Origin of the sequence: Maribacter antarcticus DSM 21422, from assembly GCF_000621125.1 — a bacterium.
Classification (GTDB): Bacteria; Bacteroidota; Bacteroidia; order Flavobacteriales; family Flavobacteriaceae; genus Maribacter; species Maribacter antarcticus.
Window position 1 is genome coordinate 2,501 of record NZ_JHZC01000017.1, and the last position, 103,122, is coordinate 105,622.

At 38.2% G+C, this 103,122-nt stretch carries 87 protein-coding genes, 1 rRNA gene, 1 other RNA gene and 2 pseudogenes; 37 read left to right on the forward strand and 54 right to left on the reverse strand.

The features are described 5' to 3' along the window. The first annotated feature begins 32 nt into the window (after positions 1-32). The 5 genes from rrf (at position 33) to Q360_RS0113465 (ending at position 7,185) form a co-directional block, all read left to right on the forward strand. Positions 33-144: ribosomal RNA gene (gene rrf, locus Q360_RS0113445) — 5S ribosomal RNA — on the forward strand. Between the two features lie 237 nt (positions 145-381). After that, positions 382-2,271, forward strand: a complete 1,890-nt coding sequence (locus tag Q360_RS0113450; RefSeq protein WP_027077557.1) for a family 16 glycoside hydrolase — start codon at positions 382-384, stop codon at positions 2,269-2,271. Positions 2,272-2,284: 13 nt separating this feature from the next. After that, positions 2,285-4,240, forward strand: a complete 1,956-nt coding sequence (locus Q360_RS0113455) for a plastocyanin/azurin family copper-binding protein (protein ID WP_027077558.1) — start codon at positions 2,285-2,287, stop codon at positions 4,238-4,240. 36 nt (positions 4,241-4,276) lie between these two features. Continuing rightward, positions 4,277-4,909: a PAQR family membrane homeostasis protein TrhA gene (gene trhA, locus Q360_RS0113460; protein ID WP_084273442.1), complete on the forward strand. Its 633-nt coding sequence runs from the start codon at positions 4,277-4,279 to the stop codon at positions 4,907-4,909. Between the two features lie 86 nt (positions 4,910-4,995). Then, entirely contained in the window at positions 4,996-7,185 is a 2,190-nt protein-coding gene (locus tag Q360_RS0113465; RefSeq protein ID WP_245603264.1) for a DUF7133 domain-containing protein, read from the forward strand. Positions 7,186-7,313: 128 nt separating this feature from the next. Here Q360_RS0113465 and Q360_RS0113470 read toward each other — a convergent pair whose 3' ends face one another. Further along, on the reverse strand, positions 7,314-8,234 hold the full coding sequence (locus Q360_RS0113470; protein WP_027077561.1) for a ThuA domain-containing protein: 921 nt from the start codon (positions 8,232-8,234) through the stop codon (positions 7,314-7,316). Positions 8,235-8,419: 185 nt separating this feature from the next. Here Q360_RS0113470 and Q360_RS23310 point away from each other — a divergent pair, with 185 nt between their 5' ends. The 5 genes from Q360_RS23310 to uxuA all read left to right on the forward strand — a co-directional run bounded on the left by Q360_RS23310 (position 8,420) and on the right by uxuA (position 14,451). Next, on the forward strand, positions 8,420-9,589 hold the full coding sequence (locus Q360_RS23310) for a DUF6807 domain-containing protein (protein WP_051554724.1): 1,170 nt from the start codon (positions 8,420-8,422) through the stop codon (positions 9,587-9,589). Positions 9,590-9,605: 16 nt separating this feature from the next. Further along, positions 9,606-10,982 carry a Gfo/Idh/MocA family protein gene (locus Q360_RS0113480; protein WP_027077562.1) on the forward strand — a complete coding sequence of 459 codons (1,377 nt, stop codon included), beginning with the start codon at positions 9,606-9,608 and terminating at the stop codon, positions 10,980-10,982. A gap of 70 nt (positions 10,983-11,052) precedes the next feature. Continuing rightward, positions 11,053-12,432 (forward strand): putative oxidoreductase C-terminal domain-containing protein, encoded by a 1,380-nt coding sequence (locus tag Q360_RS0113485; protein WP_027077563.1) that lies wholly within the window; start codon positions 11,053-11,055, stop codon positions 12,430-12,432. Further along, positions 12,433-13,251 carry an SDR family oxidoreductase gene (locus tag Q360_RS0113490; protein ID WP_027077564.1) on the forward strand — a complete coding sequence of 273 codons (819 nt, stop codon included), beginning with the start codon at positions 12,433-12,435 and terminating at the stop codon, positions 13,249-13,251. 3 nt (positions 13,252-13,254) lie between these two features. Next, the gene (gene uxuA, locus Q360_RS0113495; protein ID WP_027077565.1) at positions 13,255-14,451 is read left to right on the forward strand and encodes a mannonate dehydratase; all 1,197 of its coding nucleotides are present in this window, start codon (positions 13,255-13,257) and stop codon (positions 14,449-14,451) included. Between the two features lie 80 nt (positions 14,452-14,531). Here uxuA and Q360_RS0113500 read toward each other — a convergent pair whose 3' ends face one another. Both Q360_RS0113500 and Q360_RS0113505 read right to left on the reverse strand, forming a co-directional pair. Beyond that, positions 14,532-14,954, reverse strand: coding sequence for a DUF4268 domain-containing protein (locus Q360_RS0113500; protein ID WP_027077566.1), 423 nt, complete (start codon positions 14,952-14,954; stop codon positions 14,532-14,534). Next, the gene (locus Q360_RS0113505; RefSeq protein ID WP_027077567.1) at positions 14,955-15,626 is read right to left on the reverse strand and encodes a ZIP family metal transporter; all 672 of its coding nucleotides are present in this window, start codon (positions 15,624-15,626) and stop codon (positions 14,955-14,957) included. It abuts the gene before it with no gap. Between the two features lie 93 nt (positions 15,627-15,719). Between Q360_RS0113505 and Q360_RS0113510 the strand changes: the two genes are divergently transcribed. Together Q360_RS0113510 and Q360_RS0113515 are read left to right on the forward strand one after the other, a co-directional pair. Next, entirely contained in the window at positions 15,720-16,904 is a 1,185-nt protein-coding gene (locus Q360_RS0113510) for a THUMP domain-containing class I SAM-dependent RNA methyltransferase (protein WP_027077568.1), read from the forward strand. Between the two features lie 2 nt (positions 16,905-16,906). Further along, a complete protein-coding gene (locus Q360_RS0113515; RefSeq protein ID WP_027077569.1) occupies positions 16,907-17,137 on the forward strand; it encodes a hypothetical protein in 231 nt (76 codons plus the stop codon). 4 nt (positions 17,138-17,141) lie between these two features. On the opposite strand, the gene Q360_RS0113520 is transcribed toward Q360_RS0113515, so the two are convergent. Genes Q360_RS0113520 through rlmD form a run of 3 tightly spaced genes read right to left on the reverse strand, consistent with a single transcriptional unit; the run spans position 17,142 to position 19,869 of the window. Then, on the reverse strand, positions 17,142-17,897 hold the full coding sequence (locus Q360_RS0113520) for a DUF6048 family protein (RefSeq protein WP_027077570.1): 756 nt from the start codon (positions 17,895-17,897) through the stop codon (positions 17,142-17,144). Beyond that, positions 17,878-18,384, reverse strand: a complete 507-nt coding sequence (locus tag Q360_RS0113525) for a DUF6452 family protein (protein ID WP_027077571.1) — start codon at positions 18,382-18,384, stop codon at positions 17,878-17,880. The genes Q360_RS0113520 and Q360_RS0113525 overlap by 20 nt, the downstream gene beginning before the upstream one ends. Before the next feature lie 57 nt (positions 18,385-18,441). Continuing rightward, positions 18,442-19,869, reverse strand: a complete 1,428-nt coding sequence (gene rlmD / locus Q360_RS0113530) for a 23S rRNA (uracil(1939)-C(5))-methyltransferase RlmD (protein WP_027077572.1) — start codon at positions 19,867-19,869, stop codon at positions 18,442-18,444. 669 nt (positions 19,870-20,538) lie between these two features. Here rlmD and Q360_RS27205 point away from each other — a divergent pair. The 3 genes from Q360_RS27205 to rocD all read left to right on the forward strand — a co-directional run bounded on the left by Q360_RS27205 (position 20,539) and on the right by rocD (position 22,347). Further along, a complete protein-coding gene (locus Q360_RS27205; RefSeq protein WP_316931526.1) occupies positions 20,539-20,709 on the forward strand; it encodes a DUF6768 family protein in 171 nt (56 codons plus the stop codon). Between the two features lie 68 nt (positions 20,710-20,777). Next, positions 20,778-20,894, forward strand: a complete 117-nt coding sequence (locus Q360_RS27210; RefSeq protein ID WP_316931523.1) for a DUF6768 family protein — start codon at positions 20,778-20,780, stop codon at positions 20,892-20,894. 217 nt (positions 20,895-21,111) lie between these two features. Next, complete coding sequence (gene rocD, locus Q360_RS0113535) at positions 21,112-22,347, forward strand: ornithine--oxo-acid transaminase (protein WP_027077573.1); 1,236 nt, start codon at positions 21,112-21,114, stop codon at positions 22,345-22,347. 79 nt (positions 22,348-22,426) lie between these two features. Here the strand turns inward: rocD and Q360_RS0113540 are convergent, their stop codons facing one another. From Q360_RS0113540 to Q360_RS0113550, 3 genes are read right to left on the reverse strand one after another with little or no spacing between them, the layout of a single operon-like run. Then, positions 22,427-22,738, reverse strand: coding sequence for a CCC motif membrane protein (locus tag Q360_RS0113540; protein ID WP_027077574.1), 312 nt, complete (start codon positions 22,736-22,738; stop codon positions 22,427-22,429). A 6-nt stretch (positions 22,739-22,744) separates the two neighbouring features. Beyond that, a complete protein-coding gene (locus Q360_RS0113545) occupies positions 22,745-23,083 on the reverse strand; it encodes a CCC motif membrane protein (RefSeq protein ID WP_027077575.1) in 339 nt (112 codons plus the stop codon). A gap of 16 nt (positions 23,084-23,099) precedes the next feature. Beyond that, on the reverse strand, positions 23,100-23,405 hold the full coding sequence (locus Q360_RS0113550; protein WP_036195983.1) for a DUF2752 domain-containing protein: 306 nt from the start codon (positions 23,403-23,405) through the stop codon (positions 23,100-23,102). Between the two features lie 59 nt (positions 23,406-23,464). Here Q360_RS0113550 and Q360_RS0113555 point away from each other — a divergent pair, with 59 nt between their 5' ends. Continuing rightward, the gene (locus tag Q360_RS0113555; RefSeq protein ID WP_027077577.1) at positions 23,465-24,007 is read left to right on the forward strand and encodes a Smr/MutS family protein; all 543 of its coding nucleotides are present in this window, start codon (positions 23,465-23,467) and stop codon (positions 24,005-24,007) included. Between the two features lie 8 nt (positions 24,008-24,015). Here Q360_RS0113555 and Q360_RS0113560 read toward each other — a convergent pair whose 3' ends face one another. Next, entirely contained in the window at positions 24,016-24,519 is a 504-nt protein-coding gene (locus tag Q360_RS0113560) for a hypothetical protein (protein WP_027077578.1), read from the reverse strand. 310 nt (positions 24,520-24,829) lie between these two features. Here Q360_RS0113560 and Q360_RS0113570 point away from each other — a divergent pair, with 310 nt between their 5' ends. After that, positions 24,830-25,978 (forward strand): cysteine desulfurase family protein, encoded by a 1,149-nt coding sequence (locus Q360_RS0113570; RefSeq protein ID WP_027077580.1) that lies wholly within the window; start codon positions 24,830-24,832, stop codon positions 25,976-25,978. Between the two features lie 165 nt (positions 25,979-26,143). On the opposite strand, the gene Q360_RS0113575 is transcribed toward Q360_RS0113570, so the two are convergent. The 3 genes from Q360_RS0113575 to Q360_RS0113585 are packed head-to-tail and all read right to left on the reverse strand — an operon-like array spanning position 26,144 to position 30,969. After that, a complete protein-coding gene (locus Q360_RS0113575; protein WP_027077581.1) occupies positions 26,144-26,797 on the reverse strand; it encodes a hypothetical protein in 654 nt (217 codons plus the stop codon). A gap of 9 nt (positions 26,798-26,806) precedes the next feature. Continuing rightward, the gene (locus Q360_RS0113580; RefSeq protein WP_245603265.1) at positions 26,807-29,272 is read right to left on the reverse strand and encodes a TonB-dependent receptor; all 2,466 of its coding nucleotides are present in this window, start codon (positions 29,270-29,272) and stop codon (positions 26,807-26,809) included. A 5-nt stretch (positions 29,273-29,277) separates the two neighbouring features. After that, positions 29,278-30,969, reverse strand: coding sequence for a M23 family metallopeptidase (locus tag Q360_RS0113585; protein WP_027077583.1), 1,692 nt, complete (start codon positions 30,967-30,969; stop codon positions 29,278-29,280). Positions 30,970-31,160: 191 nt separating this feature from the next. Between Q360_RS0113585 and Q360_RS0113590 the strand changes: the two genes are divergently transcribed. The 4 genes from Q360_RS0113590 (at position 31,161) to rny (ending at position 33,543) form a co-directional block, all read left to right on the forward strand. Then, positions 31,161-31,451, forward strand: coding sequence for a hypothetical protein (locus Q360_RS0113590; RefSeq protein WP_027077584.1), 291 nt, complete (start codon positions 31,161-31,163; stop codon positions 31,449-31,451). Between the two features lie 12 nt (positions 31,452-31,463). Beyond that, positions 31,464-31,760, forward strand: coding sequence for a cell division protein ZapA (locus Q360_RS0113595; RefSeq protein WP_027077585.1), 297 nt, complete (start codon positions 31,464-31,466; stop codon positions 31,758-31,760). A 58-nt stretch (positions 31,761-31,818) separates the two neighbouring features. Next, positions 31,819-31,929: non-coding RNA, 6S RNA (gene ssrS, locus Q360_RS25295), on the forward strand. Between the two features lie 45 nt (positions 31,930-31,974). Continuing rightward, positions 31,975-33,543 (forward strand): ribonuclease Y, encoded by a 1,569-nt coding sequence (gene rny / locus Q360_RS0113600; RefSeq protein ID WP_027077586.1) that lies wholly within the window; start codon positions 31,975-31,977, stop codon positions 33,541-33,543. Between the two features lie 57 nt (positions 33,544-33,600). Here the strand turns inward: rny and Q360_RS0113605 are convergent, their stop codons facing one another. The 17 genes and pseudogenes from Q360_RS0113605 to Q360_RS0113680 form a co-directional block, all read right to left on the reverse strand. Next, the gene (locus tag Q360_RS0113605; RefSeq protein WP_027077587.1) at positions 33,601-33,927 is read right to left on the reverse strand and encodes a hypothetical protein; all 327 of its coding nucleotides are present in this window, start codon (positions 33,925-33,927) and stop codon (positions 33,601-33,603) included. 695 nt (positions 33,928-34,622) lie between these two features. After that, positions 34,623-34,772, reverse strand: a pseudogene (locus Q360_RS27460) (DUF3124 domain-containing protein); the annotation flags it as partial. Between the two features lie 528 nt (positions 34,773-35,300). Beyond that, positions 35,301-37,508, reverse strand: a complete 2,208-nt coding sequence (locus Q360_RS0113610) for a DUF349 domain-containing protein (protein ID WP_027077588.1) — start codon at positions 37,506-37,508, stop codon at positions 35,301-35,303. 145 nt (positions 37,509-37,653) lie between these two features. Beyond that, entirely contained in the window at positions 37,654-38,406 is a 753-nt protein-coding gene (locus tag Q360_RS0113615) for a shikimate dehydrogenase family protein (protein WP_027077589.1), read from the reverse strand. After that, on the reverse strand, positions 38,378-39,397 hold the full coding sequence (locus Q360_RS0113620; RefSeq protein ID WP_027077590.1) for a DUF368 domain-containing protein: 1,020 nt from the start codon (positions 39,395-39,397) through the stop codon (positions 38,378-38,380). The genes Q360_RS0113615 and Q360_RS0113620 overlap by 29 nt, the downstream gene beginning before the upstream one ends. A gap of 12 nt (positions 39,398-39,409) precedes the next feature. Beyond that, positions 39,410-40,324 (reverse strand): DUF368 domain-containing protein, encoded by a 915-nt coding sequence (locus Q360_RS0113625; RefSeq protein WP_027077591.1) that lies wholly within the window; start codon positions 40,322-40,324, stop codon positions 39,410-39,412. 19 nt (positions 40,325-40,343) lie between these two features. Beyond that, positions 40,344-41,744, reverse strand: a complete 1,401-nt coding sequence (locus Q360_RS0113630; protein WP_027077592.1) for a tetratricopeptide repeat protein — start codon at positions 41,742-41,744, stop codon at positions 40,344-40,346. A gap of 85 nt (positions 41,745-41,829) precedes the next feature. After that, positions 41,830-43,023: an aspartate aminotransferase family protein gene (locus Q360_RS0113635; protein ID WP_027077593.1), complete on the reverse strand. Its 1,194-nt coding sequence runs from the start codon at positions 43,021-43,023 to the stop codon at positions 41,830-41,832. Between the two features lie 8 nt (positions 43,024-43,031). Beyond that, positions 43,032-44,720, reverse strand: coding sequence for an OstA-like protein (locus tag Q360_RS0113640; RefSeq protein ID WP_394331952.1), 1,689 nt, complete (start codon positions 44,718-44,720; stop codon positions 43,032-43,034). A gap of 456 nt (positions 44,721-45,176) precedes the next feature. Further along, positions 45,177-48,335: a PVC-type heme-binding CxxCH protein gene (locus Q360_RS0113645; RefSeq protein ID WP_027077595.1), complete on the reverse strand. Its 3,159-nt coding sequence runs from the start codon at positions 48,333-48,335 to the stop codon at positions 45,177-45,179. A gap of 118 nt (positions 48,336-48,453) precedes the next feature. Further along, positions 48,454-49,911 carry a Gfo/Idh/MocA family protein gene (locus Q360_RS0113650; RefSeq protein ID WP_027077596.1) on the reverse strand — a complete coding sequence of 486 codons (1,458 nt, stop codon included), beginning with the start codon at positions 49,909-49,911 and terminating at the stop codon, positions 48,454-48,456. A 10-nt stretch (positions 49,912-49,921) separates the two neighbouring features. Continuing rightward, positions 49,922-50,710, reverse strand: a complete 789-nt coding sequence (locus Q360_RS0113655) for a 3-keto-disaccharide hydrolase (protein WP_027077597.1) — start codon at positions 50,708-50,710, stop codon at positions 49,922-49,924. 97 nt (positions 50,711-50,807) lie between these two features. Then, a complete protein-coding gene (locus Q360_RS0113660; RefSeq protein WP_027077598.1) occupies positions 50,808-52,079 on the reverse strand; it encodes an adenylosuccinate synthase in 1,272 nt (423 codons plus the stop codon). A gap of 15 nt (positions 52,080-52,094) precedes the next feature. Next, complete coding sequence (locus Q360_RS0113665; protein ID WP_027077599.1) at positions 52,095-52,571, reverse strand: Fur family transcriptional regulator; 477 nt, start codon at positions 52,569-52,571, stop codon at positions 52,095-52,097. Between the two features lie 48 nt (positions 52,572-52,619). Then, a complete protein-coding gene (locus Q360_RS0113670; protein ID WP_027077600.1) occupies positions 52,620-54,824 on the reverse strand; it encodes a RelA/SpoT family protein in 2,205 nt (734 codons plus the stop codon). A 44-nt stretch (positions 54,825-54,868) separates the two neighbouring features. Further along, on the reverse strand, positions 54,869-56,101 hold the full coding sequence (locus Q360_RS0113675) for a M48 family metallopeptidase (protein ID WP_027077601.1): 1,233 nt from the start codon (positions 56,099-56,101) through the stop codon (positions 54,869-54,871). Between the two features lie 49 nt (positions 56,102-56,150). Next, positions 56,151-56,909, reverse strand: coding sequence for a TrmH family RNA methyltransferase (locus tag Q360_RS0113680; RefSeq protein ID WP_245603266.1), 759 nt, complete (start codon positions 56,907-56,909; stop codon positions 56,151-56,153). A gap of 124 nt (positions 56,910-57,033) precedes the next feature. Between Q360_RS0113680 and Q360_RS0113685 the strand changes: the two genes are divergently transcribed. The 8 genes from Q360_RS0113685 (at position 57,034) to Q360_RS0113720 (ending at position 63,545) form a co-directional block, all read left to right on the forward strand. After that, a complete protein-coding gene (locus Q360_RS0113685) occupies positions 57,034-57,828 on the forward strand; it encodes a DUF6503 family protein (protein ID WP_027077603.1) in 795 nt (264 codons plus the stop codon). Positions 57,829-57,993: 165 nt separating this feature from the next. Further along, the gene (locus tag Q360_RS0113690; RefSeq protein ID WP_027077604.1) at positions 57,994-58,458 is read left to right on the forward strand and encodes a (2Fe-2S)-binding protein; all 465 of its coding nucleotides are present in this window, start codon (positions 57,994-57,996) and stop codon (positions 58,456-58,458) included. Between the two features lie 17 nt (positions 58,459-58,475). Then, complete coding sequence (locus Q360_RS0113695) at positions 58,476-60,770, forward strand: xanthine dehydrogenase family protein molybdopterin-binding subunit (RefSeq protein ID WP_027077605.1); 2,295 nt, start codon at positions 58,476-58,478, stop codon at positions 60,768-60,770. Between the two features lie 3 nt (positions 60,771-60,773). Next, the gene (locus tag Q360_RS0113700) at positions 60,774-61,016 is read left to right on the forward strand and encodes a MoaD/ThiS family protein (RefSeq protein WP_027077606.1); all 243 of its coding nucleotides are present in this window, start codon (positions 60,774-60,776) and stop codon (positions 61,014-61,016) included. Next, on the forward strand, positions 61,016-61,432 hold the full coding sequence (locus Q360_RS0113705) for a molybdenum cofactor biosynthesis protein MoaE (protein ID WP_027077607.1): 417 nt from the start codon (positions 61,016-61,018) through the stop codon (positions 61,430-61,432). The genes Q360_RS0113700 and Q360_RS0113705 overlap by 1 nt, the downstream gene beginning before the upstream one ends. Positions 61,433-61,508: 76 nt before the next feature. After that, entirely contained in the window at positions 61,509-62,492 is a 984-nt protein-coding gene (gene moaA, locus Q360_RS0113710) for a GTP 3',8-cyclase MoaA (protein WP_084273444.1), read from the forward strand. Then, the gene (gene moaC / locus Q360_RS0113715; RefSeq protein WP_027077609.1) at positions 62,492-62,965 is read left to right on the forward strand and encodes a cyclic pyranopterin monophosphate synthase MoaC; all 474 of its coding nucleotides are present in this window, start codon (positions 62,492-62,494) and stop codon (positions 62,963-62,965) included. The genes moaA and moaC overlap by 1 nt, the downstream gene beginning before the upstream one ends. Beyond that, complete coding sequence (locus tag Q360_RS0113720) at positions 62,949-63,545, forward strand: NTP transferase domain-containing protein (RefSeq protein WP_027077610.1); 597 nt, start codon at positions 62,949-62,951, stop codon at positions 63,543-63,545. Before moaC ends, Q360_RS0113720 begins: the two co-directional genes overlap by 17 nt. A gap of 28 nt (positions 63,546-63,573) precedes the next feature. On the opposite strand, the gene Q360_RS0113725 is transcribed toward Q360_RS0113720, so the two are convergent. Further along, on the reverse strand, positions 63,574-64,455 hold the full coding sequence (locus Q360_RS0113725) for a hypothetical protein (RefSeq protein ID WP_027077611.1): 882 nt from the start codon (positions 64,453-64,455) through the stop codon (positions 63,574-63,576). A 131-nt stretch (positions 64,456-64,586) separates the two neighbouring features. Between Q360_RS0113725 and moeB the strand changes: the two genes are divergently transcribed. From moeB to Q360_RS0113740, 3 genes are read left to right on the forward strand one after another with little or no spacing between them, the layout of a single operon-like run. Then, complete coding sequence (gene moeB, locus Q360_RS0113730) at positions 64,587-65,660, forward strand: HesA/MoeB/ThiF family protein (RefSeq protein ID WP_027077612.1); 1,074 nt, start codon at positions 64,587-64,589, stop codon at positions 65,658-65,660. Beyond that, positions 65,644-66,420, forward strand: a complete 777-nt coding sequence (locus Q360_RS0113735) for a sulfite exporter TauE/SafE family protein (RefSeq protein WP_027077613.1) — start codon at positions 65,644-65,646, stop codon at positions 66,418-66,420. The genes moeB and Q360_RS0113735 overlap by 17 nt, the downstream gene beginning before the upstream one ends. Continuing rightward, on the forward strand, positions 66,417-67,607 hold the full coding sequence (locus Q360_RS0113740; RefSeq protein WP_027077614.1) for a molybdopterin molybdotransferase MoeA: 1,191 nt from the start codon (positions 66,417-66,419) through the stop codon (positions 67,605-67,607). Before Q360_RS0113735 ends, Q360_RS0113740 begins: the two co-directional genes overlap by 4 nt. Here the strand turns inward: Q360_RS0113740 and Q360_RS0113745 are convergent. From Q360_RS0113745 to Q360_RS24740, 4 genes are all read right to left on the reverse strand, one after another. Further along, positions 67,581-69,131 (reverse strand): amidase, encoded by a 1,551-nt coding sequence (locus Q360_RS0113745; RefSeq protein WP_027077615.1) that lies wholly within the window; start codon positions 69,129-69,131, stop codon positions 67,581-67,583. The genes Q360_RS0113740 and Q360_RS0113745 overlap by 27 nt on opposite strands. Before the next feature lie 202 nt (positions 69,132-69,333). Continuing rightward, positions 69,334-71,001: a formate--tetrahydrofolate ligase gene (locus Q360_RS0113750; protein WP_027077616.1), complete on the reverse strand. Its 1,668-nt coding sequence runs from the start codon at positions 70,999-71,001 to the stop codon at positions 69,334-69,336. 183 nt (positions 71,002-71,184) lie between these two features. Beyond that, positions 71,185-72,498 (reverse strand): sulfatase-like hydrolase/transferase, encoded by a 1,314-nt coding sequence (locus Q360_RS0113755; protein ID WP_027077617.1) that lies wholly within the window; start codon positions 72,496-72,498, stop codon positions 71,185-71,187. 621 nt (positions 72,499-73,119) lie between these two features. Next, positions 73,120-76,758, reverse strand: coding sequence for a PAS domain-containing protein (locus tag Q360_RS24740; protein ID WP_051554725.1), 3,639 nt, complete (start codon positions 76,756-76,758; stop codon positions 73,120-73,122). A gap of 664 nt (positions 76,759-77,422) precedes the next feature. Between Q360_RS24740 and Q360_RS26995 the strand changes: the two genes are divergently transcribed. Beyond that, entirely contained in the window at positions 77,423-77,545 is a 123-nt protein-coding gene (locus Q360_RS26995) for a hypothetical protein (protein WP_262493226.1), read from the forward strand. An 83-nt stretch (positions 77,546-77,628) separates the two neighbouring features. Here the strand turns inward: Q360_RS26995 and Q360_RS0113765 are convergent, their stop codons facing one another. Continuing rightward, entirely contained in the window at positions 77,629-78,072 is a 444-nt protein-coding gene (locus tag Q360_RS0113765; RefSeq protein ID WP_245603267.1) for a DUF1572 family protein, read from the reverse strand. Positions 78,073-78,087: 15 nt separating this feature from the next. Continuing rightward, positions 78,088-78,480 carry a VOC family protein gene (locus Q360_RS0113770; protein WP_027077619.1) on the reverse strand — a complete coding sequence of 131 codons (393 nt, stop codon included), beginning with the start codon at positions 78,478-78,480 and terminating at the stop codon, positions 78,088-78,090. Between the two features lie 1,100 nt (positions 78,481-79,580). Here Q360_RS0113770 and Q360_RS25870 point away from each other — a divergent pair. Next, on the forward strand, positions 79,581-79,730 hold the full coding sequence (locus Q360_RS25870; protein ID WP_156950116.1) for a hypothetical protein: 150 nt from the start codon (positions 79,581-79,583) through the stop codon (positions 79,728-79,730). 161 nt (positions 79,731-79,891) lie between these two features. Here Q360_RS25870 and Q360_RS23320 read toward each other — a convergent pair whose 3' ends face one another. The 8 genes and pseudogenes from Q360_RS23320 to Q360_RS23335 all read right to left on the reverse strand — a co-directional run bounded on the left by Q360_RS23320 (position 79,892) and on the right by Q360_RS23335 (position 85,929). Further along, positions 79,892-81,010 carry an NmrA family NAD(P)-binding protein gene (locus Q360_RS23320; RefSeq protein ID WP_051554726.1) on the reverse strand — a complete coding sequence of 373 codons (1,119 nt, stop codon included), beginning with the start codon at positions 81,008-81,010 and terminating at the stop codon, positions 79,892-79,894. 101 nt (positions 81,011-81,111) lie between these two features. Further along, positions 81,112-81,963: a helix-turn-helix transcriptional regulator gene (locus tag Q360_RS0113795; protein ID WP_027077622.1), complete on the reverse strand. Its 852-nt coding sequence runs from the start codon at positions 81,961-81,963 to the stop codon at positions 81,112-81,114. Between the two features lie 145 nt (positions 81,964-82,108). Further along, positions 82,109-83,512, reverse strand: a complete 1,404-nt coding sequence (locus tag Q360_RS0113800; protein ID WP_027077623.1) for an alpha-L-fucosidase — start codon at positions 83,510-83,512, stop codon at positions 82,109-82,111. A gap of 101 nt (positions 83,513-83,613) precedes the next feature. After that, complete coding sequence (locus Q360_RS23325; protein WP_084273445.1) at positions 83,614-84,621, reverse strand: family 43 glycosylhydrolase; 1,008 nt, start codon at positions 84,619-84,621, stop codon at positions 83,614-83,616. Positions 84,622-84,809: 188 nt separating this feature from the next. After that, positions 84,810-84,944 (reverse strand): annotated as a pseudogene (locus Q360_RS27465) (IS3 family transposase); the annotation flags it as partial. 69 nt (positions 84,945-85,013) lie between these two features. Beyond that, complete coding sequence (locus Q360_RS24745; protein ID WP_051554728.1) at positions 85,014-85,253, reverse strand: DDE-type integrase/transposase/recombinase; 240 nt, start codon at positions 85,251-85,253, stop codon at positions 85,014-85,016. 120 nt (positions 85,254-85,373) lie between these two features. After that, the gene (locus Q360_RS27470; protein WP_084273446.1) at positions 85,374-85,625 is read right to left on the reverse strand and encodes an IS3 family transposase; all 252 of its coding nucleotides are present in this window, start codon (positions 85,623-85,625) and stop codon (positions 85,374-85,376) included. Between the two features lie 139 nt (positions 85,626-85,764). After that, positions 85,765-85,929 (reverse strand): hypothetical protein, encoded by a 165-nt coding sequence (locus Q360_RS23335; protein ID WP_156950117.1) that lies wholly within the window; start codon positions 85,927-85,929, stop codon positions 85,765-85,767. 254 nt (positions 85,930-86,183) lie between these two features. Here Q360_RS23335 and Q360_RS27475 point away from each other — a divergent pair, with 254 nt between their 5' ends. Then, a complete protein-coding gene (locus Q360_RS27475; RefSeq protein WP_394331953.1) occupies positions 86,184-86,546 on the forward strand; it encodes a transposase in 363 nt (120 codons plus the stop codon). Between the two features lie 175 nt (positions 86,547-86,721). Further along, positions 86,722-87,579 (forward strand): class I SAM-dependent methyltransferase, encoded by an 858-nt coding sequence (locus tag Q360_RS0113825; protein WP_245603268.1) that lies wholly within the window; start codon positions 86,722-86,724, stop codon positions 87,577-87,579. A 197-nt stretch (positions 87,580-87,776) separates the two neighbouring features. Here Q360_RS0113825 and Q360_RS23340 read toward each other — a convergent pair whose 3' ends face one another. From Q360_RS23340 to Q360_RS24750, 4 genes are all read right to left on the reverse strand, one after another. Next, positions 87,777-88,802 carry a metallophosphoesterase family protein gene (locus Q360_RS23340; protein ID WP_036195995.1) on the reverse strand — a complete coding sequence of 342 codons (1,026 nt, stop codon included), beginning with the start codon at positions 88,800-88,802 and terminating at the stop codon, positions 87,777-87,779. Between the two features lie 186 nt (positions 88,803-88,988). Next, a complete protein-coding gene (locus Q360_RS0113835) occupies positions 88,989-89,702 on the reverse strand; it encodes a DUF6090 family protein (protein ID WP_027077627.1) in 714 nt (237 codons plus the stop codon). Between the two features lie 107 nt (positions 89,703-89,809). Next, positions 89,810-89,974 carry an integrase core domain-containing protein gene (locus Q360_RS27480; RefSeq protein ID WP_156950121.1) on the reverse strand — a complete coding sequence of 55 codons (165 nt, stop codon included), beginning with the start codon at positions 89,972-89,974 and terminating at the stop codon, positions 89,810-89,812. 534 nt (positions 89,975-90,508) lie between these two features. Further along, the gene (locus tag Q360_RS24750) at positions 90,509-91,270 is read right to left on the reverse strand and encodes a DUF6090 family protein (RefSeq protein ID WP_051554730.1); all 762 of its coding nucleotides are present in this window, start codon (positions 91,268-91,270) and stop codon (positions 90,509-90,511) included. 988 nt (positions 91,271-92,258) lie between these two features. Here Q360_RS24750 and Q360_RS25880 point away from each other — a divergent pair. Beyond that, entirely contained in the window at positions 92,259-92,516 is a 258-nt protein-coding gene (locus Q360_RS25880; protein WP_156950118.1) for a hypothetical protein, read from the forward strand. 70 nt (positions 92,517-92,586) lie between these two features. Here the strand turns inward: Q360_RS25880 and Q360_RS0113845 are convergent, their stop codons facing one another. The 5 genes from Q360_RS0113845 to Q360_RS0113870 form a co-directional block, all read right to left on the reverse strand. After that, complete coding sequence (locus Q360_RS0113845; RefSeq protein WP_027077628.1) at positions 92,587-93,525, reverse strand: NAD-dependent epimerase/dehydratase family protein; 939 nt, start codon at positions 93,523-93,525, stop codon at positions 92,587-92,589. Between the two features lie 736 nt (positions 93,526-94,261). Next, on the reverse strand, positions 94,262-95,254 hold the full coding sequence (locus tag Q360_RS0113855) for an adenylate/guanylate cyclase domain-containing protein (protein WP_169734654.1): 993 nt from the start codon (positions 95,252-95,254) through the stop codon (positions 94,262-94,264). A 677-nt stretch (positions 95,255-95,931) separates the two neighbouring features. Further along, positions 95,932-98,334, reverse strand: coding sequence for a penicillin acylase family protein (locus tag Q360_RS0113860; protein ID WP_156950119.1), 2,403 nt, complete (start codon positions 98,332-98,334; stop codon positions 95,932-95,934). Between the two features lie 371 nt (positions 98,335-98,705). Further along, on the reverse strand, positions 98,706-100,001 hold the full coding sequence (locus tag Q360_RS0113865) for an amidohydrolase family protein (RefSeq protein ID WP_027077631.1): 1,296 nt from the start codon (positions 99,999-100,001) through the stop codon (positions 98,706-98,708). 26 nt (positions 100,002-100,027) lie between these two features. Further along, positions 100,028-102,979, reverse strand: a complete 2,952-nt coding sequence (locus Q360_RS0113870) for an amidohydrolase family protein (RefSeq protein WP_027077632.1) — start codon at positions 102,977-102,979, stop codon at positions 100,028-100,030. Positions 102,980-103,122: the final 143 nt, after the last annotated feature.

The window sequence follows — 103,122 nt, forward strand, 5'->3', positions numbered from 1 at the left end:
ATAGGTGTGCAATTATTAAAATATCTAAGATTTTAGGTGGCCATTGCGACGGGGCCCACCCCTTACCATTCCGAACAGGGAAGTTAAGACCGTTTGCGCCGATGGTACTGCTATACCAAGTGGGAGAGTAGGTAGCCGCCTTTTTCGAGAACCCCTTTACAGAAATGTAAAGGGGTTTTTTTGTGCCATTTTTTTAAAAAATAGCATAATGCATAATCAATTATAGACCTCCAAACCCAACCAAAAATCCTCCGGAGCGTAAATAATACAAGAATATATTAGAAGGTCGTGCTTCACTAGGATTGGGATGGAACATAGCGTTCAGGAAGCCGTTAGCTTGATTAATAGTCCTATATTTATATTTCATTTTAAAATTAAATAATGAAGTATCACATAATCTATTGTCTTGGACTCCTTATAGGTGTAGTAAGCTCTTGTTCTGAACCTACTCAGCAGGCAGAAAAGACTCCTGAACAAAAGCAACTAGTTGTTTTACCTTTTCAAACAGTGGCTTTAAATGATATGGCTGATTTTAAAGAAGGAGAAGGAAATTGGCAGATAGTAGGAGAGGCCTATGTAAATAGGGTACTGGAAAAAACAATTAGTTCAACCGAGGGTTCTGGAGTTTTGATAAACTTACCTGTACAGGGCAAGACAGGAAATCTAGTGACAACATTCTCACACGGCGATATAGAATTTGAATGTGATGTTATGATGCCTGTTAAGTCAAATTCGGGAATTTATTTTCAAAGTAGATATGAGGTCCAACTATTCGATAGTTGGGGTGTAGACTCTCCTCAATATGAGGATATGGGTGGAATTTATCAGCGGTGGGATGAAACTAGGGGAATAAGTAAAGAAGGGTTTGAGGGAGTAGCTCCAAACGTCAACAGTTCCAAATCACCTGGTTTGTGGCAGCATTTAAAGGTTATTTTTCACGCACCAAAATTTGATAGTGCAGGTACTAAGGTGAAGAACGCCTGGTTTGAAGAAGTCATATTAAACGGTGCTGTACTGCATCGAAATGTCGAAGTTTCTGGCCCAACTAGAGCTAGTTTGGAAACTGGAGAAGAATCTAAGGCACCTTTATTGTTTCAAGGAGACCATGGTCCGGTTGCGTTTAAGAACTTGAAGTACAAGCTATACGCAGACAGGAAAGTAGAACTAATAGATGTGAGACTCAAGGAGTATGAAAATACCCTAACCTTGTTTCCTAGTTTGGATAGCTTGGTGCCCATTCGTGCAATTGGCACGGATAGTATTTCCGCAACGATGGCTTCTGGTGAGCGAGCACAGAAGCTATTAAATTATGAGGGAAAACTCAAAATTCCAGAATCGGGAGATTATATTTTCGATTTTAAAATAAACACGGCAGGTGGTGCCTTCCTGATAAACAACGATACTGTGATTTCCATGAACGGAAATTATAGCTTAGATTCTTTACGGGTATCAAAGATTTCGTTGGTAAAAGGAGAAGTTCCGTTTCAATTAATTTATAACAAGCACATTCCATGGACGGTAGGTTTTGGTTTATTTGTGGAAGGTCCAGGCATTCAAAAACATCCCTTACATGCTGTGAGTTCGTTGAACCTTACCACTGAAGGAATAAATCCAGAATATGTAATTAGTATAGATGACGAGCCCATTACACAACGTGGATTTTGGATGCATGAAGGAGGTAAAAGAACTCATTGTATTGCGGTCGGGAGTGCGCGGGGCGTTCATTATTCTTATGATTTGGAAGTAGGTTCCCTACTTCAAGTTTGGAGTGGAGACTTCATGGATGCGACTCAGATGTGGCAGGGTAGAGGAGAAAAACAATTAGCTGTACCAGCAGGATTTATTGTTTCACTTCATGGAGACCCAGAGGTAGCAGATTTGAAGGAGGATACCGCTATCTGGCCTACTATGAATTTAAATAGGAATTATAAACAGTTAGGCTACGAGTTTGATAGTGTTGGATATCCATTTTTTTCTTATCAAATAGAAGGAAGTAAAGTTTCTAATCGGTTTGTTCCTTCAACAGAAAACCGTGGTTTAAAACGGGAAATTATGATAAATGGTGGAAATGAATTGTGGTTTAAAGTAGCTGATGGTTCGGTAATAAAAGAATTACCCGATGGTACTTTTGTGGTTAACAACGAAAGCTACTTTATTGATTTTGAGATTAATAACTTAAATCCTATAATTCGAAAATCTAACGGTCTTGATGAATTGGTGGTAAAAATACCTTCAGGTGAACAGCAACTTAATTACAGCATTATCTGGTAAAAATAAATAAGAAATGAAAAGCACTCATACTATAGTACTGGTAACAATATTTCTTTTTGCATCCCAATTTAGTATTGGTCAGTTGCAATCTGCAATGGCAAAAAAGGAAGCTGAGTTTTACAAGATAGTTAATGTACCCATTCCTGATGACGTATTATTAGAAGTTGGCGGTTTGGCCCTAACTGACAAAGATAAACTTGGGGTGTCTACCAGAAGAGGAGAGGTTTGGTTAATTGATAAACCCTATAGTCAAACTCCGACGTATAAAAAATATGCAAGCGGACTTCACGAGCCGCTAGGCCTTAATTTTAAAGATAATAGTTTTTACTTATCTCAAAGAGGAGAATTGACCCGACTTGAAGATAAAGATGGAGATGACAAGGCGGACGTTTATAAGACCATCTATTCTTGGCCCCTATCAGGAAATTATCATGACTATTCATATGGGCCTAAATTCAAAAAAAACGGGAATATGCTGGTGACTTTGAATCTGTCTTGGATTGGTCATGGTGCAAGTTTGTCTAAATGGAGAGGATGGCTTTTAGAAATTACTCCTGAAGGTGAGATGATGCCAATAGCTACAGGACTACGGTCCCCGTCCGGATTTGAATTAAATGCCGATGAGGAGGTATTCTATACTGAAAATCAAGGTGACTGGGTTGGTTCGGGTAGAATGACCCATTTAGAAAAGGGTGACTTTGCCGGTAACCCTGAAGGTTTAGTTTGGACTGGAGAACCAAACTCTCCTCTAAAATTGAAAATGCAGGATATTGAGGAACAATCTGGTATGAGCTTGTATGAGTATTCAAAGAAAGTGCCAGAACTAAAAGCACCTGCCATTTGGTTTCCACATACTATTCTAGGAATTTCGACTTCTGATATTTTATTTGATACTACTGGTGGAAAATTTGGTCCTTTTGAAGGTCAACTGTTTGTAGGCGATCAAGGCCACAGTAAGGTTATGCGCGTTTATATGGAAAAAATAAATGGGGTTTATCAAGGTGCTGCTTTTAATTTTGTAGAGGGGTTTTCATCTGGAATCCTTCGAATGATTTGGGGAAGCGATACCAGTATGTTTGTTGGTATGACAAGCCGGGGATGGGCTTCAACAGGAAAAGAAAATTATGGACTTCAACGGTTGGTATGGAGTGGGAAAATTCCTTTTGAAATTAAAACGATGAAGGCACAGGATGATGGATTTATATTGGAGTTTACGAAACCAGTAAATAAGGGCATGGCCGAAAACCCGTCTGCCTATCAAGTAACTAGCTTTAACTATAAATATCATAATACGTACGGTAGCCCTATTGTAGACCAACAAAAAGCAATTGTACATACTGTTGAATTAGCTCCTGATGGTCTTTCGGCAAAACTCAAAATTGATGGTATGCGTTTGGGTTTTATTCATCAAATAAAAGCAGCAACTTTGAAGGCGCAGACTGGTGAAAAACTTTTGCATGATACTGGATACTACACCTTAAATGAAGTCCCTGGAGGCGTGTTGAAATCCAAGCCAACCCAGAAAATGGAAGCAGCGAAAGGAGTAGCTCAATATAAACGAACCAACGAAATGCCTTTAACGTGGATCAACGGAGTTGATAGGAAAATAGGAATAGGTACAAAACCAGGATTGAAATATGATGTTACGGAGGTGATTGTGGAGCGCAATCAAAAAATTGAATTAACGTTCAATAATAATGATGATATGCTTCATAATTTGGTGATAACCCAAATTGGCATTGAGTCCGTTAATAAAGTTGGTGATTTGGCCCTAAAATTAGGTCTTGATGGAGCAGATTTGAATTATGTTCCAGATACGGACTTGGTCTTAAATCATACCGGAATTGTACAACCTGGCACGGAAGAAAAAATATATTTTCAAACACCGTCGAAGCCAGGTGAATATTGGATTGTTTGTACATTTCCAGGGCATGCCGCTTCTATGAGGGCGAAATTAATTGTGAAATAAAAAGCCAATGTATTTCGGCCAGTTATCTTTACAATAATGAAATACCTGCAAATTCAGTCGAAAGAAGAGTTGCTTAATACTATTAGCCATGCTATAGGAGTAGTGTTTGCTTTATGTGGTTTTGTATTATTGCTACAGTACGATAATAATAAATCAAATTATTCGGTACTTGGTATTTTACTTTATGGTTTGGGAATGGTTGGTTTGTTCACTGCATCAACTATATATCATGCTGTTCCTAGCGGTAGGTTAAAGGAAAAGTTGCGCATCCTAGACCATATTAGCATTTATTTTTTAATTGCAGGCACATATAGCCCAGTTGCATTGATTCTACTTGAAAAAACGAGCGGATGGATGCTTTTTATAATTGTTTGGACCATTGCGGCTATAGGAACTATTCTGAAATTATTTTTTACAGGAAAATTTGAATTTATATCACTTTTACTGTATGCTATAATGGGCTGGCTTATTATCTTCGATATGGACAACCTTAAAGTAGTCACCAGCGAAAAGGGAATGCAATTTTTGTTTTTAGGAGGGGTTTTTTACACTGTTGGAATTATTTTTTATGCTGTAAAAAAAATACCTTATAATCACTTTATTTGGCATTTGTTTGTTTTGGCGGGTGCTTTTTGCCACTGGTTGTTTATTTTTATAGATGTTGTGTAATACTATTGTTCCCTATGCTGAATTTTCCTAAAATTAAGATCCTACTATATAACAGCAGTTCTTTTATACTACTAAGTATAATGTTGATGTTAACTGCTTGCACCACGTCATATGAAGAAACTATTGTGGCATTGGATACCTATCAAATCGAAGAGGGTTTTAATATAGATTTAGTAGCGGCAGAACCCTTACTTGTAGCTCCTGTAGCGTTGTCATTTGATGATAAAGGAAGGATATGGGTTTCGGAAATGCCAGGTTACATGTCCAATATGGAAGGGAATGGCGAACAGGAGCTTACTGGAAGTATAAAGATATTGGAAGACCGCGATGGTGATGGTATGATGGATCGTACCACTATCTTTTTGGATAGTTTGGTGTTGCCAAGAGCTTTGGCTCATGTGTATGACGGATTATTATATGCAGAACCACCTTATCTCTATTTTACTGAAATAGAAAACGATATTCCCAAAAATCGAGTCGTAGTAGATTCTATGTATGCGGCTGAGGGAAATCCAGAGCATCAGCCAAATGGGTTGGTTATGAATATTGATAATTGGATATATAGCGCTAAATCCAGTTTTAGATACCGGCGAAGTAAAGGGACTTGGATTAAGGAGCCTACAACATTTAGGGGGCAATGGGGTATTTCAAAAGATAATTTTGGTAGACTTTACTATAATAATAATTCTACTCAGTTAGTAGGGGATTACGTATTACCTAATCGGTTAATAAGAAACGAATATTTGGCACCGAAATTTGGGGTTCGTAAAAATTTAACGGATAATCAGCGTGTGTATCCGTTGCAGCCTACGTTGGTAAATAGGGGGTATAGTACAGGTGTACTTGATGGTGACAGTTTATTGGTAAATGTAACCGCAGCTTGCAGTCCTTTGGTATATAGGGGAGGAGATTTACCCTTGGATTATAACCAAAATGTTTTTGTTTGTTTACCTGAAATAAATGCTATCAAACGAAATATTTTAACTTTTCATGGCGATAGTACTTCCGCTAAACAAGCATGGGAAGGGAAGGAATTTTTAGCTTCTATGGATAAGGGTTTCAGACCGGTCAGTTTGGCCAACGGTCCAGATGGTAGTATGTATGTAGTCGATATGCACAGGGGGATTATACAACATACCGCATATTCGAGTCCTTATTATAGGAAAAAGGCAAAAGCGTCACAAATTGATACCTTGGTAAACTACGGAAGAATTCTAAAGATTACAGCGGAATCGACTAAAACAAGCTCTTTTAACACTGATTTACTAAAAGAGAATCTACTAGCTTCATTAAGCCATAGGAACGGCTGGATTAGAGATAGGGCGCAACAAAAGCTTATACAAAACCATACACCCAGTCATATACCATTACTTGAAAATTTGGTCATGGTTGAAGAAAAATCCTTGGCGCAGTTGCATGCGCTCTATGTTTTGGAGGGAACACAGCAACTGAGCTTTGATTTTTTGGTAAAGTCTGCGCTCAGTAGTAACCCACAAGTAGTTACCCATTCCTTGGTTTTGTTGGAAGGGTTTGTTAGTCAGGACAATTCGAAAAATATGTTGCAGTTGTTTACCAAACTTCAAGGTAGAAATGATACCGCCATTAACCTATATTTAGCAAGTATCTTAGGCAGCTGGGCCAAAGTTTCTCAACAAGATTTTTTCCCTTTAATTGCTGGCCTATCTGAAAATAACGATAGTAATCAGATACTTATAGAAGCTTTATTAAGTGGTTTGTCGGGTCAAGAAGAAGCATTATTGGATTATTTGAAGACAACGGATAGTGGTGGAAGTGCTTTTTTGAATGTAAATTTATTGAAGGTAATGGATAACAAGAAGGCCGATAATAAGAATCGGATTTATAAAAGAGCTTTCTTGGCTGAGGATAATCGCACAAAAGGAGCAAAAATCTTCCGTCAAATCTGTGCTTCTTGTCACGGTATTAACGGAGAAGGAATAGAAGGTTTAGCACCACCGTTAATTAAGTCCGAGTACGTTTCAGAACCGGTGGAACGATTGGCGTTAATTCTATTGCATGGACTAAATGGGCCTGTTCATGTAAATGGACAACGATATGAATTCAATCAAGCCATGCCTGGCTTGATAGGTAACGCGGCCTTAACGAACAAGGACATAGCGGATATTATTTCTTATGTAACCAACGCATTTTCCGATAAACCAAAAGGAATAACAGCCAAAAATATACAGGAATTAAGAAGTATGAAGTCCAAAAGCGGCGGAGAATATACCGAAGCAGAACTTTTACAACTTTATTAATTTTCGCAGCCTAGACTTCGGTTTGCGTATAGATAGTTTAAGTTTTAGCTAAAGTCTAAAAAACGACCAAAGACTCCTGTTAAGCGTATTGCCTATTTGAGAATTATAAATAGATTTCTGCGGTAAATTTATTGAGGCTTCCCAATCGGGGAGTCGTCACATTCAAAGTCTCCAACAACATATTGCAAGCCATCTAAGAAAAACTGCAATACTCCGGGTTCTTCCATACTTTGGGCGTTATGTGAAGCGGAGCTGTAGAATACCCTACCCTTACCGTATCTTTTGATCCAAGAAACGTACACCACTTTCTCTTCGGTTTCTTTGTTTAACCCTTCTAATTTGTCTACTTCCATGTATAGTAAAGGCCTGAAATTATACTCGAAATATGCGTTTTTGAAAAAGTAGGGTTCGTCAAAATGACGCAATCCCTTTCCTTTAAAAGCATGGACTAGAGGGTGCTTCTTATCTACTTCTTTTAGGTGGATTTCTTGTTGTTTTGGATGATAATCGAAACTGCCACCAATCATTTGGCTAAAGGGTATTGAATTATTTTGAACGGTAATAGCACCATGTAATATCATAAGCCCACCGCCATTCTTTACATAATCCATCATATTCGCTTCATATTCAGGAGCCATTTTTATTATTTCGGTATCTGAAAGCGATGAGTTTTGTCGTAGTAAATCGGTAAAAAGGTCACGCTCTGGTCCGCTAGGATTGCAGTTATTGAAAACAACGGCGTCATATTTTTGTAAGTTATTTTTTTCAAACTGTTCTATATCATACTTTACATGTACTTCAAATGCGTTGGTTTTTTTACCTACTATTTTTAACATTTCGGAATTATGAGGAATAGCCCAATGGTCAAAACCGGTGGCCTTTGAAAATACAAGAATTTTCTTCTTACCCATATTTTTGATTGTAGTTATAGATGGGGCTAATCGTTCTATTTTGGAGAGCCATTCTTTATCTAATGTAAAAGAATCGTGGCTTTGTGCTGCAATCAATTGAAAGAACACCAAAAAGGTTGCTGTAAAAATAGTTTTCATCTACATGTAATTAAATGATTTTCGCGCTAGTACTAACATTTAAATCGGGTTAAAAAAGTATAATCTTAAAATGATTCGTAAATTAAGACATATTTTTATTTTTAAATTATATTTTGGTGTTGAAAAGGTCTCCCAGTATAAATTCGATTGCCATTTTACTTAGTTTAATAGCTAGTTCTTGTAAAATGGAAAGCACTGAAACAGCTAAACTTAGCGTTCTGTTGAAGGATAGCATACCAGTAGCTATACCCGTTGAATTTAAAGTTAATGAAGGTTTTTCAAACGGATTTACATTACTAAATAATGAGAAGGCTATTCCTTTTCAACTAGACAGTAGCTCAACAACTGCCCATTTTATGCATCATCCGGGCAATGCTGCAGGGTATACTCTAGTAGCTACTGATATAGTAATTAAGACGTCGCCCCATGTAGTTGCCGCCAAAAAAGACGGGACACTTCAATTGGTGTCTGATACTATTCCTTTGGTAAGCTATCGTTACGGTATGACTCACCCGCCAAAAGGTATTGATTCGTTATATAGGAAATCAGGATATATTCATCCTATACTAAGTCCTAAAGGAGATACGTTAACACGTATTCAACCACCAGATCATTATCATCATTATGGATTATGGGCCCCATGGACGCATACCCGAATAGATACAACACTGGTAGATTTTTGGAATTTGGGACAAGGTATGGGCACTGTACTTTTTAAGGAGTTTAAAACGATTAAATCAGGCAATGTGTTCTCCTCTTTTACTGCCGCACAAGAACATATCGACTTAAAAACTCCCGAAGCACCACGAGTTGCAATAAACGAAAATTTGAAGGTTACTTTGTGGAGTTTAGGCCGTGACGACCGCTACATGTTAGATTACGAAAGTGCCTTTAATTCGCCATTAAAAGATGGTATCCTCTTTGAAGCTTATCGCTACGGTGGTGGACTTGGGCTGCGTTTTACAGAACGATGGAAGGCTGATAATTCTTTTGTGCTAACCGCTGAAGGAAAGGACCGGCGGACTGCTGATGGAAGCAATGCACGATGGTGTATCGTTGGCGGAGCATCATCAGATGGTAAGGGTACCAATGGTATTTTGTTCTTGAGTCACCCTGAGAATAGAATGCACCCCGAGCCTATGCGAATCTGGCCAATAGACGCAAATAACGGACGCGGGGATATGTTTTTTGAATTTTGTCCTATCCGTCATAAAGAATGGAAAATTGCCCCGAACCAAGATTATTCGTTGAACTACCGCATGGTAGTCTTCGATGGTGAACTAACTGTCGAAGAAGCAGAAGCCTACTGGCAGGCCTATGCACATCCGCCAGAAGTTAAAATCATTTCAAACTAATAGTAATAAATTTAATATGCAAAGACGAAAATTTATAAACAGAACAGCTTTGGGTACGGCAGCCATGGTCGGTTTTCCAACTATTGTACCCGCGCATGTTTTGGGTAAAGATGCACCTAGTAATAAAATTAACATCGGTCAAATTGGCTGCGGGCGAATTGCCATGAGTCATGATATTGTGGACACTTTGAATTTTGAGCAGGCTAGAATCATGTCGGTATGCGATATTGATTCTATTCGCGCCAAAAAGGCTAAAGTTTTTGTAGATAAGGCGTATCAGGAGAAAACGGGAAAGGCCAAATACATGGATACCAAAATTTACGATGATTACCGCGAAATGCTTTTAAATACAGATATCGATGCTGTTATGATAAGTACTCCGGATCACTGGCATTCACAACCAGCTATGGAAGCCGCACTTGCAGGTAAGGATATTTACCTACAGAAACCGACGTCGCTTACCGTAAGGGAAGGGCAACAGTTACGAAAAGCTGTTCAAGATGCTAATGTGATCTTACAAGTAGGTACACAACAACGTGCAATGCCGCAGTTCCGAGTTGCGGCGGAACTCGTTAGAAATGGAAGAATAGGTAAAGTTCATACAGTAAAAATAGGACTCCCAGGAGATCCTGCCGGTTCCGAAGCGTCTGCAATGCCAATTCCAAGTAATTTAAATTTTGATATGTGGTTGGGTTCTACACCTGAAGTACCCTATACCGAAATTGGAGTGCATCCCCAATCAGATTATAGCAGGCCAGGGTGGTTAAGACAACGAAATTATGGGGCCGGAATGATTACAGGATGGGGCCAACACCATTATGATTCGGCCGCTTGGGGAATGAATACGGAACTCACAGGTCCTATCTCGGTAGAAGCGATTGCCGAGTTCCCAAAATCTGGCTTGTGGAATGTTCATGGAGATTTTATGGTAAAACACGAGTATGATAATGGTATGACCGTTTATACTAGTGGCGGATACACCAATGGTATTCAATACATTGGCGAGGATGGCTGGATCTTTGTCTCCCGTGGATCTTACCAAGCATCCGCATCTGATCCTGTAGATTTAGAAAATAGCGCGAAGTCCTTAAATGCATCTGACCCGAAATTATTGGAGTCTGTCATTGGTGCAGATGAAATTCATTTGGAGAGAATAGACGATCAGCATGGGAATTGGTTGGAGTGCATCAAAACCAGAAAACAACCTATTTCTCCTATAGAGAAGGGTCACAAGGCTTGTGTGACCTGTTTGATTAGCGATATTGCCATGCAGTTTGATAGGAAATTGGAATGGGACAATGATAAAGAATTGTTCGTAAGCGATAGTGAGGCTAATGCTATGTTGCACCGCGAGCAGCGAAAGCCTTATGGAACGGATTATGTAACACGCTAACCGGTGAAGGGGGAAGCTATAATAGAGCTAAAGGGAAAACAATGCGAAGTATCATATCATCATACCGTTAATGAAATATAACATAGCAATTCTATCATTTCTCTTATGCTCGTCTTGCGGGGAGCAAAAGTCCGAATCAAAATTCGAGAGGAAAGAAGCATATAAAAAAGTGAAATTAATGGTCTTGGACCCAGGCCATTTTCATGCGGCACTAGTTCAAAAAACGATGTACCCTCAGGTTGATTCGACCATTTATCTCTATGCGCCCGAAGGGCCAGAGGTTCAGGATTTTTTAAGTAAGATTGAATCTTACAATACACAGGAAGAAGCTCCTACGCAATGGAGGATTGAAAAAAACTTTACCGATGACTACCTAAACAAAATGATTGCCGACAAACCGGGTAATGTTATGGTAGTAGCCGGAAAGAACTCTAAGAAAATAGATTATGTTTTAGAAGCGGTCAAGGCCGGTCTAAACGTCTATGCTGATAAGCCATTAATCATAAATACCGAAGGATTTGAAAAGTTAAAAAAAGCCTTTGAAATTGCGAAGAAAAATGATGTTCTGATTTACGATATTATGACCGAGCGTTTTGAGTCAACGACCATGATGCAGAAATTATTTTCCACGTTACCATCGGTTTTTGGGGAACTTGTGGACGGTACTATTGAAGAACCCGCCATTAGCAAAGAAAGTGTACATCATTTTTTTAAACAGGTATCAGGGTCACCATTGGTGCGTCCTGCTTGGTTTTTTGATGTGAACGAAGAAGGGGACGGTATTGTTGATGTGACCACCCATTTGGTAGATTTGGTACAATGGGAAGCATTTCCTGATCAAATAATTGATTCTATCGATATAGAAATGCTCAAAGCAAAACGCTGGCCTACCGTGTTGCCCTTGGAAGCGTTTACGAAGGTGACCAAACAAGAGTCATTTCCCTATTATTTACAAAAGGATTTGATTGATGGAAAGCTGCACACCTATGCTAATGGAGAAATGAACTATACTATAAAGGGAAAACATGCGAAGGTCTCCGTACTATGGAATTATGAGGCACCGCAAGGTACAGGTGATACGCATTACAGTATTATGCGTGGTACAAAGAGTAATTTGATTATAAAGCAGGGCGCAACTGAGAATTTCAAATCCGTACTTTATATCGAATCAAAAGGGAGCTCCGATTTTGAGAGTATTTTAAATCGTGTTGTTACGAACGAAATCACAAAAGGATTTCCAGGTACTACCGTGGAAAAAATGGGGGATAATACATGGAAAATTAATATTCCAGAGAAATTCAAGATTGGACACGAAGCACATTTTGCCCAAGTCACAGAAAATTATTTAAACTTTTTGGAAGTAGGAAAACTACCTAATTGGGAAATTCCGAATATGATTACTAAATATTACACAACTATAGCCGCATATAAAATGGCAAAACAAGACTAAATGAGCGAATTACTTTCCCTTAAAAACAAACACTACGCCCTTTCGGGTGGCACCGGTACCCTAGGAGGTTCCATTGCCAAATATCTAGTTGAAAACGGAGCTAACGTACTTTTAATGGGCAGGTCGCTTGATAAATTGCAGGCGAAGCAAAAAGAACTGAATGCGTTCTCAGAGAATAGTGCCTTTATTTTTAAGGTCGATGTCTTAAATGAAGAAGCACTGCACCAGTTAAAAAACACTATAGAAAAGGAGTTTGAGTGCCTTGACGGGCTGGTAAACTTAGCTGGGGGCAACCTTCCTGGTGCTACCTTGACTCCCAATCAGACTATACATGACATTCCACTTGATGACACGAGAGAAGTGGTCGATATTAATTTGTTTGGTACGGTACTGCCGAGTATTGTTCTTAGTAAGCTTATGGTAAAACAAGGGCATGGGTCTATAATCAATATTTCTTCAATGGCATCGAAACAAAGTATATCCAGAGTTTTAGGCTATTCTATGGCAAAGGCAGGAATCGATATTTTTACCAAGTGGATGGCTCAGGAACTGGCTTCAAAACATGGCGATAAGATTAGGGTCAACGCCATTGCCCCAGGTTTTTTTATCGGAAACCAAAACCGGAAATTATTGACGAATGAAGATGGTTCTTTTACGGATAGGGCGAATAGTATCATCAAAAATACCCCAATGGGCCGTTTTGGAGATATTTCTGAGCTCAATGGTACGGTACATTATTTGCTAAGTGATGCTTCTAGTTTTGTTACCGGAAGTATTTTTGATGTTGATGGTGGATTTAGTTCCTTTTCAGGGGTGTAGCCTATGAAGTATCTAAAGAAAACATTTCGATGGTTTGGACCTTCTTTTGGGGTTAGTTTAGATGAGATTAAACAGATTGGGGCAGAAGGAATTGTTGCCGCATGTCAAGAAATTCCTGTTGGCGATGTTTGGCCCTTGGAAAACATAGTAGCTCTTAAAAAGGAAATCGAGTCACGAGGGTTGGAATGGTCGTTGGTGGAAAGTGTCAATATTCATACGTCTATTAAATACGGTCTACCCGAAAGGGATGCCCACATCGCGAATTATATTCAAACCTTAAAGAATCTTGCGGAAATCGGGATATTTACAGTCTGCTATAATTTTATGCAGTTGATTGATTGGACACGTACGGACTTGGATTATATCTTACCTACAGGAGCTTCTGCATTGCGATATAATCCCATTGCGGCGGCGGCATTTGACCTTTTTATATTAAAACGTGAAAATGCCAAAGTATCCTATACCAATGAGCACTATTGCGAAGCAAGCGATTATTTTAACGGACTCTCTACCATCCAAAGAAAAAAACTGGAGGAAGCGATTTTGGCAGGTATGCCGGGTTCCCGAGCGTTAATTGCTTTGGATGATTTCAAAATAAATCACGCTACCGTATTAAAAATTAGTAAAGAAAAACTACAAGAGAATCTGGCCTATTTTCTAAAAGCTATTATTCCCGAAGCAGAAAAAATAGGGATACGGATGGCCATCCACCCGGACGACCCTCCCTTTTCGGTTTTTGGGGTGCCACGAATTGTTTCCAATTATGAGGATATTAAATTTTTGTTGGAGTGCTGCCCATCTCCAAGTAACGGACTCACGTTTTGTTCAGGGTCTTTAGGGGCATCGGCAGACAATGATTTGGTTAAAATAATCGAAGACTTTGGAAATAGAATCCATTTTATTCATTTAAGGAATGTATCTCGACAAGGAGATGGTAGCTTTTATGAAGCGGACCATCTAAGTGGTTCCGTAGCTATGGAAAAACTAATGAAGGCTATTGTAAAGGAGCAGGTAAAGAGAAAGCAAAATGGCTTGGGAATTGTCGACATTCCCATGAGACCAGACCACGGTCATATCTTGTTAGATGACAAAAAACGGCACAATGATTTTTATTCGGGCTATTCCTTAATTGGAAGGGCTTTAGGTCTAGCGCAATTGACCGGATTGGAAAGAGGTATTAGGGAAGGGTTAGCATTGTAAATTGATTTTAGTAGCCGCCTAAGTTAAAATCAATTCTTTATCAGTCTTTTCTATCGATTACGAATTGCCAAAGGTTCTCTTTATTTTAAAATATCCTCATACTCTGTAAAAAAGGCTTCTAATTGAGACATTTTTTCATAGAAAAATACCATAGTCTGCTGCCATGTATTTTTATTATGAATGGATACCTCTTGTATTTCGACATATACCCTAGAAATTTCTTTCTGGTTTTCCAGGAAATATTCATCTTCAAAATGAGCATGGGGAAGGTAGTCGTTTATAAGTATCGATTTTAGGGAAACTACTTTCTCCCAACTATCGATGCGCTGTTGTAAGTCGCCATCAATATCCATAGCTACAATAGCTTTTTTTAAATCGAAATGAAATTTTAAATTAATTTCTTTAACACCTGTTTTGTACAAGAGCCACTTTCTAGGATATGACTTTCTAAAGGCAATCCAAAATTCCTCTTTTAATTTTCGTGATTCGGCTTTACTGAACATTTATAAAAAATAAGCGATTACAATTCCCAAAATAATAACTACTAATTTCCTAAGATTAAACTTGTGGCCTTCCGAACTTTCAAAGAGAATTACTGTAGAAATATGAAGAAATACACCAATTACCAAAGCATTCAACGGAATAATGTACTCTGAAATGGATTGTACGTTTGCTGCTATAAAAGTGCCTAAAGGCGTCATTGCTGAAAAGAATAGGATAAAGAGTATAGCGTATACTGGTTTTAATTTAGAACCTAATAAAAAAATACTGAGGATAATAGCAATAGGTATTTTATGGATAAGAATACCGTATACAATCGTATGGTTACTATGTATCGGAAGACCTTCTAATAAGGAGTGGAGCGAAAGACTTGCAAACAGGAGCCAAGGGAAGTCGGTAGTTGTATCGGATAGGTGTACATGACCATGTTCAGCACCCTTAGAAAAGAATTCTAAAAAGATTTGTAAAAGAATCCCACACATAATATAAACCCCAATAGTTTTAGTATCGGATGCTGAATACACTTGCGGTAAGAGTTCAAAAATAGTAAGTGCCAATAAAAAGGCACCGCTAAAGGCGAGTAGTAACTTAAAATGCTCTTTTTTCTTCGGTTTAGCAGTGTAAACAAAAGCAAAACTTAAAAGTACCCCAAGAATAGGGAGAATGTAGTTCATGTATGTGATGGTTAAGCTTTTTTAACCGAAGTGGTCAACTAGCTACTTCTGCATCAAAATTAGCGTATTTTTGCGGTATGTTAAAAAGAGGATATGGGGAATAATTTTAAAATGGTAGCCAAAACGCTTTTTGGCTTTGAGGAAATACTGGCAAAGGAACTAAGAAACCTAGGAGCAAGTAATGTTATAGAGGGTACAAGGAACGTTGCGTTTGAAGGCGATACTGGTTTTATGTATAAGGCTAATCTGTGTTTGAGAACTGCAATTAAGATTATTAAACCCATCAACTCTTTTCAGGTACGTGACGAAAAGGACTTATATCGAAAAATCTATCGGATGGACTGGACGGAATATCTGTCTATAGAAGATACATTTGCCATTGACTCTACCGTTAATTCTGAAGAATTCACCCATTCTTTGTATGTGTCTCAGAAGACAAAAGATGCCATTGTAGATAAGTTCAGGGAAACGGACGGTGACCGACCTAACGTTGACGTAAAGCATCCGGATTTAAGAATTAATATTCACATACATAATAATACCTGTAATGTTTCTTTGGACAGTTCTGGAAGTTCGCTGCACCACAGAGGGTATCGCATATCTACCAATATTGCCCCAATCAACGAGGTGTTGGCTGCGGGGCTTTTGCTATTAAGTGGTTGGGATGGACAATGTGATTTTCTTGACCCCATGTGTGGGAGTGGAACCATGCTTACAGAAGCAGCTATGATTGCTTGTAATATACCAGCAAATATAAATAGGAAGGGATTTGCTTTTGAAAAGTGGCCTGATTTTGATGAACAGCTATATGAGAAGATTGTAGATTCTAGTCTCAAGAAGACGAGAGAATTTCATCATCAGATAACTGGTTTCGATAAAGCTCCTTCCGCCATAAGAAAAGCACAGGAAAATATAGAAAATGCTAACTTAGACGAGTACATTACCCTCAAAAGAGAGAATTTTTTCAAGACTAAAAAACAAAATGAGAAGCTGTTGCATATGTGTTTTAATCCGCCATACGGGGAACGACTGGACAGGTCCGATTTAGATTCTGACTTTGATGTTGAAGAATTTTATTCGGATATTGGCGATACGCTGAAACAGTCCTATCCAGGAACCAATGCGTGGTTCATTACTTCCAATTTACAGGCTTTAAAGTTTGTTGGGCTCAGACCTTCAAGAAAAATAAAAGTATTTAATAGTCATCTAGAATCTAGACTTGTGCAGTATGTTATGTACGAGGGTAGCAAAAAAGCAAAATACAACAAGGAGGCGTAATTATGAAACTACAGCATAAGGCATTATTTTTTAATTTTTTAGGATTTGCAGTACTGTTCTTAATCTTTAGGTTTGGGGTTGGTTATTTTATAGAGGTGCCACGCTTATATTTAGCGATAGGTGCTGCCATATTTGCAACGGTATTAGCCCCTAAATTTGCTATAGTACGTGATTCAGGTAATGAAAAATTGATGATGAAATCGATTTTTATGAAATCTCCTAAAGAGGTATAGTTTACTATTTTATTTGGTCCTCCTCGGTTACTTTCTTAATCTTATTTTTCTTCTTGTAAAGGGGTAAGAAATAAGAAATAGAGTAGTTGTAACCTACTCCAAATTTACTATCCCATGTTACTTTATTGAAGCCTGGTACATACAAGAGAGGAAACCGACCTTCATTAGCATCGGTAAAGAGAAACCCTAGGCGTATGCTAGCTCCTAAATATATGTTTGGCAATAATTCTACTTTTGTTCCTAAAATAGCTTCGATCCAAGATGCATTACGCCCGCTAAATTCTTCCGGTGTTTCAGAGTCCGTAGCAAAGTCTTCGGGGTTCCAATACCGATTAGTGTCAAATATTTGGTAGTTGTTTATCGTGTTGCTAAACGTACTAAACCCTAATCGCGCTCCGTAGAAAATAAGGTTTCGCTCTCCATACCAATTGGCATAGGTATTTCTGTCTATCCCAACTTTAATATAACTTCCAGAAGTATTGAATTCGTAGAGGTCTTCCTGCTTAGTTTTATCCTCATTACCCAATTCAGCCGCTAAATAAAGGTCTTGAGTAAGCCGATAATCTGCAACAAGTTCCAGACCCGTATAGTTGTCGTCCAAGGAAGATATGATTATTCTACTAAGGTCGAATCCTACTCTAATTCCGTATGATTGTTGATAAATTATCGTATCCTTAGGCTGTGTATCTATAGGTTTACCTTGGGCAAACACCGTAACCATACTCAGCACCAAAGTAAGACTAATGAAATATTTTAACATGGGTAGAATCTGAGTTAATGATTTCTGTTCGCATTATTTCTATGTCCTGAATCCAATTGTCTGTATCTGTTTGGAATACCCCATTTAGCTCTTCATAATTTATGATAAATCCACAAGCACGCGATTTAAAGTCTTCCAATCTGGCATAATTGAAGCTTACTGTGTCAATATTTCCAATTTCCAAACCATCATCATTACTGGCTGAATTTGCTATCAGTAAGAAACCAGTAGTATCTGCTGCAGTTTTAAGGGGAATAATAATCTTGTTTAAATTAGTTCTATCCGTAACCGTATTTACCGTAACTGTTTGTCCCTCGCCTACCACTCTTAATGTTGTTACATTTTTTAGGTCATCCCTATTACTGATATCAAAAAATTCGATTACCATGAGCGGTGTGTTGCCTTCCACACAGATGTCGTCCTTTTCACATGAAGCTACTGTTAAGAGGTAAAGGAATATTAAAATACTAAATCCAAAATTTTTCATCTATATAAAATCTTACAAGGTGTTTGTGTTAGAAAAAAACTGGATATATACCATTTTTTAGTTATTGTCTAATATAGATTTCTTCTCTAAAAGTACAACATTTTCAACATGATGTGTTTGTGGGAACATATCTACCGGCTGCACTTTGGTTACATTATATAGTTCCTTCATTAGTTCTAAGTCCCTTGCTTGGGTAGCGCTATTGCAGCTTACGTAAACTACTTTTTGCGGCGCAATGTTAAGTATTTGCTGCACAACGTTTTTATGCATTCCATCTCTTGGAGGATCGGTAATAATGATATCAGGAATACCATGCTCAGAAATAAACTGCTCGTTAAATATATTTTTCATGTCTCCAACAAAGAAATCAACATTGGAAATCTCGTTGTTATCGGCATTTGATTTTGCATCTAGTATGGCTTCTGGAACCGATTCTATTCCAATTACTTTCTTAGCATTTTTAGCAACGAATTGTGCAATGGTACCCGTTCCGGTATATAAATCATATATCAGTTCGTTACCAGTTAATCCTGCAAAATCACGTGTAATTTTATAAAGTTCGTATGCCTGTTCTGAATTGGTTTGATAAAAAGATTTGGCATTGATTTTAAATTTCAGTCCTTCCATCTCTTCAAAAATATGGTCACGACCAGCAAAACATAGGACATCTTGATCGTAAATGGTATCGTTCTGTTTTGGATTGATAACATAGAGCAATGCCGTTATTTCTGGAAAAGTATTTTTCAGGTGTTCTAATAGTAAGACTCTTTTGGACGCATCATTTTCATAGAACTGGACTAGCACCATGATTTCCCCTATAGACGAGGTACGAATCATGAGCGTACGGAGCATTCCATACTGATTTCTAGGATTAAAGAAGGTGATATCGTTTTTGGTCGCGAAGTCTTTGGTCTCCAATCGTATAGCGTTGGAAGGGTCTGCCTGTAGATGACATTTATTTATATCTAAGATTTTGTCCCACATTCCGGGAATATGAAAACCTAGAGCATTCTTATCCGTTATTTGAGTATCGGATTGGATTTCCTCCAAGGTCAGCCACCGACTATTGGAAAATGAAAATTCCATCTTATTCCTATAAAAGTATTGTTTTTTAGAACCTTTTATTGGTGTGATTTCTGGTAGCTCTAAATGACCAATACGTCTAAGATTGTTGGCTACTTCTTTTTGTTTGTAGAACAGTTGGTGTTCATAGCCCATATCTTGCCATTTACATCCGCCACAGACACCAAAATGTTCACATTCGGGAGTTGTGCGTTTATCGGATAGCGAATGAAATTGGGTAGCGATACCCTCAAAGTATGCTTTTCGTTTTTTGGTGGTCTGTACGTCCACGATATCTCCCGGAACAGTATTGGTTAAGAAAATTACCCTACCGTCTGGTGCTTTCCCAATGGTTTTTCCTTTTGCCCCTGCATCTACTACCGCTACATTTTCAAAAACCTGTCGTTTGTTCTTTTTTCGCATAACACAAAAATAGGAATTGCTTTGTTTTAATTAGGATAACTTTAAAGGGAATAATAATTATTTAAGTAAAATGGACCTTTTAGAACTTATCTGGTCTATTACATAGAAGTAGGATCAATCGAGATAAGACATTACCTGTTTTTTTGGGTTTAGAATAGCGTTTTAATAATACCAAGGCATTAGGGCTAATGGTAAAAAAGTACCATTGAAAGCTATGTATACACGCGTATTGGTTTACGCATGATTTAGATAGTTCCAAGGGTATTGTTTAAGATAGTTAGAAACGTATCCTTTCCAATTTGTACAAACTTAAAGAACTGGAGTGGTTTGGAAGCGGGTCTTTTACAATTGTACCTATAAAAGCACTGGGCCATTTAAATAAACATAAAAAAGGTCAACATAAATTATAGGGGTATGGGACTTTGGTTGATACAGCTATAATCGATACTTCAATAGATGATAGAGTGCTCTTAGTACAAAGTGCTATACCAACATTACCAGCAAATCAACAAGTGGTTATTAGACTGTTTTACACGTAAGGATATTCCTTGAACGAATGAGTGATATACTAGAAATGGTCATAGGACGGTAATATCACGCTTGTTGTATGAAAGGAAAAAAAGTATAAATAATTTTAAAAGAAAATAGGAAGAAAAAATCGATGAGCCTATTAAGGAGCCTTTAAGTAGTAAGGAAACTAAATTTTACTTTACACTAGGAGAACAATCGTTATTAGAAAAAGTCAGTAAGGCCTGCAGTGTTAAAGTGGGCTGGCTGGCCTCTGTAATGACAGCGATAAACATATGTATTTTTTTATTTTATGTGTTACTTAATTTGTGAAAAGAACAGATATAAAAGGATAGATTATTTGGGTCAGTGGCGGTTTCCTATCTGTAATCGTTATGGTCATGTTAAAACCATATGTTTGGATTTACATGGATAAAAATGATGTTTTACGAGAATTTAAACGATTAGAACTACAGGTGTCTGTGGCATTGAATCGTCAGCAAAATAGAACGACGTAGCCAATATGTTTTAATTCGTTGAAATTTTTAGTAGTTTTGCAACTCTACAGGATGATTTCTCTCCTACGCTGAATTTTCGGATACTTCGAAAGCAAAAAGGTATAGAAGGAATAATTATTTTACTCGCTCAGCGAGATTTAATTATTAATGTTTGCATCTAAAAAGATGTCAAATGGTGCCTAATTAAAGCTAGGCATAAACCTTAAATTATTTTAAAATGGCTGTTTTAGACCAATTAACTTCGCAACAAGCGATCGACTTAGAAAACAAACACGGAGCACATAACTACCATCCACTACCAGTGGTTTTAAGTAGAGGTAAAGGTGTCTATGTATGGGATGTAGAAGGTAAAAAATATTATGATTTTTTATCTGCCTATTCCGCAGTAAACCAAGGGCATTGTCATCCTAAAATTATAGAAGCATTAAAAGAACAAGCAAGTATTTTAACTTTAACATCCCGTGCATTTCATAATAATGTACTAGGTGAGTATGAAGAATATGTAACTAATTTATTTGGTTATGATAAGATTTTACCAATGAATACTGGTGTAGAAGGTGGTGAGACTGCAATTAAACTATGTAGAAAATGGGCTTATAAAGTAAAGGGAATTCAAGAAAATAAAGCGAAAATTTTATTTGCAGAAAATAATTTTTGGGGGAGAACCTTAGCGGCAGTATCATCATCTACAGATCCTAGTGCATTTAAAGATTATGGACCTTATTTACCAGGTTTTGAAATTGTGAAATACAACGATTTAAAAGCATTAGAAAAGGCATTAGAGGATCCTAATGTTGCCGGATTTATGGTAGAGCCTATTCAAGGTGAAGCCGGGGTAATGGTTCCTGACGAAGGGTACTTAAAAAAGGCTTATGATTTATGCAAGTCTAAAAATGTTTTATTTATTGCTGACGAAGTTCAAACAGGGATTTCAAGAACAGGAAAATTATTTTGTTGTCAACATGAAGATGTTAAGCCAGATATTTTAATTCTTGGTAAAGCGTTGTCTGGAGGTGTTTTTCCAGTTTCAGCGGCACTAGCTGACAATGAAATAATGATGACTATTAAACCAGGAGAGCATGGCTCTACATTTGGAGGAAATCCATTAGGTTGTAAAGTTGCTATGGCAGCATTAAAAGTAGCTGTAGACGAAAATCTTGCTGAAAATGCAGAAAGATTAGGGACTATTTTCAGGGCAGAACTTTCTGCATTTGCTAAAGAAAATGACTTGGTAACTTCTGTAAGGGGTAAAGGGCTTTTAAACGCCATTTTGATTAACGATACAGAAGATAGCTCAACGGCATGGGATATTTGTATGGCCTTAAAGGAAAATGGACTTTTGGCTAAGCCTACCCATGGTAACATTATACGTTTTGCACCACCTTTGGTTATGACCGAAGAAGAGCTGTTGGATTGTGTGGGTATTATTAAAAAAACGTTATTAGAATTTTAAAAAGAGTAGTTGGTATAAAACATAAAAAGTCCCGTTTCAAATTTTTGAAACGGGACTTTTTTAATTTTACTGTAGCTACCTATTGAAAACCGCCTTCGGAAGCTACCGAATATAAAAGGGCACCAATAGCACCAAAATAAACGATGCTTAAGATCAGGAGTAGTCCGGCTATTCCCAATCCAATATAACAGAGTATTTTACCTGTTTTTACATTTTCATATCCGCTATAATTGGTACTATCCATTTGATATAGCCTTTCTGCTTTTCTAGCGCTGCTTAAACCTATAAAACTAAAAATAGCACCAAAAGGTCCACAACAAATTACGGTAAGCACTATGGATAAAATTCCAAAGGTGAGGGCATTGCTTGCTCCTGGTAAAGGTTGATTCATTTGTTTCTATTCTGCGGGTAGGCCTAGTTGTTCCAATAATTCTTGGTTCTGTTCCATGTATCCTTCCCATCCTCCCATAGAGACAATGGTGAAAATACTCCAGAGTAACGTAACAACTCCTAAAACTAAACCAACAATGGCAACAATTTTTGCGGTCTTTAGGGTACTGTAATTGGAATAGTCCTCAGAATTTTGACTAAATAATTTAGTGTCTTTATTTACCAAAAAAAGAGCGATACCAGAAAGTAATATCCCACCTATTCCCGCACTAAAACAGCAGCAAATAAAGGATAGGATACCAAGTACTATTGCAATGGTTACATTTGGTAATTTTTGTTGTTCCATAATTTTAAGTATTTGATTAAATAAATTTTAAAATATAATTGGTTAGTATGCATCCAACAGTACCGATTATAAGTACATTGGTTATTTTGTTTGCATATTTAATAGAGAATAATTTATCCATAATTAGGAATCCAAATAGAAGGAACATAGGATAAATGGCAGGATACATCTTAAAAGCAGCTCCAAACTGCCCTTGAATAAGAAAAATGATGGCTCGTTGTAGTCCACATCCTGGGCAATCAAAACCCCAAAGTTGTTTTGTAAAACATGGAAGCATGTAGTTCTCTATGCCCAAAAAGTAAGAGCTGTTAAGGATATGCATTTTGGTTTGTTGTTCAAAAACGAAAATTACCACTATTTTTGGGGAATCAAAATAAAATTATGGCTGTTTTTAAAGTAGGGGATAAAGTAGAGGCCATTGACGATGTTATCAAGGGTATCGTTTCACACGTTCAAGGTTCCTCTATAACCGTGCAAACCGAGGACGAATTCCAAATGGTATTTGACGCTAGAGAATTGGTTGTGATAACTGGAAGTATTACCGTAAGTAATTATGAAATAGCTCAGGTAAAAAAAGAAAAGGAGCTTCCTAAAAGGCGAAAACCGGCAGTAACAAGGCCTAAGGAGCGTAATCTTCCTAAAATGGAGGTGGACTTACACATAAATCAATTGGTGAAACACCCTAAAGGATTGGGCAATTATGAGATGCTGAACTTACAATTGGAAACTGCTAAACGGCAACTGGAGTTCGCCATGTCCAAACGTATTCAAAAAGTTGTTTTTATACATGGAGTGGGTGAGGGCATCTTAAAAGAAGAGTTAAGATACCTGTTTAATAATTATGATAATGTGAAACACTATGATGCCGACTATCAAAAATACGGCTTGGGTGCAACAGAAGTGTATATCTATCAGAATGTTTGAGACCTCATCTATAGAGTAGTAGTTACCGTACCGAAGTCTGAAATTCGCAAATCGGTTATTCTACTTTTATCCTTGGTAATAAAAGAAATTCCACTTAATTCAATTTTGTGCTCAAAAGTTTCTGCATCCACCGCTGTAGTAGTAACTAGGATATCACCTTCCTCAGCTATTATTTCTTCCGAAACTGTGGGCGAAGTTGGAGCTAATTCATCGCAAAAATAATCTCTGGGTACATCGTCCGTAAAAATCCTATAGGTTAATATAGTCGTGGTGGAAATGCCACTTGTAATTATTGTTGTATTTACTTCGTTTTTAAGAAGTCCTGCAGGCAGCTCTAAGATGAGCGCCTCGTCTCCATTTATTTTAAAGAGTAGGTTAGCTGTTGTCGCAGAAACAGTTTTACAAAAATCAGGAGTTTCTATACTATCAAAATCTACGGTTTCTATTTGTAAATCTCCATCATCACAGGAAATACATAATAGTAGGAGGAATAGGCCAATATTTTTTTTCATCTATATAAAGTTAGCCTACCAAACAATATAAACTTGTTTACATTGTTTGGCTCTGCCGTTAGTTGGTTAAATGCCCAGTATGAGCTCTTATAAATCAAATTTAATGTAAATATGGGGTATCCGTAGATAGGTTTAAAACCATTTACAGGTAATTTAACTTTATTTGAATTATTTTTGAAAACTATAAGGGAATTTTGGAAAAAAGAAGCCATTTTAATCTTTTTTCTTCTAAACAGGTCACTCTAATGTTGTTAACATCGATTAGGTAAAATAATTTAATCGAAAGTCATTTTAAAAACGCGGATCAAAAATGAAAAATGTATATCTGGATAATGCTGCCACGACTCAAGTTAGGAAAGAGGTTATTGATATAATGCAAGATGCTTTGGCTACTTCCTATGGTAATCCATCATCTACCCACAGCTTTGGAAGAACTGCAAAGACAGCTATAGAAAGTGCCAGAAAAACTATTGCCAAACAAATGAACGCTTTTCCGTCGGAGATTATTTTCACTTCAGGAGGTACAGAGGCAGATAATATGATTCTTAGATGTGCGGTTCGAGACTTAGGGGTGCAAACCATAATTACGACTAAAATAGAACACCATGCCGTGCTCCATACGGTGGAAGAACTCCATGAGAAAGGATTGGTAAATCTGTGCTTTGTGAATTTGAACGCAGACGGAAATCCTGATATGGCTCACTTGCAGACGCTATTATCCAAGGACGATTCTAAAAAGCTAGTAAGCATAATGCATATTAATAATGAGATAGGGAATAAAGTGGATATCCATGCTATCTCCGTGATGGCAAAAGAGCATGGGGCCCTTGTGCATTCGGACACGGTCCAGTCCATAGGACACTATGAATGGGATGTAAAAAGTACACCGGTAGATTTTTTAGCTGCTGCTGCTCATAAATTTCACGGACCAAAAGGAATAGGTTTCGCTTATATCAGAAAAAATTCTGGGCTGGGATGCATGATATCTGGAGGGTCTCAAGAACGCGGATTTAGGGCAGGAACCGAATCTTTTCATAATATCGTGGGTTTAGAGGAAGCGTTTGTTTTAGCGTATAAAAACCTAGAGGAGGAACAAAATTACGTTACAGATTTAAAGCAATATTTTATTCAGAAAATAGAAAACGAAATTCCAGGAGCAAGGTTCAATGGCTTGTCTGGAGATATGGACAATAGTACCTATACCTTGGTAAACGTATGCTTACCCGTGCAACCGGAAAAGGCATTGATGTTATTGTTTCATTTGGACATTAAGGGTATCGCTTGCTCTAAGGGTAGTGCATGCCAATCTGGTAGTGATAAAGGTTCTCACGTACTATCTGAAATTCTTTCCGAGGAAGACATGAAAAAACCTTCCCTTCGTTTTTCTTTCTCAAAGTATAACACCAAAGAGAATATTGACTATACTGTCGGAGTTTTGAAGGAATTTATGATACAATAATACAATGCTATTTTTTTAAAATGTTTTCGCGATAAACAGGTTTACTCTGTTCTATGTGTTCTAAAAAGAAAGATGAGCAGATAAAAGTTTAATGGAATACATAGATGTTAGTTAGACAATATGGAGTGTACCTGATTTCCGTTTTGAAGAATCAAAGACAGTAAGTTACTTTAACTTCCTGTCTTTATTTCGTTCACGCTCGTAGGGGAATTTTCGAATGGCGAGCTTCATCATTCTCTCAATAAGATCGGTTGTGTTTTTGCCAGTTTTTTTATTGATTTGTTTCTCATATTTCCATAAGAGTTTGCCCGTATTGCCATCACTTATTTTAACACCTATACGACCATAATTAGCGTTTCCAGAAAAGTAATCTGTAAAACTGAAGTCTGTTGGAACACCCTTCGATAATAGTACATTAAGATCTAGGGTGCCACTTATGATACCATCCACGCCTAACATTTCGCTAAGCTGTTTCATGGTATAGACATCTATATTTTTATAGGTAATCCCATTTTGGGATAAGATGGCCTTTGTGTTCTTGGTATTTTGAAATTCTACCGGTAACTTTTTCTTTTTTCCCCGTTTGGAAAAATAGGTCTCTAGAGCATTCTGTACTGCATATCCTTCTTTTTCTTCTAATGATATTAAATCCTTTTGACTCATTTGGTTTTTTAGGTCTAAATTGGTGAGAAAGGGTAAAATAGCAAGTGTACTATGACTAGTGCTTAGTTCATCGAATCGAGTACTTTCATAGATGTTCTTTTGTCCTTGTACCGAAAGAGAAGTGCAGAAAGCAATTAAAAATATAAATTTATACATGTTGTTTTGTTAAAGTCGCATTTGCAATCTAAGGTTCAATACCCGGGAGGTTAAAAAGTTGGGAACTGCAAATTCGTTTTTGCTGTCCACGTCTCTGACCCAAGTATTAGTAATAGAGTTTTGGTTGTTGAAAAGATTAAAAATTTCAAAACCAATACTTAATTCTTTGAACGAACGGAGCCAATGATTGGAGCCGTACATTTTGTTTTGGCCTACAAAAATATAGGAAATTCCTAAATCTGCCCGTTTATAATCTCTTAATCTATTCTGAAAAATATAAGGATTAGCATAACTAGGTGACCCGCCCGGTACCCCAGTGCTGTACACAAGGTTCAGGTACATTTTTAAATCAGGTATGTTTGGAATATAATCTTGGAACAGAATTCCTAATTTAAACCGCTGATCCGTGGGTCTTGAAATATAGCCACGTTCGTTTCGGTTCTCTTCTGTTTTTAAATAGCCCAAGCTAACCCAGGATTCGGTTCCTGGAACAAAGGCACCGTTTAGACGCAACTCTGCTCCGTATACGTATGCTTTGGCATCGTTGGTTGCTGAATAGCGTATGCGAACATCTTCTATAGTATATGGATTTACGTTCGTCAAATGTTTATAGTAGGCCTCGCTAATTAAGGTGAAAGGCCGTTTCCAAAGTAAAAAACTATATTCGTTTCCCGCCACGATATGAACTGATTTTTGAGCCTTAACATTCGGACGTATGATTCCTGAACTATCCCTAAGCTCCCTGTAAAATGGTGGTTGGTGGTAGACTCCGCCGGACAGCCTAAAAAGTATATCCTTTTGCCAATCAGGTTTTATGGCAAGTTGCGCTCTAGGACTTACTACGGTTTGAGAAACTTTTTCAACATCGGTACCGCTAACGGTCCAGTGTTGGCTGCGTATCCCCATATTGTAGTATATGTCATGTGCTCCCCATTTGGTTTGTTTTCCAAGCTGAAAAAACCCTGAAAAGCGGTTGGTCTTTACAAAATTAGTAGCGGTAATACTTTCAAAAGCTTCTAGAGAAGCATCAAAAGGTACTTCGGGCTGGTTATTGATGAATTCTGAGCGTGGAGGACGTACCGAAAACTCAGAAGAATCTATAAATTCGGACTCTCTAAGTTGGTCGCGGATGTCTTCGTGAGTATACTTAACACCCCATTCCATAACCAGATTTTTACGTTTGTGCATACCTCTATGGTTAAGGTTGAATATTAGGGCGTCCAGGTCATTTCTAGATCTATTGAATTGGGAGCCGATTCCTCTGGGCCTAATAATTTCGCCTAGTGTTTCACTTCCGAGATTACCATCTACTTGACCTAAGCGGTAAGACGCAATTACATCGGAATATTCTTCCTCGGTTGTGTGATAAAGCGATGTGATGAGTTTTAGCGTGGTGTTATCGTTCAATTTATAATTACCCTTAAAAGCACCAAGGGCTGTGGCGTATCTGTTTACTTCTTTTCCTTCGTAGAAAACCGCTAAAGCCTTCGGGTTTTGTAGTGTTCCAAAATTTGTTTGTCGGTTCAAGGGTTCGTTCGTATAAACGTTTACGGAAAGGTTACCTAAGAAGCTAAGGTTAAATTTATTAGAAAAACGATAGGTCAAATAACTTTGCACATCTGTAAATGCAGGATTAAAGTTACTTTGTGTTTGTTGACTGTTCACGAGTAGGGCATTATTTCTATATCGGAACCCGGAAATGCTACTCAGTTTTTTATTTTTAGAACGGGTTTCTAGCGTCGCGCTTGCACCCAAAAAACTAAAATCTCCTTGAAGCGAAAAGGTAGTTGGTGTTTTGTAGACAATGTCCAGCACAGATGAAAGTTTATCTCCATATTTGGCTTGGAATCCGCCTGAAGAAAAGCTTACATCCTTTACCATGCCACTATTCACAAAGCTTAGACCTTCCTGTTGTGCTGAGCGTATGAGAAAAGGTCTGTATACTTCAATTTCATTTACGTAAACAAGATTTTCATCAAAGTTACCCCCTCTTACCGAATACTGCGTACTCAATTCATTATTGGAGCTTACGCTGGGTAATAATTTCAAGATGTTTTCCACTCCGGCATTGGCACCTGGTATTTTACGCAGTTGTTCCGGTGAAATAGTCGTGATTCCTGTAACCTTTTTCCTTCCTCTTGGCGATATGGTTACGCCCGCTACCTGAACAATAGTGATTTTAAGTGTGGGGCTAAATTCAAAGTTTTCGTTAGTAGACAATAACAATCCTTCTAATACAAGATTTTTGTGACCCAAGTGAGAGAAGGTAATTCGAGTTTCCGTATCGGCATAAATGTTAAGGACATAGAATCCATTACTATCCGTTGCTGTGCCCAATGCGCCAGAAGAAATATTAACATTGGATAAAGGAATATTGGCTTCGTTAAGAACAACCCCGGTAATTGTGGCCGTTTGCGCGAGGCTATTAAACTGGCACAGTAGAAAGAGGGTGAAAATAGCGTTGCAAAATCTCAAATAGTTTATTTTCTAAAAAATGTGGTACTTAAAGTATTCTCGTTACCTACATTATCCGTAACGGTGACTTTGAGAACACATTGCTTCTGGTCCAAAATCTTATCGTCAAAATTATAGGTTAGCGTATTTCTTTTAGGCTCGTATTCCATTAAAATCCATTTGCCGTTCAAAGTTGCAGTATAGGTGTCAACCCCACTGAGGTCATCAGAAATGGTTAGACTTAAATATTTATAATTGTTGAGCCACTGTTTATCCTTGAAATTTTTGGCACGTATCTTAGGAACAATAGTATCCTTGACTAAGGTATAGGTTCCTAAATTTCTTGTTCTTGTGGTAAAAGTACCTGCACGTTTATAGGTGCTTGCGTAACTGGGTTGTAACTTACTATCCAATCGTGCTATAAATAACTGTTTTTGTTCTTCTTTGCTAAATTTTGTTGCATCGAACGTAATCGTAAAGTTGCGATGGGCGGGTACAGTATTCCGGTGAATGCTAACCGTATCTTTTCCTTTTTTTAAATCGATATAAAAGTCCTCGTAAAAAGTATTAGACGGAAAATATACTTTTGCGCCGCCTAAATCATAATTATTTGGTTTTTTGGCAATAACGTAATCATCCGTGCTGTTTTCTTCTTTTGGCATCTTGAGTTCCTCATTTTTACCTTCGACAGGTATTTTTAATACCACTACATTTCCTTTAAAATCCTTGATGCTTATCTCAATATTATAACTTAATCCCTCTCTAATTTCTATTTCTCCATTGTTGTATAATTCTTCATAGATACTTAGTTTGTTTCCAGGCGATTTAAATAATTTTTGAATTCGTTGCCGGTAACGTCCAAAATAGTCATAATCTATTAGGGTATTTATATATCTTGTCTCACCAAACGAAAACGATTCAAAGTCGTAGGCCGAATATGTTTTTCCGTTTACGGAAAGTGAAGCTGCATATATCCCATTCCTATTTGCAGCCATATCTTGACGGTCAAATCCTATAAAACCAACCCCAATTTTACCACTGGCGTGTACTTTATTGGCTAGAAAAGTGCCATCACTCTGTTTGGTAAAATTTACCTGAATTCTATTTCCACTTTTATTCACTTGTGCATTTTTGGAAAGTGGGTATAGAAACAGTTTTTCCAATATCGGGTTCGTGGCATCGGCAACATCAATACCGTAGAGTAAGGGGTTTGTTGGTTTTTTCGATACGCTACTGCGAATTTCAAAATGAACATGTGGTCCTGAAGATCCACCTGTGTTACCGCTGTAAGCGATAAGTTCTCCTTTCTCGATTTTAAGTTCTCCATAGTCAGGAAAAACTTCCACTTCATATGCCTTTCTTTGATACTGTATCTCCTTGATGTAGTGCTCTATCTTGGGAGAGAATTTTTGTAAATGCCCGTAAACAGATGTATAACCGTTCGGATGCGCCACATACAATACTTTTCCATAGCCCCACAAAGCCACTTTTATACGTGTAATGGTACCATTACCAATACCGTATACGGATAATCCCTCGCGCTGCTGTGTTTTAATGTCTATACCAGAATGAAAATGGTTGAATCGTAATTCCCCAAATGTTCCCGCTAAGATTATGGGTATGTCCAACGGAGGCCTAAAGGTATGTTTAGGATATATCGCTTGTCCTATAACTTGGGTAATGAATAGGAGTAAGAAGCTTTGGATAATGTTCTTCATAAGTGCAAAAAGTTACTGCGAAAATAATTAAACCAAGCCAATTCTTGAAAGGTTTGTTGTAAATGTATAAAACCCCTGTTGTTTATCTGGTTTTATTGCCTTGGTGAAATACTTAAAAGATTATTCGTAAAAAGTATTGCTAATTCTTCGGATGAATGTTAACTTTGTGTAAACTGCATCGAATTTTTTGTATGAGTGAATTAATACAAATCGTTGACTCCTTAGAAAATAGGATTAGTAAGTTGCTTCATAAGTTAGAGGTGTTGCAGCGGCTTAATGAAGAACTGGAAAACGAGTTGGTTTCGATAAAATCTGTTCAACAAAAAGCTGATAAATCGGTTTCGGATTGGGAAGAAAAGTATAATTCGCTCAAACTTGCAAATTCAATGCTTGGGATTAACACGAATAAAACAGAAGCAAAGCTTAAAATAAATACGTTAATACGTGAGTTGGATTATTGTGTAACTCAACTTGCGGAATAATGTTAAAATAATATGTCAGATAAGCTCAAAATAAAGCTTTCCATTGCAGACAGGGTATATCCATTAACGATAGATCCAAGTCAAGAGGAAGGCTTGCGAAAGGCCGCTAAGAATATAGAACAGTTGGCCAAGAAATTTGAGCAGAATTATGCCGTTAGGGACAAACAAGATGTTTTGGCCATGTGCGCTTTGCAGTTTGCCTCTAAAATAGAGCAAAAAGGTATAGATCAGACAGAAGGAACCCAAGAAGCTCAACAACGTTTACAGGCGTTGAGTGATTTGGTGCATTCAAAGCTAGCTTCACAGTAAATACGTTCTTTAAAAACTAATTTAAGTTACTGCCCACATTGGTAATACCTTTTGTCAAACTCAACATTTATTTTTTTTAAAAAGGGTGAGTTTAGATTGTAAAAGCAAGCCCTACTTGTATAGGGATCCTTGATCAGTCTGTTAGCCCTAAACCTGATTTCCGGAGTTTGTACAAAACTTCTCCAATGTGGGCTTTTTTTTAATATAAACAACTATGGACAGTACAATGATTATAATAGCCGCCATCATAGGATTGGCAGTTGGCTTCGGAATTGCGAAGTTTATGGAAAAGGGGAAAGCCTCCAAGACCATTGCAAACGCTAAGAAAGAAGCAGCCCGATTTTTAAAAGAAGCGAAGGTAGAGGGGGAAAACCTGAAAAGAGACAAGATTTTACAGGCCAAAGAGAAGTTTTTGGAATTAAAGGCCGAGCATGAGAAGGTAATTATAGGCAAGGATAGAAAGATTAACGAATCCGAAAAACGCACTAGGGACAAAGAATCCCAAGTGAGTAGCGAATTAGCAAGAGGTAAAAAATTAAGCTCTCAGTTAGATGAAAAGCTGAAAGATGTTGATTATCGCAAGGATTTTTTTGAGAAAAAGCAGTCCGAAGTCGATAAATTGCATAACAGCCAAATACAGCAATTAGAGGTTATCTCCGGACTTTCGGCTGATGATGCCAAGAGTCAACTTATAGAGAGTTTACGAGAAACCGCTAAATCTGATGCCATGGTTTATATACAGACCACGGTAGAAGAGGCAAAGCTAACGGCACAGCAAGAAGCACGTAAAATAGTAATTAACACAATACAGCGCATAGGAACCGAAGAAGCAGTAGAAAACTGCGTCTCAGTCTTTAATATAGAATCCGACGACGTAAAAGGCAGGATTATAGGACGTGAAGGTAGAAACATACGGGCATTGGAATCGGCAACAGGTGTAGAAATTATTGTTGATGATACCCCTGAAGCAATTATACTCTCTTGTTTTGATTCTGTTCGTAGAGAAGTAGCACGGTTATCCCTTCATAAATTGGTGACCGATGGTCGTATTCACCCTGCACGAATCGAGGAAATAGTAAAGAAAACAGAAAAGCAAATAGAGACCGAAATTATAGATATAGGAAAGCGTACCGTTATTGATTTAGGTATTCATGGGTTGCATCCAGAATTGATAAAAGCGGTAGGTAGAATGAAGTATCGCTCTTCTTATGGTCAAAATTTACTACAGCATTCTCGGGAGGTGTCAAAATTATGCGGTGTTATGGCAGCGGAAATGGGCTTGAATGCCAAAGTTGCTAAACGTGCAGGTTTGCTGCATGACATTGGTAAAGTACCAAATACAGAGGCAGAGGTAGAAACACCACACGCCATTTTAGGTATGCAGTGGGCAGAAAAATATGGCGAGAAACCGGATGTGTGCAATGCCATTGGTGCACACCACGACGAGATTGAAATGAAAAATTTGATTTCTCCGATTGTACAAGTTTGTGATGCCATTAGTGGTGCAAGACCAGGTGCAAGACGTCAAGTCTTGGATTCTTATATTCAGCGGTTAAAAGATTTAGAAGAAATTGCTTTTGGTTTTGGTGGGGTACAGAAAGCCTACGCTATACAGGCCGGTAGGGAGTTACGAGTTATTGTAGAAAGTGAAAAAGTAAGTGATGATAAAGCGGCGCAGTTGTCTTTTGAGATTTCTCAAAAAATACAAACAGATATGACCTATCCTGGACAAGTAAAAGTCACGGTGATTCGAGAAACTCGAGCTGTTAATGTGGCAAAATAAGTTTTGTACATCATGATGAGAGGATTAAAAAAAAGTGTCGTTTTTAACGGCTCTTTTTTAGTTTAGACCGTTAAGCCAATTTTTTAGATTCATTTCTTCTTGTTCCGAGAGTTGGTTTCTCTTTCCTTTCGGCATTTTTCTGGTAATAAATACTTGGGTATTGATTTCTAATCGCAAACTATCCATATTATACAAGGTAAATAGCTGTAGTTGTCTTTTAGTTGCGTGACACGTATTGCAGTTGTTTCTTAAGACTATAAATGCTTTTTGCTTAGTACTGGTTTGTTCTGTTTGAGTAGTATTTTTTTTAAGGTCTTGCGCATCATTTTTATCCAGCAAACTAGCGAGAAGAAGAATAAATCCTAACACCATAGTATATTTCATTATTTAAATATACTTAGCTTTTATCTGTTTGAATGGTTTTGTAGCGTAAAGAAATCCTTAAGTCCAGTAAGAATACTTTGAACTGCATAAGAGGCAAGAGTTAGTTCCATTATTTTAGTTATTACTGTTATTCCCTAAGCTCCTATTTTGTCCAGCACATAGATGGCGGCAAATGGCAATAAGCTTTTTATTGCTATTACAATTAACACCAAAAAGTTGTTAAAGCTTGTTGTTCAATAGCATACATATGATTGTCACTTATGAAAATAACAGTCATAATTACGCCTAGAGATGCAATGGAAGGTATAGCTACCGGAAAAAAGCGTTACGGCCTATAGTCTGTGTAATCAAATGCTTCTCAGATTCAGGCTTACCATCTCCAGAAATCATTATTAATGCGAACAAAAAGAGAATTACTTCACCAGAAATCTGAAAGGCGTCTTAAGAAATATCCATACCTTCTAAAATCAGTTGGCCGATTACAATAAAGAATAAAAGAATTAATAACCGCAATTAAAAACAACAGCGTAGTTATAATTTCTGTTATTCTATACGTTTACCTTGTGTCGTAAATGAAAGGTCTCGTTGTCCGTAGGTAGAAATTATTACGGCTTCAAATAATGTGGGTCGGAAATATTAGGTTCTGTTGCCCACTCAAAAATGAAGTTAGCTTCTGTACCTCTCTTTATGTCAGATTACGCAATCGCTATCTCTAATTTCTCCATACTTTTTATAGATATTTGTTGACTAAGATAAGATGCTATGGCAATACCTTTTGTGTCATAATAATTGGCTTTTAAGAGGTATATGGAATTTGTCTCACTAATATTTCTTATGCTGACCTTAGCTGTAAGGTCTTATGACGTGTGTTATGTATAACTGTAGATTTGAATAAACAGATAAGTAAGAGGCTCCGTAGCATAAGCTATCGGTATGGTTAATCTGTGTTACTTCATTGCTCCAATTAAACGTCGGAATTGATTCATGAGTTTTTTTATCAGGAGTGCACTTATAATAGCGTATCAATGCAACCAATAGTATAGAACTACACCGAACTGTTTTTTCATGTCTTAAAGGATTTTGGTACTGCTTATTATAGCCTTAAATAATAATACAAAACTTTTTTCGAAAATACTACTAATGTATGAGTTGAACGAGGTCTGCTAGTTAACCTTCTTTATTTTTGATTTCTATTAGAGTAGTATTTTTTTGAAGCTATAAAAATAATTCAATTCCTATTTACAAAAGAAAGGCTATTGTATTCTGTTTTTGTTGTTTTCATGATTTAATAAAAATAAATACCGCCAACGATTATAGCGCAAAAAGCCCTGCAATACACAAGGTAGGCAGGGTTTAAGTTGGTTTAAAAGTTGCTATTCCTCTCCGGAATAAGTAGCTTCTTGTTCTGCCTCTTTTTGAAGATTATTTTTTAAGATATTGAGTTTTTTGAGTTTTGCCATCCAAGAATCGAGCGCTTCTTTATGACTATTCACTTTTTTAATAACATCCTTTACAATCGGATTATCCTCAGATGCGTTGGAGAAAAATTGTAGGTTGTTTTCTAACTGACGAATCTCATTTTTACTCTCGTCTATTTTTTTACGTATAAAACTACGCTCGTTTTGTATGGCTCTTCCCTGGTCGTCGTCCTCTTTAAGACGTTGAATCTTATTTCCATATTTTAATAATTCCGATTCCTGTTTACTAATGTCTAGCTTATGAAAAAGTGCATCGATTATTTTATTGAACTTTTGATTGATACTTTTTTGCTTGAAAGGAACATGACCAAATTTCTTCCAATCAGTTATGAAGGTTTTTATGGTCGCTAAGTTTTCATCCCTATTGTCTGTTAGTTTAAATTCTTTTAGCCGTAGTAAAATAGCTTCTTTTTCTTTTAGATTTTCAACCTCTTCATTATCTGCTTTGTTCTTTAGTGCATGGAACCTTTCAAAATAATGATTGCAAGCAGCTTTAAATTCCTTCCAAATTTTATCAGAGTACTTGCGTGGTACATGTCCAATACTTTTCCATTCGTTTTGGATACGCTTCATTTCGCCAGTTGCCGTATCAAAATCTTCGGTATCCTTCAAGGAAATGGCAACTTCTAACAAGGCTCTTTTCTTATTTAAATTTTCGTCTTGATCTTTTTTAAGGTTTTTATAGAATGCATTTTTATTACGGTTGAAAATACGTACCGAAGATTTAAAAGCGTTCCACGTACTTTCGTTATCCTTTTGTGGTACTTTGCCAGCTTTAAAAAATGCTTCCCGTAAGGCCTCTAGTTGTTTTATCTGTTTTTGTAAAGTACCATGGCTGTTGGAGGCATTGGCAGATAAGGTCGTTATTTCTTCAATGATTTGCTTTTTCTGATGCAGATTTTGCTCATGTACTTTATCTAAATCTTTAAAGTATTCTTGTCTTCTTCCATGTATGGTTTTGGTAGCCTTGCTAAAACGTTCCCATATTTCTTCTCGGTGCTCTTTTCCTACAGGGCCAATATCCTCTTTCCAAATCTTATGTAAAACTTGCAATTCCCTAAATGCCCTATTTAAATCTGGCTCTATGGCCAAGGACTCTGCTCGTTCCACAATTTTTTGCTTTTCCTCAAGGTTATGCTTAAAATCAAGGTCACGCAACTCCCTGTTTAGATTTAAAAAGTCGTAAAAAATTTCTATATGGTGTTGGTAGGTTTTCCAGACATTATTGTACTCAGTTCGTGGAACGGGACCAGCGGTTTTCCATTTCTCCTGAATACTTTTAAAACTATTATAAGTTGTATTAATATCCTCTTCTACATTCACTAAGGACTTAAGGTTATCTATAAGCTCTAACCTATTGGCTAAGTTTTCTTTGTGGCTTTTTTCAAGACTCTTGTAATGCTGATTTCGTTTTTCCCGATACTCTGTATATACTTCGTTAAATTGTCTTTTGGTAACAGAGTTGTAATTAAAGTCTATTTCAGTGCCACCTCCAGAAATAAATTCCTCTTTTTTCTCATCGATAAATTCTTGGAACTTTAAATTGAATTCATCCCGTATTCCATCAGCGTGTTTTTTGATGGCCTGTACTTTTTCGTTTCGTATTAACCGTTGCAGTTCTCCTACCAAGTTTTCCATAGACATGGAATGGTAGTCCAATTCAGGAATCTGATGTCTTTTGACGGTATCTTTATCCTCTGCATCTTCTGCGTTATTTTTGTCTATTTCATCAAGGCCATCTCCATCATCCTTGTTCTGTTTAGAAGATTCCTTTTTTAATTCACTTGTAGGTTTTTTACTTTTTTTAGTGTCGTTTGAAACTACTATATCTTCTGTATTTTTTTCTTCTAGCGTATCATCAGTATTATCGTTCTGGCTTACGGCTTCAGTTTCCTCCTTCGGTTCTGAGTTCTGTATTGCATCCTCTTTTGAAGTTAACTTTTCTTCAGAGGACACTGCTATGGAAGGTACCTCGCCTTTAAGTGTTTTAGTATTCTGAACATCGGTATTTTTCTCCAAAACTTCTTTTTCTGTTCTGGTAGTTTCCGAGCTATTTTCTGTTACCTCGCTTTCAGGTATTGTTTGTTCGTTGTCTTCAGACATCTTCTTTGTGTTATGTTTTACAAGATAGTAACAACCTAAACAACCGCAAAGAATATATAAGTTCTTTTTGATTTCTAATATCGTATGTATTTTGTTGCTATATGTATAAGTAATCGAAGATAGGTGGAGAAATTGTTTGAGTCACTTACTTATTCCAGATTTCCCAAGCTTTTTCAGCTTGTAGCTCCAACATACGAAAACCATTTAAAATTGTTGCTCCTTTTGCTTCCCCATGGGCAAGAAAGGCTGTTTTTTCTGGGTTGTAGATTAGGTCAAACAGCAAGTGCTTTTGGGTGATATACTCGTAGGGTAGTTTTGGTTTTTCTGTTATATTAGGGAACGTGCCTTGTGGGGAACAATTAATAATTAAACGAGAACTCTCTATAATGTTTTGGTCTAGGGTTTCATAGGTATAGCCATTATTTTTTCCTGTCCTCGAAACAAATGTAAATTCGATTTCTAGCTCTTTTAAGACATAGGCAATGGCTTTTGAAGCGCCACCCGTTCCTAGAATAAGTGCCTTAGTGTGGTGTTTCTTTAAATACGGCTCAATAGACCTTTGAAATCCGTAAGCATCGGTATTATATCCTTTTAAACCAGACGGACTTACTTTTATTGTATTTACCGCCCCAATTTCCAGTGCGGATGGTTCAAGTTCGGTCAAATAAGAAATGATAGCTTCTTTGTATGGTATGGTAACATTTAGGCCAATAAGATTAGCTGTATTTTTTAAAACTTCCTTAAATTCTGATATGTCCTGTAGGTCAAAATTCTCATAGCTGTAATGAGGTAACTCCAACTCGGAAAACTTAGTTGTAAAATAGCCTTTTGAAAAGGAGTAGGAAATATTCTTTCCAAGTAAGCCGAACCTAAATTGTTTTGCGTCTGTTTTTTCCATACCAATCTAAAATTAATAAAATACTTATCCCGAATAAAACAAAGAAGAGTGCCCACCATGTTTCGGATATTTGGAAGTTCGGAAAAAAACGTTCGTAGTTTACTATAATTCGTTTTCCATTTGAATCTATTAGGGCAGTGCTTTCTGTTCCTAATTTGTAAACAGTTCTTTTCCAAGGCCAAACCACACCCAAAGAGCCCGTAATAAAACCAAGGATTACCGCCGTAGTTTTATGTTTGTGATGCTTAAGCACATAACTTAGAATATGGGACAAAGTAACAAGTCCAGTAGCCGAACCAGCGGTAAAAACCGCTAGTATGGTTAAAGTAGTCAATCGCTCTGGATTGTGTATAAAGCTAAAATCACCTTGCAGTAGCTCAGAAAATGTATGGTAAAGTGCGTTGACCGAATCTACCAAGAGTAACACATAATTGCCTAAAAGTATGAGTATAAAAGAACCTGAGAGTCCGGGTAAGGTCATTCCGGAAACGCTTATCATACCACATAAAAAGATGAAGAATAAATTATCGTTTTGTGTTGCTGGATTTAAAAAGCTAATGGCTACACCAACTGAGAGTCCAATAAAAGCTGCCGATATCGTTTTTTTTGTCCAATGGTCAAAGTCTTTTCCTATGTAGTAGATGGAGCCCAAAATCATACCAAAAAATGCGGACCAGACATATAGTTCCTTATGTTCTAAAAAATAGTCCAATACTTTGGAAATACTAAAATAGCTGACCAGCATTCCAAAAAGGAGCAAAGTTAAAAAAGAACCGTTTATATACCTGTAGAAACTTTTAAACCTACCACTGAAAAGAAGCTTAAATGCTTTACCATTTATTTTTTGAAGGGAGTAGATGAATTCTTCGTAAAAACCACCTACGTATGCCACAATTCCTCCAGACACTCCCGGAACCTTGTTGGCCGCGCCCATACAAAGACCCTTTATTACAAGGAATACTTTATCTGTAAAGGTTCTAGGTTGGTTCATGAACTAGGGTGCTTACTTTTTAGAAGCTGTTTTTTCCAGTATAAAAATAAGGGAAAAACCTATCAAGGCAGACACGATAGCAAAAGTTAATTGAGGATTACCATTAAAATGGAATGGAGAAATATTCTCGTCTATAATTATTTCTTTTTTGCCTATCTGAATTACCTCAAGTATATGCTTCCAAGGCCAAATTTTATTTAATGATCCTAAAATGAAACCGGTAAGTACGGCGAGCGTTGCATCCTTGTAGTTTTTAAACATCCATTTTAAAAGTCTTGCAAAACTCAGTATTCCAAAAACAGCACCTAAACCTACGGTAATCACAATTTTAAGGTCCTTTTCGTTCACAGCGTCGAGAATAGTTTTGTAGGAGCCAAGAAGTACCAATATAAAAGAACCAGAAATTCCAGGCAGCACCATGGCACAAATCGCTAATGCTCCTGAAAAGAATAAGAAAGGTAAGCTATCCGTATTTGCGGAGGGTGGCAGGGTTGTAATATAAAATGCAACCACGGTTCCTAATGTGAATAAAACTAGAGATAGGACATTCCATTTGGTTATGGCCTTTGCTACGAATATGACACTGGCCAAAACAAGACCAAAGAAAAACGCCCATATTGGGATGGGGTGAAATTCTAGTAGCCATGTAACAAGTTTAGAAAAAGATAGGATACTTATCATCATTCCTATGAATAGTACTAAAAGAAAGCTACCATTCAGTTTGTTCCAAAATGCTATAAAACCTTCATTTTTTAGGGTTTTAAATGTGGAAAGGTTCACGTTGTTTATAGATGAAATAAATTCTTCATAAATTCCGGTGACAAAAGCTATTGTGCCTCCGGAAACACCTGGCACCAATTCTGCAATACCCATAGCCATTCCTTTAAGGGTAATAAAAAGATACTGCAAATACGTTCGCTTCTCCATAAATAACTATAACTGGGGTTTAGGCTTTTTTTGAATCGGTCACTATCGTTTTTAACCATTCGGAAGTCCCAAACTGAGGAAATTGGTTTTGGAAGAGATGTATTTTTTTAGTCTTTTTGTCCAATCTAAGTGCATCCAACAACGTAATTCTTGCGTTAATACGATCCCCAGCTAATAGAAGGAATCCAACACTCATGTAAAGAATTTTCAGGTTTTTTGGATAAAACTCTTTTCCTTGTTTAAGAATTTGCAACGCACCATCAAGGTCACCATTCTTTTGCGCTACTTCTGCCCATTTTAGCCAAGTATCCAATTCGTAGTTTCCCAAATCAACGGTTTGTTTAAAAGCGAAATAGGCTTGGTCAAAATCTTTAAGCGCTACTTGTATTTTGGCACATTTTTTCCAATAGAGTGGGTTGCCACCGTCTATATTCAAAGCTTTATTGATGTAGAAAAGCGATTTTTTGTAATTCTTTATTCTGAAATAGTAATTTGTAATGGCCAACCAACCTTTGTCCAACATGGGGTCCTCGTGCACAGTTTGATAGAAATAGTACTTGGCCATCTCACTGTTATTTAACTTTTCATAGCATTTACCAATCCGTAGAAAAGCATGGGATGTAGGGTCTTCGATAGATATGGTTGTCTCGTAGTTTTCTATGGCTTCTGTATATTGCCCTAGTTTCTCAAGGACTTTACCTTTTTCAAAATAAGCACCTATAAACGTATCATCGGAGATAATGGCGAAGTCAAATGCCGCCAGTGCTTCCGAATACATTTCCTTACAGTAGTATTGTTTACCTAGCTGATGCCATGCAACTTCACAATACGGATTATGTTCTAAGTATTGGTTTAGATAAACTATAGCGCCATCAAAATCCTCTAAATATTCGAAACAGTAAATTACGTTATACAGCGATGAATAATCTTGCTCATCAAAATCCACGCATTTTATAAAACTTTGTCTGGCCATTTTAAATTCGTCCATAAATAAGTACTCCATACCTAAAAGCGAGTAAATGTCTATGGAGTCCGGTGAAAGTTCCAATGCCTGTTGTAAAAGATCAACGGCGCCCTCATGGTTGTCCTTTTTAGAATAAATATTAGCGCGTTGTATATAAATCTCTTCGTTGTTGGCGTCCAATACTTGTAGTTCGTCCAACAGCTTTTCGGCGTCCAATAGATTATTTTCAAATACCATTACTTCTACTTGTAACAGTTTTAACTCAATAGAATCGGGGTGTTGTTGTAGCCCAATTTTAATACCTTTTTTTGCTAAGGAGATTTTACCATTGTTCAGATAATGGTGTATAATATCCTCAAAGTCTTCGGCATCAAAGAAATAGACATCGTCTGTCTTTAACATCGATTCGAACTTGGTAATGGGTCGGTCAGGTCTTTCGCTAGATTCTAACGCCATAGAAACTTTTTGGTTCAACTATTAAAATAAAAGTAAGCCTTTGAAGATGTTATTGGAGATACCCTAGCTCTATATTATTAACAAATTAGTTAACAGGGTGTTGTTGTGGGCTATTTAAAATAGAAAGTATTAGACTACATCCTTTTTTAATCTCGGCATTTGATATGGTTAGGGGAGGAGATATGCGTACCGCACTGGGTTCGAATAAAAGCCAAAAAAGGATGAGTTTGTTTTCTTTTGCCCGAAGGACTAATTCGTTCGCTTTTTCCCCATTTTCCATAATCAAGGCCAGCATCAGTCCTTTTCCTCTTATTTCCTTTATCGAAGGATGAACAAGTAGTGTTCTGAAGAGTTTTTCTTTTTCCAAGGTTTCCTGAATCAAATTCGTTTGTAACAACTCGTTCAAAGTAGCTAAGCATGAGGCGGCTATTACCGGGTTACCGCCAAACGTAGTAATATGACCTAATTTAGGATTAGCTTGAAGGGATTGCATAAGTTCCCTGCTTGCTGTAAACGCACCAACAGGCAGGCCAGAAGCCATACCTTTGCCCATAACTAAAATATCTGGAATACAGTTAAAGTGTTCAAAAGCGAAGAGTTTTCCTGTGCGACCGAATCCTGGTTGTATCTCGTCTAACACCAACAATGCGCCGACTTGAGTACAGCGTTGTCTTACTTTTTCTAGATACTGATTCTTTGGAAGTATAAAACCCGCACCTCCTTGAATGGTTTCCAAAACAACACAGGCCGTTTTTTCGGTAATACGCTTTAGTTCAACTTCTATATTAAAATGGATAAAGGCAACATCAGGTATCAATGGCCGGAAAGAACTTTTACGTTCTTCGTAGCCCATAAGACTCAGACTTCCCATAGTATTGCCGTGATAGGCATGGTGCGCTGCAATAATTTCGCTTCTTCCTGTGTATCTTCTCGCTAACTTTATGGCGCCTTCTATAGCTTCTGTTCCTGAGTTAACGAGGTAGGTGGAGTTTAATTGGGCAGGGAGGCTATTTGCTAAAAGTTTGGCATAGTCTACCGCTGGCCCTTGTTCGTATTCCCCATACACCATTACATGCATATATTTGGTGGCTTGTTCTTGTACGGCAGCCACAATCTTTGGGTGGCAATGTCCTAATCCACAAGCGGATACTCCAGCAACGAAGTCCAGATGTGCGTTTCCTTCTGTATCATAAATATAACTACCTTGTGCGTGGGATACTACGATTCCCAAGGGATACGGTGTAGTTTGGGCTTGATATTTTAAAAAATCAGAAGTCATATAGATAGCTACTTAACCTTTTTGGGGTTTTTAATTTTTTTTTGATCTGTGGCTTTAATAGTATTGTTATTTACAGGGTCTGTGGCTTTGTTATTTCTTTCATACTCCTCTGCATCGATATCTATGGGGTTTTCCAGACCTCTGATCACTACCAGTTCAACGTTATTATCGTCCTCATCAAAAATATCGTCCTTGGTAAGAATACGTTCATCACCATACCAAACAAACCCTTTTAGAATTCTACTGTTTTCTGGAAGGTCTTTCTCCGGAAACATATCACCATCGGGATTGGTGAAAAAAGTAAGCTCGTCTACATCATTATTCTCCATAGTTATATGAATCTTGCTACAGATGGTCTTGTTTATGCCAATAAGCTCGTCGTCGTCGTTGTACATGTAGTAAATAACCTCGGTGTTTTTAATCAGGTCTATTATTTTAAGTTCGTTTTCTATGAATTTACCGAATAAATCTTTTCCCTTGGCCTGGTTAAACCCTTCCATACCTACACTGTCCAGGGAAATAATAAAGGCATTATTCAACACTTTAAGAGAATCTAGCTTTTCGGTTTGTTTGTTTGATATCAAATGAATGCTATCACCTGTCATTTGATTTTCCCCGTTCCAAAGTATCGGGTTCGTAATTAGTTGGGTGATTCCTGTTCTTTCTTCGGAATGAATCGAATCACATTTACCACTTAAATCGGTCTTAAAGAATTTTGCATTCCTAAAAGCACGCGTGATACGTTCGTCAGGTTTGCCCGTAATCATAAGCGTATCGCCATGTACATAGAGAGAATCTTGTTCCTGAACTAGAATGGATACGGCCCTTTTTGTTGCGAATAAGGAATCCTTTGCTTTATGTACTTCGGCATAATGGGCTCTCACAATGCCTTGGTTTATGGTGTCCGTAACCGTGATGTTGTTTGTTGCCGATGCGAATTCCCGAATTTTGTTAAAATAAACGCTATCACCTTCCATAATGCGATCGTTATAATCTACCCTAGTATTTTTAATACCATAGCCACTTTCTACTTTAGTATCGTAAAAGCCACGTTCACAATATATTTTATAAGTTTCACCAACAATGGTAGAAGGTCCATACATATACGCATTTTTGGAGCTGGTATAATAATCTAGCTGTTCGGAGTCCAAAATGTATTCTGGATTGTTTATATGAACACTATCCAGAAATCGGTACTTTTTTCGCTCCATAAAATAACGTCCAACTTTACTCGTCAAGATGTTTGCGGAATCAATTACTGTTCCATAGTCCTGATAATAAGCCTCTTGATTTTCTCTATCTAGACGTAACGTATCTGTTTTTAGCGTCATATCCGAATTGGTCAGCACGACATTGCCCCATGCCTTTGCCAATTTGATATCACCTTTATATGTAATTTTTTGACTTGTCATTTCTACCGAGTCACCCTGTTTTAACAACACATTGCCTCTGGCTTCCAGTCTGTTTTCCTTTTGAAAAAAAATGGCTACATCGCACCAAAGGTCTGCACCTTGATGCTCAAATTGGACCTGTCGTTCATCCTTACTGAAGATAGATGCACCCGGATAGTCCTTTTCGTTTTTAGTGAAGTTGGCACCGTAAACAATGTTTATTTGTTTGGCTTCCTCTGGCTGATCTTGTGCAACCAATATACTCGTAAAAAGTAGGGATACGATTCCTAAAACTGTCCTATACAAGGTTATTTTTTTTCAAATTTAGTATTTTTAAAATAGGCCTGTACAAGATTAGGATTCTTTTAGCATTGGCGTATTGTATCTGTATAATTTTAACCTTGGGTTTGTGGTATTTACATAACCTCCTTTATTAAGCTCGGGGTCTACGTATAATTGCCATTTTCCACTATTTAAACGATACCGCTTCGAATAGGGTGCAATAGAATAGAGGCCTCTAAATCGATGGTTTTCAATGCTTCTGGACCTCTGCAAGATAGTCTACCCTATTGGTTGCTATGATGCCTAGCAAATCAGGTGCATAGCAGGGTATGACTTTGCTATTCAGTTTTCACCTTTTAATCTGGCCATCATAGGCATGATTCTTCAGAGTACTATTTTAAACACCAACAGGAATAATTACGGTTGTTCCAATCAGGGTGCTACCTAGTATTTAGTAATACATAGGTTTGTTATTTCTAATTACTCTAAAGGATATAGTTTTAAAAGTTCATCTGGGGTGTAGAAGCCCTTTTTGTCTTTTGTGTCTTCTCGTATTTGTTTTACTTTATTTGGATTGATAACAGATGCCTTATTACCAAAAGCGTTTCTGACATACGTAAGTACTTGAGCTATTTCCTTGTCGTTAAGCAATCCTTTAAAAGCCATCATAGGCACCTGACCCTCGTATTGGTTCCCCATTACGATCATTGGGCCATAGAGTCCGTTTAAGGTAAGCCTTATAAGGCGCTCCTCGCTACCCATTACCCAATCTTGACCTACTAATGTTGGAAATCCTGATGCTTGCAGTCCAGCGCCACTTTCTTGATGGCAGGTGACGCAATATCCTTCGCGTTCGTAAATCTTTTTTCCTTTGGCGAATATTTCTAAATCCTCACCTCTAAGATGTGTTGCTAGTATTTCCTGCTTTTCCTTAGGAAGAAAACTGTTGGTTAGTCTGGTTTTTGCAAAGTTAAAAGAATCTGCTATCCACTCGTCTTTCGGATGTTTTTCGGCAATGTCCAATATCTGTATTCCTTCCTCGGCATCCATCCAAGAAGCCGCGGTTATGGCTTCTAGCCGGACTCTTCCATGAGCATCTGCAGCGGCTGTTTTAAGTAGTTCCAACGAATTGGGAAGTTGATGCCCCATGTAGCGTAATACACGGACCGAAGCCGCCCTCACCCTATGGTCAGGAGATTGTAAGGTCTGTTGCAGTAATTCCGGAGCAACGTTGTTAAGTCCCCAAGAAACCCACAAAGCTTCCAAACGTTGGTGTTCAAAGTTGTTGTCGTCGGGATTCAAGTTTGCTACCCAAGTTTTTAATTTTGATACTACTTGTTCGGCGTCTCTTCCACGCAATTCTCTTTTTGTTCGGTACCGTGTTCTGTATTCTGGTAGTTTAAGGTTGTTCAAAAGCGAATCAATACTGGCATCAGCTATTTTAGCGGGAGTAACCAAAGGTCTAGATGGGTATGTGATTCTGTATATTCTTCCATGGGCGTGGTCACGTAGCGGATCTCGTGCGTTATGCTGCATGTGACCGATAAGGACATTGTGCCAGTCTACCACATAAAGTGAGCCGTCTGGTGCAAACTCTAAATCTACAGGTCTAAAATTTTTATCATTACCATTAATTAAATCTTGACGGTGCTTGGTCTTGTAACCCGTGCCATCTTCTAGCACTTGATGTTGTTTTATCCCTAAGAATCCAATGGTGTTTCCAAGTAACATGTCTCCCTGTACATCGTCTGGAAAGTGGCTGCTTGATACAAATTCTAAACCTGATGTTGGCCGTACGCGGTGTTTCTCTTCAATTAAATTCGCTGTTAAAGGCGACGCTACGCCGTAAATGGATTTTAAGGTGCTTGGCATCATCCATTGCGTGGTAGGGCCAGAGGTGTGCAGAAAGAAATCCTGTCCCCATTCGTCAAAAGCAATTCCCCAAGGGTTTGGTATACTGACTTGTGCTACGCGTTCCAATTTTTTTCGTTGGGGAGCGTATCTGTAAAATCCGCCGTTGGTAGCCCTTACAGGACCATAGGATGTCTCTACGTTGGTATGCAAAAAGACGCCTTCCGCCATATATAATGCACCTGAGGGATCTGCACTAAAAGCTGAAATAGCATGGTGGGTATCATGGTCGTCAAAGCCACTTAATACAATTTCGATTTTATCGGCTTTGTCATCACCATCTGTATCGGTAAATAGTTTAAGGTTCGTTCCTTGGCTTATATAAACCCCTTCAGGGGCAAACTCAAAACCGATGGGCAAATGAAGTTTTTCTGCAAATACCGTTTGTTTATCTGCTTTACCATCATTGTTAGTGTCTTCTAGGATTAGAAGTTTATCATTAGGCCTTGCGTCTCCTGGTTTGTAGTGCGGATAGGAGGTAAGTGTTGCTACCCACAGCCTGCCTTTATTGTCAAAAGAGAGTTGAGCAGGATTTGATAAATCCGGAAACTCGGTTTCAGAAGCGAAAAGTGCTACTTTATATCCCTTGGGTACGGTTAAAGATTGAATAGCATCATCACCATAAAGATAGCCTTCTGGGTCATCTGAATCTCCTAGATTATAATTAGTTTCTACAGTTGGCAAGGCTATGGTTTTACTGTCTGCCAAGTTTACATCATAGGATTTTTGTTGTAGGGTCGCCCAAATGGCGGTATCCCGTATTGCAGTCATCTCCCTTGTTTTCTGAATTTCGTATGGGTAGTTGTCTGGACCAAAAGGAGCATATCTTCGCCCATTTGCATGCACGCCATTGGGGATTTTATAATCGTTGTGCCAAAAGAAATTTTTCTCGTTTACGGCTTCGTTTAGGGCGGTACGTCTATCTTCGATAGTCGCTTTTTTGTTTCCTGTCAACACATCGGCGATATAATTCGAAAATTTTTGATAACCCCTTTCGTTTAATTGGGAACCATCTATGGTAAGGTCATCCTTCTCATACCATTGTGCACTAGGGTTATAAACATCGATAAAAGGGACCTCATTATTTAGGGCTATGGTCTTCATGGCCTCCGCATACAATTTTAAGTTTCTATTTTGGGACTCTCCGTTGGGAACATCATAATCACCTGAACGGTCTTCAAAGGCTATGGGCGAAATAAGTACTAATTCTGGGCTACTTTTTTCGTTGTACTGCTGACTTTTGGTATGCGTTATAAATGCTTGTAATTCGCTTTGAAAATTAGGTAAGCCTTCTTCTCCTTCAAAAGACTCGTTATAGCCAAAAAACGCGAGAATTATATCTGCATCCAAACGATTTAGCCACTCATCTGGATATTCAAATACCCCATCACTACCTGTAGCTTTTGTCAATTCTGTTTGAAATTTTTCTGCGCCTGGAAAGGCCCAAGGTGTATTTCTGGAGGAGTGTGGCCTAAATCCAGGGGTATCGCCACCGTCACACATATTTCTTATGGTTAGGGAGTCTTTAGGAAACTTTAAGTGCATTTCCGTTTCAAAATAGCCATAGTTCAACATTCGTGAGCCAAGATTATTCCCTATTAATGTGATAGAACTTTTAGGGGTTATTTCTACTAATGCGATTGTTTCTTTAGAACAAGATATTCCTAGTAAAATGATAAAAAGGAGTGCGGGGTGTGTATTGGAAAAATGATGTCTAAGTGATTGCATAGTCGAGAAGCTATTTTGGTATTTAGTGCATTTAAATATACTCATAAAAAAGCCACCTTAAAGGTGGCTTAAATTCATACTTTTTGAGCAAGTAATTCTGTCGCCCTGGTTTAGTTGGTTAAAAATCTCTGTAATCTCCCTCTAGAAAGTTGTTGGCTTCTTCTTCTGCAAATTTTGCATTGCTACTGTCCCAGTTCAAGGTTTGGTTCGGGAAGCGGTTCGCGATTACGCCTAAAAGTATCGTCTCCGTTAATTTAGACGCATAAGAGAAGGGAGCGGTACACTCATCTGTGCCTAAGCAGGCATCCACAAATTGGTGATAGTGCTTTGGCCCTTCAGAATCATAATTACGTATGGGCTCCCCCATGTTATTTTCTATACCTATTGCGGCAATTTCTTTGGAAATATCTACATATTCGCCATCTACTATTTTTGTTGGTAACTGCATGAAATGTGGTAATAACAAACGACCCTTGTCGCCAATGAACATAGCGCCTTGTTCTGGGAGTGTTCCCGGTCCACTAGCTTTTGTTTCTAAGGACATTTTTTCTTCAACAGATGCTTCCTTGCTCTCTGTGTTTGCACTTGTAATCTCTGACGCATTAGGTAGTTTTAGGTCCTCATGCATATCTGGTGCTCCTGGTCCATCGGACCAAATCCATTTTAGGCTTTCTGCCGTGTAAGGTGTACCGGGAAATTCGTAGGTAACGCGATTGTTTTCAGGAAACCCAAAACCGTTCGGTTCCCTGCATTCATTCGTTATGGTGCGGGGTACATCTAAGGCTAAGGCGTTGTATGGTGTGTCAAAAATATGAACGCCCATGTCACCTAAAGTTCCACAACCATAGTCTACCAATTTTCTCCAATTCCCTGGATGGTATAACCCTTCTTTATAAGGTCGCTTTGCGGATGTTCCTAGCCATAAGTTCCAATCTAAAGTTTCAGGTACCATATCCTCTCCTGTAGGAATAGGTCCGTCATATCCCCAATTTTTTGGAGACCATGCTCTTACCGTATGTACCTTTCCAATAATACCGGATTGAATCAATAATGTAGCTAATTTATAGTCGTAAAAAGAATGCACCTGAATACCCATTTGGGTAACCAGATTTTTTTCTTCGGCTAACTTTTTCATCGCCCTTGCCTCAGATACGTAGTGTGTTAGAGGCTTTTGGCAATAAACAGATTTATTCATCTCCATCGCCATCATAGAAACTGGGGCGTGGGTATGGTCTGGGGTAGATACGATTACAGCATCTATTCCATCGCCCATTTCTTTGAGCATTACCCTATAATCGCTGAATATTTTCGCGTTAGGGTGCAGCTTTTTGGCTTCTGCCAGATTGTTGGCATCAACATCACAAAGGGCTACCACATCAACCTTCTTGTGCGAAGATATATCTTTAAGATCCGCTGCTCCCATATTGCCAACTCCAACATGGGCAGTTCTAAGCCGCGTTAATGGTGTAGCCTTGGTCGCTAGCTTTTCTTCTTTGCATGCCATTAAAAAGGAAGGCATTAACGCAGTTGTGGATGCTAATATGGCCGATTTTTTTAAAAATTCTCTTTTCTTCATAAAATCGTTATTATAATTTTTTAATTTTTATATTCCGGAACCAGATAGGACTAGAGTGATCTTGAAAACCTATGTATCCTTTTTTAAAGGTTCCATAATCTTCACTATTTTTCCACTTGTCAGAGTGCTTTTTTTCTTCCCAAGCCTCATCCCAAGGCACAAAAGATACTACCATTTCCCCATTAAGCCAATGCTCTACCTTTTCTGAAGTAAATACTATTTTAGAAGAATTCCATTCTCCTACAGGATGAAGCACTTTCTTGGACGTGTCTGCTGGGTGCATTGCATAATCAGATGCTGTTTGTTGTAAAGGTTTTAGCTCTTCGGGTTTGTCGGTGTACCCAAGGCTTAAATTGTATTCGGTAAGATCATGCATTGCAGCATAGTTCTCATCATCGATAAGTTGATATTCTGGAGAAACTTCTGGGATGCTTTTGTAGCCCTCTTTAATATGATAGAAGATGCCACTGTTTCCTCCTTTGGGTAATTTCCATTCTACATAAAATTCAAAATTATCAAACTCCTCTGCACCGTAAATGATGTCCTTACCACCATTATAATCTTGTTCTAGGCCTAGTTCGGTATCAAAGGTAAGCTCCTTGTTTTTGACTACCCATCCTGGAGGCAGTGCCTCTCCGTTATAGGCTCGCCAGCCTTCCGTACTTGTGCCATCAAAAAGTACAGTCCATTCTGCTTCGGGTGTTGCAGTTTCTTGTTGTTCGGTGTTTTCTGTTTTTTTGTCGGTCTTGCAAGAAGCTAAAAGGATAGCCATTATTATTAAGGTACTTAAGTTTCTCATATGTTGCATATATTAATCCCTGAATTTACAGAAAAAAAATGGCGTTAAGCTTTTTTTTTCGCTTAACGCCATTTGCCTCCTGACCGAGGAAATAAAATTACCTGTGTATGGTCTGGGTTCTATCTGGACCTACGGATACAATTTTAATAGGTACCTCCAATTCTTTTTCTAGGAAGCTAATGTATTTGTTGAGCGCAGCAGGTAATTGGTCTACTTTGGTCATTTTTGTTAAATCTTCTTCCCATCCATCCATTTCGGTGTAAATCGGCGTTACATTTTCCACTTCTATATTAAACGGGAGGTGATCGATTTTATCACCTTTATAATTATATTCTGTACATACTTTTAATTTTTTGAAGCCGCTAAGTACATCACCCTTCATCATCATCAACTCTGTAACCCCGTTAATACGGACGGCATATTTTAAAGCTACCAAATCTAACCAGCCACAGCGTCTTGATCTCCCTGTGGTAGCACCAAATTCATTGCCTACGCGTCCCATGGTTTCGCCCTCCTCATCAAAAAGTTCTGTTGGAAAAGGACCACTTCCTACTCTAGTAGTATAGGCTTTAAAAATACCTTTCACATCGCCAATTTGGTTTGGTGCAACTCCGAGTCCAGTACAGGCGCCCGCAGCGGTCGTATTGGATGAGGTTACAAAAGGATACGTTCCGAAATCTATATCTAATAGGGACCCCTGTGCACCTTCGGCTAATATTTTTTTGCCAGATTTTTGTGCTTGGTATAAGTATTCTTCGCTATCTATAAAAGTGAGCTCTTTGAGCTCTTCAATAGCTTTGAAAAAGTCTGATTCTAACTCTGCTAAGTCATATTGTATGTCAACATCATAGAAGCCGATCATGGCTTCATGTTTATTAGCCAAAGACCTGTATTTTTCTTTCCAATTGTTAAGTTCTAAATCGCCCACACGCATCCCGTTTCTTCCGGTTTTGTCCATGTAGGTTGGGCCAATTCCTTTGAGTGTAGAGCCAATTTTAGCCTTTCCTTTTGATGCTTCCGAAGCGGCATCCAAAAGGCGGTGTGTAGGTAATATAAGATGTGCTTTTCTAGAAATTAGTAATTTGGCTTTGATGTCCAGATTAAATTTTAATAAAGCGTCCAGTTCTTTTTTGAAAATTACGGGGTCTATCACTACGCCATTTCCAACAACGTTAATTGCATTTTTGTGGAATATGCCTGAAGGGATAGTATGTAAGACATGTTTTATACCGTCGAATTCTAGGGTGTGTCCTGCGTTCGGACCCCCTTGAAAACGCGCTATGATATCATAATTTTTCGTTAGTACGTCAACGATTTTTCCTTTTCCTTCGTCACCCCATTGTAGGCCCAACAATAAATCTACTGCCATTGTAATTGTACTTGGTTAATTGTTTGTTTGTTCTGTTTTATCTGTATCATTTCCAGGCTGATTCTTTTTTCCGTAAAAATAGAGCGAGTGGGTATTGATTTTAATGTCGAATACTTCTTCTATCGTTTTTTTTATAGTTTGAATACGAGGGTCACAAAATTCCATAACCTCCCCGGTATCTGTAAGTATTACATGATCATGCTGGCGGTCAAAATAGGATTTTTCGTATTGTGCTTGCGTTTTTCCGAATTGGTGTTTTCTCACCAGCTTACAGTCCAACAACAAATCTATAGTATTGTAAAGCGTTGCTCTGCTTACACGATACTTTTTATTTTTCATGTTGATGTAGAGTGATTCGATATCAAAATGATCGTTGCTTTCATAAATTTCCTGAAGTATCGCATAACGCTCTGGTGTTTTTCGGTGCCCGTTACCCTCTAAAAAGCTGGTAAATACGTTTTTCACAATTTCCTGGTTCTTGTCCGAAGCCATAACTATTTTGTTAATTTACAAATGTACAGTTAAATTTTAATTCCTTTTCTAAAGTCTTGTGACTTTGTCTATCCCGTTAATTTGTTTTAGGTTTTCTATTACTTTCTTAAGGATAGCCTTGTTTTTTACTACGACGGTTATTTTTCCCGAGAAGGTTCCACCATCTGTATTAAAATTCAAGTTTCTCATATCCACATGCATGTTACCCGAAATTACTTTAGTGATGTCACTGATTAATCCAAGATTGTCTATGCCGGTTAATTGTATATCTACTCTAAATTCCTCTTGCGAAGAATCCACCCACTTAGCACTGATAATCCTGTAGGCGTAGTTGGATTGCAGTGAAATGGCATTGGGACAATTTTTCTTATGTAGCTTTATGCCTTCTGTTACGCTTATAAAACCAAAAACAGTATCACCTGGAATAGGATTGCAACATTGTGATAGTTTATAGTCTAGTTTTTCCTCTTCCTTGCCAAATACTAGCGTGTCGTACTTAGAGGTGATTTCGTCTTTCCCTATATCTTCTGGAACTGGATTCTTGCGCATCCTATTCTTAAAGAAGCTAATGAACGCGTTGTTGTAGGAAGATGCGAAATCCTTGATCATTTGATTGTCAATAGACCCAACACCCACTCTGTAAAACAAATCGAGACTCGTCTTTAGTTTAAAAAAGCTAACTAATTTATTGATGGAGTCTTCATTTACCGAAATTTTTTGTGATTTGAGTTTCCTTCTTAAAACCTCTTTACCATCTTCTGCAATCGATTTTTTCTCCTCTCGTAATACTGATTTTATTTTGGCTCGTGCTCTGGCCGTAGTGGCATAATCTAACCAGTTTTGATTAGGTTTTGCTTGATTTGAGGTTATGATTTCAAGCTGATCACCGCTATTTAGTGTAGTATTCAATGGTACTAATTTCCCATTTACTTTGGCCCCACGGGTTCGCATACCTACTTCTGTATGAATACTAAAGGCAAAGTCTAATGGAGTGGCACCCTTTGGTAAAGATTTTAGTTCTCCTTTTGGAGTGAATACAAAAATTTCCTTAGAGTATAAGTTTAATTTAAACTCTTCCACAAAATCGACCGCATTGGTATTTGCATTTTCCAAAGCTTCTTGTAGTTTGTTGAGCCAAACTTCTATACCCTGTTCTTTTTGGTTTCCGTGCTTATATTTGAAATGTGCGGCATACCCTTTTTCCGCTATCTCGTGCATACGTTCACTACGTATTTGTACTTCTACCCATTTTCCTTTAGGTCCCATTACCGTAATATGCAAGGCTTCATAACCTGTAGATTTTGGAGATGAAATCCAATCGCGAAGGCGCACTGGATTAGGCGTAAAGTGATCCGTGACTATAGAATAGATTTTCCAAGCTAGAAATTTTTCGTTTTGCTTGTCCGATTTATAGATGATACGAAGGGCAAACTTATCATAGATTTCATCAAAGGAAACGTTTTGCGCTATCATTTTTTTGCGCATGGAAAAAATAGATTTCATCCTACCCTTAATCGTGTAATTTAATCCTTCCTTCTTTAAAGAAGTATCGATAATATCTGCAAAAGCATCTATATATTCTTGCTGTTCCTCCTTGCTATCCTCTACTTTACTTTTAATGGCCTCGTACACCTCAGGTTCCGTATATTTTAAACTTAAATCTTCTAGCTCTGTCTTAATATTGTACAATCCAATTCTATGCGCGAGAGGCGCATATATATATAAGGTTTCGGAAGAAATTTTAACTTGCTTGTGCTCTGGCATGGAATCCATGGTAAGCATGTTGTGGTACCTGTCTGCTATTTTGATAATGATTACTCTTACATCATCATTTAAGGTTAATAGCATTTTTCGAAAATTCTCCGCCTGTTGGGAGATGTTCATGTCTTTTTTTAAGTGTGAAATTTTGGTTAGTCCGTCTACGATTCGCGCTACGGTTTCCCCGAACATTCGGTCAATATCGTCTAGTGTGTATGTTGTGTCCTCTACCACATCATGAAGCAAGGCGGCCGCAATAGATACTGCATCCAGTCCAATTTCAGAGGCAACTATTTTTGCTACTGCAACAGGGTGGAAGATATAGGCTTCTCCAGATTTTCTTCGCTGATCTTTATGTGCGTCTACTGCAATCTCAAAAGCACTACGAATTAGTTGTTTGTCATCATCCGTTAAAGTCTGATAACTAATACGCAGTAGTTCCTTATACTGCCTGGCAATATTTTTATTCTCTTTTTCTAAATCGGCTTCCGTCATACTAGTTTAAATTTACTATAATCCTAGCCGATAGACAACAAAAATTATGCCTTTAAATTCCTAATCCTATCCTTTAACGGTGGATGGGAATAGTGCATGAACACGAATGCAGGATGTGGCGTAAGATTACTGAGGCTGTTTTTGGATAGCTTCTTTAAGGAGCTTACTAATGGGCTAGCAGAAAAAGTCTCTTTGGCAAAATCATCGGCTTGATATTCAAACTTGCGTGAAACGAAATTCATTAGTAATCCAGTAATTTCAGAAATAGGACTGTAAAGTATCCCAAAACCTATCAACGCTGCGTGAAAGCTAGGAGTAGCTACTCCAATAGCGAGTGAAATATCTGGATTATTAATAAAGAGCGATAAAACAAACAACATGGCCCCTGTCAATACAATAGAAGTCACCAAATTAAAGATGATATGATTTTTTTTGTAATGGCCTACTTCGTGCGCTAATACAGCTACAATTTCGTCCTCTTCTAAATCATTAATTAAAGTGTCATAAAGCGTAATGCGTTTTTCCTTTCCAAATCCTGAGAAGTAGGCGTTTGCTTTTGTAGAGCGTTTAGACCCGTTTATGACAAATATATTTTGGAGTTCAAACCCCACGTTTTTTGCATAGGATTCTATTTTGCTTTTTAAGCTTCCGTCGGCTAATGGCTCTTGTTTGTTGAATAGGGGTACAATAAGCTTGCTGTAGAATAAATTCATAAAAATGGTAAAAACGGTTATTAATCCCCACGTATATAACCAAAAATTACTTCCTGCCCATTCAAAGAACCACAGCACCAAGGCGAGTATGCCACCTCCTAAAACGATAATCATAAACCATCCTTTAATTTTATCTATAATAAAAGTCTTTCTCGTGGTTTTATTAAACCCGAAATTTTCTTCAATTACGAAGGTTTGATAATAACTAAAAGGAGTATTCAATACATCACTACCCATCATAATTATGCCGAAAAATAGTAGCGACTGGAATGTAGTATTTGGGGTAATGCGAGAAACAAAGGTATCTATCCATCCAAAACCACCAAAAGCCAATACGCTTAAAATAAGTAGGATGGAGAAGCTAGAGGTTAGAATTCCAAAACGATAATTTGTCCATTTGTACCCTTGCGACTTCTCATATTCTTCCGAGCTATAAACATCAGTAAGGTCCTCAGGAATAGTATCTTTAAATCGCTTTGCATTTAGGAAATTGAGCGTGGTGGCCAGAATATACTCACTTACCAATATGACTATGATGCAGTAAGATATAAGTGTTGTATCCATAATTATTTTATTAATCTTCGTGTCTAACGCAACAGGTCACTTTTTGTTGCTATTTTTCGTTGCGTTGCCGCTTTCCTTCGAATATAAGTATTCCGGCGGATACGGATACGTTCATAGAATCTATAGCTCCTTCCATAGGAATTATGATATTTTGATCAGCATTTGAAAGCCATTCTTGACTTAGGCCTGTAGCTTCTGTTCCAACAACTACTGCGGTTGGTCCTTTGTAATTCACTGAAGTATAGTTTTTTGATGCGCTTAGTGCAGCGCAATACAGGGTGCAGTTTTTATCTTTTAGAAATTGAATGATTTCCGTGGTACTTGCCATCCCTACGTTTCTAGAGAATAAACAACCTACACTAGACCGAATGATGTTGGGATTGTAAAGGTCGGTCTTTGGGTTTGCGATGAGTACGGCATCCAAATTTGCAGCATCGGCAGTTCTTAATAATGCACCAATATTTCCAGGTTTTTCTGGAGCTTCTGCAACTAGGATAAAAGGGTTTTCGTTTTTCAAGGCTAACTCCGATAGTTCATGTGATTTCGATTTCACCATAGCAATTACACCTTCAGTGGTATCACGGTACGCTAATTTTTTATATACTTCTAAGGATAGGTTGATGTGTTGCACTGTTCCATCAAATTTCAATTCGTCTTCAAAACTATCAAAAGCTATTAAAGCATCGCAGTAGCAAAAGGTATCTACAGCATATCCAGCCTTTATCGCTAAGGTTAGTTCCCGTCTCCCTTCAAGAATAAAAAGTCCAGTTTTTCGTCGTTCTCTAGATTTCTCTTTAAGGAGTAACATCTGTTTTATTAGCGCGTTCTGCGGACTCGTAATATGTTTAACATGTTGCATGGATAGCAAAAATAAACCAATCTGTCAGTTAATGTACCTTAACACGACGTAATAGAACTAAATATAAAATTTGATGAAGAACATATTGATTTTTTCTCTTGTTGTCCTCTTGTTTTCTTGTAAGAGCGATAAAAGTAAATTAGAACAGAAACGAATGGACAGTACGCTTACTGAAACCGCTGTGAAAAGCGCGTATCCGAAGAATATGCTAAAAGTTTTTGATGCCCATGGCGGCTTAGATTCTTGGAAACCATTTAAAACATTGAGTTTTGTTATTCCGAAAACAGACGCCTTGGAAACACATACGATTGCGCTACATAGCAGAAAAGATATAATTAGCATGCCCCAGCTTAGTCTAGGCTTTGACGGTTCTCAGGTTTGGTTGTTGGATAAAGAAGAAGCCTACAAAGGAGATGCCATTTTCTATCATAATCTCATGTTTTACTTCTTTGCTATGCCTTTTGTTTTGGCAGATGAAGGAATTGTATATGCAGAAACCGAGCCTTTGGAGTTTGAAGCAAAATCCTATCCAGGTATACGCATAAGCTATAATTCAGGAATAGGCACGTCGCCAAAAGATGAATACTTTTTACACTACGATCCAGAAACATTTGAAATGAAATGGCTAGGTTACACCGTAACCTATAGCAGTGGAGCCGTATCCGAAAACGTGAAATGGATTCGTTATGACGAGTGGGCAAATGTGGAAGGCATACAGCTGCCAAAGTCCCTTACTTGGTATAGCTATGAAGGGAAAAAAATAGGCGCTCCAAAGAACACTGTTGTTTTTGAGAATATTTCTTTGAGCAGTGCAGAGAAACCTACTGATTTTTATAAAAAGCCGGAGAGGGCAACGTTTGTAAATTAAAAATGAATACTTTTCTATAGCTTGTGGTCATAGCTCAAAAAAGTTTAAATGAATTCCAGAAGGGTTGAACCGTTCCATATTTATTACTACCTTAGAACTCATCGCTGCAAACAGGCTGTTTTGTGAACAGCATTCTTGTTTTTAAAAACTAAAACACAATTTAAGATGCCAACGTACAAACTAAAAATTAATGGTGTGTCTAAGAAAATCGAGGCTACGCCAGACATGCCCTTGCTTTGGGCTTTAAGAGACGATTTAGATATGGTCGGAACCAAATTTGGTTGTGGAATAGGCCAGTGTGGCGCCTGTACTGTTCATATAGACGGGACTGCGGCCCGCAGTTGTCTACTACAAGTATCCCAACTAGACGGGAAAGAGATTACAACAATCGAAGGGCTCTCCCCAGATGGTTCCCATCCTGTGCAACAAGCTTGGAAAGAGGTAGATGTTCCGCAATGCGGGTATTGCCAATCTGGTCAAATAATGACAGCCTCGGCCTTTCTAGAAAAGAATCCGAACCCCTCTAGAGAAGATATTCGAAGTGCGATGCATGGTAATATATGCCGTTGTGCGTCTTACAATCGAATTGAAAATGCGGTCGTAAAGGCTGCTGAGAAGAAAATGGCCTAACTTAAAACTCGAAAAACATGTCAAGTACAATAGCAACTGGATTTAGTAGAAGGTCTTTTTTGAGAACTTCATCGCTTGCGAGTGGCGGAATGCTGATCGGTTTTAATCTTTTCACAGCATGTAAAGACAATGTGAAAATGCCGGTCGATATTTCCAAACTTAATTATAACGACTTTAATGCTTTCATCAAGATATCCAATGAAGGTATGGTCACCTTATTTTCTCCAAACCCGGAAATTGGTCAAGGGGTAAAAACCTCCATGCCCATGATTATTGCCGAGGAACTCGATGTGCTTTGGGAAAATGTAAACGTACTACAAGGGGTACTAGATACAAAAAATTACCAACGCCAAGTTGCAGGAGGAAGCCAGTCCATTCGTTTTGGATGGGATGCATTGCGGCAGACAGGAGCAACCGCTCGTCAAATGTTAGTAAATGCAGCTGCAGCTCGGTGGGGTGTTGATGCTTCTGAATGTTCTGCTAAACAGGGTGTAATTACCAATGCAAAAGGGCAAACTTTAGGGTATGGTGATGTGGTTAAAGAGGCTGCTAAATTACAGATTCCTATATCTGAAGGTGCTGAAGGCGATGAATCTAAATCAGAAAATCCAGAATTTAAAGACGCAAGCGCTAAAGAAGTTGCTGGAAAAGTAAAATTAAAAGACCCTAAGGATTATACCATTATTGGTACGGATACCCATAATGTAGATATAGATGAAATAATTACTGGGAAACCGCTTTACGGAATGGATTATAAAGTAGACGGAATGGTCTATGCCAACGTTTTGAGGCCGCCATCTTTTGGGCAGCAGTTGGAATCTTATGATGATACCGATGCTAAAGCCATACCAGGGGTTATCGATGTTATTAGAATTGGCGCTAAAGGAAGAGGATTGTTGGAAAAGAATCGCGGTAATTGGTCTGTGAAACTCGGAGATACGGATAAGGTTGTTGTTATAGCCGAAAGTACATGGAAGGCCATACAAGGTAAAAAAGCGATTAAAGCTACTTGGAGTAATGCTTCCGAAATGGAAAGTACGGAATCACATGATAGAGATTTAATAGCATTGTTAGACGGTACCGAATTTACGACTTTACGTAAAGATGGTGATGTTGAGAAGGCCTTTAAGGAAGCCGATAAAGTGATAGAGCGTACCTACGAATCTCCTTTTCTGCCACATAATTGTATGGAACCGATGAATTTCTTTGCTGATGTAACAGAGACTAAGGTACATTTAGTCGGACCTATTCAAACTCCTGAATCTGGTGCAGCGGCAGTTGCTGATATGTTAGGTCGTGATGTGGCAGATGTGCATTGCGAAATGACCCGTATGGGCGGTGGTTTCGGAAGACGTTTATATAGTGATTTTGTCTTGGAAGCAGCTGAAATTTCGGATGCTATCCGGAAGCCCGTAAAAATGGTTTCATCTCGTGAAGATGATATGGCTACAGGGGTGTACCGACCGGCAATCAAATACCGTATAAAAGCAAGTATAAAAGATGGCGAACTTACCGGTTATCATTTGAAAGAGGCTGCTGTTGGTGGAAATATGTATGGATTAATTCCTAACTTTTTTCCAGCAGGTACATTGGATAACTACCAAGTAGATGTGGCTTCTTATAAGAGTAATATTACAACTGGGGCGTGGCGTGCACCGTATACAAACTTCCTTTCTTATGCAGAGCAGAGCTTTCTAGATGAGATTGCCGAAGCCTTGGAGATAGACGCTGTGCAAATGCGATTAGACCTTTTGCAAAAAGTGAAAGGAAGCGAAGATGAGCGTATACAGTATTCTGCAGAACGCATGGAAGATGTTATTAATCTAGTAGTAGAGAAATCGGGTTATCGTATTCCAAAAGAAGGCGTGTATCAAGGATTTTCTGCATATTATTGTCATAACACCCATGTTGCCGAAGTGGCTGATATTGTAATGGAAAACAATCAACCTGTGGTTAAAAAAGTAACCGTAGCGGTCGATTGCGGTATTGTAGTAAACCCGTTAGGCGCATTGAACCAAATAGAAGGTGGCGTTATAGATGGAGTAGGCCATGCCATGTACAGTGATTTTTCTTTTGAAAACGGCATGCCAACCTCTAAAAATTACGACAGTTACCGTCTGATTCGTATGCGGGAGGCACCAATGGTAGAAACTCATTTTGTGAAGAATACCTTAAGCCCTACCGGGCTTGGAGAACCAACGTTGCCTCCCGCTGGAGCTGCTGTTTCTATAGCCTTAAAAAAAGCTACAGGGAAAAGAATTTACAAACAGCCCTTTATAACATCCTTACTGGATAAAGAAATTATAGGATAGGCTATGGAGGTACTTTTTTTTGGAATAGCAAAGGACATCGTTGGCGCTTCTCATAAGGTTTTTTCTACTAATGAGCATAGGCCAAACTCGGTTGGGGAACTTAAACAATTATTGATTCAGGAGTATTCTGAATTAGCAAAATTAAGCTCTTTGGCGGTCGCTGTAAACAGTGAATACGCTTTAGATCATGTACCTTTGAGAGATAATGATGAGGTGGCGGTTATACCACCAGTAAGCGGCGGTTGATGAAGAAATATATAGAGATTGTAGATCAAATTGATACTTCCACCGTGTATGCCCAATTATCGCATCCGCATAGTGGAGGTATCTGTGTTTTTGTAGGAGCCGTACGAGAATTTACAGCACAACAGGAAGTAGTAGGTTTAGAATTTGAGACCTATGAAAAAATGGCTTTGAAGGAGATGGAGAAAATTGCTGACAAAGCCATTGACAAATGGAATTTGCAAAAGGTAGTAATCAAACACGCTGTGGGTATGAAAAATGTGGAAGAGCCTGTCGTTATTGTTGGTGCCTCCTCCGCCCACCGTTCGGAATGTTTTGAGGCCTGCCGCTTTTTAATCGATACGCTAAAGGAAACCGTTCCCATTTGGAAAAAGGAATTATTTAAGGACAAAACGGTTTGGGTCTCCGCACATCCTTAAATCAGCTTTGCGCGTATAAAGAAATGAAAATATATATCACTAGTTATTGAGTTTGAACTTGAATTTGAAAAAGCAGATGTTGATAGATAACCATAATAGAGAAATAAATTACCTGCGTTTGGCGGTAACAGATCGTTGTAATCTGCGCTGTAATTATTGCATGCCTGCAGAGGGTATAAATTTTGCTAAGAACGATACACTTTTTACCATTGACGAATTAGCTAGATTAAGCACAATACTCGTTTCTCAAGGAGTAGATAAGCTTAGGATAACTGGAGGAGAGCCTTTTGTGCGTAAAGATTTGATGGTATTGTTGCGGCATTTAGCAGGTTTAGATGGCCTAGAAGATATTTCGATAACGACCAACGCGACTCTAATCGGTCCGTATATTGACGAGTTAAAAATCTTGGGCATCAAGAATATGAATGTGAGTTTGGATGCGATTGATAAGGCTACTTTCGAGCGTATTACTAGAAGAAATCAGTATGATACAGTGCACAATAATCTATTGCGTTTAATCAGTGAAGGTTTTAACGTTCGCATTAATTTTATAGCATTAGAAGGGCAGAATACACAGGATATTATTCCGATTTTGGACTTAGCGAAACACTATGATGTTTCCGTTCGGTATTTAGAGGAAATGCCATTTAACGGAGGTTCTAAAACTTTTGAATCCATTGCTTGGGATTACAAACGTATATTGGAATATATCCGTGAAGTCTATCCAGATTATTACAAATTGGAATCGCCAGCCACATCTACCTCTATGAACTATAAAATACCGGGCTTTAAGGGCACATTTGGTGTTATTCCTTCTTTTAGTAGAACGTTTTGTGGTAGCTGCAATCGATTACGGATATCTGCAACAGGAGATGTAATTACCTGCTTGTATGCCAAAGCAAGTACGAATCTTAGGGACATCTTACGACAGCCAAATTCTGAAGAAAATATTAAGAAAGAAATTTTAAAGGCAGTGGGAAGTAGGTCAAAAACAGGCTTTGAGGCGCAAGAAAAATATGCCGATGTTTTTTCCAATTCTATGACTTCTATTGGCGGATAATGACAAAAAAACTTTCACATATAAATGATGCTGGTCAAGCAGATATGGTAGATGTGTCTAGTAAGACGATATCGAATAGAACGGCCGTAGCTAGAGGAACGGTTGAATTTCCAGAAGCAGCATTTAAAATTTTATCGGATCAAAATTTTCTAGGAAAAAAGGGAAGTGTGGTACAGACAGCAGTTTTGGCAGGAATTCAAGGGGCAAAAAAGACATCGGAGCTGATTCCGCTTTGCCATCAAATCAATCTTACTAAAATCGACTTAGATATCATTCCAATAAATAATGCCTTTCAGATTTCTTGTACAGTAAAATGTGACGGAAAAACTGGAGTAGAAATGGAAGCACTTACCGGAGTTTCTATCGCAGCACTTACTATGTACGATATGTGTAAAGCCTTATCACATGATATCCGAATTACAAGCATTGAATTAGAACAGAAAACGGGAGGTAAAAATGATTTCCAACGCTAAAATATACGGACTCGTGCTCGCAGGAGGGAAAAGCACCCGTATGGGAGCTGATAAAGGTTTGATTGCCTATCACGGTATCCCACAACGGGATTATTTATATAAATTGCTAAGCAACATATGTGACGCTACATATATGAGCGTACGGGAAGAGCAGCGCAAAGAAATGAATGCTGAGGTAAATGGTATTGTAGATAGGAATGAATTTAGAGGACCTTATAATGGATTGCTATCTGCTCACAGGCAATTTCCTGAGGCAGCTTGGCTTGTATTGGCATGTGATTTGCCCCTTATGGATGAAGCCGCCTTGCATGAACTGGTATCCCAGCGCGATGTTTCGAAAATGGCGACTGCTTTTGCTTCAAAAGAGAATCCGCTGCCAGAACCCTTATGCGCGATTTGGGAACCACACGCGTTTCGAGATTCACTTGTGTATTTGGAAGCAGGCAATGGTACCTGCCCACGAAAATTCCTGATTAATACTGATACTAAATTGGTATTTCCTAAAAATGAAAATGTGTTGTTGAACGCTAATTCAGAAGCGGAGTACAAAGAAGCACTTGAAAAACTAGCTATCGATTAATTGAAGAAAGACCTAGTTTTTTTCACCCCTATAGCTGAAAAATCTCATACTTCCGAGTCCATTTTACAGATGCTCCGGGGCCAATATTGATATCAAAAAATACTTCCGGACTCACCACATGTTTCCATCCCCAAAGATTTATTTTGTCCGTCGTGAAATTGCTGTTTTCTCTAATTCCAACCTTGGTCCCTAAATGTATGAGTTCCCACGCACTTTTAACACGTTCTCCACCACTAAGATGACTAAAGAAAAAAGGTTCCGTTGGCATGCTATTGAAATTGAAGGCGTTAGGACCAATAATCACAGCCGATTTCGGATTTACAGTCTCTCCAAATAATCGTTGTTTTAGTTCAAATGGAAAATTTAGTACGTAATTTGCTCCAATCAAATCGTTATCTATAGCAGTAAAATTATGATTGTATTCCGTGGTGTGAATTACTTTTTCGCCTGTATTTTTCAAATGATAGCTAATAGTAAAACCTGCCTCTTGTAGTTCAATTTCTTTTGTTAATTCATAGGCATACCCGTTTACCTTGGCAGATCTACAATTAATGATAAGGCTATTTGCTTTTGCCATAGTCCTAAACGCTGCAGGTTTAATGGCATAGGGTTTATGAAACTCATAATTCGCATCTTCTTTTTTTAAAAGACCCACTCCGATTTTATGGAACCATTCCCCAATGTTAGTTTCCTCAAAACCCAATGCAGTATCAATTCCGAATTCATTGTAAAATCCTTTGCCAAATAGGTTTTCATTTTTACAATTTGGGACCTCTACACTCGTTAGCGGTATGCCTTTGAATGTTACATCTATAATTTTTCCAGTCCAATCAAATCTAGAGAAGTTGTAATTTTCAAGCGGAAAATCAATTTTAATTTCTATGTTTTTATTTTTAAGTAGGTGCCCCATGGTTCTAATATATCACATTATGGAAGAAGATATTCCTTCTTTAATTTTAGGCAATGGATAATACCTGTTTTTAACACCAATCCCAACGCTTTCTCATCTTCCGCTTTTTTGCTTTTCACTATCTTACACGCATGAACCCAAAACGGTATATAAGGCAAACTATTCTTAAAGAGTTTGGCGCTGAAGGTCAACGAAAATTAGCCAATGCAAAAGTTTTGGTGGTTGGAGCAGGCGGTTTAGGAGTTCCTGTATTAACCTACTTAAATGCCATGGGCGTGGGTACTTTGGGTATTGTGGATGCCGATGTAGTATCGATTTCCAATTTGCATCGGCAAGTATTGTTTACCGAAGCCATGGTGGGTTTGTTAAAGGTGCATGCAGCCGCTGAACAATTGCAAAAACAGAATCCTGAAACACAAATAAATGCATATCCTACTTTTTTAGATGTTTCCAATGCTTTGGAAATTATAGGAGATTATGACCTGGTGGTCGATGCCACGGATAATTTCCCAACACGGTATTTGATAAACGATGCTTGTGTCATATTAAATACACCTTTTGTTTATGGCGCATTACATGGATTTGAAGGTCAGGTCAGTGTTTTTAATTACGAAAATGGCCCTACGTATCGTTGTCTGTTTGCAAACATGCCAATGGCCGATGCCATTCCAGATTGTAATGAGAATGGGGTTTTAGGAATACTACCAGGAATTGTAGGTAATCTGCAGGCTTTGGAGGTGGTAAAAGTTATTTGTGGTATCGGCGAGGTACTCTCAGGAACACTTTTGCTATATGATGCACTCACACAACGCATGCAACGCATGACCTTTCCGAGACAATCAAAAAATTTCAATATCAAGCGCTTGGCCGATAGTTATGAACTTGATTCTGAGCTATCCTTAAAAGAGATTGGACGTATTGCTATACGGCCCTTATTAATTGATGGACGTATTGAAGTGGTAGATGTGCGCACACAACAAGAGTTTGATAGTGAGCATTTGCAAGGTGCTAAACATATTCCACTAGACCAATTGGAACAACGAAGCCATGAAATAGATTTAAACAAGCCCGTTTATCTCATTTGTCAAGTAGGCATTCGCAGTCAAAAAGCAATTTACATATTACAGCAAAAGTTCCCACAAAAAGAATTTGTAAATGTAACAGGTGGTATGAACATGATAGATAGTTATGCAAATACCTATTGAGCATTTATTACTCCTTTGCTTGGGGTTCTTTGCGGTAGCCACTCTGTATTCCTCTGTAGGTTTTGGTGGTGGATCTAGCTATTTGGCATTGTTAAGTATTGTTTTCATAAGCTTTTTTGCCATACGTTCCGTGGCCCTGGTTTGTAATTTGGTAGTCGTTTCTGGGAGTACCTATCTCTACTTTAAAAACGGACATGCGCGTATCGCTGATTTTGTGCCATTTGTATTCACCAGTATTCCATTGACTTTTTTAGGGGCTTCTATTACATTACAGGAAAACGTATTTTTCATCATTTTGGGTGTATCATTACTGCTGTCTTCTGTTTTTTTAGCTGGTCAGACCATCCGTAACTTTCGGCATAGGAAAGAAACTAAGGCATATCCAAAATACCTAAGTTATGTATTGGGTGCGGCTATTGGGTTTTTATCTGGACTTGTGGGTATTGGAGGTGGAATATTTTTAGCACCTATATTGAATCATTTGCGGTGGGACAAGGCAATTAAAATTGCAGCTTTGGCTAGTTTCTTTATTCTCGTTAATTCTATTTCAGGATTGATAGGATTAATGCGTAGCAATACCTTGGAATTGCCTTGGATAGAAACAGGATGTTTAGTTGTTGCTGTTTTCATTGGGGGGCAAATTGGTATTCGCATGAGTTTGCAACGATTATCGGCTAACGGAATTAAACGTGTTACCGCAGTTCTTATTTTTGTAGTTGGTGTACGCGTATTATTAGTAAACGGATTAGGAGTTTTATGATCACATTTAAAGAAGCATATCAAAAAGTATTAGCCCATCCATTGGATTTGGGAAATGAGGTGGTTCCCTTATTAGTCTCACATGGAAGAATTCTAGCAGCCTCTATTGTGGCTGATAGGGATTTTCCTCCGTTCAATAGAGCTACTAAAGACGGTATTGCCATCAACTATGCAACCTTGGAGGGGGGAAGGACCACACTCAAAATTGAAGGTGTAGCAAGCGCAGGAATGCCACAACAGAAGCTATTTGATAAGCACGCTTGCTTGGAAGTAATGACGGGCGCTGTGGTGCCGCTTGAGACGGATACCGTTATCATGTATGAGCATCTTGCTATTAAAAACGGATGGGTTACTATAGAAAAGGAGGTACAGAAGGGGCAAAACATTCATTACCAAGGTAGTGACGAGGCCCAAGGCGCAGCTCTTTTGGCGAAAGGCAAACGAATCGCTTCGGCTGATATTGGCGTCATGGCTTCGGTTGGTGCCGCTAGCGTATCTGTAAAGGCGGTACCTAAAGTATGTGCCATATCTACGGGTAATGAATTGGTAGATGTGCATCAGATACCAGCACCCCACCAGATTCGTAAATCAAATAGCATTACCTTACAAGTAGCCTTGTCCAAGGTAAATATAGCGGCATCTACCTTACATTTAAAAGATGAGAAAAAAGACATAGAAGAAGGGCTAAAAATGGCACTACAGAAGAACGACGTTTTGTTATTGAGTGGAGGTGTGTCCAAAGGAAAGTTTGATTTTATACCAGAGGTTATGGATGCTTTGGGGGTAGAAAAAGTGTTTCACCGCGTGGCGCAGCGGCCTGGAAAACCATTTTGGTTTGGCGTGCATCACGAATACAAAACGGTAATTTTTTCATTTCCAGGCAATCCGGTATCTACCTTTGCTAATTACCATTTATATTTTCTGGCGTGGCTGCATACCTCATGGAAAATCCCTGTGGAAACACATCACGCAGTTTTAGGGGCAACAGTTACAATACAAGGGTCCTTAACGCGCTTTATTCAAGTGGAAACCTATTGGAATAATGCGAGATTATGTACTAAGCCGATTACCGAAAATGGCTCAGGGGATTTAACAAGTCTGGCCAAGGCTGATGGTTTTGTCTGTCTAGAACCAAGGGATGCTGCTTATGAAGAAGGGGAGTTAGTCCCTTTCGTTCCTACGCGATAAATCAGGTGTTCTCCGATGTTTTGTCCCTTGCTCATAGGCATAGGTTAATCTAATTAGGGTGGGCTCATCATACATCCGGCCTAAAAATTGTAATCCTGCGGGAAGGTTTCCAGTTATAAAACCCATGGGGACCGTAAAGGCTGGCTGTCCCGTATGTGGACTTATTATCTGACTGTTGTCTCCTTTGTATTCCTCTTGAAAAAAATCAATTCTTGCAGGTGGTTGGTTCCAAGAAGGATAAACAATAGCATCCAATTTTAAGGAATCCATTAGCTGCTCAATCGCCTCACGGAACGCGATACGTTTCGTATCCGTGTAGGCATCCAAACACGGGATTTCTGAATTTTCCCATCTGCCGCTGTTGGCCGCATTCCGTTCCAATCGCTCTCTAGTATAGTCAGATTTGGTGCCAACGTTTATGATGTCCTGTACCGTTGTTAAAGTATCATTTTTCACATAGTCGGCCAGGAAGGTTTCTACATCTATTGTGAAGCTTGCACACCATTGACTTTGGCGTAATGTTGCAAAATCAGGAACAATCACAGTATCAATTACAGTAGCGCCTAATGCCTCTAAATCCAATAATGATTTTTCAAATAAGGCTTTTATTTCCGGATGTGTGTCATCATCACTTAGCGCGCTAAGTACGCCTATTCTAGCGCCCGTAAGCCCGTCTTTCAAAAGAAACTGACTATAGTTGTCAGGGATGTTTCCTTCCGAGTATTTGGTAAGCGGGTCTTTTGGGTCATAACCCGCCATCACTTCCAATACTCTAGTAGCATCTGCAACCGTTCTGGCCATAGGGCCTGCAATATCATTTCTTAAATAGAGGGGAACAATGGCACTTCTACTTACTAATCCCAAGGTGGCGCGAAACCCAACTAGCGCAGTATGTGCTGCAGGTCCTCTAACAGAATTACCTGTATCTGTCCCAAGGCCGATAGTGCCAAAGTTAGCGGCAACTGCCGCTGCTGTTCCCCCACTGGAGCCTGCAGGAACATAGTCTAAATTATATGGATTTCTGGTCGTACCTGCTGTGGAACTTTCGGTATGCATGGGGCTAAAGGCCCATTCAGCCATGTTGGATTTGGCTAGTATAATAGCACCCGCATCCACCAATTTTTTGATGATAAACGCATCTTCCTCAGGTATATACCCCTGCAAGGCCAAGGAACCTGCCGTAGTGGATATCCCTGCAGTATTAATATTGTCTTTTATGATGATGGGAATGCCATGTAAGGGGCGTAAGACACCAGTTTTTGCAAATTCCTCATCTAGCGCCTTTGCAACGGCAAGTGCCTTTGGGTTGAGGGTGGTAATGGCATTGATACTACTATCCAGTTCTTCAATCCGCTGCAGGTAGGCATTGACCAATTCACTACTCGTATAGGTGCTTTCTTGATACGCCTTGTGTATGTCTGCAATCGTCAATTCAGATACGCAAATACGTGCTATGAGGTGTTGCTCTTCGCATGAATTAAGCGCACATAGAAAAAATAGTATAATGATTTTTGATGCATTCATATTTAAAGTTAATAAATTCAAATTTTAAACTGTACTAATTCCTATAATGCTCTCATTTTCAACCTATTCTAGGAAATGAGCAAAAGTTATTTTTTTAGTTTACGATTTTATCATTTTAGTTTTAGGGCTACAGCATGGGTAAGGTTTAAAAGAAGCACAACAACTAAAAGATGGAAGGGGACTATGTTTCCTTGCCTTTTCATTAAAATAATCCCGAGATGGTTCCCTCACTATCCATATGAATATTTTCGGAGGAAGGCGCTGAAGGGAGGCCAGGCATTCTAAGCATATTGCCAGCAATAGGAATTAGGAACCCTGCACCTGTAGCAATCTCAAACTCCCGAATATGGATATCAAAATTCTCAGGTCGGCCTAGTAGCGTATCGTTATCGCTTATGCTTTTTTGGGTTTTTGCCATACAAATAGGCAGTTTCCCGTAGCCTAAAGCTTCAAATCGTTTTAGTTGTCTTTTGGCAACTGCACTAAGTACTATGTTTTTTGCTCCGTAAATCGTCCTACAAATTTTTTCAATTTTTAATAAGGGTTCGTCTTCCAGATGGTAGGTAGGTTTAAAATTAGCTGTGCAGGTTTCGGCCGCTGCTACTACTTTTTCGGCCAATTCGGAACAGCCTTTTCCACCATCTGCCCAACCATAACTTAACGCTACAGGGACGCCAAGTTTTTTACAATGGTCATAAATCAATTCTTTTTCAGCTTCGGTGTCGCTGGTAAATGCATTTACAGAGACGACTACAGGCAATCCAAAGCTTTGTATACTTTCAATATGTCGTTCTAGGTTGGGCATTCCGTTCTTTAGCGCAGCTAGGTCTTCTTCACTTAAGCTATTAAGGGGCTTCCCTCCGTGATACTTCAAGGCTCTAATCGTGGCGACAATCACAACAGCCTTTGGTGATAGCTTCGCTTTTCTACATTTTATATTCAAGAACTTTTCAGCACCCAAATCGGCTGCGAAACCTGCTTCGGTAACGACATACTCCCCTAGGCTCATTCCCATTTTTGTAGCAATGATCGAATTGGTTCCCTGAGCGATATTCGCAAAGGGTCCTCCATGTATAATTGCGGGGTTTCCCTCCAAGGTTTGCACTAAGTTTGGTTTGATGGCATCTTTTAGTAAAACGGCCATGGCACCGGCGGCTTTTAGCTCTTTGGCATAAACAGCAGTTCCTTCAAAGGTATCGCCTACATAGATGTTCGCACACATCTCCTGTAGGTTTTCTAAGTTGTTACACAAACATAAAATGGCCATAATTTCTGAAGCGGCTGTAATATTGAATCCCGTCTCCCTAGGAATTCCACCTGCTTTACCTCCCAATGCCGTAATTATGTTTCGTAGGGCACGGTCGTTCATATCCATACAGCGTTTCCAGAGTACGGTACGTGGGTCTATGCCAAGGCTTTTGGTCTTGCTTTGTATATTGTTGTCTATGAGTGCGGCGAGTAGATTATTGGCCATAGCTATGGCATGAAAATCTCCAGTAAAATGCAGATTGATATCCACCATTGGAATTACTTGACTCCACCCACCACCAGCAGCACCCCCTTTTATTCCGAAAACAGGACCTAAACTCGGCTCTCTTAAAACGACAACGGACTTTTTGCCAATATGGTTTAATCCATCGTTTAGACCAATGGACGTGGTTGTTTTTCCTTCTCCGGCAGGGGTTGGCGTTATGGCCGTAACCAAGATGAGCTTACTTTTGCAAACCTGCTCGTCGTTTATTAAACTCAGCGGTAGCTTTGCCTTTTCATTCCCGTAATATTCCAAATCGGCTTCTTGGATATCTATTTTCTTAGCTACTTCTCTTATGTGCGCTCCTGTAACTTTCTGTGCAATTTCTATGTCTGTCATTTTAGTTTTTTCTTTGCGTTTAGAATAAGCGGCTTTGCGTTGGTGTTGGCAGCTTGAAACCTAGGGTAAAGCATAGCGAACCTTTTATCCTGTATACGGAGTCCACTTTTAAATTTTCCGTACTTCGAAAATAAGGATAAAACACTCAGATTTATACGTGCTATCTATGTTTGTACCCCGTGATTATTGTTGCTTATCCCAAGCAGGATGTTTTTTCAATTCGTTCGTTAAGGTTTGTTTAATATGCAGCTCCTCTTCTGTTAGTACGTCTGAAAGTAAGGGTGTTTCTTCTAACTTGTCCTTGGCTAGATTAAAAAATTTACCATCTTGATAGAGTTTGTATTCCGTTGTTCTTACGAACTGATTCCGATATTGATTCACTCGCTTACCCCATTGTGGGTCATAATGAACAAAGCTTGATTCTCGTGGATTATGTGCTTCCCCTTTTAGTAGCGGGTAGAAGCTTTGTCCGTCAGATGTTGTCTCTTTATCAACAATAGCTGCAAAGGTTGGAAAGAAATCACTGAATTCGATTAACTCATTATAAACCGTTCCTTTATCCATCTTTTCTGGCCAAGAAATCACCAAAGGAACATGTGTGCCGGCATCTATGGTATTGCCCTTTGCACCTCTTACCCTGCCTTCTTTAGTGTCCGAATATACACTTGGGTGGGTGCCATTGTCCCCGGTAAAGATTAGAATAGTGTTTTTATCTAGGTTTAATTCTACAAGCTTGGTATGTATTCTCCCAACTATTTTATCGGTGTATGAAACCATATCTTTAAAGTAGGTCGTGTCATTTTTAGTTCTTAACTCGGTATTTACCCAATCTTTGGAGTCAGGAGTGGGAACAAAGGGGTCGTGCACTAAAACCATGGGGTAATAAATGAAAAAGGGTTGCTCCTTTTTTCGCTCTATAAAGTCAAGAATGTAATTTGCAAATAGTTCAGGCCCATAATCGGTGCTTTTACTTTCTAGAAAAGCGCCATTTTGTTCAATCAAAGGATTGGCATACCTACTTCCTCTTTTTGTTAATTGCCACAAGCAGTATTCATCAAATCCAAACTGAATTGGTTTTGTGCTATCCTCCCAATTTGGAATTTCGTCTTTATGAGATTGTCCGTTCAGTTGCCACTTCCCAGCAACACAGGTGGCATAACCTGCCTCTTTCATTAAATTACCAAAGGTGTACTGGTTGGTGTTCAAATTAGCAAAATAGTCGTAGTTGCGATAGTTGTACAATCCCGTCATTATTTTAACCCGAGAAGGGGTGCAAAGGGGTTGCGAGATTGCTTTTGAAAAGCGGATACCATTACTAGCCAAACGGTCAAGATTAGGGGTATGGTATGATGTAGCGCCATTGACACTTAAAGACTCATAACCCATATCATCTGCCATAATAAGAATGATGTTGGGCCTGTCTTTTACGCTTACAGATATACAGGAAGAGAGTGCTAGGGCAAAAATAGGGAGTAGTAGTGCTACTTGTTTTTTCATGGACACTGGAGTTTTAAACTTTGTTATTATTTTAGTTTTGAGAATAGGTCAAATTTATAAATACAGTGGGCATATTAAAAATACATAAACCTTTTGATTTTTCCCAAAGCCTGCATGGCTTAGCTATTCTGTTAGCAACAGTGCTTTTGCAGGAGCTACTCAGGTTTTGGTAGCTTCTTGTAAGTAAAAATTGCGTATTTCTGCCTAATTATAAAGAAGTTTGTACATGGATTAAGAAGCCTTTCTTTGCTTATTTAAGCGCTTTTATAATAGTTAGATGCAGCTTGGTATTTCATCTACGCACAGCTGTTCAGTCCCATCTAATCAAGAGTGCTTTAGTCCGACTTCATGCAGCTTATAAATCGTTAATTCTAAAATTATAAGGTATCTTTTATAAAAGATGGACACTCTTTCCACATAGAAGCTGTGGTTTTATTCGTTTTTTTAAGTTTGTTGTGTGCAAATTATGGTTACGCCGTGCTAGTAAATACCGGTAAGTTTAAAGCGCTGTCCTATTTATGTAGTGCATAAACAAGATTATTTATTTTTTGAATATCAAAATTTTTATGCGGTGGTTTGCAACTGACCTTCTAAAATTCAGTACTAATACTCTTAAGTTTTTTAGCTATTTTTAGCACTAGCGACTTTTTTTAAGTGTTTATTTACGGTTGTCATTAAAACGTTTGTAGAGATAGGTTTGGATATGTAATCATTAAAACCAGCCTTCAATAATTTTTCTTTATCTCCGGACATAGCCAAACCTGTTTGGGCAATTATTGGTACTTCTTTATTTGTTTTTCTTATTTCCTCTAATGCCCTATCTCCGTTCATTTCAGGCATGTTGATGTCCATTAACACTAAATCTATAGCAGCGTTTTGGTTTACTAGTTCAACAGCTTCTTTTCCGTTAAAAGCACGTAAAATGGAGCAGTTAAAATCTGAAAGACATGCCTTTAAATACATAAAGCTAAACTCGTCATCTTCAGCTATTAATAGTGTAAAATGGCCACTCTCAAGAGCCGTGTCGCTATGATCCAAAACCACCTTTGTGTCAGTAGTTACATTTTCGTAGGGGATTGTAAAGAAAAATGTTGAACCTACTCCTGTTTGAGAATCTACCCACACGTCGCCGCCAAGAATATTAACGAGACCTTTCACAATTGACAAGCCCAATCCCACCCCATGATTATGAGTCTGTTCTAGTTTACCTTGCCTAAATCTGTTGAAAATGTTCCTTTGTTCTTCAATTTCAATTCCAACGCCAGAATCCTTAACATAAAATTTAAGTTCGCTGTTAGCTAGGAAATATCCAAATTCTATCTCCCCTTTTTTAGTGAATTTTATTGCGTTCTCCAATAAATTAGACAATACCTGAACCAATTTATTTGTGTCTATTTTTACACTACTGTCTTTATCTCCCAATCCTTTTTTGATTTGAAGTTTAATGCCTGTATTCTTTAGTTTAATAGCATATTTTGAATAGAGCTCATCAATAAGAATGTTGATATTAGAAGAAGAGGTGTTAATGGTAATAACATTAGATTCAATCTTTGAAATATCTACAATGTTCGAAATGAAACTCAAAAGACGATTTCCTTCTTTTTCAATAAATTCTAAATAAGTGTCTTTCTTTTCATTAGAAATATTCTTTTCTTTTAATAATTCTGAAAATCCTAAAATACCGTTCATTGGAGTGCGGAGTTCATGACTCATATTTGCAAGAAATGCTGATTTCAATCGGTCACTTTCCTCTGCTTTTTCTTTCGCCTTTATAAGTTCTATAGCTAATTTTTTTTGCTCGGTGATATCTTGGCTAGTACCTGCTAAGCTCACCACCTCACCAGTAGCACCCAATATAGGTTGACAAATGGCTCTTAATACTTTCTGCTCTCCATTGGTCAGCAGAACTCGATGCTCAATATCGTAAGGCGTTCCTAGCGTAGAAGCTTTTTCAATAGAACGTGTAAATAACTCTAAGTCATCGGTGTGTATTTGCTTAAGCATTGTATCAAATTCAGGAGGAGCATCTTTCTTTGGATCTAAACCCCAAATGTGAAACGTTTCATCCGACCATTCTATCTTTTGAGTGGTAAGGTTAAATAACCAGCTTCCAATATGTGCTAGTTTCTGCGCTTCATTTAAGGTATTGTTTACGTTATTAAGTTTTTCGTTTTGACTGTCTAATTCCTTTTGAATTAATTTTCTTTGGGTGATGTCCTGAGCTGTTCCGTAGCAGGATACAACTTTGTTATCATCATTCTTCTTAAAATTCCCCTTTGAAATTATATGCTTTATGGAGCCGTTCGAAGTGTAAATATCTAGCTCTATATCATAAGGGACTTTATTTTGAATGCAATTAATGAACGCTTGATTCATTATTTCAAAACTTTCTTTCGTATAAAATAATTCATGCTCAGAATATTTTGGTGCTTCTAGTTCATACGAACGTTCAAAAATATTAAATAATTCTTTTGACCATGTTATAGTATCAGTTTCAATATTATACTCCCAATTTCCTATATGCGACAATCTCTGTGCCTCATTTAATTTAGTATTTAAATTATATATTTTTTTATTTTGACTGTTTAACTCTTTTTGAATTATTTGTGCTTCGGTGATGTCTCGAATCGTACCAACAATAAACTTATTGTTATGTTCATCAACATATCTGGATTTTCTTGTGATAATGGTTAATTCATCACCACTCGCATTCGTTACGGTTTCCTCTTTTAAGATTTCTTGACCATCAGATAAAACCTGCCTGTCTATCTTTAGGAAGCCTTCCATCTGTTGATCTGGAAAATTTTCAGCCATTGTTGTGCCAATTATTTTACTTTTGGAAACGCCTAAGAGTTTACAGAAAGAATCGTTCACTAACACTAATCTTAATTTATCATCTTTTACAAATACAGGGTCACCAATGTTGTTTATTATATTATTTAGATAATCTTTACTTTCCTCTGCTTTTTCTTTCGCTGTTATAAGTTCTGCACCTAATAGTTTTTGTACGGTAATATCTTGAGAAGTACCTACTAAACCTACCACCTCACCAGTAGCGCCCAATACAGGTTGACAAATGGCTCTTAACACTTTCTGTTCTCCATTGGTCAGCAAAACTCGATGCTCAATATCGTATGGCGTTCCTAGAGTAGAAGCTTTTTCAACAGAACGTGTTAATAATTTTAAGTCATCTATGTGTATTTGCTTAAGCATTGTATCAAATTCAAGGGGGGCATCTTTCTTTGGATTTAAACCCCACATGTGAAACATTTCATTTGACCATTTTATCTTTTGATTTGAAAGATTAAATATCCAGCTTCCAACTTTTGCTAAAGTCTGCGCTTTATTTAATTCATTCTCTATCTTTTTTCTATCCGTTATATCTTGAGTCACACCAAATATTGTCCCTTTGTTTATCTGTAAGCCTATGATAATTAGATCTCTAATTTCATTATTCGGTCTAACAATTTTAAATTCAAATGAATCTACTATTTCGCCTTTTAATAATTGGCTAATCGCATGCTCCATCTTCTGTTTATCCTCTTCTAAAATTGTCTTACTTACGTTTTCACTAATAGGGTCAAATTCATCTTTTTTAACACCATAAATTCGATACATTTCATCAGACCATACCGCATTATCAGTTTCCCACTCCCATTCCCAACTCCCTATATTAGCAATTTTTTGAGCCTGCTCTAATTTTATTAAGGATTCCCTTTTGGCTGCTTCAGCTTCTTTTACTGCCTGAATACTTTGAATCGTAACTGGAACTGACTGTTGCTCTTTTTTTGTTTGAGGAATATGAATTGAAAATAACGCTGCGAATTCATCTCCTTGTAGCGTTTTATAATTTACTTCTGATATAAACGATTTTTCATTATTCCATATTGATTCTATAAGGCTCAAGAACACTTTGTCTGCTCCGTCACCAAATGTAATCTGTATATTATTCAAAAATTCTTCATCACTTTTGGCTCCAAACAACTGTAAAGTAGCCTTATTGACACTATTAATTTTTAATTTTCCAATGAATGAAAATAAAACCTTGGGGTTCTTCTTTAAATATATTTTTATATTTGGAATATCAAGTTTTCTAAGTTTATCTATTTGTTCAAATATTAGTGTAAAATCTTCATTCCAAATAGAAATTGTGGCATTATCGAATAGGCGCTTATAGTCTTGGTCTATTTTTATTTCTGATTGCAATTGATTAATTCGCTCCTCTAATTCTTGATATGTAGGTTTTTTAATTGATTTCATATTGTTTTTATGACATTGACTATACCGTATCTGTATGGGTACTATTATACTAATCCTGCTATAATTTCAGATATGTGTAGGAGTAGGTTTATGCTTTATTTTAAAAATCTACTACCCTAAAAATATCTAGGCATCAGCTGATTGTATACAGGTTACAAGTTAAAACCTATTCGGTGTATTTCCTTACATATAAACGTAAGGTTCTTAATAATTTTAAGTAGTTATGAACAAAAAGGGTAGTATGGCTGGTAATTATCTCGTTTAGCTTTCCGTCAAGGTATTTTTTCTATGAGATGCTATCGATGCCCTACTTAATCGTGAATAAATTGGGATACCTCTATTTTTAGAAAAGCGAAGTTTTAGCGTCTATGTTGCGCTAAAAATGCCTCTTAGGTAGGAAAAGAACAATAGAAAGCATAAAATAATGGAATTCCGAAATAGCGCTACTATGTACCCGTTTCTTGCTGAATCTGCACCTTGGAGTTGCTAGGTTTGCTTGATTGCTAGGTTTACATTCAATTCCTTAATATCTTATATTATATGGGGTCTCCCGAAGTGTTAAGCTTGTCTTAACACTGTAACATTTGGGCTTTTATTACGTCTAACTAAGTGTACATAAGAGTGCAAATTGCGCTCATCACAATAAGTTTTAAAATTCCTAATTATGAGAGATACTAAAAAAGAACATACTAAAAGCGACGCAGCTGCGGATAAAATAGTAACCCGACACGCGAGTTGGAGAAATCACCGCAGACATACTGGATTAAAACTAATCCGTTTTTCTTAAGAATGGTGTACTAGTAAAAGTAAAAAAGGGCGAAAGCCCTTTTTTTTGTTTATACAGTTTTGTATCCTTTTACAACACACCATTTAAACATCTAAAATGCGTCTATGGTAATTTAATTGTCCCAAATGATAGGTTAAGTGCCCATGTAAATGCATAAGTGTAAAAAGGATTTTCGTTTCTTCTTCCCAGATGCGTATTGGAAAATCATCATCTAATTGTGCTTCGGTGAGGGCATCAAACCCTTTGTTCACTACGGCAATGGTTTCGTCTAGTTCTTGGTAGAGTTTAGTTCTAGGAATAGGGGTGCCAGAAAATTCAAATTCCCGATCTCGCACATAGGTGGTCTGTGCCAATGCGTTACCGATAAAGGTTTTTAAATTTCCAATTACATGCAGGCATAAGGTGCCCCCAGAATTCTGAATACTGTTATCCAACTTCCATAGCTTGGCTTCATCTCTGTAAAGCTCAATTTCCTTCCGTAGGGCAGTCAAATCTCTGTTGAACAATTCTTTTAGGGCTTCTTTCAAAATACAGGTTTTCTTTTAACTAAACGTTTTGTTCTCTATGCGCCAGGGTGGGTTTAGCCTATTGTCTCCTGCATAATAGAGGATCAATTGATTGTTATCTACATCTTTTAAACGCGCCTCGCGCCATAGCCAGTTTTGGTCTGTAGGGAGCAACTCAAATTTAACTCCTTTTTCTATAAGTTCCTTCACATACCCATCTAGATGTTCGCATTCAAAATAGATGTGCACGCCATCTCCAGTGGCTAAGGTCTCCGTTTGATGTATAGAAAACGTTGCGGTACCATCTGGGCATTCAAATCTGGCGTAATGGGGGAGTGCTTTCACGATTAACCTTAATCCCAAGGTTTCGTAAAAGGGAATTGCCTTTGTTAAATCTAAGGATGGAATAGTGACTTGATTTAAGTTCATGGTTTTGGTTTTTATGGTATCTATTAGGTCTCGGCCTTGTAGTTTCTTACGTATGTTGCGCTTCCTGACAAGGTTTGCAAATGGAGACAAGCGATTAATTATAATCTTTGTTTGATGGTGGTTTCTTCATCCTGTTACTAATGATATTTTTCAATTGTTTTGTCTCTCCCAATATTTCAATTATTTCAGAATTTTTGAGGTCTAAACTTAGGTTTAATTAAAATTTTCCGGAATAAATTTGTATAATGATATCAATATATCTTTTGTATTCTCTACCTAAACTAAAGGTGTTAGAAGAACGAAAAGAACTTGCTTTAACTTTGAATTCAAAGTGATTTTCTGATGAAGAAATAGGTATCCAATTAAATTCGGTTGCCAACTTTTCAATTTCGTGTTCTAATTCATTTTTGTTCAAGTCAGTTTGAAAATTTTTAAGGTTTAGGTCTTTATTTTTCTTCTAAATAATTATAAGTACAATAAAAATAAAAAAGAAGCTTATTTTATGAGAAGGCTCTAATGCCCCGCTCAACCCATCATTTAACAATTCGTTACTTACGTAAATAAAAGGGATAGAAAGCATGAGTATGGAAATCTTGTAGTAAATTAATTTTTCAAAGAAACTTAATTCTCTTTTAGTTTTTTCAACGTTTAATTTTATTTTTTTCTCATTCATAACCCTTACTATTCATTGTTTTGCTCTACGAAGTATCCCGAAGGGTGATTATGCACTATATCTTTTATGTGTGCCTAGCATGGGCGTCTTTTGAACGATAGAAAAGTAGTTAATTAATTTTGAGGGTGCAAGTCCCTTATGTGCAGGGGGTAACGCCTTGAACCATTCGTAAGCTACAAGGGTGCTTTTGCGAAGCTAGGACTGAAGGTTATTAAGGATTGACTAGTGCGGACATACCGCTACAAAATCGGTGCTGACGAACAGGAATGGCATACGGAGGCTACTCCGTTGGATAAGCAGGCACATCATTGTGACGTCCGAAATACTTTTTTTTAGGTAACCACCGATGTCGTAGGTGTAGTAGGAATCGAGTGAAAGAGGATGTTTTTATTTGAGGCGGCCTCCCAAGCTGCGTGTAGCTAGCTATATGGAGAAGTCAGCAGCGGTCATCGGAGGTACAGGAAATGTGCTAGAGCGATACCCTAGAGGCCTCATAAGTAAGAAAGGACCGAATGTACTACGCTTCAAAATTCACATAGGAGCACTAGGGCTAGCCTATGCCTACATTAGTAGCTAGTGCCAAGGGAGAATAGCGCTTTGGTTTGATGATTTACGAACCGCCGTATGCGATATTTGTATTTACGGTTTTATGAGAGGCACGCCCTGTGCTTAACAGCTCACGACCGCCTACTCGAATAGATACAGTTTTCCCTAATTGTGAAGACACTTTAGTTAAACTTATGTTTTAATTAAAACAAAATTTGATTGTGACTCATGTTCTTTCACCCAGTAAGGATTCTCTTGAGCAAATTTATAGCCCCTTTTTGATGTAGGAATAGTATACTTGTCTTTTAATTTTTGAACTGATGGTTCCTTGGAAAAAATAATTTTTAAAAACCCTTTGAAAGCCGTTATTTTGTTGCTTAAAGTGGGTTCCATTTCAGGAGATTTTGCAAATTCCCTTCTGGCAATGGTTTCAAAATCTTCAGGGTCTTTTCCTGTTAAATCTTTAACTACTGAAGTTACAGCAGATGTTCCAAAGGCAAAAGTTTTTCGTTCCAGCTCATCTTGGTAATACGGAATATTCATGAGCATAAAATCTTTCAGCGGAGTTGGTGCACTTAAAGAGTTCAATGATTTAAGGAATCTTGCTCTTGAAACCGCTCTCACTTGTATGTTTTTACCTAAAATTTTACTAAAGGTATCTGCCACATCTACAAAGGATATCAGTTTTGGTCCTGTAGGTCGATATGTTTTGCCGGCATGTGGGGCTGGGTTTTTTAATATTTGCGCTATAACTCTTCCTTGGTCTTCCTCTGAAGGTGGTGCATTTAATCCTACCTTACCTTGCGCTGCATTTTTTATAGGTGTTGGTACCATTCCAAAATGAGCAACAACCTCTTTTGTCATAAAATAAAAGAATGCAAATAAACCTGGATTTACAATGGTGTAATTCACCTTTTGATGCATTTTAACTACTTGATCTGCCAACCAATGCTCTCTAGTATGAGGCGAATGATGGTTTTCGGATGAAAGCCACTGTGTTAAATATACGACGTGTTCTACCCCTTCATCTTCAGCTGCTTGCACAAAAGCAGTGGTTTTAGAAAGGTGATAGTTTGAAGTTGGAGAACAATAAAAAGCGCGTTGAACTCCTTTTAGAGATTTTCTTAAATCATTAATATCATTCTGATCTCCGACGAAAAGCTCAGCTCCTAATTTCTTCAGTGCTTTTGATCCGTCGCTGTTATTGCTTCTTACAAATGCTCTTACTTTTAATCCCAATAATAAAAGCTCTTTTACTGTTGGTGTTCCAACATGTCCATTAGCACTAGTTACTAGTATTTTATTTTCCATAATTTTATTTTTCGTTTCGGTTTTGGAAAGAGGTCTTGAACCGTTTAAACCTTAACAACAAAATTCAGGAAATGAGCATGTTTTTTTTTGAACGTTTAGGCTTATGATTTGGAATTTTGGTCCATTCGATATTCGGAGGGTGATAAATTATATTTCGATTTGAAGGAATTACTAAAATGAGCTAAATCATTAAAAGCGCATTCAAAAGAAATATCGGATATAGCTCCGTTTGTAATTTTCAAAAGCTTTGCAGCCTTCTCAAGTCTTTTGTTCTTAATGTAGTAAGCCGGACTTGCATCATAAATCTTATTGAATTTACGTTTAAAGGATGTTAAGCTATTATTGGTCAGTTCCGCTAAATCTTCAACTGATAAGTTAGAAAAGAGATGCGCTTCAATTACATCTTTAAAGATAACTGTCGTTGGATTGAACAGGTTGTGGAGTATTTGGTTAACTCCAGAAGCATCAATTTTGGAAAGGATTAAAATAATCTCTTTTAATTTAAGTTCTAAAATGCCTTCTTCAGCCAGCGCAGTGTTATCAAACAAAAGTGAAATCGATTCTATGTAATGGCTAATTATTTTATTCCGATTGATATGGGTCATATCCGCCTGAATGGTTCTATTATCGGTAAACAAGAATTCTGGCGGATTATCCTTAAAAAGTTTTTTAAGTACTTCAGGGAAAAAATGAATGGCTATTAGCTTTGCTTCACCAGTAGTTTTATCTGCTATAGGTTCAAATATAAAATTGCCACACTTCATAAATATGCCACCGTCTTTTTTGGCCTCTATTCGCTCCGTTGCTGCATAGTGATTATGGCCTCCTTCTAATACATGAAGGTAGCAGGCCTCATTACTTAAATGATTGGGCCGTTTGAAAGGAGGTTTGAATTGAGCGCTCTCAAATATTTTTTCACCGTATAAACTAAGGGTGTTGTGGTTAATTAGCATTTCTTAAAAATGTTCGTTAAAGCAGTTAGTTGAACTCATCCCTCTTTTTCAGCGGGATATACAGGTTTAATACTTCATAAGCATGCTTCTAAAATTGAAAAAGCTATGTTTCTTTTAATGCCTCGTGGGCTTACCCCGAGACTTTTTACTTCACATTTATATGATAAACACTAAAGTTCAAAATCTGAGATTCGCCTTTGGATTCTACAATATTCAGCCTAATTGCCGACGCTTCAATAGCATCAAACGTATGGATAAATTTATGCCCAATACTTGAGCCTTTAAAAATGGTTTGCCATCCCATCTTGGTTTTGCCTTCCAATACAAATTTTCGTACGCGCTCTCCTTTAGAAATAGCTTCCATTAAAACGACCTGATTTATGTTTTGCGTTTTAGGAAGTTTTACGTGTATCGTTTTACCGTTTCCGGAAGTAGTGGCAATGGGACTGGAGAACCTTCTTTTAATTTCATCTCCAAATTCTTTTAGGCGCTTTACATCCGCTTCAGGCATTAATCCGTTGGCATTTGGGGTTAGTCCTAAAATAAGAGAGGTGTTGTGACCAACGCTATTGTAGTACATGTTCATCAGGTTTTCCACGGGAAAAATGTGTTCCTCATCTTCCGGTTCCCAAAACCACTCGTGGCTGCCATAGCCGCGTAGTGGAGCATCACTCATTGCATGAACGAAGTACTTCCCATCAGGGTCACCCGTTTTTAAAAGGGCAAAATTATTGGCTAGAATAGCCTCTTTGGTGGGTTCGTCTGCTCCAGAATTATTAAATGTAAATGTACCCCAGCAAGGATAAGGTACCGTACCCGATTCACTTCCGCCCCAGCGCATATCGGCGCGCTGTAGGTTGTGATAAAATAAACTGTTGGGCTGGTATTTTTCAAAAACAGAAAGCACATCCGGACCGCCTTGTTCCGGGCCATGGGCACCACCATCAAACCAGACCATTGCCCAATCGCCATAATTACTAAAGACTTCCGTTACAACGTTTTCTATCATGGAGTTATAGTGTTTTTGCCTATTTTGAGCAAATTCAGTAGTGCCATGAACTTTAAAATCATGGATACCATAAAAGGCATTCCATCGCGTACCTATATAAACTCCGGGAAGAATACCGTACTTTTCGCAAGATGCCTTAAAATCACGGAGAATATCTCCCTTTCCATCCTGCCAGTCCAAAGCTTTCATAGCATAGGGCGTTGCCTTGCTTTGGTGGAAAAAGAATCCAGTTTCATGGCTAACAGTGAATATGGCCATTTTAAATCCGGCATCTTTTATAGCTTTTACCCATTGATCTGTATCTAGTTTTTTTGGGTTGAAAATATTATAATCGTGTATTGGGGTAATCCTATTCTTTTTCTGGTTGTATGTTTTACCATCAAAGACATGCAAATCGTAATGAAAAACAGCCACCAATTCTGCATTTTGCCATTGGAGTTGGGCTTCCGTTGGTATAGGAACTTCTGTATCTTTCTGGGCAGAGACCTGACCGGTTAAAACAATAAGGAGTACTAGGTTAAAAAATATATGATACTTCATTTTTTTTATTGCTTGTTTTCAATTTCTCTAATTACTTATAAACATGTTTACACTTTTTTAAAGGATAATTCTAATATCTAAAGGAAACTCTTTTGCGCCCATTACTTAGCCCCCAATTTATACCTCATTAGATAACATTCAGCACCGTTCACTATCATAGAGATACCCCAATGAAGTCCTGCATTTGTAATAGTACGATCAATCAAATCAGGTCTAAAAACGCCCATAGCTATGGAGCGGTCTTCCACTTTTATTTCCATTTTATTACGCATAAAATCGATACCGTCAGGTGCATATTCAAAGGTACTGCTCAAGGATGCCAACGCCCCAACTCCTGTTCCCTGCTGCCAAAGCATCACTTCATGACTTCCAGATAATATGGGGTGGTCTAGTTTCGTAAAAGGCCCTTCAGGATATTTTGAAAAGGCTGTACCCATTTGTGTATGGACAGGACCACCACGTCCATCTACTCTGCCTCGTCCTTTGTAGTAGAGCCAGTATAAACCATTGCGGTACATTACGTCAGCATCATCTACCCGGTAGCTATCAAATTTATCTGGTTCGGGACTAACGTTTAATATAGGGGCATTACTTCCCCTTACAAATGGCCCATCAGGAGAACTTGATATGGCTACACCAATGGCTGTAATATCCGTAGTGGCGTTATTTACAACTTGCCCTTCTACATTGCCGGGTGTTGGTTTTACTCCTGTATAGTACAAATAGTAGCTATGGTTTGCATATAGGATATTAGGCGTAAATGTGGCCTGGGAGTCGAAGGTACCCTTGTCACCAAGGCCAAGTATCTCCCCTTGCTCTGTCCATGTGAAGCCATCATCGGTTGAAGTTGCATACCATAGAGATTCCCAATAACCCGGCGCCCTGCCATATATTTTTGTATAATATACATAATAGGTATCTCCTACTTTAATTACATCACTAGGATCCCGACGGGTGCATCCTTTTTCATAACCAATGCCCTTTATAGTATCGTATTTGAATTTTATTTTAGAAAACAATTCTTTTACAGCTGCTGTGTCCTGTCCTTTCAATGGTGAGGAAAATACGAACGCACAAAATAGGCATAGCAATAGTAGTACTTTTTCCATCTCTCGGTTATTTTAAAAATTCTTTTTTTATTGGGCTACTACTGATGAGGTCTACGTGTGACTGTCACGTCCTACAATACGGCTACAGATTACTATTAGTTTTAAGCGGTATATTGCTGCACGTAATTAGGTGTTTTATACTCTAAAGATACATGTAATGGAATTACAACTAAAAATTAGACAATAAGTTAAGCTGCGTTTTTGATATTAAACAAATTTTCTACTTCTAACGGGGTTTTGTATCCTAGCGTAGAATGTCTTCTTTTTCTATTGTACCAAATTTCTATATATCGAAAGACGTCTCTTTTAGCCTCTCTTTTTGATTTAAAATCGTATTGCTATATACTTTCCGTTTTTAATGTTTTGAAAAAAGATTCAGCGACTGCATTATCCTAACAGTTTCCCTTTCTACTCATACTTTGGATTATAGTATTCTTATTTATAATTTTTGTAAAATCACTACAGGCATATTGAACACCTCTATCTGAGTGAAATATTAAATTTTCACTTCTATTGCTAGTATACAATGCCATTTTTAATGTTTCAATACATGTTTCGACTGCTTTTATAGCAGCACGTAATGCCCAACCCATTACTTTACCGTCAAATAAATCAATTATAGGGATACCCATCCATTTTTAGTGTTATAGAGGTACTGTTCGAGACCCATACTATACCTGGTACGTCAACTGTAAAATTTCTGTTCAACAGATTAGGAGCTATAGGAGCACTATGTTTGGAATCTGTGGTTACTACCTATTTTTTCTAATCTTACTTTGTATGTTGTTATTCCTCAAGATTCTAGTAACTTTTAGGCGGGATACTTTATATCCTCTGTAACATAATTCCTCCTGTATTCGAGGGCTATCGTAAGTGCCATTACTCTGATTATTAATAGTTAGTACTTTTGGTGACAATTTATTATTTTCTTTTTCTCTATTAAAAATTAATCCTTTGCACCAGTAGTAGTAACCGCTCCTACTTACTTTTAGTACTTTATACATCTTTTCAATAGGATATTTTAATTTGTAGGTATCTATAAAACTAAAAATATCTATCCGTTCTTGGACAAGTTGCTCACTGCCTTTGCTACGATATCACGCTCTAATTCTGCAGCGCTCCATGCTTTCTTAATTCCGTAATTTACTTCTGTCTCAGTGTTAAATTAGGACGCCCATTTCCTGAAAAACTACCCGTAGAATTTGCATTAAACTCGCTACACCATCTCGATAGTAATTCTTGACGAATTCCTAAATCTATACTGGTTTCTCCTTTGCTTTTTCCTGAATTAACTAATTCAACCGTCATTTTTTTAAATGACTTTTCGTAATGCCTTCTTTCTGTTTTCATTGGGGATTAAGTTATAAGTTTAAAGCTTAACCCATTGTCCAGATAAATGTAGCACCTCCAATTTGGCTCTTTAGTCGCAAGGCACAAACAGCGATGCAAAGCAGTGGTCAAAAACCTTTGGATGGCGATGTACACGTTGGTAAATTTGAAATTAGAATCCCACAGAAAGGTAAATAAGGAAGATGTACATCTAAAAAAAAATACGCGTTGTAATCGCATTTGAGTACCGAAATGGTGCTTGCGGAAGTGGCTACGCCAAAGTCATTGAAGACTATAGCGCCAAATCGCTTCGTGCCATACTTGACATGCACATCAGCACACAAGCTCACATATTGGCTAATGGCTGGACAGGTTATAGACCGCTTGTGCAAGACTATTCTAATTTGAAGCAAACCCGATACGAAAAGTGCAGAAACTTTCCTTTGCTGCACAACCAAATCAGGAACTTTAAAAACTGGCTGCGTGGTGTACATACATACTGCGACGCAGAGAATATGGCAAACTACATCAACGAATATTTTTTCCGATTTAATCGGTGGAACCACCTAAAAAATCGAACTTTGCAGACTTATTGAAAGAATGTCTGAGCATAAACCAATGATTTTAGTTCAATTAAAGTAGCCGCAATCTAAATGGATAACCCTATTACGTTAAAGCAAGATTTGCAATATTAAACCTATGCATCAACTTACTAATTGTCCTATTTGTAACACCACGTTTTTTGCTTCTTTTATTAAAACAACGGCTCAGATGCATTCGAATAAAGAGATGTTCAATTTTGACCAATGTACTGAATGCAAATTTGTTTTTTTAAATCCCAGAGTACCGTTAGACCAACTAAAAAACTACTACACGTCTTATTATTTACCTTACAGAGGTGCAAAGTCGTGGGGTAAGTTTGAACAATTGGTAGAGAGGAGCCAGCGAAAGTTAGATTTGAGGCGTGTGAAGCGGGTAAAGGAGACGCATACCCTAACATCGTCATCTTTGATTTTGGATGTTGGTTGTGGCAAGCCTAGCTTTTTAAAGGCTTGTCAGCAAGAGTTGAATTGCCTAAACATGGGTATCGACTTTACTGATGAGGGGTGGAAAAATCAATCCGATGATTACGCAGAACTCGATTTACAAGTATCAGAAATTAAAGACCTACCAAGCAGCTTGCAGCCTGATGTCATTACCATGTGGCATTATTTAGAGCATGATTACAGTACGCTGGAAAACCTTACTTATTTAAAATCTATTTCCAAACCCTGTACATCGCTCATCATTGAAATTCCTAATTTCGATTCTGCCAGTAGAAAAAAATATGGTAAAAACTGGGCAGGTTGGCATACGCCCCGCCATATTTCATTGTTCTCCCCGCATAATGTAGAGCTATTACTTCAAAAAAGTGGTTGGAAAGTTTCTAAACTACTTACCTATGGTACCATGGATTCCTATTTGCTTTACTGGATGAGTGATATGGAAGAGAAAGGAATCAAATGGGATAAAAATATGGAGGATGAGTTTTGGGAATTCGTGCTTGGAATGGTACTATTTATCCCAAAAAAATGGATGGAGAAAAGATCTTCTCTCGGAATTATGACGGTAATTGCAACGCCACAGTAGCTACTTTTAAAAGATTAAAAGGGTTCTAACTTCAAAATTACCAGCGCAAACTTCCCTTACTAGCTATATTCAGAACTAACGATTTAGCGGTGTTGGTGTCCTGTTATACTGCGGGGACTCCTAGGGCCGGAGATGTAAACCCTATTTTTTCGTTCCTTGTAGCGAACGTGAAGGAGTTTAAAATGTAACATAAATATTTATAAAATCAACTTTTTATCCTGTTCATCCATGGGTAAAAAGTTGATGTCCAAATAACCTCCGCTGGCGTTATCATCAGCAACTATTTGAGGCTTCCCTTTAATCATTTCAATAGAGTTTCGATGGACATGTCCTGCAAAAATACCCAATAAGTTTGGGGCATTAAAAACGTTCTTGTGAAAATCAAGTGTTGTTTGTGTATGACCACTTTCTGGCCATTTAGGACGTCTTTCTAATTTAAAATTACCATCTGTGGCGGCTCCCCAATTTGGATTTCCACAACCAAATGAAATCTTCTTCCCAGGCGCATACATTGGAATATGAACTAATAAAACCAGTGGTATTCCACTATTAACTTGTGCTATGAAAAAGGCTAATTGCGCCTCATTAATTTGGTAGGTAGAATTATCAATAGCCAAAAATCTGACGCCTTTAATCTCATAAGCCGCCATCAAAGGATGATTGCCTTGATACAAGGGCAGTAATCGCTTTTCAATCCACGTATCACGTAAAGACTCCAGCGTACCTTCCATCCCTTCATAATGCCAATCGTGATTTCCTGCTGTATAAATGTACGGAATACCGGTCTCCTTCAATTTCGATTGCACCCACTCTATTGCTGCTTCAGACGGAAAACTAAAAATATCACCAATCAATGTAATCACGTCAGCATGTACTTCTTTTGCAAATACGAGTGCTTGTTCAAAGGCTTCCTCTGGATTCGTTTCTAATCGTGTTTGAAAATGTGTAGTTTGGTGATAAGCATTTGCCATTCGCTTACTGTACGCTTGGTAAGGAATTCCTCTTTCATCATCTTTAAACAAATGCGTATCGGTAATATGAACTACCTTTATTTTCTCTTCAATTACCTCAGCATAAAAGAACACTTTTTCCTGATCTAGGGTAGCGCATACCTTAACAGGCTCCTTTATTTTCTTGTTCGTTGTTTTTGAAAAAGAACTCGTTGTGAGCCCAAGCCCCATTAGGGCGGTCGTAGTTTTATTAAAAAATAATCGACGTTTCATTCAGTGTGGTTATTTTAATAACAATTATTAGATGTCTCTATTTTTCATAAGCACAACGTGTTAGTAAATGCTTAGTTGCGCAGTAAAGTAACAAATTGATCACTTAAAAACCGAATAGAAAATCCGCGAGGATTTTTGTATGTATGCTAGAACTAGTAATTGAGTAAATAAGGTGTTGTACTTTCGTTATTTTTCAATTTCTTTATCAATCCATTCAATTGTTGACTCAACCTCATTCAATATTTGAATAAGGTTTTCTTTTAGCCCAGTATTATTAAAAGCGGCCAATGTAAATCCATTTTTTATTACTCTATTTTTTAACGCAACCGCAACATCTTCTTCGGATAATTCTATTTCAATAGTTGGATTAGACCAAACTTTGATTCCGTCTCCAAAATCTATAATTCCAGAAAATGGATTGTATAGGTAAAAAACATAATCGTCATACATATGCTTTCTAACTGAAAACAGTTCTTCATAGGATGCATTAATGTCAAGAAGTGAATTTCTAATATCTACATTCTTAATTATGGATACATTCCCCGAATTAATTAATTCTGTAAATGCAATATTTCTTGGATAATGAGCTTCCCAATAAAGCACATTTGTCCAATGCGAATAATAATCTGACAGCTGATTTATTTTAATATCTCCGTAATAGCTCGCCATTATTTCTGCTGATGCCGCCTTACTTGTTCTTCTCTCAATAATGTTATTTAATCCAACTCTATCCTTTTTCAGGTCTTGAAGAACATTTTCAAGAATTATTAGTTCTTGTTGTTTATTTTTTTTGTTTTCATTCCAATTATTAATTTGAAGTGCAATCAAAATTCCAACAACGACAAGGACAGTTTCACCAATCGCATATTTAAGGTACTTTCCTGTCTTATTTTGTTCCATAAGGCTGTATCGTGTTTTTCTAAAGAATTTTATCATAGTTACTTCCCGAGAAAGCGGAAATCCTTTTGGTTATTGGTTGGTCAGAATGTCACGTCTTAAAAATACGGCTACAGATTAATATTAGGTGTTTTATACGCTAAAGATAAATGTAATCGTTTAGTGTTGTACCGTTTGATTGCATTTTTGATCGCCTTTTTAGCGTGTACTGGCCAAGTAAAGGTCTGGTCGAGATAAAACTTGTCTTTAGGAATCCCATTCACTCGCGCTACAATGGTGTTTTAATAGCAATGATTCTCTTCAATTATGCTGATTTCTATTTTCTTTCTTTTCTGAAACTTGGGTTTAAATAGTACTACAATACGGCATCCCCCGATTTGAGTGATGCAGTAATCCTTTAGTGTTTTGGCCTTATATATAGCCTTATTTAAGGCGCTTACACAGCCATTTAGTGCTAGGCTATTCCTACAATTTTCCTTAAATACATATCTATCATAAGGGCTAGGTAACAGAATCTAGTACTGGTTCTGAATTAGGTATTATCGGATGCCGAAACTTTATTAGGTCAGTTGACCTTTGAATTGGTGACCTCTCCTATTTAATTATTTACAACTCGTTATACGTGTATAATACATCAAAATACATCTAATTTGGGTTGTAAACGTGTATCGGCACACCGATGACAGTCCACAATTGCTATAATTAAATAAAAACCCCTGTTCATTAATGCGTTTTTATCACAGTAGGTTAGTGTGAGCGGCGCAGTGGTGGTTATAAAACCGTCACCCGGCTACTCGATTGTGCGTTCGTTATTTATTTTCGAGTCTTTTAATTTCTTCTTCCAAGTCTTTAGATAGTGCTATTACTTTTAACTTTGTTTCTTCAATAGGCTTTTCAATTAACCAGCCAATCTGATGCTTTTGGGTCCTAATAAAGTATAAATATTTCTGATCTGTTCTTAAGCGTTCAAAATCTATAGGAATCATTTCTCCTTGCACTCTTGAATCTCTATAATCGCCATTCAAGTAATCTTTAAATCGCGTATTAAATAAATTTTGGCTCGCGTCATAAAGAAATTTCTTGTAGTCATTTTCAAAATTATTTATCCATTCATCATCATCTTCATATACGCTAACTATTATTTTTCTAATATCCTTATTTGAAATCAGGGATACTCCAAGCGATTTTAGGTTTTCAAAAACATTGTTGTCTAAATCTGAATCACCATAAAATCGAGTAGATGTAAAGAAATGTTGCGCTAGCGAATCATTGTATGAGGGGTTGTTTTCAAGATGATAAATAATAATTTCAATCGAATTTTTTGCAGCTCCATAAAATGCCAGACTTTCGTCAAACTGATTTATATCCTCTTTAAATTGAGTTTGGAAGGTTTTAAGAACTTCAATTTCCTTTTTAACTAAAAGTTTTTTTTGGTTCCAATTATTAATCTGAAGCGCAATCAATATTCCAATAACGACTAACACGATTTCACCAATGGCGTATTTTAAATACGTACCAGTTTTGTTTTTCTCCAAAAGCTCGTATCGTATTTTTCTAAAGAATTTTATCATGAAGAGGTTGTTAGTGTTTCTAAAGATACAGTACTTCTGAGTCTTAACTTAAAAGTATCTTTCGAAGTAAAAATACTTGGTTTAATGTTGCTTGTTCGTTTTGCTAGTTTTCGTCGCTCTGGATTTTGAAGATCACCTGTTTTTAATTATTTACGTTGTTCGTGTTTTGTGTCTATTGTGCTGCTTCTATTGCTTTTAAACATCCTTACTACTTATTCAAAAGGGTTATTTATCATTAAAAAAGTCTACCAAGTTTGAATGTCAATATATAATACAGCATAGCTGTTGTAGCCAATAAATGAATGCCAAAACCAATATAATTTATGACACTTACATAGGTTTTATCATGAAACCCTCTAATGGCGTAAACGGCGAATATTAAAATACAAGCCTCCAGACATAGCACAAGTAATTCTCTAAATTCGAAGTTATGTTGTTTTTTATTCAAGCTATTGATTGCCCAAAAAGTTACTATACCTATCACAATAACCGAATTTAAATATGAAATTCATAATGTTGTTTTTTGCATTATATATCCAATGGTAATCGCTGCTAAATGGCACATCAAGATAATAATCAGTGCTATGCTTACTTTTGTATCATTCATAACTATTCATCGGTATTTTAATTTTGTTACGAGTGCCGGTAACGTAATGTGTATGGTTCGTTGCATGGTTAAGCAACTAAATTAATAAGCCAATAGGGACTAGTGTAAAATTCTTTCAGAATTTTACAGATAAGCACTAGCCAAAGTAATTAAGGATACACCGCTGTGTGCCCAGCAAGACCATCTTTAACTACAGAAAAGTAGTTATTTTATTTAGAGGGTGCAAGCCCCTTATGTGCTGGAGTAAGGTGTAGAAGCATTCGTAAGTCTCAAGGGTGGCAACTGCGAAGTTGCATCGGAAGAAAGCGAGCCTACAAAAATCGGTACTGACAAAAGGGAATTCTAAACAGCCGCATATTTATCTGGGTAAGCAAACACATTGTGGTAAGGCCCTATCCATACCAAAAGGGTACCCATGTAGCTACGGCAGTAATTGAGCGAAAGAAGATGCTCTTACCTGTGGGGGTCTCTACAACTAGGAGTTGTTTAGGTATCGAAGTTAGCAGAGGTCATAGTACCCATGGGAAACGAGGAGTAATAAACGGCATAGGTCTCACAAGTGGGGAAGGACTCAACCTAATGCGCTTCAAAATTCGCATGAGCACTAGGGATAGCCTATGCAGTACCACAGGAGAATAGCGCTTTGGTGTGAGAGGTGCACTTCGTCATTTGATGGCGAAGCCATCCACTCGATTAGCCTTTGTTTCTTCTATTCATTAAATTCAGTCAGCGGAATGACAACAGGATTAAATTCAATTCCTAAATCTTTTTTTGCAGCATCGTTTTTATAAATAATGTGAGCCTTTCCATTCGGGTTTTCATTATTCAGCATTTTGGTAATATCAGAAACTTTCCAACTTTCGCTGGTTAACAAGTAATTTTTTCCGTGTAAGCCTTTTTTGATGCAAGCACTATAGACTCCGTCCGCTACGTCTTTGACATCGACCAAGGCAAATTCTATGTCATTATCATAAAACATTTGTATAAATGGATTGGGAGCTATTTTATTCTTAAATAAGAACTGTAAACCTGAAGAAGTTGAATCTTCTCTATTGGATAAGGATTTTCCCATTACTCCAGTAGGCGAAACAGTTGTTATTTCAAAATCAATATTCGGATGTTCGTTTATAAACTTTTCTACGGTCTGGTTTGCAATAAATTTAGCTTGTGCATAAGGATGACCCTCTTCACTCATAAATGGAGTATCATTTTCGTCCACTGAATCGTGAGGACTCTTATTGCCAGGAGGCAATGGGAAATTTGTGTTGAATGCTGCAACAGATGCAATAAAAACTACTTTTTCAATCGTAGGTGTTTCATTAATTACTTCAATAAAGTTTTCTGTTCCTTTAATTGTTGGGTCAAACAATTCAGTTTTCGGGTCTTTAACATCTAATTGAAAAGGCGTTCCACCGTGAACAACGATATCACATCCTTTAATGAATTCTTTTAGCTGACTTTTGTTTTCTACTTTAAGAGGAAGAATTTCAAGATTTTCTGCATGCGGTAATTCTTTCAAATGGCTGTATTTTTCCGTTTTTAAAATGTCGGTAGCAGATACTCTGACCTTAAATCCTTCTTGTAAAAATTTCTTTGTAATATGACTTCCAATAAAGCCTGAACCACCAATAATTCCAACTGTTTTCATATTTTATTTTTTATTATTAGTTATATTTTTCTAAATAAAGGCTAACGGTTAGTATATGAAAAGTAGGCGATTTCGAAGCACGAAAATTTCGGTTAAACATAAAATTTTTACACGAGCCAGAAACCTTGAATTTAGCACAATTTCGCCTATTTTTTATATACATTGTGTGTGCCCAGCATGGGCATCTTTTCAACTACAGAAAAGTAGTTAATTAAACTATAGGGTGCAAGTCCCTTGTGGTTAAGGTTTTATAGGAATAAAGCGAGCGTACAAAGCTCGGTTCTGACGAACAGAAACCGTATACGAGGCATAAATGCACGGGTGAGCAAGCACATCATGGGAACACCCATAGAACACCAAAAGTGCATCTATGTAGCTAAGGCAGTAATTGAGTGAAAGAAGATGTCATTACCTGGGGAGGTCTCTACAACTAGGCGTTGGTTATGTAGCCAAGCTAGCAAAGTCATCGTAGGCACAGGGAATGCACTAGGGGTAGCCTATGCCTAAAATAGTAGCTAGTGCCATGGGTGAAAAGCTTTGGTCTGCTAATTTACGAACCGCCGTATGTGCTGGTGTGCTTGTAAAAGAGAAAGCATGTAGCGAAGTTTTCGTACGTACTTTGGTTTGAGGGGCGCACCTTGGGCTTTAAAGTTCACGGCCGTCTACTCAATTAGCGATATGTCTATTTTCATATAATTATTCTCCAATGTCGGCTCCTAATAAATATTTCTGAATCTTAAAGACGATGAACTGAGAAGAGGTCAATCATCTCATCTCTACCTCTCAACTCGAAAGAACCTTTGGCTTGAACTTCATACTTTTTTTCCAGATCCAAGACGGCTTCCAGCGTTTGTGAAATGAGTAGATCTGCACCCACTTCATTACATTGACTTTGTATGCGTGCGGTGGTATTTAGCACATCCCCTGTAAAAAGAATTTCCTTCTTGATTACACCAACTGACCCAGCTGTTACTTGTCCGGAGTGAATTCCTGCTTTAAATCTTGGAACAACTCCAAACTTTTGTTGGTAAAACGAGGAATGTTTTCCCATTTGATGCTTGATTAAGAAAAAACAGCGAACGCAATTGTTGTCTTTGATTCCTTTTTTATAACCCCAAGACACAACAATTTCGTCACCAACATATTGATATATTTCACCTTCAGTCGATACGATTGCACTTGTCATGTCTCGATAATAATCGTTGAGCAACTGATAGTATTGTTTATGTCCAATTTTCTCTGCGATGGTGGTTGAAGATTTCATGTCCAGAAACATAAATGCACGATGCTCTACTTTAGATTTAGAATATTTGCCTGTAAAAAAATTAGTAATCGCCCTTAAGCCAATGTAATCCACCATTTCTGAATAAAAAAGACTTATTCCTATAAAAACGAAGGTGTAGCTCAGAGCGGTTAAAAAAGAAAAACTGACTGTGAAATTTACAATAGTACGAATCACATCCGAATCTGATGGGGTAAGATTCATTCTCCAAATATTTAGAAGTAAACTAGAAATGATCGCTATGGCAAAAATAATTACCATGTAAAAAATGGTCTTCAGAATCAGCTTAATCAAGAAGGGTTTTTTTTGCAGCAAGTTTTTGAAGATGTATTCCTCCAGAACACCAAAGATGAGCCCCAAAATAAAAGATTGAAACAACACTGTATTCACAGAGACCCAGAAATTGTAATAGTTGCCTGTCTCAGGGTAATGGTCAATATTACCCAAAGTGCTTCGTTCTATGAAAATATATAGCAAACCACCAAACAGGAAGAAAATAATATGTGGTATGATTTTTTTTACGAGCCTTACTCTTTTAGGTGACAGCATATTATTGGTTCATTTAATAACAAGTTTCTGTGTGAATGAAAAAAATAATTATATCAAAAGTAGTATCAAAATAGGACAACAGATTAGCTATTCAGTCAAATATAAAGCGGAGTAAGTTCAGGAGTTTCTCTTTTTTGCAGGAAGAAAATCGATTGTAAACTCTGTTTCAGTTAACATACGCTAGTTGTCGCTAAGGTGATGTGTATGGCTAGTTGCGTGGTTAAGCAACGAAAATAATAAACAAATACGGACTAGAGAATGTTCCGAAGTAATATTCCAGATAAGCACTAGCCAAAGCAATTAAGTATACACCGTGTGTGTGCCCAGTATGGGTATTTTTACCATACCTAAGATATGGTATTAAGCTAGAGGGTGTAAGTCCCTTATGCGCTGGAGTAAGGTCTGGTAGCAGTAGTAAGCTGCAAGGGTGAAAACCTTAAGGTTTAGACTAAAGATTATTTGTGATTGATGTTACAAGCTAGGTGAAGGGCAACCTAGTAGTTCTTATAGTATACAGGCACCTACATTAACCAAAGCAGCAATAGGTATGGTCTGCTATCAGGAAACGCATGCGCTTACTTTTTTAAGGGCAGGAGTATCTTTGTACTTGCCGCCACAGCATCTATCTTACTGCGGGAATAATACACCGGAAAATACTGGTCTTTTGCCCAAGGCTCAAAGAGATTGTTATAAAACGGACTATCTGGATTACCGGATTGTCCGGGGCCGTTGGTGCCTACAGCGGCATCCCAATCGCCCGTATTCACAATCATACGAAAAGAAGCGCCACTGCTTTGTCTTAGGTTACCGCCTGTAGAACCTGGGGTATAGGCATTACCACCTCTAGGAAGCGGCCCTAGGTCTAGTTTGGCTCTGGTTTCGGCATTTACGGCGTCACTCAGCGCATGTTCCATATAGGTATGCTTGTTATCCGCTTGTCCGTACTGCCATTGGGTCATATCTGCCCCTAGGTTTTTTTCTAAGTCGGCCACCGCACTGGTAAAGGCATTGTTTAAAAATATATTTCTATCTAAAATTGGGTTTGCTCCAAAACGGGCATCGGGCGCTGCAATCCAATCCATGATGCGCTTCATTTGAATTCCGGGCACCAATCCTTTTCCGGCTTCGGGAATAAAGCGCTCGTTGGCCAGTGCCTTAATTTGATTCTCCCAAGCTACATAAATGGCTGCGGGGATGGAATTGGCTTCCAGCCTGTAGTCCCAATTCGTTAGTGCCGTTTGAGCCGCTGCCGCTTTATCTGTAAAAACAAGGGGCTCCAACATGGGGACTAAAATCCTTGCAGGAATGGAGAGGTAATCGGTTTGTAGGGCTTTCATGTCTTCCATGGTCATCTTTTTATTGGCCCCTAGGACTTCGTTCACCCGGTTGCCACGATAGGGGTCTGACCAGGAGAAACCAACGGCGTCCCAATGGGTATAGTCTTCCGGCGTTACATTTTGGTTTGCCGTAGCCAAGAACCCTGCTGCAGGATTAAAAGCGTGTGGTTTTTCTATAATAGGTAAATAGCCGTCCCACTCATACCGCCCATCCCCAGGCACGGGAACAAGCCCACTAAAATTTTTACGTATAGGTGCAATGCCCACCGCTTGCCAGCCAATGTTTCCTTTTTTATCGGCCCACATCATATTCTCTCCGGGGATATGGCTGTAGTTACACGCTTCCCTAAATTCTTCCCAGGTTTTGGCTTGATCCATACGTAAAGACGCGAGATAGGGTGAACCTCCGGGTTCTAGCCAAGCACAACGCACGGCATAGGCTACATTGTTGTCGGTATCAATTAAGGTAACAGGGCCGTGGAGGGTATAGGAGAGCTGTACGGTATGGTCTTCTTGGCCTTTTATTTTTATGGTTTCCGAAACCTGTACCATGTCTACCCAAGCGCCCTTATGCTTGTATTGATTGGGATTGTCCGGATTCAATTCATAGACATACAGGTCTTCGCCATCGGTTCTATACACGGTAAGTCCCCAAGAGCCATATTCATTATGGCCGATAGAGATGCCCGGGATTTCGGGTTCCCCACCGCCAATCACATTCCAGCCGGGTGCTACTAAATGGGTCATGTAACGCAAAGAAGGCACAGCAATGGTTCTATGTGGGTCATTGGCCATATAGGTATTGCCATCTGCCATAAGCTCGCCTTTTACCACCCAGTTATTGCTACCAATGGCTAGGGAGTCGTTCTTGCCTTCATACAGGGATAAGACCCCTGCTTCTGCTACGGTGTTTTGATATGCCGGAACAATATCTTCTTTTTGAAATTTGACGGTGGTTCTATAGGCGTTGTACAGCTCCAAAATAGCATCGGATAACAAATCTGTTTTGATGCTCGGGTCTATGGAAAGGTCCGGGTCTTTTGGATGCAACCAATACAAATCCTTCACCGTTTCAGCACCTAGTTTTGCTACAGCGCGCCCTATTTGTAATTCTTGGGCTATATTTCCAAGCAGGCCCTGATGTCTTGAAATAACGACCTCTGGTGTCCATTTCTGGGGTGCTAGATTTAGTAGTTTGAATTCGATAGGGAGGAGCTCCGGCGTTTTTAAAATATGGTCTATGTAGGCATTTACACCGTTGGTATAGGCTGTAATAATTTCAACACCTTCCTCGTGATAGTGATTCATTTCTGTCTTCATATCACCTCTATATTTAAAGAGTCGGGTTCCAATATCCCTTTTGAGTTCGCGCGCTCCTAGTATTTCGGCTACGGTTCCTGTTGCTTGTCTGCGCCAGATCTCGAACTGAAAGAGGCGGTCTTCGGCAGCGGCATAGCCTTGGGCAAAGAAAAGATCGTGCTGATTTTTAGCATAAATATGATTAATGCCCCATTGGTCGCGAACAACTTCTACGGGCGCTTGTAGCCCCGCTAGCGTTAGTTCATCCGATGCAGTGGTTTGTGATTCTTTACAGGAAAATGTAAGGGCTAGTAAGCTTAGGAAGAATAGTGGTCTCATCATTATTGGTATGTGTTGTCATTAAAATCACCTGGGGCAATCGGACTTTTTGGTTCGTTGGAGGGTACGTTAAAAAGGGCTCCCTTTTCGCCCGTGTGGTTTCCTTTAAAATTACCCTTTTATATTCATAATCGGGAATAGATTTTCGTTTGTTTGGTTTTTGGTGTTCTTAGGCGGAGGGGCACTTCTCTTTACCACCGCAACAACTCGTTCTCTGCTACCATAGTGGCGCCTTCTTAGGAGGGAACTAAGACGCACAAAAAAGCCCGGCATATGCCGGGCTTTCTAGACCTGATTTTAGTTTTGTTCGTTTACGCGGTTCGGTTGGAAACAAATAGGTTGCCTCGTTCTAAAACCTTTCTCTCAAAGCCATTTTACTTTTTTCCTTCGTATTTCTCTGAATACCGTTTCCAAAGCGCTGTTTGGTGTGTCTCTAAAGAAAGCATTCTACCATCGATAAAAGCATGGGTCAGTTGGTTCCCACGCATGTCTAAGGCATCGCCTTTAGATACAAATAGTGTAGCACTTTTGCCCACTTCTAAAGTCCCATAAGCATCATCGATACCTAAAATTTTAGCGTTGTTTCCGGTAATCAGTTGCAACGCTTTTTCCTTATCCAAGCCTTGCTGCCCTACTTGACCAGCATAAAAAGGTAGGTTTCTGGTTTGGAAGTTTGAGGCATCCCTGTTTTGAAGTCCCACTAATAATCCTGCATCTACCAATAATTTTGGAAGTTTGTAGGGTAGGTCATAGTCGTCATCGTCAAACTTAGGGAGGTTATGGGTAAACTGTACCAATACCGGAATATTATTTTTCTTTAAGAAGTCGGTAATCTTATACGCATGGTAGCCACCGACCAAAACGACTTCCTCGGCCCCATTCGCTTTAAGCGTGTTTACCGCATCAATAATTTCACGTTCACCATCGGCATAAACATACAGTTTTTGTGTACCATCAAAAATACCTTGCATGGCGGCAAAGGCAGGATTCACTTCTTTTGGTGTGGACTTCCCGTACGCTAACGCGTTTGCCATGAACGTAATCACGGCTTCCGTTTGTTCGGCATACGCCTTGTTAGGTTTGTAGCCTGGATCCTCTCCAGTCCACCAGCGCCCTTGCTTAAAACTATTTGGCCAATTGAGGTGTATACCGTCATCAACCTTAATCGCGGCATCTTCCCAGTTCCAAGCATCAAACTGTACGATAGAGGAGGTGCCAGATATACGGCCACCTTCTGGAGCTATCTGCCCTATAAGCACGCCGTTCGGACGCATACTTTCCACTACTTTCGATTCTGCGTTATAGGCTATTAAACTACGTACATGGGGAATAATATCACCAATTTCATCTGCGTCATCACTGGCCCTAACGGCATTGATTTCTACCAATCCTAAGGTTTTAGCAGGTGCTATAAATCCGGGGTAAATGTGTTTTCCACTGGCATTTATTACGTTTCCGGCTCTTGCAATTTTTGTATTTGCGCTACCCACAAAGGTTAATTTGCCATCCTCGAACATCACTAGGGCGTTTTCTATGACCTCCCCATTTCCTAAGTGTGCCGTAGCACCTTCAATTGCTATTGCTTCGGACTGCTTGGCAGCCGGAGTCTGTTGCGCCGTACCCGTATAGGAGAGCACCAACGCTGTAAGTATATATATGTATTTTTTCATTTTAATAATTTTATAGGTTGAACCAATTATAGGCTATCACACGTAAGCTCTCGTTTTATGCTTTGCTTTGGCGCCTGTGTTTTTTTGCCTCCTGCTTTTTCGTTCAGCATCATTTTAACCAGTTGGTTACGTTCTTTTTTGATAGCTCCTCGTTGTTTCTTATCCATTTCTAAATCAAAATACGTAACGCCTTCTATCATGGTCTTTTCTGCTTTCGTGTAGATAGACAAGGGGTGGTCTGACCATAAAACCAAATCTGCATCCTTACCCACTTTTATACTTCCCGTACGGTTATCTAAATGTAAGAGCTTAGCCGGATTGATAGTGACCATTTTCCAAGCTTCTAGTTCTGACATCCCACCATATTTAACTGTTTTGGCTGCTTCTTGATTTAACCTTCTAATCATTTCACGGTCATCACTATTAATCGCTACGGTAACCCCTTGTTTCTGCATGATGGCAGCGTTGTAGGGAATTGCATCGTTTACCTCAAACTTATACGACCACCAGTCACTAAAGGTTCCTGCACCTGCTCCATGTGCTGCCATTTTATCAGCTACTTTATAGCCTTCCAGAATATGTGTGAAGGTATTTACCTTGAAACCAAATTTCTCGGCCACTTTCATCATCATATTAATTTCGCTCTGTACATAGGAGTGACAGCTGATGAAACGTTCGCCATTAATAATTTCTGCCAATACTTCCATTTCCTCATCATAGCGGAAAGGGTCCCCATTTTTCTTTTTGGTATCGTATTCCTTAGCACGTTGGAAGTAATTCATAAACACTTGTTCCACACCCATTCGTGTTTGTGGGAAACGCGAATAACTTTCCCAGTTCGATTGCTTTACGTTCTCTCCCAAAGCGAATTTGATGAACTTGGGTGAGTTATCATAAATGAGTCCGGCTGCTTCTTCGCCCCATTTTAGTTTTAAGATAGCAGAACGCCCACCGATAGGATTTGCAGATCCATGTAGCAATTGTAAAGAGGTTACACCGCCAGCTAGCGAACGGTATATGCCCATATGCTCTGGGTCTACTACATCTTCCATTTTTACTTCGGCAGTACTGTTATGACCCGCTTCATTAACAGCAAGTGCAGCAATATGCGAATGTTCATCTATAATACCAGCAGTTAAATGTTTGCCTGTAGCATCTATGACCTTGGCTCCCCCTGCGTTGAGGTCTTTCCCTATTTTGGCTATTTTTCCGTTTTTAACCAATACATCCGTGTTTTCAATAATTCCGGCATCTTCGCTCGTCCATACCGTAGCGTTTTTAAACAATACGTTTTCCTGTTTTGGCTTGGATACGTACCCGTACCCTACATTAGGAAAGGTGACCGGCATCACAACAGGAGCATCAGCAACCGTATCTTTTTTATCTTTTTCCGCAAAGGCCGATTTTTTAACGGCCGCAAAAAAGCTTTCTGAACCATCTGGCAGTAACAGCCTTCCTGAAAGGGTATCAGCATCTTTGGTAACCGCACCTGTCATGCGATAGGTTTTTTCTCCAGCATCGGTTGCAAAGGATAATTGTAACCATTTGTCGGCATACACAAGTTTAGACGTTAATTTAACGGTGTCTTGTTTTACCGCTACTTTGGGTTTCTCAACCGCTCCCGTAATGGAAACATCAAAAGTTTGACCTTGCAATGCCAAGGTGTACTCCCCACGAATATCCTTTATATCCTTGTTATTAATGATGTTCTGCGTGCCTTGTACCCAGTTTTCGTATAGGGTGGTAGATTTTTCAAAAATATCGCCAGAGGTAATAAGGAAATTAGCGTAAGCACCCGCCTTTAAGGTTCCGATTTCACCTACTTTCCCTAGAATTTCTGCAGGAACGGTAGTTAACGCTTCCAATGCCTTGGTTTTTGAAAGTCCGTATGAAATGGACTTCATCAGGTTTTCTTTGAACTTGGATATTGATTTTAAGTCGTAGGGCGTAAGAGAGAATGCGATTCCGTTTTCTGCCAGTACTTTTGGATTGGACGGTGCTTGGTTCCAGAAGCGCATGTCCTGCAAGGACACATAACCTGCTTGGTACGGGTCAGAAACGTCGTAGGCCTCTGGGAAATCGATTGGGATAATATACTTGGCATTCGTAGCCTTGATTTCTGCAATACGCTCAAATTCGTTACCACCGCCTAAAATCGTGAATTGGATACCATTGGCATCTCCGATTTTATCGGCACGTAAGGCATGTCCCTTGTCTTTTGCCTCGAATATCTGCACCATTCCTTTGTTGGCGTTCAAGGCTTCTAGTGATCTATCTTTAGTCGTCGCGTTTCCTTTGGCGTACCAATCGGCATCGCTATACATTTGTCTCAAGAGCGCCAATGTACCCATTAAAGAAGTAGGGTAGGACTGTTTTTTCAGTACGCTTCTGTCCAAAGAAAAATAGTGTGCGGAGCGATCGTCCAGTATTCTATTGGCATCTGTTCCTTCACCATTTAGGGCAATAAGGACACCGGTTCCTCTGGCAATACCATCATGGATGTGCGAGTTGACAACGCCAAAACCAGCTTCCCGTAGTTCTTTAGCCGACTTATCATCGTAGGTAAAATGTGCTATTGCATCGTTTTCTGGCATGATATGGTCATTCCAGTAGAACCCTTCTCGTTCCGCATCATATTGAGGCGAACGTCCGCCACCCGGTTTTCGCTTTGGTTGTGCTACACCAAATTTAGAGTACACATCGATAAAGGAGGGATAAATAGATTTTCCGTCCAAATCTATCATAACGGTATTTGGCGGAATGCTAACCGAACTTCCAACGCTTACCACTTTGCCATTTTGAATCAGAAGGGTACCGGTATTGATAACCTCTGTCGGGGTAATAAAAATTTTGACATTGGTAAAGGCAGTGTAATTGTTGTTGTTGGCTTTTACGCCGTCGTTTTCAGGAAAGTAATCCTGTGCAAATAAGAATGCGCTGCACCAAAAAAGGCAAAGCGTCAACATTGTTTTTTTCATTATAAGTGAGTTTGTTTTAGTCTCTTTAAAATTACTATTTGTTGCCTTAATGTCTACCCCTTTTGGCAATTTTTAACAGGAGGATTTTTTGAAGGGCATTTCAGATTTCTGTTATTTCATGTTTAAAGTGCGAAGGCTGTTTG

Bases quoted from the DNA above. Each gene is read 5' to 3' on its own strand.
- Q360_RS0113525 (WP_027077571.1), bottom strand. From the start codon at position 18,384: ATGAAAAATTTTGGATTTAGTATTTTAATATTCCTTTACCTCTTAACA.
- Q360_RS0113645 (WP_027077595.1), bottom strand. From the start codon at position 48,335: ATGCAATCACTTAGACATCATTTTTCCAATACACACCCCGCACTCCTT.
- rny (WP_027077586.1), top strand. From the start codon at position 31,975: ATGGACAGTACAATGATTATAATAGCCGCCATCATAGGATTGGCAGTT.
- moaA (WP_084273444.1), top strand. From the start codon at position 61,509: ATGTTGATAGATAACCATAATAGAGAAATAAATTACCTGCGTTTGGCG.
- rlmD (WP_027077572.1), bottom strand. From the start codon at position 19,869: ATGCGAAAAAAGAACAAACGACAGGTTTTTGAAAATGTAGCGGTAGTA.
- Q360_RS0113490 (WP_027077564.1), top strand. From the start codon at position 12,433: ATGAGCGAATTACTTTCCCTTAAAAACAAACACTACGCCCTTTCGGGT.
- Q360_RS0113630 (WP_027077592.1), bottom strand. From the start codon at position 41,744: ATGGCGTTAGAATCTAGCGAAAGACCTGACCGACCCATTACCAAGTTC.
- Q360_RS23325 (WP_084273445.1), bottom strand. From the start codon at position 84,621: ATGGAAAAAGTACTACTATTGCTATGCCTATTTTGTGCGTTCGTATTT.
- Q360_RS0113540 (WP_027077574.1), bottom strand. From the start codon at position 22,738: ATGAATCAACCTTTACCAGGAGCAAGCAATGCCCTCACCTTTGGAATT.
- Q360_RS0113835 (WP_027077627.1), bottom strand. From the start codon at position 89,702: ATGGAACAAAATAAGACAGGAAAGTACCTTAAATATGCGATTGGTGAA.
- Q360_RS0113750 (WP_027077616.1), bottom strand. From the start codon at position 71,001: ATGACAGACATAGAAATTGCACAGAAAGTTACAGGAGCGCACATAAGA.
- trhA (WP_084273442.1), top strand. From the start codon at position 4,277: ATGAAATACCTGCAAATTCAGTCGAAAGAAGAGTTGCTTAATACTATT.
- Q360_RS0113685 (WP_027077603.1), top strand. From the start codon at position 57,034: ATGAAGAACATATTGATTTTTTCTCTTGTTGTCCTCTTGTTTTCTTGT.
- Q360_RS0113465 (WP_245603264.1), top strand. From the start codon at position 4,996: ATGTTAACTGCTTGCACCACGTCATATGAAGAAACTATTGTGGCATTG.
- moaC (WP_027077609.1), top strand. From the start codon at position 62,492: ATGACAAAAAAACTTTCACATATAAATGATGCTGGTCAAGCAGATATG.
- Q360_RS0113660 (WP_027077598.1), bottom strand. From the start codon at position 52,079: ATGGCAGTAGATTTATTGTTGGGCCTACAATGGGGTGACGAAGGAAAA.
- Q360_RS0113735 (WP_027077613.1), top strand. From the start codon at position 65,644: ATGCAAATACCTATTGAGCATTTATTACTCCTTTGCTTGGGGTTCTTT.
- uxuA (WP_027077565.1), top strand. From the start codon at position 13,255: ATGAAGTATCTAAAGAAAACATTTCGATGGTTTGGACCTTCTTTTGGG.
- Q360_RS0113665 (WP_027077599.1), bottom strand. From the start codon at position 52,571: ATGGCTTCGGACAAGAACCAGGAAATTGTGAAAAACGTATTTACCAGC.
- Q360_RS0113745 (WP_027077615.1), bottom strand. From the start codon at position 69,131: ATGAATGCATCAAAAATCATTATACTATTTTTTCTATGTGCGCTTAAT.
- Q360_RS0113845 (WP_027077628.1), bottom strand. From the start codon at position 93,525: ATGAAAACAGTTGGAATTATTGGTGGTTCAGGCTTTATTGGAAGTCAT.
- Q360_RS0113725 (WP_027077611.1), bottom strand. From the start codon at position 64,455: ATGGGGCACCTACTTAAAAATAAAAACATAGAAATTAAAATTGATTTT.
- Q360_RS0113595 (WP_027077585.1), top strand. From the start codon at position 31,464: ATGTCAGATAAGCTCAAAATAAAGCTTTCCATTGCAGACAGGGTATAT.
- Q360_RS27210 (WP_316931523.1), top strand. From the start codon at position 20,778: ATGTTAAAACCATATGTTTGGATTTACATGGATAAAAATGATGTTTTA.
- Q360_RS0113800 (WP_027077623.1), bottom strand. From the start codon at position 83,512: ATGAAGTATCATATATTTTTTAACCTAGTACTCCTTATTGTTTTAACC.
- Q360_RS0113720 (WP_027077610.1), top strand. From the start codon at position 62,949: ATGATTTCCAACGCTAAAATATACGGACTCGTGCTCGCAGGAGGGAAA.
- Q360_RS0113450 (WP_027077557.1), top strand. From the start codon at position 382: ATGAAGTATCACATAATCTATTGTCTTGGACTCCTTATAGGTGTAGTA.
- Q360_RS0113615 (WP_027077589.1), bottom strand. From the start codon at position 38,406: ATGGAAAAAACAGACGCAAAACAATTTAGGTTCGGCTTACTTGGAAAG.
- Q360_RS24740 (WP_051554725.1), bottom strand. From the start codon at position 76,758: ATGAAATCAATTAAAAAACCTACATATCAAGAATTAGAGGAGCGAATT.
- Q360_RS0113825 (WP_245603268.1), top strand. From the start codon at position 86,722: ATGCATTCGAATAAAGAGATGTTCAATTTTGACCAATGTACTGAATGC.
- Q360_RS0113690 (WP_027077604.1), top strand. From the start codon at position 57,994: ATGCCAACGTACAAACTAAAAATTAATGGTGTGTCTAAGAAAATCGAG.
- Q360_RS0113575 (WP_027077581.1), bottom strand. From the start codon at position 26,797: ATGTATAAATTTATATTTTTAATTGCTTTCTGCACTTCTCTTTCGGTA.
- Q360_RS23335 (WP_156950117.1), bottom strand. From the start codon at position 85,929: ATGACGGTTGAATTAGTTAATTCAGGAAAAAGCAAAGGAGAAACCAGT.
- Q360_RS0113550 (WP_036195983.1), bottom strand. From the start codon at position 23,405: ATGCATATCCTTAACAGCTCTTACTTTTTGGGCATAGAGAACTACATG.
- Q360_RS0113605 (WP_027077587.1), bottom strand. From the start codon at position 33,927: ATGAAATATACTATGGTGTTAGGATTTATTCTTCTTCTCGCTAGTTTG.
- Q360_RS0113865 (WP_027077631.1), bottom strand. From the start codon at position 100,001: ATGAAAAAATACATATATATACTTACAGCGTTGGTGCTCTCCTATACG.
- Q360_RS0113470 (WP_027077561.1), bottom strand. From the start codon at position 8,234: ATGAAAACTATTTTTACAGCAACCTTTTTGGTGTTCTTTCAATTGATT.
- Q360_RS0113795 (WP_027077622.1), bottom strand. From the start codon at position 81,963: ATGCTAATTAACCACAACACCCTTAGTTTATACGGTGAAAAAATATTT.
- Q360_RS24750 (WP_051554730.1), bottom strand. From the start codon at position 91,270: ATGATAAAATTCTTTAGAAAAATACGATACGAGCTTTTGGAGAAAAAC.
- Q360_RS0113585 (WP_027077583.1), bottom strand. From the start codon at position 30,969: ATGAAGAACATTATCCAAAGCTTCTTACTCCTATTCATTACCCAAGTT.
- Q360_RS0113485 (WP_027077563.1), top strand. From the start codon at position 11,053: ATGAAATATAACATAGCAATTCTATCATTTCTCTTATGCTCGTCTTGC.
- moeB (WP_027077612.1), top strand. From the start codon at position 64,587: ATGAACCCAAAACGGTATATAAGGCAAACTATTCTTAAAGAGTTTGGC.
- Q360_RS24745 (WP_051554728.1), bottom strand. From the start codon at position 85,253: ATGGGTATCCCTATAATTGATTTATTTGACGGTAAAGTAATGGGTTGG.
- Q360_RS0113510 (WP_027077568.1), top strand. From the start codon at position 15,720: ATGGGGAATAATTTTAAAATGGTAGCCAAAACGCTTTTTGGCTTTGAG.
- Q360_RS0113650 (WP_027077596.1), bottom strand. From the start codon at position 49,911: ATGAAGAAAAGAGAATTTTTAAAAAAATCGGCCATATTAGCATCCACA.
- Q360_RS23320 (WP_051554726.1), bottom strand. From the start codon at position 81,010: ATGGAAAATAAAATACTAGTAACTAGTGCTAATGGACATGTTGGAACA.
- Q360_RS0113555 (WP_027077577.1), top strand. From the start codon at position 23,465: ATGGCTGTTTTTAAAGTAGGGGATAAAGTAGAGGCCATTGACGATGTT.
- Q360_RS0113670 (WP_027077600.1), bottom strand. From the start codon at position 54,824: ATGACGGAAGCCGATTTAGAAAAAGAGAATAAAAATATTGCCAGGCAG.
- Q360_RS0113755 (WP_027077617.1), bottom strand. From the start codon at position 72,498: ATGAAAAAACAAGTAGCACTACTACTCCCTATTTTTGCCCTAGCACTC.
- Q360_RS0113700 (WP_027077606.1), top strand. From the start codon at position 60,774: ATGGAGGTACTTTTTTTTGGAATAGCAAAGGACATCGTTGGCGCTTCT.
- Q360_RS23340 (WP_036195995.1), bottom strand. From the start codon at position 88,802: ATGAAACGTCGATTATTTTTTAATAAAACTACGACCGCCCTAATGGGG.
- Q360_RS0113860 (WP_156950119.1), bottom strand. From the start codon at position 98,334: ATGATGAGACCACTATTCTTCCTAAGCTTACTAGCCCTTACATTTTCC.
- Q360_RS0113515 (WP_027077569.1), top strand. From the start codon at position 16,907: ATGAAACTACAGCATAAGGCATTATTTTTTAATTTTTTAGGATTTGCA.
- Q360_RS26995 (WP_262493226.1), top strand. From the start codon at position 77,423: ATGAGAGATACTAAAAAAGAACATACTAAAAGCGACGCAGCTGCGGAT.
- Q360_RS0113655 (WP_027077597.1), bottom strand. From the start codon at position 50,710: ATGAGAAACTTAAGTACCTTAATAATAATGGCTATCCTTTTAGCTTCT.
- Q360_RS0113680 (WP_245603266.1), bottom strand. From the start codon at position 56,909: ATGTTACTCCTTAAAGAGAAATCTAGAGAACGACGAAAAACTGGACTT.
- Q360_RS0113635 (WP_027077593.1), bottom strand. From the start codon at position 43,023: ATGACTTCTGATTTTTTAAAATATCAAGCCCAAACTACACCGTATCCC.
- Q360_RS0113625 (WP_027077591.1), bottom strand. From the start codon at position 40,324: ATGGAGAAGCGAACGTATTTGCAGTATCTTTTTATTACCCTTAAAGGA.
- Q360_RS0113500 (WP_027077566.1), bottom strand. From the start codon at position 14,954: ATGTTCAGTAAAGCCGAATCACGAAAATTAAAAGAGGAATTTTGGATT.
- Q360_RS0113740 (WP_027077614.1), top strand. From the start codon at position 66,417: ATGATCACATTTAAAGAAGCATATCAAAAAGTATTAGCCCATCCATTG.
- Q360_RS0113560 (WP_027077578.1), bottom strand. From the start codon at position 24,519: ATGAAAAAAAATATTGGCCTATTCCTCCTACTATTATGTATTTCCTGT.
- Q360_RS0113675 (WP_027077601.1), bottom strand. From the start codon at position 56,101: ATGGATACAACACTTATATCTTACTGCATCATAGTCATATTGGTAAGT.
- Q360_RS0113870 (WP_027077632.1), bottom strand. From the start codon at position 102,979: ATGAAAAAAACAATGTTGACGCTTTGCCTTTTTTGGTGCAGCGCATTC.
- Q360_RS0113480 (WP_027077562.1), top strand. From the start codon at position 9,606: ATGCAAAGACGAAAATTTATAAACAGAACAGCTTTGGGTACGGCAGCC.
- Q360_RS0113770 (WP_027077619.1), bottom strand. From the start codon at position 78,480: ATGAACTTAAATCAAGTCACTATTCCATCCTTAGATTTAACAAAGGCA.
- Q360_RS27470 (WP_084273446.1), bottom strand. From the start codon at position 85,625: ATGTATAAAGTACTAAAAGTAAGTAGGAGCGGTTACTACTACTGGTGC.
- Q360_RS0113520 (WP_027077570.1), bottom strand. From the start codon at position 17,897: ATGTTAAAATATTTCATTAGTCTTACTTTGGTGCTGAGTATGGTTACG.
- Q360_RS0113545 (WP_027077575.1), bottom strand. From the start codon at position 23,083: ATGGAACAACAAAAATTACCAAATGTAACCATTGCAATAGTACTTGGT.
- Q360_RS0113705 (WP_027077607.1), top strand. From the start codon at position 61,016: ATGAAGAAATATATAGAGATTGTAGATCAAATTGATACTTCCACCGTG.
- Q360_RS0113620 (WP_027077590.1), bottom strand. From the start codon at position 39,397: ATGAACCAACCTAGAACCTTTACAGATAAAGTATTCCTTGTAATAAAG.
- Q360_RS0113455 (WP_027077558.1), top strand. From the start codon at position 2,285: ATGAAAAGCACTCATACTATAGTACTGGTAACAATATTTCTTTTTGCA.
- Q360_RS0113610 (WP_027077588.1), bottom strand. From the start codon at position 37,508: ATGTCTGAAGACAACGAACAAACAATACCTGAAAGCGAGGTAACAGAA.
- Q360_RS0113505 (WP_027077567.1), bottom strand. From the start codon at position 15,626: ATGAACTACATTCTCCCTATTCTTGGGGTACTTTTAAGTTTTGCTTTT.
- Q360_RS0113570 (WP_027077580.1), top strand. From the start codon at position 24,830: ATGAAAAATGTATATCTGGATAATGCTGCCACGACTCAAGTTAGGAAA.
- Q360_RS25870 (WP_156950116.1), top strand. From the start codon at position 79,581: ATGGAGAAGTCAGCAGCGGTCATCGGAGGTACAGGAAATGTGCTAGAG.
- Q360_RS0113695 (WP_027077605.1), top strand. From the start codon at position 58,476: ATGTCAAGTACAATAGCAACTGGATTTAGTAGAAGGTCTTTTTTGAGA.
- rocD (WP_027077573.1), top strand. From the start codon at position 21,112: ATGGCTGTTTTAGACCAATTAACTTCGCAACAAGCGATCGACTTAGAA.
- Q360_RS23310 (WP_051554724.1), top strand. From the start codon at position 8,420: ATGGAAAGCACTGAAACAGCTAAACTTAGCGTTCTGTTGAAGGATAGC.
- Q360_RS0113590 (WP_027077584.1), top strand. From the start codon at position 31,161: ATGAGTGAATTAATACAAATCGTTGACTCCTTAGAAAATAGGATTAGT.